This is a genomic window from Pseudomonas sp. B26(2017), from assembly GCF_002113045.1.
Classification (GTDB): domain Bacteria; phylum Pseudomonadota; class Gammaproteobacteria; order Pseudomonadales; family Pseudomonadaceae; genus Aquipseudomonas.
This window is the reverse complement of sequence record NZ_NEJJ01000014.1, coordinates 57,672-173,014: the sequence shown is the minus strand read 5'-3', so window position 1 is coordinate 173,014 and position 115,343 is coordinate 57,672. Positions and strand designations below refer to the sequence as shown.

The 115,343-nt window shown below is 61.1% G+C and carries 104 protein-coding genes (2 of these 104 cut by a window edge); 54 read left to right on the top strand and 50 right to left on the bottom strand.

The genetic code is table 11. From position 1 onward, the window contains the following. The 5 genes from CAF79_RS21105 to dsbG all read left to right on the top strand — a co-directional run. Positions 1–278, top strand: partial view of a hypothetical protein gene (locus CAF79_RS21105; RefSeq protein ID WP_085700125.1) — the final stretch only. The gene continues 406 nt to the left of window position 1, outside the view; the window shows 278 of its 684 coding nt (coding positions 407–684); its start codon lies beyond the left edge, outside the window; it ends in the stop codon at positions 276–278. Between the two features lie 153 nt (positions 279–431). Further along, on the top strand, positions 432–1,112 hold the full coding sequence (locus CAF79_RS21100; RefSeq protein ID WP_085700124.1) for a hypothetical protein: 681 nt from the start codon (positions 432–434) through the stop codon (positions 1,110–1,112). A gap of 109 nt (positions 1,113–1,221) precedes the next feature. Beyond that, the gene (gene dsbD / locus CAF79_RS21095; RefSeq protein ID WP_085700123.1) at positions 1,222–2,952 is read left to right on the top strand and encodes a protein-disulfide reductase DsbD; all 1,731 of its coding nucleotides are present in this window, start codon (positions 1,222–1,224) and stop codon (positions 2,950–2,952) included. Then, positions 2,952–3,824: a TlpA disulfide reductase family protein gene (locus tag CAF79_RS21090; protein WP_085700122.1), complete on the top strand. Its 873-nt coding sequence runs from the start codon at positions 2,952–2,954 to the stop codon at positions 3,822–3,824. The genes dsbD and CAF79_RS21090 overlap by 1 nt, the downstream gene beginning before the upstream one ends. Continuing rightward, positions 3,800–4,570: a thiol:disulfide interchange protein DsbG gene (gene dsbG, locus CAF79_RS21085; RefSeq protein ID WP_064378573.1), complete on the top strand. Its 771-nt coding sequence runs from the start codon at positions 3,800–3,802 to the stop codon at positions 4,568–4,570. The genes CAF79_RS21090 and dsbG overlap by 25 nt, the downstream gene beginning before the upstream one ends. A gap of 34 nt (positions 4,571–4,604) precedes the next feature. Here the strand turns inward: dsbG and CAF79_RS21080 are convergent, their stop codons facing one another. The 3 genes from CAF79_RS21080 to CAF79_RS21070 form a co-directional block, all read right to left on the bottom strand. Beyond that, positions 4,605–5,642 (bottom strand): hypothetical protein, encoded by a 1,038-nt coding sequence (locus CAF79_RS21080; protein ID WP_085700121.1) that lies wholly within the window; start codon positions 5,640–5,642, stop codon positions 4,605–4,607. A 32-nt stretch (positions 5,643–5,674) separates the two neighbouring features. Continuing rightward, complete coding sequence (locus tag CAF79_RS21075; protein WP_085700120.1) at positions 5,675–6,499, bottom strand: alpha/beta fold hydrolase; 825 nt, start codon at positions 6,497–6,499, stop codon at positions 5,675–5,677. Positions 6,500–6,648: 149 nt separating this feature from the next. Then, complete coding sequence (locus tag CAF79_RS21070; protein ID WP_085700119.1) at positions 6,649–19,647, bottom strand: non-ribosomal peptide synthetase; 12,999 nt, start codon at positions 19,645–19,647, stop codon at positions 6,649–6,651. A gap of 381 nt (positions 19,648–20,028) precedes the next feature. On the opposite strand from CAF79_RS21070, the gene CAF79_RS21065 reads away from it, so the two are divergent. Then, positions 20,029–20,583 carry an RNA polymerase factor sigma-70 gene (locus tag CAF79_RS21065; RefSeq protein ID WP_085700118.1) on the top strand — a complete coding sequence of 185 codons (555 nt, stop codon included), beginning with the start codon at positions 20,029–20,031 and terminating at the stop codon, positions 20,581–20,583. Between the two features lie 71 nt (positions 20,584–20,654). Here CAF79_RS21065 and CAF79_RS21060 read toward each other — a convergent pair whose 3' ends face one another. The 3 genes from CAF79_RS21060 to CAF79_RS21050 form a co-directional block, all read right to left on the bottom strand. Next, entirely contained in the window at positions 20,655–21,668 is a 1,014-nt protein-coding gene (locus CAF79_RS21060) for a GNAT family N-acetyltransferase (protein ID WP_085700117.1), read from the bottom strand. A gap of 87 nt (positions 21,669–21,755) precedes the next feature. Then, the gene (locus CAF79_RS21055; RefSeq protein ID WP_085700116.1) at positions 21,756–22,553 is read right to left on the bottom strand and encodes an ABC transporter substrate-binding protein; all 798 of its coding nucleotides are present in this window, start codon (positions 22,551–22,553) and stop codon (positions 21,756–21,758) included. 91 nt (positions 22,554–22,644) lie between these two features. After that, positions 22,645–23,268 carry a TetR/AcrR family transcriptional regulator gene (locus CAF79_RS21050; protein ID WP_007955773.1) on the bottom strand — a complete coding sequence of 208 codons (624 nt, stop codon included), beginning with the start codon at positions 23,266–23,268 and terminating at the stop codon, positions 22,645–22,647. Positions 23,269–23,462: 194 nt separating this feature from the next. On the opposite strand from CAF79_RS21050, the gene CAF79_RS21045 reads away from it, so the two are divergent. The 8 genes from CAF79_RS21045 to CAF79_RS21010 all read left to right on the top strand — a co-directional run bounded on the left by CAF79_RS21045 (position 23,463) and on the right by CAF79_RS21010 (position 32,744). After that, entirely contained in the window at positions 23,463–25,253 is a 1,791-nt protein-coding gene (locus CAF79_RS21045; RefSeq protein ID WP_085700115.1) for an acyclic terpene utilization AtuA family protein, read from the top strand. Between the two features lie 12 nt (positions 25,254–25,265). Then, the gene (locus tag CAF79_RS21040) at positions 25,266–26,135 is read left to right on the top strand and encodes an SDR family oxidoreductase (RefSeq protein WP_085700113.1); all 870 of its coding nucleotides are present in this window, start codon (positions 25,266–25,268) and stop codon (positions 26,133–26,135) included. 3 nt (positions 26,136–26,138) lie between these two features. Next, complete coding sequence (gene atuC / locus CAF79_RS21035; protein WP_085700111.1) at positions 26,139–27,755, top strand: geranyl-CoA carboxylase subunit beta; 1,617 nt, start codon at positions 26,139–26,141, stop codon at positions 27,753–27,755. 29 nt (positions 27,756–27,784) lie between these two features. Then, positions 27,785–28,942 carry a citronellyl-CoA dehydrogenase gene (gene atuD / locus CAF79_RS21030; protein WP_085700109.1) on the top strand — a complete coding sequence of 386 codons (1,158 nt, stop codon included), beginning with the start codon at positions 27,785–27,787 and terminating at the stop codon, positions 28,940–28,942. After that, a complete protein-coding gene (locus CAF79_RS21025) occupies positions 28,939–29,736 on the top strand; it encodes an enoyl-CoA hydratase/isomerase family protein (protein WP_085700107.1) in 798 nt (265 codons plus the stop codon). Before atuD ends, CAF79_RS21025 begins: the two co-directional genes overlap by 4 nt. Positions 29,737–29,803: 67 nt before the next feature. Then, complete coding sequence (locus CAF79_RS21020) at positions 29,804–31,765, top strand: acetyl/propionyl/methylcrotonyl-CoA carboxylase subunit alpha (protein WP_085700105.1); 1,962 nt, start codon at positions 29,804–29,806, stop codon at positions 31,763–31,765. 69 nt (positions 31,766–31,834) lie between these two features. Continuing rightward, positions 31,835–32,377, top strand: a complete 543-nt coding sequence (locus CAF79_RS21015) for an exonuclease domain-containing protein (RefSeq protein WP_085700103.1) — start codon at positions 31,835–31,837, stop codon at positions 32,375–32,377. Positions 32,378–32,459: 82 nt separating this feature from the next. Beyond that, positions 32,460–32,744: a pyrimidine/purine nucleoside phosphorylase gene (locus tag CAF79_RS21010; protein ID WP_085700101.1), complete on the top strand. Its 285-nt coding sequence runs from the start codon at positions 32,460–32,462 to the stop codon at positions 32,742–32,744. Positions 32,745–32,814: 70 nt separating this feature from the next. Here the strand turns inward: CAF79_RS21010 and CAF79_RS21005 are convergent, their stop codons facing one another. Then, positions 32,815–33,621, bottom strand: coding sequence for an MOSC domain-containing protein (locus CAF79_RS21005; protein ID WP_085700099.1), 807 nt, complete (start codon positions 33,619–33,621; stop codon positions 32,815–32,817). Between the two features lie 90 nt (positions 33,622–33,711). Next, a complete protein-coding gene (locus CAF79_RS21000) occupies positions 33,712–34,647 on the bottom strand; it encodes a chemotaxis protein CheV (RefSeq protein WP_003226705.1) in 936 nt (311 codons plus the stop codon). A gap of 452 nt (positions 34,648–35,099) precedes the next feature. On the opposite strand from CAF79_RS21000, the gene CAF79_RS20995 reads away from it, so the two are divergent. The 3 genes from CAF79_RS20995 to CAF79_RS20985 all read left to right on the top strand — a co-directional run bounded on the left by CAF79_RS20995 (position 35,100) and on the right by CAF79_RS20985 (position 37,604). After that, positions 35,100–35,570, top strand: coding sequence for a hypothetical protein (locus CAF79_RS20995; RefSeq protein WP_085700097.1), 471 nt, complete (start codon positions 35,100–35,102; stop codon positions 35,568–35,570). A 484-nt stretch (positions 35,571–36,054) separates the two neighbouring features. Next, positions 36,055–36,948: a sensor histidine kinase gene (locus tag CAF79_RS20990; protein WP_085700095.1), complete on the top strand. Its 894-nt coding sequence runs from the start codon at positions 36,055–36,057 to the stop codon at positions 36,946–36,948. Next, positions 36,945–37,604: a response regulator transcription factor gene (locus CAF79_RS20985; protein ID WP_085683400.1), complete on the top strand. Its 660-nt coding sequence runs from the start codon at positions 36,945–36,947 to the stop codon at positions 37,602–37,604. The genes CAF79_RS20990 and CAF79_RS20985 overlap by 4 nt, the downstream gene beginning before the upstream one ends. On the opposite strand, the gene yegS is transcribed toward CAF79_RS20985, so the two are convergent. Continuing rightward, positions 37,588–38,505, bottom strand: coding sequence for a lipid kinase YegS (yegS, locus tag CAF79_RS20980; protein WP_085700093.1), 918 nt, complete (start codon positions 38,503–38,505; stop codon positions 37,588–37,590). The two genes, CAF79_RS20985 and yegS, sit on opposite strands and share 17 nt — an antisense overlap. Before the next feature lie 314 nt (positions 38,506–38,819). Between yegS and CAF79_RS29210 the strand changes: the two genes are divergently transcribed. Then, positions 38,820–39,128 (top strand): hypothetical protein, encoded by a 309-nt coding sequence (locus CAF79_RS29210; RefSeq protein WP_170929763.1) that lies wholly within the window; start codon positions 38,820–38,822, stop codon positions 39,126–39,128. Positions 39,129–39,184: 56 nt separating this feature from the next. Here the strand turns inward: CAF79_RS29210 and glp are convergent, their stop codons facing one another. Together glp and moaB are read right to left on the bottom strand one after the other, a co-directional pair. Continuing rightward, on the bottom strand, positions 39,185–40,411 hold the full coding sequence (glp, locus tag CAF79_RS20970; RefSeq protein WP_085700089.1) for a gephyrin-like molybdotransferase Glp: 1,227 nt from the start codon (positions 40,409–40,411) through the stop codon (positions 39,185–39,187). Further along, positions 40,395–40,934: a molybdenum cofactor biosynthesis protein B gene (gene moaB, locus CAF79_RS20965; protein ID WP_007955742.1), complete on the bottom strand. Its 540-nt coding sequence runs from the start codon at positions 40,932–40,934 to the stop codon at positions 40,395–40,397. Before moaB ends, glp begins: the two co-directional genes overlap by 17 nt. A gap of 81 nt (positions 40,935–41,015) precedes the next feature. Here moaB and mobA point away from each other — a divergent pair, with 81 nt between their 5' ends. Then, positions 41,016–41,618: a molybdenum cofactor guanylyltransferase MobA gene (mobA, locus tag CAF79_RS20960; RefSeq protein WP_085700087.1), complete on the top strand. Its 603-nt coding sequence runs from the start codon at positions 41,016–41,018 to the stop codon at positions 41,616–41,618. A 78-nt stretch (positions 41,619–41,696) separates the two neighbouring features. Next, positions 41,697–41,918: a YgdI/YgdR family lipoprotein gene (locus CAF79_RS20955; protein ID WP_039770418.1), complete on the top strand. Its 222-nt coding sequence runs from the start codon at positions 41,697–41,699 to the stop codon at positions 41,916–41,918. Positions 41,919–42,001: 83 nt separating this feature from the next. Here CAF79_RS20955 and CAF79_RS20950 read toward each other — a convergent pair whose 3' ends face one another. The 3 genes from CAF79_RS20950 to CAF79_RS20940 all read right to left on the bottom strand — a co-directional run bounded on the left by CAF79_RS20950 (position 42,002) and on the right by CAF79_RS20940 (position 43,684). After that, on the bottom strand, positions 42,002–42,895 hold the full coding sequence (locus tag CAF79_RS20950; RefSeq protein WP_085700085.1) for a pseudouridine synthase: 894 nt from the start codon (positions 42,893–42,895) through the stop codon (positions 42,002–42,004). 69 nt (positions 42,896–42,964) lie between these two features. Then, complete coding sequence (locus CAF79_RS20945; protein ID WP_007955735.1) at positions 42,965–43,282, bottom strand: hypothetical protein; 318 nt, start codon at positions 43,280–43,282, stop codon at positions 42,965–42,967. A gap of 165 nt (positions 43,283–43,447) precedes the next feature. Next, positions 43,448–43,684 (bottom strand): glutaredoxin family protein, encoded by a 237-nt coding sequence (locus tag CAF79_RS20940; RefSeq protein WP_085700083.1) that lies wholly within the window; start codon positions 43,682–43,684, stop codon positions 43,448–43,450. A gap of 191 nt (positions 43,685–43,875) precedes the next feature. Here CAF79_RS20940 and CAF79_RS20935 point away from each other — a divergent pair, with 191 nt between their 5' ends. Then, positions 43,876–45,588, top strand: coding sequence for a monovalent cation:proton antiporter-2 (CPA2) family protein (locus CAF79_RS20935; RefSeq protein WP_085700081.1), 1,713 nt, complete (start codon positions 43,876–43,878; stop codon positions 45,586–45,588). Here the strand turns inward: CAF79_RS20935 and CAF79_RS20930 are convergent. After that, complete coding sequence (locus CAF79_RS20930; RefSeq protein WP_085700079.1) at positions 45,585–46,793, bottom strand: ammonium transporter; 1,209 nt, start codon at positions 46,791–46,793, stop codon at positions 45,585–45,587. The two genes, CAF79_RS20935 and CAF79_RS20930, sit on opposite strands and share 4 nt — an antisense overlap. 318 nt (positions 46,794–47,111) lie before the next feature. Between CAF79_RS20930 and CAF79_RS20925 the strand changes: the two genes are divergently transcribed. From CAF79_RS20925 to CAF79_RS20890, 8 genes are all read left to right on the top strand, one after another. Further along, positions 47,112–47,426, top strand: a complete 315-nt coding sequence (locus CAF79_RS20925) for a YqjD family protein (protein ID WP_085700077.1) — start codon at positions 47,112–47,114, stop codon at positions 47,424–47,426. Between the two features lie 2 nt (positions 47,427–47,428). Then, on the top strand, positions 47,429–47,815 hold the full coding sequence (locus CAF79_RS20920; protein ID WP_085700075.1) for a phage holin family protein: 387 nt from the start codon (positions 47,429–47,431) through the stop codon (positions 47,813–47,815). Next, positions 47,812–48,150, top strand: coding sequence for a hypothetical protein (locus tag CAF79_RS20915; protein ID WP_064598290.1), 339 nt, complete (start codon positions 47,812–47,814; stop codon positions 48,148–48,150). The genes CAF79_RS20920 and CAF79_RS20915 overlap by 4 nt, the downstream gene beginning before the upstream one ends. Before the next feature lie 123 nt (positions 48,151–48,273). Next, positions 48,274–49,437 carry an EAL domain-containing protein gene (locus CAF79_RS20910; RefSeq protein WP_085700073.1) on the top strand — a complete coding sequence of 388 codons (1,164 nt, stop codon included), beginning with the start codon at positions 48,274–48,276 and terminating at the stop codon, positions 49,435–49,437. A 68-nt stretch (positions 49,438–49,505) separates the two neighbouring features. After that, positions 49,506–50,834, top strand: a complete 1,329-nt coding sequence (locus CAF79_RS20905; protein WP_085700071.1) for a deoxyguanosinetriphosphate triphosphohydrolase — start codon at positions 49,506–49,508, stop codon at positions 50,832–50,834. A gap of 338 nt (positions 50,835–51,172) precedes the next feature. Further along, positions 51,173–51,799, top strand: coding sequence for a response regulator transcription factor (locus tag CAF79_RS20900; protein ID WP_085700069.1), 627 nt, complete (start codon positions 51,173–51,175; stop codon positions 51,797–51,799). Between the two features lie 8 nt (positions 51,800–51,807). Continuing rightward, on the top strand, positions 51,808–55,452 hold the full coding sequence (locus CAF79_RS20895; RefSeq protein WP_085700067.1) for a transporter substrate-binding domain-containing protein: 3,645 nt from the start codon (positions 51,808–51,810) through the stop codon (positions 55,450–55,452). Positions 55,453–55,500: 48 nt separating this feature from the next. Then, positions 55,501–58,443 (top strand): HD domain-containing phosphohydrolase, encoded by a 2,943-nt coding sequence (locus CAF79_RS20890; RefSeq protein ID WP_085700065.1) that lies wholly within the window; start codon positions 55,501–55,503, stop codon positions 58,441–58,443. On the opposite strand, the gene CAF79_RS20885 is transcribed toward CAF79_RS20890, so the two are convergent. Further along, positions 58,444–58,926, bottom strand: a complete 483-nt coding sequence (locus CAF79_RS20885; protein WP_085700063.1) for a GAF domain-containing protein — start codon at positions 58,924–58,926, stop codon at positions 58,444–58,446. It abuts the gene before it with no gap. Next, positions 58,923–59,813: an ATP-binding protein gene (locus tag CAF79_RS20880; protein ID WP_085700061.1), complete on the bottom strand. Its 891-nt coding sequence runs from the start codon at positions 59,811–59,813 to the stop codon at positions 58,923–58,925. Before CAF79_RS20880 ends, CAF79_RS20885 begins: the two co-directional genes overlap by 4 nt. A 124-nt stretch (positions 59,814–59,937) precedes the next feature. On the opposite strand from CAF79_RS20880, the gene CAF79_RS20875 reads away from it, so the two are divergent. After that, on the top strand, positions 59,938–62,301 hold the full coding sequence (locus CAF79_RS20875; RefSeq protein ID WP_371917935.1) for a response regulator: 2,364 nt from the start codon (positions 59,938–59,940) through the stop codon (positions 62,299–62,301). On the opposite strand, the gene CAF79_RS20870 is transcribed toward CAF79_RS20875, so the two are convergent. The 3 genes from CAF79_RS20870 to msrB form a co-directional block, all read right to left on the bottom strand. Next, on the bottom strand, positions 62,285–62,746 hold the full coding sequence (locus tag CAF79_RS20870) for a MarR family winged helix-turn-helix transcriptional regulator (RefSeq protein ID WP_085700056.1): 462 nt from the start codon (positions 62,744–62,746) through the stop codon (positions 62,285–62,287). The genes CAF79_RS20875 and CAF79_RS20870 overlap by 17 nt on opposite strands. After that, on the bottom strand, positions 62,743–63,228 hold the full coding sequence (locus CAF79_RS20865) for a glutathione peroxidase (protein ID WP_085700054.1): 486 nt from the start codon (positions 63,226–63,228) through the stop codon (positions 62,743–62,745). Before CAF79_RS20865 ends, CAF79_RS20870 begins: the two co-directional genes overlap by 4 nt. 102 nt (positions 63,229–63,330) lie before the next feature. Further along, positions 63,331–63,726, bottom strand: a complete 396-nt coding sequence (gene msrB / locus CAF79_RS20860; protein ID WP_085700159.1) for a peptide-methionine (R)-S-oxide reductase MsrB — start codon at positions 63,724–63,726, stop codon at positions 63,331–63,333. A gap of 225 nt (positions 63,727–63,951) precedes the next feature. Between msrB and CAF79_RS20855 the strand changes: the two genes are divergently transcribed. Beyond that, on the top strand, positions 63,952–65,163 hold the full coding sequence (locus CAF79_RS20855) for a pyridoxal phosphate-dependent aminotransferase (protein WP_007955711.1): 1,212 nt from the start codon (positions 63,952–63,954) through the stop codon (positions 65,161–65,163). Between the two features lie 303 nt (positions 65,164–65,466). Further along, positions 65,467–66,354 (top strand): protease HtpX, encoded by an 888-nt coding sequence (gene htpX / locus CAF79_RS20850; RefSeq protein WP_085700052.1) that lies wholly within the window; start codon positions 65,467–65,469, stop codon positions 66,352–66,354. Between the two features lie 59 nt (positions 66,355–66,413). Here the strand turns inward: htpX and CAF79_RS20845 are convergent, their stop codons facing one another. Further along, the gene (locus CAF79_RS20845; protein WP_085700050.1) at positions 66,414–67,067 is read right to left on the bottom strand and encodes a thiopurine S-methyltransferase; all 654 of its coding nucleotides are present in this window, start codon (positions 67,065–67,067) and stop codon (positions 66,414–66,416) included. 102 nt (positions 67,068–67,169) lie between these two features. Here CAF79_RS20845 and CAF79_RS20840 point away from each other — a divergent pair, with 102 nt between their 5' ends. After that, positions 67,170–67,937, top strand: a complete 768-nt coding sequence (locus CAF79_RS20840) for a class III extradiol ring-cleavage dioxygenase (protein ID WP_085700048.1) — start codon at positions 67,170–67,172, stop codon at positions 67,935–67,937. Positions 67,938–68,014: 77 nt separating this feature from the next. Here CAF79_RS20840 and CAF79_RS20835 read toward each other — a convergent pair whose 3' ends face one another. Then, complete coding sequence (locus tag CAF79_RS20835; RefSeq protein WP_085700046.1) at positions 68,015–69,688, bottom strand: DEAD/DEAH box helicase; 1,674 nt, start codon at positions 69,686–69,688, stop codon at positions 68,015–68,017. Positions 69,689–70,110: 422 nt separating this feature from the next. Between CAF79_RS20835 and CAF79_RS20825 the strand changes: the two genes are divergently transcribed. Then, entirely contained in the window at positions 70,111–70,902 is a 792-nt protein-coding gene (locus tag CAF79_RS20825; protein WP_085700045.1) for a crotonase/enoyl-CoA hydratase family protein, read from the top strand. A 143-nt stretch (positions 70,903–71,045) separates the two neighbouring features. On the opposite strand, the gene CAF79_RS20820 is transcribed toward CAF79_RS20825, so the two are convergent. Next, positions 71,046–71,801 carry a spermidine synthase gene (locus tag CAF79_RS20820; RefSeq protein WP_085647568.1) on the bottom strand — a complete coding sequence of 252 codons (756 nt, stop codon included), beginning with the start codon at positions 71,799–71,801 and terminating at the stop codon, positions 71,046–71,048. 150 nt (positions 71,802–71,951) lie between these two features. Between CAF79_RS20820 and CAF79_RS20815 the strand changes: the two genes are divergently transcribed. After that, positions 71,952–73,298 carry a class II 3-deoxy-7-phosphoheptulonate synthase gene (locus CAF79_RS20815; protein WP_085700043.1) on the top strand — a complete coding sequence of 449 codons (1,347 nt, stop codon included), beginning with the start codon at positions 71,952–71,954 and terminating at the stop codon, positions 73,296–73,298. A gap of 131 nt (positions 73,299–73,429) precedes the next feature. Here CAF79_RS20815 and CAF79_RS20810 read toward each other — a convergent pair whose 3' ends face one another. Continuing rightward, positions 73,430–74,656 carry a winged helix-turn-helix domain-containing protein gene (locus CAF79_RS20810; protein WP_085700041.1) on the bottom strand — a complete coding sequence of 409 codons (1,227 nt, stop codon included), beginning with the start codon at positions 74,654–74,656 and terminating at the stop codon, positions 73,430–73,432. A gap of 64 nt (positions 74,657–74,720) precedes the next feature. Then, positions 74,721–74,936 carry a DUF1127 domain-containing protein gene (locus tag CAF79_RS20805; protein WP_085700039.1) on the bottom strand — a complete coding sequence of 72 codons (216 nt, stop codon included), beginning with the start codon at positions 74,934–74,936 and terminating at the stop codon, positions 74,721–74,723. Positions 74,937–75,033: 97 nt separating this feature from the next. Here CAF79_RS20805 and CAF79_RS20800 point away from each other — a divergent pair, with 97 nt between their 5' ends. Continuing rightward, positions 75,034–75,888, top strand: coding sequence for a LysR substrate-binding domain-containing protein (locus CAF79_RS20800; RefSeq protein WP_170929765.1), 855 nt, complete (start codon positions 75,034–75,036; stop codon positions 75,886–75,888). Here CAF79_RS20800 and CAF79_RS20795 read toward each other — a convergent pair. Next, positions 75,878–76,627: a sulfite exporter TauE/SafE family protein gene (locus CAF79_RS20795; RefSeq protein WP_170929762.1), complete on the bottom strand. Its 750-nt coding sequence runs from the start codon at positions 76,625–76,627 to the stop codon at positions 75,878–75,880. The genes CAF79_RS20800 and CAF79_RS20795 overlap by 11 nt on opposite strands. 112 nt (positions 76,628–76,739) lie before the next feature. Here CAF79_RS20795 and CAF79_RS20790 point away from each other — a divergent pair, with 112 nt between their 5' ends. From CAF79_RS20790 to CAF79_RS20775, 4 genes are all read left to right on the top strand, one after another. After that, a complete protein-coding gene (locus tag CAF79_RS20790; protein ID WP_085700033.1) occupies positions 76,740–77,696 on the top strand; it encodes a LysR family transcriptional regulator in 957 nt (318 codons plus the stop codon). 83 nt (positions 77,697–77,779) lie between these two features. Then, complete coding sequence (locus tag CAF79_RS20785) at positions 77,780–78,244, top strand: MarR family winged helix-turn-helix transcriptional regulator (protein ID WP_085700031.1); 465 nt, start codon at positions 77,780–77,782, stop codon at positions 78,242–78,244. A gap of 271 nt (positions 78,245–78,515) precedes the next feature. Next, the gene (locus tag CAF79_RS20780; protein WP_085700029.1) at positions 78,516–78,935 is read left to right on the top strand and encodes an organic hydroperoxide resistance protein; all 420 of its coding nucleotides are present in this window, start codon (positions 78,516–78,518) and stop codon (positions 78,933–78,935) included. A 33-nt stretch (positions 78,936–78,968) separates the two neighbouring features. Beyond that, positions 78,969–79,982 carry an alpha/beta hydrolase gene (locus CAF79_RS20775; protein ID WP_085607156.1) on the top strand — a complete coding sequence of 338 codons (1,014 nt, stop codon included), beginning with the start codon at positions 78,969–78,971 and terminating at the stop codon, positions 79,980–79,982. Positions 79,983–80,047: 65 nt separating this feature from the next. Here CAF79_RS20775 and CAF79_RS20770 read toward each other — a convergent pair whose 3' ends face one another. Both CAF79_RS20770 and earP read right to left on the bottom strand, forming a co-directional pair. Continuing rightward, positions 80,048–80,617 carry an elongation factor P gene (locus tag CAF79_RS20770; RefSeq protein WP_007955690.1) on the bottom strand — a complete coding sequence of 190 codons (570 nt, stop codon included), beginning with the start codon at positions 80,615–80,617 and terminating at the stop codon, positions 80,048–80,050. A 48-nt stretch (positions 80,618–80,665) separates the two neighbouring features. After that, positions 80,666–81,808, bottom strand: a complete 1,143-nt coding sequence (earP, locus tag CAF79_RS20765) for an elongation factor P maturation arginine rhamnosyltransferase EarP (protein WP_085700027.1) — start codon at positions 81,806–81,808, stop codon at positions 80,666–80,668. Positions 81,809–81,932: 124 nt separating this feature from the next. Here earP and CAF79_RS20760 point away from each other — a divergent pair, with 124 nt between their 5' ends. Further along, complete coding sequence (locus CAF79_RS20760; RefSeq protein ID WP_085700025.1) at positions 81,933–82,340, top strand: hypothetical protein; 408 nt, start codon at positions 81,933–81,935, stop codon at positions 82,338–82,340. Between the two features lie 2 nt (positions 82,341–82,342). After that, positions 82,343–82,825: a GreA/GreB family elongation factor gene (locus CAF79_RS20755; RefSeq protein WP_085700022.1), complete on the top strand. Its 483-nt coding sequence runs from the start codon at positions 82,343–82,345 to the stop codon at positions 82,823–82,825. Between the two features lie 22 nt (positions 82,826–82,847). Here CAF79_RS20755 and cysB read toward each other — a convergent pair whose 3' ends face one another. The 5 genes from cysB to CAF79_RS20730 form a co-directional block, all read right to left on the bottom strand. After that, positions 82,848–83,822, bottom strand: a complete 975-nt coding sequence (gene cysB / locus CAF79_RS20750; protein WP_085700020.1) for an HTH-type transcriptional regulator CysB — start codon at positions 83,820–83,822, stop codon at positions 82,848–82,850. Positions 83,823–83,935: 113 nt separating this feature from the next. Beyond that, positions 83,936–84,439, bottom strand: coding sequence for a universal stress protein (locus CAF79_RS20745; RefSeq protein ID WP_007955683.1), 504 nt, complete (start codon positions 84,437–84,439; stop codon positions 83,936–83,938). Between the two features lie 98 nt (positions 84,440–84,537). Then, positions 84,538–85,443, bottom strand: coding sequence for a 5'-nucleotidase (locus tag CAF79_RS20740; RefSeq protein ID WP_085700018.1), 906 nt, complete (start codon positions 85,441–85,443; stop codon positions 84,538–84,540). Positions 85,444–85,466: 23 nt separating this feature from the next. Beyond that, complete coding sequence (locus tag CAF79_RS20735) at positions 85,467–86,423, bottom strand: putative 2-dehydropantoate 2-reductase (RefSeq protein ID WP_170929761.1); 957 nt, start codon at positions 86,421–86,423, stop codon at positions 85,467–85,469. Further along, a complete protein-coding gene (locus tag CAF79_RS20730; protein WP_085700014.1) occupies positions 86,420–86,806 on the bottom strand; it encodes a co-chaperone YbbN in 387 nt (128 codons plus the stop codon). Before CAF79_RS20730 ends, CAF79_RS20735 begins: the two co-directional genes overlap by 4 nt. On the opposite strand from CAF79_RS20730, the gene CAF79_RS20725 reads away from it, so the two are divergent. Next, entirely contained in the window at positions 86,805–87,248 is a 444-nt protein-coding gene (locus CAF79_RS20725) for a PilZ domain-containing protein (RefSeq protein WP_085700012.1), read from the top strand. The two genes, CAF79_RS20730 and CAF79_RS20725, sit on opposite strands and share 2 nt — an antisense overlap. Before the next feature lie 130 nt (positions 87,249–87,378). Then, a complete protein-coding gene (locus CAF79_RS20720) occupies positions 87,379–88,455 on the top strand; it encodes a 3-deoxy-7-phosphoheptulonate synthase (RefSeq protein WP_011335309.1) in 1,077 nt (358 codons plus the stop codon). A 67-nt stretch (positions 88,456–88,522) separates the two neighbouring features. On the opposite strand, the gene CAF79_RS20715 is transcribed toward CAF79_RS20720, so the two are convergent. After that, the gene (locus CAF79_RS20715; protein ID WP_007955658.1) at positions 88,523–88,804 is read right to left on the bottom strand and encodes a GNAT family N-acetyltransferase; all 282 of its coding nucleotides are present in this window, start codon (positions 88,802–88,804) and stop codon (positions 88,523–88,525) included. A gap of 637 nt (positions 88,805–89,441) precedes the next feature. Here CAF79_RS20715 and oprI point away from each other — a divergent pair. After that, complete coding sequence (oprI, locus tag CAF79_RS20710) at positions 89,442–89,693, top strand: outer membrane lipoprotei OprI (RefSeq protein ID WP_011335311.1); 252 nt, start codon at positions 89,442–89,444, stop codon at positions 89,691–89,693. 124 nt (positions 89,694–89,817) lie between these two features. Here oprI and CAF79_RS20705 read toward each other — a convergent pair whose 3' ends face one another. The 3 genes from CAF79_RS20705 to CAF79_RS20695 all read right to left on the bottom strand — a co-directional run bounded on the left by CAF79_RS20705 (position 89,818) and on the right by CAF79_RS20695 (position 91,896). Continuing rightward, positions 89,818–90,789, bottom strand: coding sequence for a L,D-transpeptidase family protein (locus tag CAF79_RS20705; RefSeq protein WP_064383316.1), 972 nt, complete (start codon positions 90,787–90,789; stop codon positions 89,818–89,820). A gap of 150 nt (positions 90,790–90,939) precedes the next feature. Beyond that, positions 90,940–91,233 carry a hypothetical protein gene (locus CAF79_RS20700; RefSeq protein ID WP_003226812.1) on the bottom strand — a complete coding sequence of 98 codons (294 nt, stop codon included), beginning with the start codon at positions 91,231–91,233 and terminating at the stop codon, positions 90,940–90,942. Positions 91,234–91,290: 57 nt separating this feature from the next. Then, positions 91,291–91,896, bottom strand: a complete 606-nt coding sequence (locus tag CAF79_RS20695; protein ID WP_085700010.1) for an arylesterase — start codon at positions 91,894–91,896, stop codon at positions 91,291–91,293. Between the two features lie 10 nt (positions 91,897–91,906). Between CAF79_RS20695 and CAF79_RS20690 the strand changes: the two genes are divergently transcribed. The 3 genes from CAF79_RS20690 to greB are packed head-to-tail and all read left to right on the top strand — an operon-like array spanning position 91,907 to position 95,626. Continuing rightward, the gene (locus tag CAF79_RS20690; RefSeq protein WP_007955651.1) at positions 91,907–92,590 is read left to right on the top strand and encodes an ABC transporter ATP-binding protein; all 684 of its coding nucleotides are present in this window, start codon (positions 91,907–91,909) and stop codon (positions 92,588–92,590) included. Then, complete coding sequence (locus CAF79_RS20685) at positions 92,590–95,094, top strand: ABC transporter permease (RefSeq protein WP_085700008.1); 2,505 nt, start codon at positions 92,590–92,592, stop codon at positions 95,092–95,094. Before CAF79_RS20690 ends, CAF79_RS20685 begins: the two co-directional genes overlap by 1 nt. Before the next feature lie 34 nt (positions 95,095–95,128). Then, entirely contained in the window at positions 95,129–95,626 is a 498-nt protein-coding gene (greB, locus tag CAF79_RS20680; protein ID WP_039770483.1) for a transcription elongation factor GreB, read from the top strand. A 3-nt stretch (positions 95,627–95,629) separates the two neighbouring features. Here the strand turns inward: greB and CAF79_RS20675 are convergent, their stop codons facing one another. The 3 genes from CAF79_RS20675 to CAF79_RS20665 form a co-directional block, all read right to left on the bottom strand. After that, complete coding sequence (locus CAF79_RS20675; RefSeq protein ID WP_085700006.1) at positions 95,630–95,938, bottom strand: hypothetical protein; 309 nt, start codon at positions 95,936–95,938, stop codon at positions 95,630–95,632. A 250-nt stretch (positions 95,939–96,188) separates the two neighbouring features. Beyond that, the gene (locus tag CAF79_RS20670; protein WP_007950955.1) at positions 96,189–96,623 is read right to left on the bottom strand and encodes a DoxX family protein; all 435 of its coding nucleotides are present in this window, start codon (positions 96,621–96,623) and stop codon (positions 96,189–96,191) included. Between the two features lie 107 nt (positions 96,624–96,730). Then, positions 96,731–98,152, bottom strand: a complete 1,422-nt coding sequence (locus CAF79_RS20665) for a transglycosylase SLT domain-containing protein (RefSeq protein WP_085700004.1) — start codon at positions 98,150–98,152, stop codon at positions 96,731–96,733. 235 nt (positions 98,153–98,387) lie between these two features. Between CAF79_RS20665 and CAF79_RS20660 the strand changes: the two genes are divergently transcribed. From CAF79_RS20660 to CAF79_RS20650, 3 genes are all read left to right on the top strand, one after another. Beyond that, complete coding sequence (locus tag CAF79_RS20660; protein WP_085700002.1) at positions 98,388–99,194, top strand: TatD family hydrolase; 807 nt, start codon at positions 98,388–98,390, stop codon at positions 99,192–99,194. A gap of 108 nt (positions 99,195–99,302) precedes the next feature. Continuing rightward, positions 99,303–100,784, top strand: a complete 1,482-nt coding sequence (locus CAF79_RS20655; protein ID WP_085700000.1) for a methyl-accepting chemotaxis protein — start codon at positions 99,303–99,305, stop codon at positions 100,782–100,784. Positions 100,785–100,904: 120 nt separating this feature from the next. Further along, positions 100,905–101,270, top strand: coding sequence for an Mpo1-like protein (locus tag CAF79_RS20650; protein WP_039770492.1), 366 nt, complete (start codon positions 100,905–100,907; stop codon positions 101,268–101,270). A gap of 1 nt (position 101,271) precedes the next feature. On the opposite strand, the gene CAF79_RS20645 is transcribed toward CAF79_RS20650, so the two are convergent. From CAF79_RS20645 to CAF79_RS20635, 3 genes are all read right to left on the bottom strand, one after another. After that, the gene (locus CAF79_RS20645) at positions 101,272–102,066 is read right to left on the bottom strand and encodes an acyl-CoA thioesterase II (protein ID WP_085699998.1); all 795 of its coding nucleotides are present in this window, start codon (positions 102,064–102,066) and stop codon (positions 101,272–101,274) included. Between the two features lie 121 nt (positions 102,067–102,187). Next, the gene (locus CAF79_RS20640; RefSeq protein WP_085699996.1) at positions 102,188–102,955 is read right to left on the bottom strand and encodes a CHAD domain-containing protein; all 768 of its coding nucleotides are present in this window, start codon (positions 102,953–102,955) and stop codon (positions 102,188–102,190) included. A 77-nt stretch (positions 102,956–103,032) separates the two neighbouring features. Continuing rightward, on the bottom strand, positions 103,033–103,311 hold the full coding sequence (locus CAF79_RS20635) for a hypothetical protein (protein ID WP_007950948.1): 279 nt from the start codon (positions 103,309–103,311) through the stop codon (positions 103,033–103,035). Positions 103,312–103,528: 217 nt separating this feature from the next. Between CAF79_RS20635 and CAF79_RS20630 the strand changes: the two genes are divergently transcribed. Beyond that, positions 103,529–104,566 carry a patatin-like phospholipase family protein gene (locus tag CAF79_RS20630; protein WP_085699994.1) on the top strand — a complete coding sequence of 346 codons (1,038 nt, stop codon included), beginning with the start codon at positions 103,529–103,531 and terminating at the stop codon, positions 104,564–104,566. Here CAF79_RS20630 and CAF79_RS20625 read toward each other — a convergent pair. The 6 genes from CAF79_RS20625 to kdpF form a co-directional block, all read right to left on the bottom strand. Then, on the bottom strand, positions 104,563–105,261 hold the full coding sequence (locus CAF79_RS20625; protein WP_039770498.1) for a response regulator: 699 nt from the start codon (positions 105,259–105,261) through the stop codon (positions 104,563–104,565). The genes CAF79_RS20630 and CAF79_RS20625 overlap by 4 nt on opposite strands. A 48-nt stretch (positions 105,262–105,309) precedes the next feature. After that, positions 105,310–107,961, bottom strand: a complete 2,652-nt coding sequence (locus CAF79_RS20620) for a sensor histidine kinase KdpD (protein WP_085699992.1) — start codon at positions 107,959–107,961, stop codon at positions 105,310–105,312. Between the two features lie 153 nt (positions 107,962–108,114). Continuing rightward, positions 108,115–108,660, bottom strand: coding sequence for a potassium-transporting ATPase subunit KdpC (gene kdpC, locus CAF79_RS20615; protein ID WP_085699990.1), 546 nt, complete (start codon positions 108,658–108,660; stop codon positions 108,115–108,117). A 57-nt stretch (positions 108,661–108,717) separates the two neighbouring features. After that, positions 108,718–110,775, bottom strand: coding sequence for a potassium-transporting ATPase subunit KdpB (kdpB, locus tag CAF79_RS20610; protein ID WP_085699988.1), 2,058 nt, complete (start codon positions 110,773–110,775; stop codon positions 108,718–108,720). Positions 110,776–110,785: 10 nt separating this feature from the next. After that, positions 110,786–112,480: a potassium-transporting ATPase subunit KdpA gene (kdpA, locus tag CAF79_RS20605; protein WP_085699986.1), complete on the bottom strand. Its 1,695-nt coding sequence runs from the start codon at positions 112,478–112,480 to the stop codon at positions 110,786–110,788. 8 nt (positions 112,481–112,488) lie between these two features. Then, positions 112,489–112,578: a K(+)-transporting ATPase subunit F gene (kdpF, locus tag CAF79_RS20600; protein WP_007899818.1), complete on the bottom strand. Its 90-nt coding sequence runs from the start codon at positions 112,576–112,578 to the stop codon at positions 112,489–112,491. 431 nt (positions 112,579–113,009) lie between these two features. On the opposite strand from kdpF, the gene eat reads away from it, so the two are divergent. Together eat and CAF79_RS20590 are read left to right on the top strand one after the other, a co-directional pair. After that, positions 113,010–114,374 carry an ethanolamine permease gene (gene eat, locus CAF79_RS20595; RefSeq protein ID WP_085699984.1) on the top strand — a complete coding sequence of 455 codons (1,365 nt, stop codon included), beginning with the start codon at positions 113,010–113,012 and terminating at the stop codon, positions 114,372–114,374. 119 nt (positions 114,375–114,493) lie between these two features. Then, positions 114,494–114,661, top strand: a complete 168-nt coding sequence (locus CAF79_RS20590; RefSeq protein WP_007950938.1) for a DUF2897 family protein — start codon at positions 114,494–114,496, stop codon at positions 114,659–114,661. 44 nt (positions 114,662–114,705) lie between these two features. On the opposite strand, the gene CAF79_RS20585 is transcribed toward CAF79_RS20590, so the two are convergent. Beyond that, on the bottom strand, positions 114,706–115,343 hold the 3' portion of the coding sequence (locus CAF79_RS20585; RefSeq protein ID WP_085699982.1) for a DUF1989 domain-containing protein. It continues 214 nt past the right edge of the window; the window shows 638 of its 852 coding nt (coding positions 215–852); the start codon falls outside the window, past its right edge — the gene reads right to left on this strand; its stop codon occupies positions 114,706–114,708.

Below are 115,343 nucleotides of genomic sequence, written 5' to 3'. Positions count from 1 at the left end.
AACTCCGAGTACTTTTAAATAACGGGAATTACCTGTCCTACGATTACACCAGCATGACACTGGAAGTCATCCCCCTCGAAGGCAGCGACTGGGCCGACCTGGAACAATACAGTGATCGAATGATGACAGCAGTCTTGAATGACTATCCAACGTTCGATCGGTACTTTTATATTTTCCTGCACGGCAATGAGTACTTGCGATATGAGCACGAGTCTAAAAAAATACACGGCCCGATCCAAATCGACGATGAAAGTTGGCCGGGCCTCCCACACGATTGAAATCATGCAGGACGCCAGAATATTTCTGCGACGCGATTAATAGAACCTTCAACATTAACTCCCTGCACAGAATTCATATCTGGCGTTCACCAACACCCATACGAACCGCTTCAACCACAAACAACTCTTCAACCAACTAAAAGAAAAACAACCATGGATAACTTCGTCTCTATCGATTGGCGCAACGGCCCCGATCGTATCTTTTTCTTCTTTAAAGGCACCGACATGTTCGCTAGTTTCAGTCTCAGCGATAATCGTCTCGAAAAACATCACCCCATCTTGATCAAGGGGCACTGGGGGGATTTCGAACAGCACGTGGACGACCTGAGGTTCGGATTCACCGTGCCAAGCCCGGACTGGCACAGTGCCGGCGGAGGCGACATGGTCTGGTTCTTTTACTACGACGGCGAAACTCCGATGGCCTGCAAGTTCTCCCAGATTACTTCCAGTGTGGTATTCAAAAAGAAACTTTCAGATACCGATTGGTGGCCACTAGGAAACTTCTTCCACAAAATTGTCGGTGTCATGCTGGATGAAAAGGCGGACGTCAAGCACACCTACTGGGTTCTACTGAACGACGGACGCTATTTCAAATACAACCCTGGAATCCCCAGAAAAGTCAAAGTACTGTCAATGGCCAATTCCGAATGGAGCTTTCTCGAAAAGTACAAAGACCGGATCGTTACAACCGCACTGAATAATTACCCGGTCTTCGATACTTATTTTTACATTTTCTTGACCGACGAAGAATATCTGAGATTTGACCTCAAGACCCGAAAAGCCAGCGGCCCCCATCCGATCGATGAAGAAACATGGCCCGGTTTGTTTGATTGACAGGTAAATTGCTCTGTGCGCAGGGGAGCGGATTGGGCGTCGCGGTTAATCATCGGTTAATCGCCGCCGCCCATTGTGCCCCTCAATTGCACAGGGACAAGGCTCCTCCATGCGTCATTTTTTTCTACTGTTTGCACTGTTGATTTCGAGTCTGGCCCAAGCGGGTAATGATCCTTTTGCGTCAAAACCGGAGTTCCTGCCGGTCGACAAGGCATTCGTGCTGACCTCGGAACGTCTGGAATCCGGTGAGACCCAGCTGTTCTGGCAAATCGCCGACGGCTACTACCTGTATCAGAAGCGCCTCAAGTTCGACGGGCTGGCGACGCAAAACGTCCCGGCCCTGCCAGAAGGCGAGTCCCATAGCGACGAGTATTTCGGTGAACAACCGGTTTACCGCCAGGGCCTCGAGCTGAAAACCCCGGCGGCCGCCACGGGCCGGATAAAGGTCAGTTATCAGGGCTGTGCCGACGCCGGCCTTTGCTATCCCCCGCAGACGCGAGTGATCGATCTCGGCGGCAAAGCCGCAGCAACGACAGATGAAGCACCGGATCAGGCACTGGCCAGCGGTCTGCAGCAGCACTCGCTGGGCTGGAGTCTGCTGGTGTTTTTCGGCCTCGGTCTGTTGCTGGCGTTTGCGCCGTGTTCGTTGCCGATGCTGCCGATTCTGGCGGGCATGGTGGTGGGCAGTGGTGCAACGCCGCGTCGCGGTTTCGCGTTGGCCGGCAGTTATGTGGTTTGCATGGCGCTGGTGTATGCGGCGATGGGCGTCATCGCCGCGCTGCTGGGGGCGAACCTGCAGGCGTGGTTGCAGAACCCGTGGCTGCTCGGGACGTTCGCAGCAGTGTTCGTGGTTCTGGCGCTGCCGATGTTCGGTTTCTTCGAACTGCAATTGCCGGTGGCCCTGCGGGATCGGCTGGAGCACGCCTCGCGCAGCCAGCGCGGCGGCAGTCTGGTCGGCGCGGGCGTATTGGGCGCGCTGTCCGGCTTACTGGTCGGCCCGTGCATGACCGCGCCGCTGGCCGGTGCCCTGCTCTACATCGCGCAAAGTGGCAACGCGCTGCACGGCGGTCTGATTCTTTTTGCCCTGGGCATCGGTATCGGCGTGCCGCTGCTGTTGCTGGTAACGGTCGGCAATCGCTTCCTGCCAAAGCCAGGCGCGTGGATGAATCTGCTCAAAGGCGTATTCGGTTTCCTGTTCCTCGCTACCGCGCTGCTGATGCTGCGTCCGGTGCTGCAACCTTCGCTGTGGCTGGGCCTGTGCGGTGCGCTGCTGTTGATCGCCGCTTACAGTGCCTGGAAACAATCCGGCGGCTTTGGTCGCGTGGCGCAGTTGTTTGGCGCCGGCTCGCTGTTGCTGGGCCTGTGGGGCAGTCTGCTGGTGGTCGGTGCGGCGGGCGGCAGTGACGATCCGTATCAACCGTTGCAGGTGTACAGCGCCGGACGCGCCGGATCTGCGGCGCCCAGCGGCCACGAAGCCTTCACGACGATCAAGGATCCCGCCGCCCTGCAACGCGAGCTCGACACCGCCAAAGCGCAGGGCCAGTGGGTATTGCTCGATTACTACGCCGACTGGTGCACGTCGTGCAAAGTCATGGAGAAACAGGTGTTCGGCCAGGCTCGAGTGATGCAGGCCTTGAGTGATGTGCGCTTGCTCCGACTCGACGTCACCGCCGACAATGCCGCCAGCCGCGAACTGCTCGGTCGTTATAAAGTGCCGGGGCCACCGAGTTTCGTGTGGATCGGCACCGACGGTGAAGAGCGCCGCAGCCAGCGCATCACCGGCGAGGTCGATGCCGATACTTTCCTGCAACGCTGGACCACCACCCGAGACGCCCGTTAATGCTGACCTTCACCCTCGGCACCTTTGCCATCGCACTCAACCACCTGCTGCTGATCAGCGCGCTGGCGCTGGCGACCTTCGTCGGCTGGCGGGTGGCCAAGCGCGGCGGCGACAACCCCGAGTCGGCGCTGTTCAGCCTGTTTCTGCTCGGCATGCTGGCGGCGCGCATTGCGTTTGTCGCGGTGTATTGGGGGCACTATCGCAACGATCTGTGGCAGATCATCGACCTGCGCGACGGCGGTTTTCTCGCCTGGCCGGGGGTGATCGTGCTGTTGCTGGCGGCGCTGTATCGCGGCTGGCGCCGGCCGGGTTTGCGTCGACCGCTGGGTTTCGGCGTGGTCAGCGGTGTGGCGTTCTGGGTGCTGGCGACCCTGTCGCTGAACATCTACGAGCAAGGCACGCGCCTGCCGGACATCACCCTGCGCACCGCCGCCGGAAAAACCGTGAAACTCACCGACTATCAGGGCGGGCCGCTGGTGATCAACCTGTGGGCCACCTGGTGTCCGCCGTGCCGCCGGGAAATGCCGGTGCTGGAAAACGCCCAGCAACAACGCCCGGACCTGACGTTCCTGTTCGTCAACCAGGCCGAAAGCATGCAAAGCGTCGCCACATTTCTCGAAACCCAGGGCTTGAGCCTGAGCAACGTGCTGTTTGACCGCAGCGGACGCCTCGGCCAGGCCGTGGGCTCCATGGCACTGCCGACTACGCTGTTCTATAGCCCGGACGGTCGCCTGCTGGGCAGCCATCTGGGCGAGTTGTCGAACGCCAGCCTGGCCCGCGCCCTGGAAAACTTCGACACCCCGGCTTCCAGCCCGAATCCGGCCACCTCTTCTTCAAGGAAACTGCCATGCCCCGCCTCCGCCACCTGCTGACACTGACCATGAGCGCAGCCCTGCTGCACTTGCCGTCGGTCCAGGCTGCTGAAGAACTGCCTGAAGCGATCAAGAAAATCGAAGCCAAGGGCGCAAAAATCGTCGGCCAGTTCGACGCCCCCGACGGCTTGCGTGGTTACGCCGCGCAATACCAGAACCGCGGCATGGCGCTGTACCTGACGCCGGACGGCAAGCACGTGCTGCTGGGCAACCTGTACGACGCCGACGGCAATGACCTCAGCAGCGCGCCACTGCAAAAACTGGTCTATGCGCCAATGGCCAAGGAAGTCTGGGCCAAGTTCGAAGCCAGCAACTGGATTCAGGACGGCAACAAGGATGCACCGCGCACCGTGTATCTGTTCAGCGACCCGAACTGCCCGTACTGCAACATGTTCTGGGAACAGGCACGTCCATGGGTCAAGGCCGGCAAGGTGCAGCTGCGACACATCATGGTCGGCATCATCCGCGAAGACAGCCCGGCCAAAGCCGCCGCCCTGCTCGCCGCCAAGGACCCGAGCAAAGCTCTGGAAGATCACGAGAAGGCCGGCAAGGCCAGCACCCTCAAGGCCTTGAAGGACATTCCGGTTGCCGTGCAGACCAAACTCGCGGCGAACATGCAGTTGATGGAAGACCTGGAATTGCAGGCCACCCCGGCGATCTTCTACATGGACGACAAGGGCGAACTGCAACAACAGCAAGGCGCGCCGACGCCGGACAAGCTGGCGAAGATTCTCGGCCCGAAATAATGATTGGCGGCTCCGGCAAACGCTGCTGGAGCCGTCACCACTTACTCGGCTGACACCGGCCCAGGATGTCATCCAGCTCGCCTGTCGCTTCGCGCTCGAGCAAAAACTGCGTCACCTCTTGCGACCACTCCACGTCCGATAGTATGCCGGCCCAGGCATGGGTTTTTGCTGAGTGGCAGGGCCGATCATCGAAGTTGTGGATCAACGCCTGGTTCAAAGTTCGTACATCAAATCCCGGATTCCTTTCGCTTTGCAGCATCAGGGAATTGAGAACCCGTTGTTGAGTATCGGGATTCAGCGTGAATGGATGGGTTTTAGTTGAACTCAAAACGATAAACGTCGGTTTGACGTCTTCAGCCAGCGCGGCCTGCAATCGATAGTGACCGTCGATAATCACGTAAGAACACAAGGCGCCGACGTACCACAGCAAGACGGGGGGCAGGCTGTCCTCTCTCGCCTTCTTGCGCCACCACTTCATACGCCCGGCATACGGATCGACCGTGTGCAGACCAATCAGATTGCCCAAATCCCAGTCGAGCCACTCCACCGATCGTGGCTGAAGATTGTCGAGAATGCCGTCACCACGAGCTGACCATCTCGGTAAATGACTGGTCATCTCTTGCTCTGTCGAGAAATACCAGTTGCTCACACCTTCGCCACGTTGTCCTGGCACGGCCACAGGCATCATTGGCCGTGCCACCCATTGCCCGGGATAAAGAAAGTCCGCCTGATACTCCATCAGTTGGTTGATGAAGTATCGACTCCAGGCCTTCATCCGCTGCCCAGCAGGCAAATGGCGATGGTGTTCGACCTGTGCAGAGTCAATGGCAGGAACGGGTGGCGACTCCCAGTGCATCGGCATCGGATTGCGTACCAGCCAGGCACCGTAATACGAAGTCGCTATCGTTCCCCAAAGCAAAGGGCTCTCGTTGAACATCAGTTTCAGACGAGCATTGTTACCCGTTCGCAGATGCAGTTGTGGTTTGCCCTGCGGGGGGCCACTGATCTCGACGCTAAGCCCACCCCATTGTCCTTGCAGATCTTCAAGATCGCGCCAGAAGAATTGCTTCACGCCAGACCCTTAAAATGAAATTCCATGCGCAATTACAGCGTATTTCGATTGCGCTCACTCAAAAAGCTGAACAACACCTCCGTCACGAATTCGGGATTCTCCAGATTGGAGATATGCCCCGCCTCCGGCACCAGCACACACGGACAGCCAATCAGCTCAGCCATTTCCTGTGCTTCCGACGGCGGGCGTGGCTTGTCCTGATCGCCGCAGACCACCAGCGTGGTGGCCGCATTCAGCTCGCCCAGACGCGGCAACAGATCATCACGGCCAAAGGTGATACGCCCCATCGGCACGATGCTTTGACGCAGACGTTCAGCGGAGTAACCCGCGAGTTTCGCGCGAAAGTCCTGATACAGCGCCGACGCTCGATCGATGCCCGGCCGGAAGAAGATCGGCACCACGATATCCAGCAGTTGCTCGGAGATCCCGCCGCTTTCCTCGATCAGTTTGAACAGCGAGAAATAGTACTGGCGAGTCGGCTCCGGCTCGACGCCGACGTAGGTGTCCATCAACACCAGTCCGTTGAGCCGCTGCGGCGCCGACAACGCCAGACGCACACCCCACATGCCGCCGACCGACAGCCCGACCAGCGTAACCTGATCGATATCCAGATGATCGAGCAAGGCCAGCGCCTGGCGCGCGATGTCGTCCAGCGAAGCGGTGCCTTCAGGCAAATGACCGGATTCGCCATGGCCCCACAGATCCAGTGCAATCACCCGGTAGTGCGGTGACAACGCGGCGATCTGCGGCGCCCACATGGCCTGGTCCCACAGGTAACTACCGGCCAGCAATACCGCCGGGCCTGTGCCTTGATCAATGTAGTGAAGCGCCTGTCCGTCAACCGTGAAAAAAGGCATCGATAACCCCCGTGGCAAAGAAACTGAAGCCCGAAGACTGAGCGGGCCGGCCTCGACAGTCAATGATATGAAAGGATTACAAAGCCTTACCTGCGACAACGGCTACAGAGAAAACCATGTTTTCTGTCGCCGTTGTCGCGGGCTGTTGTTTACAGGCCCTCCAGCTCCGCCATCAGGTCATTCAGGCGATCAACCTTCTCCTCGGTAATGTCGCTGGCCGCCAGTCCTTCGATGTAACCGGCCAGTTCCTCCACCGTGCTGCACTCGAACATCGCCCGTAGCGGTACGTCCCGTTGCAAGGCTTTCTGCACCCGCGAGGCGATCTGCGTGGCGAGCAAAGAATGGCCGCCGAGCTCGAAGAAGTTGTCGCGTACCCCGACCTTCTCGACTTTGAGCACCTCGGCCCAGATGTCGACCAGGGTCTGTTCCAGTTCGCTGCGCGGCGCCAGGTAATCCCGGCTCTGCAACTGGCCGATTTCCAGCGCCGGCAAGGCCTTTCGGTCGAGTTTGCCGTTGGCGTTGAGCGGCAACCGGTCGAGCCACAGCCAATGCAGCGGCACCATGTATTCCGGCAGTTCGGCGCGCAGGCGCTGCTTGATCCGCTCCAGGCGTTCGCTCTGATTCAGTGCGGAATCTGCGGCGACCAGATAGCCGACCAGATGCTTGCCGTTGACGCCTTCCTGCACACCGACCGCGCCATCGCGAACTTCCGGTTGCTCATGCAGACGCGCCTCGATTTCACCCAGCTCGATCCGGTAACCGCGAATCTTCACCTGATGGTCGACCCGACCGACGTATTCCAGCACACCGTCACTGCGACGGCGCGCCAGGTCACCGGTGCGATACAGACGCTCGCCCGGTGCACCGAACGGATTCGGCACAAACACCGGCGCGGTGCGCAGTGGATCGCTGACATAACCACGACCGACACCGGTGCCCGCCACACACAACTCACCCACCGCACCCAGCGGCACCAGATCCAGCGCGCCATCGAGCAGGTACAGCAAGTTGTTGTCGGTCGGGGTACCGATCGGCAGGTAACTGCCGCGAGTCGAGGCCAGGTCGACGCGGAAGAACGCCACGTCGTCCGAGCATTCCGCCGGGCCATACGCGTTGACCAGACCGATCTCCGGGTAACGCAGCAACCACTGATGAGCCAGCTCCGGTGGCATTGCTTCACCGGTCGGCAGCATCCAGCGCAGGCCGTCGAGGCTCAGACGATCCGAAGCGAGCATGCCCTGAATCAGCGATGGCACGCTTTCGAGCACGGTGATGCCCTGCTGCTGCACATGCACCAGCAAACCTTGCGGATCGTGGGCGATGGTGTTCGGCACGATGTCCACCCGCGCCCCGAACAACGGTGCGGCGAGGAACTGCCAGACCGAAATGTCAAAGCCTTGCGAAGCGGTCTGGGCGATCACATCGGCGTCGCTCAGGTTCAGGTACGGCACCTTGCTCAACTGGTTGTTGAGCATGCCGCGCTGCTCGACCATCACGCCTTTGGGCAACCCGGTGGAGCCCGAGGTGTAGATCACGTAGGCCAGGTTGTCCGGGCCGCTGAAGATGCCCGGATTCGTCGACGACACTGCGCCCGCCTGAACCTCTTCCCACACCAGCAAACGTGGTCGGTTGGCACAGCTGAATTCGTCGAGCAAGGTCGTCGCCTGTTCACGGCAAGCTTCGCTGCACACCAGCACCGGCGTGCGACTGAGTTCGATGATCCGTTGCAGACGCTGGCTCGGCAGGCCCGGATCCAGCGGCAGGTAACCGGCACCGGCCTTGAAGCTGCCGATGATCATGCCCAGCAGATCCGGATTACGTTCGCCCAGCAGCGCCACCGGTTGATCCATCTGCACCCCGGCCGCGACCAGTGCATGACCGAGACGGTTGGCGTTGACGTTCAGTTGCCCGTAGCTCAACTGCTGATCGAGGCAACTGGCGGCAATGCGTTGCGGATGTTGCGCGACCTGCGCTTCAAACAGTTCGACGTAGCTCTGCTGCAGCGGATAGTCGTGCTCACTCTGGTTGCAACCGTGGAGCAGGAAATCCTGTTCCTCATGGCCCAGCAGCGGCAGGTCGGCCATGTCGCCATGGAAGCCGTCGACCAGCGCCAGCAACAGACGCTTGAACTCACCGAGCATGCGCTCGATGGTCGACTCGTCGAAGTAACGCTGGTCGTAGGACAGATGCAGACCGAGGTCGTCGCCCGGATAGCAGACCGCCGTCAGCGGGAAGTTGGTGTGGGTACGGCCCGAGTCCGAGGTCGCATTGAGGCTCTGCGCGCGGTCCAGCACCGAGACTTCCACCGGGGCGTTTTCGAACACGAACAGGCTGTCGAACAGCGGCTGGCCTTTCGGCAGTTCGCTTTGTTCCTGGATGTTCACCAGCGGCAGGTATTCGTACTCGCGCAGTTGCATGTTGCTGTCGAGCAGGTCGCTCAGCCACTGACGCACGCTGGCGCGCTGGTCGTCCGCCGGGATCTGCACCCGCAGCGCGATGCTGTTGATGAACAGGCCGACAGTGCGTTGCATCTCCGGCATCTCCACCGGACGCCCGGCCACGGTCACGCCGAACAGCACGTCGCGATCACCGCTCATGCGGCGCAGCACCAGTGCCCACGCCGCCTGGGCGAAGGTGTTGACGGTCAGTTGATGGGCCTGGGCCAGCTCACGCAGACGGGCGCCGTCCTCGACGTTCAGTCGGGTGTAGCGGTCGCCAACGATCATGCCACCGCTTTCACCGGCGTGTTCACGCAGGAACGGACGATCGCTCGGGATCGGCGTGGTGCGCTCGAAGCCTCGCAGGTTCTGCTGCCACCACTGACGTGCTTCGGCCAGGCTCTGGCGTTGCAGCCAGCCGATGTAATCGCGGTAGCGCGGTGGCTTCGCCAGTTGCGCTTCGCGACCTTCACCGAGGGCGGTATAGATCTCGAAGAAATCGTTCATCAGCAGCGACCGGCACCAGGCATCGATCAGGATGTGGTGGTTGCTCATCATGAACCAGTAACGCGCCGCGCCGACCTTGATCAGGCGCAGGTGAAACGGTGCCTGATTGAGCAGATCGAAACCGGTCTCGCGTTCAGCCTTGAGCAGCGCTTGCAGTTTCGGCTCCTGCTCGGCGTCCGCAATGGTGCTCCAGTCCAGGTATTCGATCGGCGTACGACCCGGCGTATGAATCACTTGCAGCATGTCTTCGCCGACGTTCCAGCAGAACGAAGCACGCAGCGCTTCATGGCGGGCGACCACGGCTTGCCACGCCTGGGCGAAACGCTCGGGGTCGAGTTCGCTGTTGATGCGATAGCGATCCTGCATGTAGTACAGCCCGGTGCCCGGTTCGAGCAAGGTGTGCAGCAGCATGCCTTCCTGCATCGGCGTCAGCGGGTACACGTCTTCGATGTGCGCCGCCGGCACCGGCAGTGCGTCAAGTTGCGCCTGAGTCAGTTTCGCCAGCGGGAAGTCCGACGGCGTCAGGCCATCAGCCTCGTCTTGCAGGCAATGTTCGATCAGGCTCTGCAACTCGCCGACGTAGGCATCGGCCAGCTCATTGATGGTCTGCGCGTCGTAGCGTTCGGCGCTGAAGGTCCAGCGCAGCAGCAGCTCACCGCCGTACACCTGACTGTCGACGCTCAACTCGTTCGGCAGCGGTGCCTGCGGATCGTGGGCCGCGCCGACCGATTCATTCAGCGGACGGAACAGCGCATCGCTGCCGAAACTCTGGTCGAACTGGCCGAGGTAGTTGAAGGTGATCGGCGCGTTCGGCAACGCCGCCATGCTCTGACGACTGGCGTCATCGGCCAGATAGCGCAGCACGCCATAGCCCAGCCCCTTGTGCGGAACGGCGCGCAATTGTTCCTTGATCGCCTTGATCGAAGCGCCCTGCCCGGCGGCTTCTTCGATGTTGTGCGGGGTCAGGCGCAACGGATAGGCGCTGGTGAACCAGCCGACGGTGCGGGTCAGGTCGATCTCGTCGAACAGGGTTTCGCGGCCGTGGCCTTCCAGTTGAATCAGCGCCGACGGCTGACCGCTCCAGCGGCACAGCACGCGGGCCAGCGCGGTCAGCAACAGGTCGTTGACCTGCGTGCGATAGGCGCTCGGTGCCTGTTGCAACAGTTGTTTGGTGCGCTCGGCATCCAGACTCACGCTGACGGTTTGCGCATGACGATTCTCGCGACCGCCCTCTGGGCGTTCGCACGGCAAGTCGGCATTCGGACCGGCCAGTTGCGTTTGCCACCAGCTCAGTTCTTCACGCAGGGATTCACTGCCGGCATAAGCCTGCAAACGCGCCGCCCAGTCCTTGAAGGCGCTGGTTTTCGCCGGCAGTTTCACCGACTGATCGGCGTCGAGCTGGCGATACACGGTTTGCAGATCGTCGAGCAGAACGCGCCACGACACACCATCGACCACCAGGTGATGGATTGCGATGAACAGCCGTTGCTGGCCGTCCGGCCCATCGATCAGCACGGCGCGCAGCAGCGGGCCTTGCGCGAGATCGAGACTGCGCTGGGCATCGGCGAACAGTGCGGTGCATTTGTCCATCGACGGCACGCGAACTTGCCAAAGCACCGCTGCATCGGTCACCGGTTGATGGGTCGCTTGCCATGTGCCGTTGGCCTCGATGAAGCGCAGGCGCAAGGCGTCATGCTGCTCGATCACCGCCAGCAATGCTTGCTCCAGACGGTGCGGTTCCAGCGCCACCGTCGGCTCCAGCAGCAACGCCTGGTTCCAGTGCTGACGCTCGGGAATTTCGGTATCGAAGAACCAGTGCTGGATCGGCGTCAGACGCGATTCGCCAGTCACCAGACCTTGCTCGGCGGTCACGGTTTCACTGCGGCTGGCAACAGCCGCCAGGGTCTGCACGGTCTGGTGCTGGAACAGATCACGCGGGCTGAAATGAATGCCTTGCTGACGCGCCCGGCTGACCACTTGAATCGACAGGATCGAGTCGCCGCCCAGTTCGAAGAAGTTGTCGTTCAGACCGACCTGCTCGACGTTGAGCACTTCACACCAGATCTGCGCCAGGGTCTGCTCCAGCTCGCTGCTCGGCGCCACGTAATCCTGACGATTGAGCTCCGGATCCGGCGCCGGCAACGCGCGGCGGTCGAGCTTGCCGTTGGCGGTCAGCGGCATGCTCGCCAGCAAAATCAGATGCGTCGGCACCATGTAGTCCGGCAATTGCGTCTTCAGGTGCGACTTCAGTGCTTCGCGCAGTTCGGCTTGCTCGGCTTCGCTTCGCGAAGCGGCCTCGGTCACGAGATAGCCGACCAGCTGCTTGCCGCTCGGAGCCTCCAGCGCCAGCACCACCGCTTCGCGGATCGAATCGTGATCGAGCAGGCGGGTTTCGATCTCGCCCAGTTCGATCCGGAAACCACGGATTTTCACCTGATGGTCGATCCGCCCCAGATATTCCACCAAGCCATCGGCGCGCTGGCGCACCAGGTCGCCGGTGCGGTACATACGCCCGCCATCGGCGGCATACGGGTCAGCGACAAAACGCTCGGCGGTGATGCCGGCGCGATCGTGATAGCCCAGCGCCAGACCGGCGCCACCGACGAACAATTCACCGGTCGCACCTTGCGGCACCAGCGCCAGATCGGCGTCGAGAATGTAAGCCACGCGATCACCGATCACGCTGCCGATCGGCACACTGGCGACGCCCTCTTCCAGCCTTTCAGGCGCAAGACTGGCCAGCGGCATGACCACGGTTTCGGTCGGGCCATAGGCGTTGAAGAACAGGCTCGGTTTGAACGCTGCACGAATCCGTTGCAGATGTTCGCCGGTCAGCGCTTCACCGCCGGTGATGATCATGCGCACCGGCAGGATGTCGTTTTGCGTAGCGAGGAACTGCGCCAACTGGCTGCCGTAGCTCGGGGTGAAACCGAGAATATTGATCCGATGTTCGCGGATCAGGCCGCAGACCTCTTCCGCGTCCCACTGACCCTGCGCTCGCAGAACCACTTGGGCACCACTGAGCAGCGGCACCAGCAGACGCTCTGTAGCGGCGTCGAAGTTGATCGAATAAAAGTGCAGCTCGCAATCGTCTGGACGCATGCCGAAGCGCTCGATCACGGCCTGGCAATGCATGGCGATTTCACCGTGAGACACCACCACGCCTTTCGGCTTGCCGGTGGAACCCGAGGTGTAAATCAGGTACGCCTGATGCTGCGGCAGGCTGACAAATGGCAACTCGGTAGCCGGGTAATCGGCAAGCGCCGCGCTGTCGTCCTCCAGGCACCAGCGCGCCACGTTCGACGGCAGTTCGCCGAGGGCCTTGAACATTGCGCGGTCGCTGAGCAGCAGGCCGACGCCGCTGTCTTCGATCATGTAATGCAAACGGTCGAGCGGGTATTCCGGATCCAGCGGCACATAGGCGCCACCGGCCTTGAGGATCGCCAGCAGACCGACGACCATTTCCAGCGAACGCTCCAGCGCCAGGCCTACTCGCACTTGCGGGCCGACACCGCGCTCACGCAGGACCCAGGCCAGGCGATTGGCGCGAGCGTCGAGTTCAGCGTAGCTCAGGGTCTGCCCGGCAAAAGTCAGGGCCGGTGCGTCTTTGCGCACCAACGCCTGTTCGGCGAACAGGTGATGAATGCACTGGTCGAGACGGCGCTCGCCCGGCTCGACGCCGAGGCTGTCGAGCAATTGCTGTTGCTCGGGCGCATCGAGCAGCGGCAGTTCGCTGAGGCGTTGCTGCGGATCGGCGATCAGCGCTTCCAGCAGGTTGCACCAGTGCCTGGCCATGCGCGCAATCGTCGGCTCGTCGAACAAGTCGGTGCTGTAAGTCAGGCAGCAACCGAGGCGATGATCGAGGTCGGTGACTTCCAGGTTGAGGTCGAATTTGGTCGCCCGCGCATCGTTGGCCAGGTACTCGACGGTCATCCCGGCGAGCATGCGGCTTTGCTGGAATTCCCAGCGCTGTACATTGCACATCACCTGGAACAACGGGTTGTACGCGGCGCTGCGCGGTGGTTGCAGGGCTTCAACCAGATGATCGAACGGCAGATCCTGATGGGACTGCCCTTCGATCACGGTGTGACGCACCTGCTCGAACAACTCGCCGACCGACATCTGGCCGTCGAGCTGGCATCGCAGCACTTGAGTGTTGAGGAACGCACCGATCAGCCCTTCGCTTTCCGGACGGATACGGTTGGCCACCGGCGCGCCGATGCGCAGATCGGTCTGGCCGCTGTAGCGGTAAAGCAGGGTTGTGAGCGCAGCGGTCATGGTCATGAACAGGGTCAGACCGTTCTGCGCGTTGAACGCCCGGACCCGCGCGGCAAGATCGTCGCTCAGGTCGAAACGGAACAGCTCGCCCTGGTGGCTTTGCACCGGCGGACGCGGACGGTCGCCCGGCAATTCCAGCAGCGGATGTTCGCGGCCCAGTTGCGCGGTCCAGTAATCGAGCTGACGCTGACGCTCGCCGGATTCCAGCCAATTGCGCTGCCACACGCTGTAGTCGAGGTACTGCACCGGCAGCGGCTCCAGCGGCGAATCGCGGTCGTCAACGAACGCTTCGTACAGCGCGCTGAGTTCACGGGCGAAGATGTCCATCGCCCAGCCTTCGGTGACGATGTGGTGCAGGGTCAGGACGAAGTAATGCTCCTGCTCGGCGGTCTTGACCAGGCAGGCGCGCAGCAGCGGACCGGTTTCCAGATCGAACGGCAGATGCGCTTCATCGTCGGCCAGTTGCTGGACTTTCTGCTCGCGCACATCAGCGGCGAGTTTCGAGAAATCCTTCCAGTCCATGCGCACGCCGGTCTCGGCATGCACCTGCTGACGGGCCACGCCGTCGACGCTCGGGAACGTGGTGCGCAGGGTTTCGTGGCGCAGGATCAGCGCTTGCAGTGCCGCCTCGAAACGCCCCACATCCAGCACGCCACGCAGGCGCGCCATGCCGCCGACGTTGTACGCCGGGCTGTCCGGCTCCATCTGCCAGAGGAACCACATGCGCTGTTGGGAATAGGACAGCGGCACCGGTTTGCTGCGATCAACCTTGTCGATGGGCGGCTGCTTGTTGGTGCGGCCGCTGGCCTGGATCTGGCGAATTTGTTCGGCGAAATCACCCAGCTCGCTGTGCTCGAACAAAGCGCGCAGCGGCAGCTCGACGTCGCAGGCCTGACGGGTGCGAGAGATGATTTGCGTGGCCAGCAGCGAGTGACCGCCGAGGGCGAAGAAGTCGTCGCGCAGGCCGACCTGTTTCAGGCCCAGCACTTCACGCCAGATCGCGGCGATCTGCTGCTCCAGCTCGGTGACCGGTTCGACGTGTTCGCGCACCTGCCATTGCGGCTCGGGCAAGGCGCGGCGGTCGAGTTTGCCGCTCGGGCTCAGGGGCATAGCGTCCAGGCGCATCAGTTGTGCCGGGACCATGTATTCCGGCAGCTCGGCAGCCAGTGCGGTTTTCAGGCGAGCCATTTGTGCGTCCTGATCTTCGCCGGTATCGGTGGCAGTGAAGTAGCCGATCAGTTGCAGGCCGGCGACGGTTTCACGCACCAGCACGGCGGCCTGAGCGACGCCGTCCTGAGCCAGCAGTCGCGCTTCGATCTCTTGCGGCTCGACGCGGAAGCCGCGCAGTTTGACCTGCTGATCGAGACGGCCGAGGTATTCGATCACACCGTCGCCGGTCCAGCGCGCACGGTCACCGGTGCGGTACAGACGCGCGCCCTGCTCGCCCAGCGGATCGACCAAAAAACGTTCGGCGGTCAGCGCCGGGCGACCGAGGTAACCACGGGCCAGGCCGATGCCGCTGATGCACAGTTCACCCGGCACACCGGCCGGTACTGGGTTGAGATCGCTATCGAGCACGCGGCAGACCACGTTGCCCAGCGGACGGCCAATCGGCGAACGTTCGCCATCCGCCACGGAGCAATGCCAGTGGGTGACATTGATCGCGGTTTCGGTCGGGCCATAACGGTTGTGCAGCTGCACCGCCGGCAGTTGCGCCAGCACGCGGTTGCGCAGCTCCGCCGACAGCGCTTCACCGCCGGAGAACACACGGCGCAGGCTGGTGCATCCGGCGCTCAATGGTTCGTCGATGAACAGCGAAAGCAGCGGCGGCACAAAGTGCAGCGTGGTCACGCCGTATTGCTGAACCAGCTGCGCGATGCGATGCGGATCACGGTGTTCACCGGGGCCGGCAATCAGCAGGCGCGCGCCCGTGATCAGCGGCCAGAAGCACTCCCATACCGACACGTCGAAACTGATCGGTGCCTTTTGCATCAGCACGTCGGTGTCGTTCAGGCAATAGGTGTTCTGCATCCATTGCAGACGCTCGGCCAGCGCCGCGTGAGTGTTGCCGACGCCTTTCGGCTGGCCGGTGGAACCGGAGGTGTAAATCACGTAGGCGAGGTTGTCGCCGTGCAGGTGCAGGCCCGGTGCATGGCTCGGCCAGTTCTCCAGGTGCAGGGTGTCCATGGCGATCACGCTGACGCCTTCGCTGGCCGGCAAGCTGTCGAGCAGTGCCGTCTGGGTCAGCAGCAGGTCGACACCGCTGTCGCTGAGCATGTAGGCCAGGCGTTCGGCGGGGTAATCCGGATCCAGCGGCACGTAGGCGCCGCCGGCCTTGATGATCGCCAGCAGGCCGATCAGCAGTTGCGGCGAACGCTCGGCGGCGATGGCCACACAGACATCCGGGCCGACGCCTTTGTCACGCAGGTAATGGGCCAGACGGTTGGCCCGGGCGTGCAGTTCGGCAAAATCGAGACTGCCACCGTCCCATACCAGCGCGGTTCGATCCGGAGTCTGCCGGGCTTGTTCATTCAGCAGTTCCGGCAGCCATTGTTGCGCCGGGGTGCACGGGGCGATGCTCCACGCGTTTTGCTGAGTGTGCTCGGTGGCGGTCAGCAGCGGCAGGTCACCGATGGTCTGCTCCGGACGTTCGCAGACAGCCCGCAACAGGTTGCTGAAATGCTCGGCCAGACGCTCGATGGTCGCCGCGTCGAACAGCTCCTCGGCGTAGTCGAAGGACAGCGTCAGGCGACCGTTTCGGTCTTCTTCGCTGTGCAGTTGCAGATCGAACTTGGCCTCGCGGCTGTGCCACGGCAGTTCTTCGGCGAGCAGGCCCGGCAGTCGTTTGAGCGCATTCAGGTCGCGTTGCTGATGGTTGAACATGACCTGGAACAGACCTTGTTCGCGGGCCTGCGGGAAGGCTTCGAGCAGTTGTTCGAACGGCAGGTCCTGATTCGCCTGGGCACCGAGTGCAGCCTGACGGGTTTGCGCCAGCAACTCGTTGAATGGCAGACGCGAATCGACATCGGCGCGCAGCACCTGGGTGTTGATGAAGAAGCCGATCAGGCCCTGGGTTTCCAGACGCGGACGGTTGGCGTTCGGCACACCGATGCGGATATCGCGCTGGCCGCTGTAGCGATGCAACAGGCTCTGGAACGCTGAGAGCAGCAGCATGAATGGCGTGGATTGACAGGCTTGGGCAGTCTGGCGGATCGCTTCGCTGAGGCTGATCCCCAGGCGAACGCTGTGGCGCGCGGCACTGTGTTTTTGCCTGGCAGAACGCGGATGGTCGGTCGCCAGTTCCAGGGTCGGATGCTCGTCGCCCAACTGCGCTTTCCAGTACGCCAGTTGCCGCTCGCCCTCACCTTGGGCCAGCCATTGGCGCTGCCAGCTGCCGTAGTCGGCGTATTGGGTGGGCAGCGGCGCGAGTTCGGCGCGCTGGCCTTGAGAAGCGGCGGCGTACAGGCGCGAGAACTCGTCGATCAAAACGTTCAGCGACCAGCCATCGGCGATGATGTGGTGCATTGTCACCAGCAACTGGTGATCTTCGTCATCGAGGCGAACCAGCGTCACCCACAGCAGCGGGCCTTTCTCCAGATCGAACCGGGTGCGGGCCTCGTCTTCGCGGATCTGTTGTGCGCGGGCTTCACGTTCGCCAGCCGGCAGATCGCTGATGTCGATCAGTTGCAGGTTGAACTCACCTGCCGCTTCGACCTGTTGCAACGCCACGCCGTCGCGCTCGAAGAAACGCGTACGCAGAGATTCATGACGTTCGATCAGTTGCTGGAAACTGACGCGCAGGGCGTCCTCGTCCAGTTCGCCGCGCAGGCGCAGGGCACCGGGAATGTTGTAAGCGCTGCTGTGCGGATCGAGCTGCCAGGTGATCCACAGACGGTTTTGCGCCAGCGATTGCGGCAAGGCTTCGTGGCGCGAAAGCGCGGTGATTTCGCCCTGGGCGCTGCCGCCGTCCCGTTGCTGTTGTGCGACAGCGGCGGCGAACGCGGACAGGGTCGGGGCTTCGAACAGCAGACGCAGATTCAGCTCCAGGCTCAGCTCTTCGCGAACCTTGGCGATCACTTGGGCGGCTGCGATCGAGTTGCCGCCGAGCAGGAAGAAGTGATCGTCGGCGTTGACCTGTTTGACGTTCAATTGCTCGGCCCAGATTCTGCCGATCAATGCTTCCAGTTCGGAGGTGGACGCGGTCGAATCGCAGGCTTCAGCGGTGGCCGACGGGAACACCGCGTAGCTGTCGAGGCTGCCATCAGCCAGACGATTACGACAGGCCGAACGTTGCAGCTTGCCGCTGGAAGTTTTCGGCAGCGCACCCGGGTTGAGCAACACCACCACGCTCGGTGCTTCCTGAAAAGCCTCGGCCACGGCCTGGCGAATAGCTTTGATCAGCGCTTCGGGCGGGAGGATTTTCTGCACGCTGCGGCTGATTTCCGCCGCGATGCCGATGCCTTCTTCGCCATTCTGATTGACCGCGAACGCAGCGACGCGGCCCTTGCGCACCACCTCCACTTCGTTCTCGACCGTCTTCTCGATGTCCTGCGGATAGAGGTTGTGACCGCGCACGATCAGCATGTCTTTCAGGCGACCGGTGATGAACAGTTCACCGTCGCGGATGAAACCCAGGTCACCAGTGCGCAGCCAGGTCTGGCCGGCGTGCTGCACGAAGGTTTTGGCAGTCGCTTCGGGATTGCGCCAGTAGCCGTGGGCGATGCTCGGGCCGGCTGCCCAGACTTCACCGACGGCGTTGTCGGCGAGCGCTTCGAGGGTGTTTGGCTCGACGATCAGCACCGCATGCTCGGGTTGGCTGATGCCGCAACTCATGATCGGACTGCCCTCGCCCGCTTCGGCACGGTTCTGTGCCAGGGCTTGATCGTCCACACGTAGCGCCGGAATGCCGGTGCCGCGCGGTGTGCCGGCGACGAACAGGGTCGCTTCGGCCAGACCGTAGGACGCCATGAAGCTGCTTTCGCTGAAACCGCATGCAGTGAATTTCTCGGCGAAGCGCTCGAGGGTGTCGAGGCGGATCGGCTCGGAACCGGAATAGGCCACGCGCCAGCGGCTCAGGTCGAGACGTTCCAGCGCCGATTCACTGACGCGCTCGCTGCACAGACGATACGCAAAGTCCGGGCCGCCGCTGATGGTGCCGCCGTATTGGCTGATCGCTTCAAGCCAGCGCAACGGCCGGCCGAGGAAGTAAGCCGGCGACATCAGGATGCACGGCACGCCGCTGAAGATCGGTTGCAGCAGGCCGCCGATCAAACCCATGTCGTGGTACAGCGGCAGCCAGCTAACGATCACGTCGTCGGGGTTCACATCGATGCCGAAGCCGTGGCGGATCAGCCGTTCGTTGGCCACCAGGTTGCCGTGGCTGACCTGCACGCCCTTGGGCAGCGCGGTGGAGCCGGAGGTGTATTGCAGGAAGGCGATGTGGTCTTGCGGCAAGGTCGGTTCGGCCCAGCGCTCGGCGAGCGAAGCGTCCAGGGTATCGACGCACAACAGCGGCGGCGCGCCTTCTATTTGCTGCAGGGCGTCGCCCAGGTCGGCGCTGGTCAGCAGCAGGCGCGGTTCGGCGTCGGCGATGATCGACAGCAGGCGCTCCTGATGGTGACGCCTGGCCGACTCCGGCGGATAGGCCGGCACCGCGATCACGCCCGCGTAGAGGCAACCGAAGAACGCCGCGACGTAATCCGGGCCACTCGGAAACAGCAATACCGCGCGATCACCGAATCCGGCCTCGGCCTGCAACGCTGCCGCGATGGTGCGCGCGCGCTGATCGAGTTCGCGATAACTGAGCACCACAGCCTGTTCCTCGGTTTCGGCGAGAAAGCGCAAGGCCAGCCGATCCGGCGTCAGGGCCGCGCGGCGCTGGAGGGCTTGGACCAGAGTGCTGGGGAGTTCGAACGCGTCGGTCATGAGGTTTCCTGCCTGAATTCGGCTTGCTGATGGAATCGGGTTGGCTGCGGCATGCCCGTGCAAGGCATGCGGGACACGGTCTTCGCCGACCGTGCAAGGCATTGGAATGCGGTAGGTCCGGGGCTGGGTGCCCGGATCCATTCACCAATGAGAACGGATGACGTCTTGAAATAATTAGTCGGCAGGCTGGATCACCAACGGCGCTGGGCGCTTGGGCGGTGTGCGGCGGCGTGTCGCAGTTCACGGATCGCACCGTTATGGATCATTAGTTCTCTTTCTCAATTGACAATCATTATCATTCAACATAATTTGTCGCTCGATGTGTAGGACGGCCCCGTCCCCCAGGCGTCCCACTAACCTATTGGCAGCAAGGTGATTTCCATGACGGAACAAGTATCCACAAGCAGGTGCGATTCACCGCTACTTCAGGCATTCGTCGACAATCGACTGATTCTGGTCAAGATTGCAGCCCGCATTACCGGCTGCCGGTCACGCGCCGAAGATGTGGTGCAGGATGCGTTCTTCCGACTGCAATCGGCGCCGCCGATCACGTCGTCGATCAAGGCCCAACTGAGTTATCTGTTCCAGATCGTGCGCAATCTGGCGATCGATCACTACCGTAAACAGGCGCTGGAGCAGAAGTACGCCGGCCCCGAGGAGGAAGGGTTGAACGTGGTCATTCAGGGCGCTTCGCCGGAAACCTCGCACATCAACTTCTCGACCCTGGAACACATCGCCGACGCACTGACCGAGTTGCCGGTCCGCACCCGCTATGCATTCGAGATGTACCGTCTGCACGGCGTGCCGCAGAAGGACATCGCCAAGGAACTCGGTGTGTCGCCGACGCTGGTCAACTTCATGATTCGTGATGCGCTGGTGCACTGCCGCAAGGTATCCGGCAGCCGCGCCGATGCCATGTCCGCAAACCGTCGCTGATAAAAATCGGCCAAAAAAAAGATCGCAGCCTTTGTCGAAAGGCAGCGATCTTTTTTGTTTTCAGGGAAATGTCACACCAGCGTGCAGCGGTCGAAAAACCGCTCGCGACCAAGGATCATCAGCGCCGCGCGCTTGTGCGGGAAGTCGAACTCCTTGTCGCAATGGAAGCACTGATTGTGCATATGGCCGATCATCTTCGCGTTGTCGGCACGAGGTTCGGCCACCACTCGCTGAGTGCGCGGATCATCCAGGAACAGGTAGTGCACCAGCGCCGACAGCCAGCTCGCCACCTTGTGCGGGCCGCGATGGTCTTCTTCCCCGACCAGCATGTGGATGCCGCGATCGTAATTGTCGGCATCGTAGAACGGCGCGATGCGGTCCTCCTTGGCCCAGTAAGCTTCGAAATAGGCAAACGGCTGATCATCGAAACAACCGATCAGGGTCAGGGTGTGCGGATCGGCGTCAAGCTTGCTCAGGTACTCGCGATGCTGTTCGAGGCTGCCCTCTTCCTGCCAGAAACTGGCGACTCGCGGACTGTTCTGCCAGCGATTGAAACGCGCAAGATCCTGCTCGATTTCCACCGTTCGCAGTGAAATCCAGGCACCGAGACGCGCATCGAAACGCCGGTAAACCTCACCACGCGGCTTCACCGGTCGCAGCGGATGACGCTTGCCGTTACTGATGACCATCTGCTGCGGATAACTGCCCGTCAGCGAATTGCCCAGCCACGGTTGCGGCAGTTGCCAGAACAACGTGCGCTCGCAGCGATATTCACCCGCCACTTCAGTGCCCACCAGCAAACCGCTGCGCAAGGCTTCGGTTGGCGCCTGATCCAGTTGCCAGATCAATTGCTGACACGCCGGATCACGAGCAAACAGCCAATAACAGGCCGCCCACAACGCCTGGCCTGGCGGCAGCGCGTAGCGTTCATCGATCTGGATCGGCCCCTGGCCTTCGCGATCAAGGCGCAGGCGAATCAGCGGTTGCCCGTCCAGGCTCAGGCTCAGACGGCTTTCGGTGGCATCGGCTACCAGTTGGCTGCCCGAAGGCAGGGCCAGGGCAGTCAGGTCATTCAGATTGGACATGGGTCGGGCTCACGGTAATCGTCGACAGTTCAACGATGGGACGTGAGCCGGGGCGGGAAATTTAGGCCTAGCGCGAAAAACCGTCGGTCATTGATGCGGTACCGGCACCACCGCAATCTTGTACGGATCGAAGATCTTCAGCATCTGCCCGTTGTCGCGCAGGCCCTGCAGCAGCTTGCCGAACGCTTCGCCGGTGATCGGCGCCTTCGGACTGAGAATCGCGTAGTGGTGGTAGATCTGGTCGATACGCTGGGACACCAGCAACTCGTCGCGCACTTTTTCGTTGCGCAGCAGGTAATCGAACAAATACGAGCGAGTGACCAGGGCAATGTCTGCGCGCCCGCGCAAGACCATCAGCAGGTTGCTGTCGTGGGAATAGGTCAGCGTGGCGCTGTAGGCCTCCGCGAGATATTTGGGATCGGCGTTGAAGTTGGCGAACTCATAGTGATAGCCGCTGTACAGCGCCAGCCGTTTTCCCTTGAGATCGGCGAAGTAATTCTGCTGGCGTCCGGGCTTGTTCTGCGCGACGAAAATCTCCGCGTCCTCCAGGCCCATGTCGACGGTGGCGTGGGGAATGTCTTTCCAGCCCCACTCCGGGTTTTCGAAGATCGCCATGTCGGTGCGACCATCCTTGAAATCGCCGAACCGGCGAGGAATCGAGGTGGGCACCAGCTCGAAACGATAGTCGCTCTGGGCGCCGTTCAACGCCGCGACCAGTTCCGGCAGCAGGCCGGTGTCGGCGCCGTTTTCCGGGCGAATGGTGTAGGGCGGAAAATGCGCCGCGCCCACCCGAACCACTTGCGCCGCCGGAGCAGGCAATACCCATAATGCAGCCAGCGCTGCGAGCATCAGCCCGGCGGCCGTCCGAATTGGCGAAGACTTCAAAACACCCCACTCCCCGAAAAAGTACCGATCATTGCATTCAAGCTAGGCGGTTTCGCCCAGTTAGCCAGTTTCCCGGCCCGATAGAAAGCGCCTAGCGCTCTTCGAGTACCAGAATCAGCGCTTCTTCAGCCAGTTGATCCAGGCTCAGGCTGCCGCCGGCGCGGAACCAGGTGGTGGTCCAGGACAATGCGCCCGTGAGAAAACGTCGGGTAATGAACACGTCGCCACGGATGAAACCTGCCTCTTTGGCCTCGCCCAGCACTTGCAGCCAGAGGTCTTCGTAAATGTCGCGCAGCGCCAGCACTTTGGCCTGACCGTCTTCGGACAACGAGCGCCATTCATACACCAGCACCGCCATCGCTTCGCCGCTGCCGCCCATGATCGACTGCAATTCGCAGCGGATCAGCGCCAGCACCCGCTCGCGCACATCGGCGGCGTCAGCCAGGGCTGCGCGCATCAGCGCAGTGTTGTAGCGGATGGTTTCTTCCATCACCGCCCGCAGGATTTCATCCTTGCTCTTGAAGTGATGAAAGATGCTGCCGGACTGAATCCCCACGGCACCGGCCAGATCGCGCACCGTGGTCCGCTCATAGCCTTTGTTGCGGAACAGGTGGGCCGCCACTTGCAGCAGTTTGCCGCGAGCGCTGTCCGGATCGGTCAGCTGGCCGGCATCGACCAGTTCACGCATGACCCTCAGGGCTTTTTGCTCGTCCACCCGTTCTCTCCTACAGTCGATCAGTCAAATGCGTCGTACCCCGCAGAAACGGCGGGGTTGCGCGGGCAATTTAAGCCGCCGGCGGTGACCAAGCAAGCGCTTGGGCAGAAGATAATTTCGCCTGTTTACAAACCAAGCGCTTGCTTGGTAGCCTCGATGCACTTCTGTCACAGGTTCCTGAGTCGGAGATCAAAATGCCCACCACGGTTCGCATCGGATGCGCCAGCGCATTCTGGGGAGACACCTCGACCGCCGCCGCACAGCTTGTGGCCGGAGGACAGCTGGATTATCTGGTCTTCGACTATCTGGCCGAAATAACCATGTCGATCATGGCTGGCGCGCGCATGAAGGACCCGCAGGCGGGATTTGCCGGCGATTTCATCGAAGTCCTCGCGCCTCTGTTGCCGCAACTGGCCGAGCAGAAAATCCGCGTCATCAGCAATGCCGGCGGGGTCAATCCAAAGGCCTGCGCCGCCGCGCTGCAAGTGGCCTGCGACAAGGCCGGCGTGGCGCTGAAAATCGCCGTGCTGTCGGGCGATGACCTGCAACCGCACTTCAAACAACTCGCCTCCCAAGGCATTACGGAAATGTTCAGCGGCGCCCCGCTGCCGCCGATGTGCGTGTCGACCAACGCCTACCTCGGCGCGCCGGGCATCGTCGAAGCGCTGCGTCTGGGGGCCGACATCGTGATCACCGGCCGGGTGGTCGACAGCGCAGTGGTCAGCGCTGCGCTGGTGCATGAATTTGGCTGGTCATGGCACGACTACGACAAACTCGCGCAAGCCGCCCTGGCCGGGCACATCATCGAATGTGGCGCGCAATGCACCGGCGGCAATTTCACCGATTGGCGCGATGTGCCGGATTACGAGCACATCGGTTTCCCGATCGTCGAAGTCAGCGCCGACGGCCAGTTCATCGTCAGCAAACCCGAGGGCTCCGGCGGGCTGGTCACCCCCCTGACCGTAGGCGAACAGATGCTCTACGAAATCGGCAATCCGCAGGCCTATCTGTTGCCCGACGTGGTCTGCGATTTCAGCCAGGTCAAACTCCAGCAACAGGGCAAAAACGCCGTGCGGGTACACGGTGCCAAAGGCCTGCCGCCCAGCGACCAATACAAGGTCAGTGCAACGTATCCGGACGGTTTCCGGTGTACCGCCAGTTGCTTGATAGCCGGGATTGACGCGGTGGAAAAAGCCCGACGCGTCAGCCAGGCGATCCTCGACAAAACCTCGGAAATGCTCGACCACAAAGGCCTCGGGCCATACACCGAAACCCACGTCGAACTGCTTGGCAGCGAAGCCACCTACGGCCCTCACGGTCAGCGCCGGGACAGTCGCGAAGTGGTGATCAGACTCGCCGTGCGCCACCCGAACAAACAAGCGCTGATCCTGTTCTCCCGAGAAATCGCCCAGGCCGCGACCGGCATGGCGCCGGGGCTGACCGGCATCGTCGGCGGACGGCCGACGGTGTATCCGCTGATCCGGCTGTTCTCCTTCCTGATCGACAAAAGCGCCTGCACATTGCAGATCGACATCGCCGGCGAATCTCACCCGTTCGCCCTGCCCGCCCCCGCCACCCTCGACAGCCAGGATCTGCCACTGCCCCACGAAACGCCCAAACCCCAGGGCCGCGCCGATGCGAGCGTGCCGTTGGTCAAACTGGCGGTCGCGCGCTCCGGCGACAAGGGCAATCACAGCAACATTGGCGTCATGCCACGTCGTCCCGAATACCTGCCGTGGATCGCCGAAGCACTGACCCCGGCGGTGGTCGTCGACTGGATGAGCCATGTCCTCGACCCGATTCACGGTCGGGTCGAACGCTGGTATCTGCCCGGCACCCACAGCCTCAACTTCCTGCTGGAAAATGCCCTTGGTGGCGGCGGCGTGGCGAGTTTGCGCATCGACCCGCAAGGCAAGGCCTTCGCCCAACAACTACTGGAAATCCAGATCCCGGTGCCGCAGAGCATCGCCGAACAGTTCGACTAGAGGATTGGCACCATGGCGTATGAATCGATTTTCAGGGCCGATCTGTTCAGCGGCCAGACCGTCATCGTCACCGGGGGCGGCAGTGGCATCGGGCGTTGTACCGCCCACGAACTGGCAGCGCTCGGGGCCAACGTGGTGCTGGTCGGACGCAAGCCGGAAAAGCTGCAAACCGTCGCCGCTGAAATTGCCGAGGATGGCGGGCGCGCCCACTGGCAGGTCTGCGATATCCGTGACGAAGAGGCGGTGAAGGCGCTGGTCAGCGAGCTGATCCGCGAGCACGGCCCGATCCACGGACTGGTCAACAATGCCGGCGGCCAGTACCCGTCGCCACTGGCCTCGATCAATCAGAAGGGTTTCGAAACCGTGCTGCGGACCAACTTGGTTGGCGGTTTCCTGATGGCCCGGGAAGTGTTCAACCAGTCGATGAGCAAACACGGCGGCAGCATCGTCAACATGCTCGCCGACATGTGGGGCGGCATGCCCGGCATGGGCCACTCGGGCGCTGCGCGTTCGGGCATGGACAACTTCACCAAGACGGCGGCGTTCGAATGGGGTTATGCCGGTGTTCGGGTGAATGCGGTGGCGCCGGGCTGGATCGCTTCCAGCGGCATGGACACTTACGAAGGCGCGTTCAAAGCCGTGATCCCGACCTTGCGCGAACACGTGCCGCTCAAGCGCATCGGCACCGAATCGGAGGTCAGCGCAGCGATCGTGTTTCTGCTCAGCCCGGCAGCCGCGTTCATCAGCGGCAGCACCTTGCGCATCGATGGCGCGGCCAGCCTGGGCAGTCGCGCCTGGCCGTTGCACAAGGCGTCCCACAGCGAACCCTTCAATGGTTTTCACCGGGCCTGCATGCCCGACGTTTTGAAGGACAAGGAGTAAGCCATGCCGCAGATCCAGTCCCGGCTCGACCCGCACAGCGAAGCCTTTGCCCGCAACCGCGCAGCGATGCTCGCCGCCATCGAGCAAGTCCGGCAACTCGAACAGAACCTGCTGAACAAGGCCGCCGAAGCCAAACCGAAATTCGACAAACGCGGACAATTGCTGCCCCGCGAACGCCTGAATCTGTTGCTCGACCCCGGCGCGCCATTCCTCGAACTGGCGAGCCTGGCCGGCTACAAACTGCACGACGACAAGGACGGCAGCTCGGCCGGTGGCGGCTTGATCGCCGGCATTGGTTACGTGTCCGGCGTGCGCGCCTTGATCGTGGCGAACAACAGCGCGATCAAGGGCGGGACGATTTCCCCGTCGGGCCTGAAGAAATCCCTGCGCCTGCAACAGATCGCCCAGGAAAACAAACTGCCGGTCATCACCCTCGCCGAAAGCGGCGGCGCCAACCTCAATTACGCGGCGGAAATTTTCGTCGAAGGCGCACGCAGCTTTGCCAATCAGGCGCGGATGTCGGCCATGGGTTTGCCGCAGATCACCGTAGTACACGGTTCGGCCACCGCTGGCGGCGCCTATCAGCCGGGGTTGTCGGATTACGTGGTGGTGGTGCGCGGCAAGGCCAAGCTGTTTCTTGCCGGCCCGCCGTTGCTTAAAGCAGCGACCGGTGAAGTCGCCACCGACGAAGAACTGGGTGGCGCCGAGATGCACGCACAAGTCGCCGGCACCGCCGAATACCTGGCCGAAAACGATGCCGATGGCGTGCGTCAGGTGCGGGAAATCGTCAGCCTGCTGAACTGGAACGAGCAAATGCCGTGGCTGCCCGAACCGCAATTCAAGGAGCCGCTGTATCCCATCGACGAACTGCTCGGGCTGATCCCGGACGACCCGAAAAAACCTTACGACGTGCGCGAAATCATTGCGCGGATCGCCGATGAGTCGCGCTTCCTGGAGTTCAAGGGCGAGTTCGATCAGCAGACCGTTTGCGGCCACCTGAAAATTCACGGCCGCGCCTGCGGTTTCATCGGCAACAACGGCCCGATCACGCCCAACGGCGCGAGCAAGGCGGCGCAGTTCATTCAACTGTGCGACCAGAGCCAGACGCCGCTGCTGTTTTTCCACAACACCACCGGGTTCATGGTCGGCACCGAATCGGAACAGCACGGCGTGATCAAGCATGGCTCGAAATTGATCCAGGCCGTGGCCAATGCGCGGGTGCCGAAACTGACGATCGTGGTCGGCGGCTCCTACGGCGCGGGCAACTACGCGATGTGCGGACGCGGGCTCGATCCGCGCTTCATCTTCGCCTGGCCCAACAGCCGCACCGCCGTGATGGGCGGCGCTCAGGCCGGCAAGGTGCTGCGCATCGTCACCGAAGCCAAGCAGTTGAAGGACGGCCTGGTGCCCGACCCGAAAATGCTCGACATGCTGGAGCAGGTCACCGCGCAGAAACTCGACAGCCAGTCCACCGCCCTCTACGGCAGCGCCAACCTGTGGGACGACGGGCTGATCGATCCGCGTGACACCCGCACCCTGCTCGGCTATCTGCTGGACATCTGCCACGAAGCCGACATCCGCACGTTGCAACCCAACAGCTTCGGCGTCAGCCGGTTCTGATCGCCACGGATTAAAGGAGAACAATAAAAATGATCTTCACCCCGGAACACGAAGCCCTGCGCCGCACCGTCCGCCAATTCGTCGAGCACGAGATCAACCCGCACGTCGATGAATGGGAAAAGGCCGGGCGCTTTCCGATCCACGAGATTTTCCGCAAGGCCGGCGACCTCGGTCTGCTGGGGATTTCCAAACCGGAAAAATTCGGCGGCATGGGCCTGGATTACAGCTATTCGATCGTCGCCGCCGAAGAGTTCGGCACCATCCACTGTGGCGGCATTCCAATGTCGATTGGCGTGCAGACCGACATGTGCACTCCCGCCCTCGCCCGCTTCGGTTCCGATGAATTGCGCGAAGAGTTTCTGCGCCCGGCGATCACCGGCGAGCAGGTCGGCTGCATCGGCGTCTCGGAAGTCGGTGCCGGCTCCGATGTCGCCGGGCTCAAGACCACCGCGCGCAAGGACGGCGACGACTATGTGATCAACGGCAGCAAGATGTGGATCACCAACTCGCCCAGCGCCGACTTCATCTGCCTGCTGGCCAACACCTCGGACGACAAGCCGCACGTCAACAAATCGCTGATCATGGTGCCGATGAACACGCCGGGCATCAGCCTCAGTTCACACCTCGACAAGCTCGGCATGCGCAGCTCGGAAACCGCCCAGGTGTTTTTTGACAACGTGCGCGTGCCCCAGCGCAACCGCATCGGCCACGAAGGCGCCGGGTTCATGATGCAGATGCTGCAGTTCCAGGAGGAACGTCTGTTCGGCGCGGCCAACATGATCAAAGGCCTGGAATATTGCGTCGACAGCACCATCGAGTACTGCAAGGAACGCAAGACCTTCGGCAACGCGCTGATCGACAACCAGGTGATCCACTTCCGCCTCGCCGAATTGCAGACCGAAATCGAATGCCTGCGGGCGCTGGTCTATCAGGCCACCGAGCAATACGTGAAAGGTCAGGACGTCACCCGACTGGCGTCGATGGCCAAGCTCAAGGCCGGGCGTCTCGGCCGCGAAGTCAGTGACAGTTGCCTGCAATACTGGGGCGGCATGGGCTTCATGTGGGACAACCCGGTGGCCCGTGCCTATCGCGACGTGCGACTGGTGTCGATTGGCGGCGGCGCCGACGAAATCATGCTGGGCATCATCTGCAAACTGATGGGCATCCTGCCGGGGAAAAAGAAATGAGCGCCCTGCCCGATTGCCAGACGCTGCTGCTGGAACGGCACAACGGCGTATTGCACATCACCCTCAATCGCCCGGAATGCCGCAACGCCATGAGCCTGCAAATGGTCGCCGAGCTACGCGCAATTCTGGCCGCTGTGCGCGATGACCGTAGCGTGCGCGCCTTGGTGCTCAGCGGTGCCGGCGGGCATTTCTGCGCCGGTGGCGACATCAAGGACATGGCCAACGCCCGCGCCCAGGGCAGCGATGCCTATCGCGAGTTGAACCGAGCCTTCGGGTCATTGCTGGAAGAAGCACAGCACGCGCCGCAAGTGCTGATCACCGTGTTGCAGGGCGCTGTGCTCGGGGGCGGCTTCGGGCTGGCCTGTGTCAGCGATATCGCCATCGCCGATCATCAGGCGCAGTTCGGTTTGCCGGAAACCAGTCTTGGTCTGCTGCCGGCGCAGATCGCGCCGTTTGTGGTGCAGCGCATCGGTCTGACCGAAACCCGCCGCCTGGCCCTGACCGCCGCACGCTTCGACGGCCACCAGGCACGACGCCTGGGGCTGGTACATTTTGTCGAGCAGGATCCACAGGCGCTCGCCGAGCGGCTGGATGAAGTGCTCGACCATGTCCTCTGCTGCGCTCCCGAAGCGAATGCCGTGACGAAAAAACTGGTGCTGGCCAGTGCCGGCCAGCCGCCAAGTGAACTGCTGGATGAAGCGGCGCAGTGGTTCAGCGAAGCGGTGACCGGTGCCGAAGGGATCGAAGGCACGATGGCGTTTGTGCAAAAGCGCAAACCGAGGTGGGCTCCTTAAAAAACATCGCGGGCAAACCCCGCGATGAGGCCCTTCCATACACCGCCAACATTCAGGAAAAACCACCATGCCTGCCCTCCACAAGATCCTGATCGCCAACCGCGGTGAAATCGCCTGCCGCATCCAGCGCACCGCCCAGGCCCTTGGCTATCGCACGGTCGCCGTTTTCAGTGATGCCGACGCCGATGGACTGCACGTGCAGATGGCCGATCAAGCGGTGAACATCGGCCCGGCGCCGGTGCTGCAGTCCTACCTGAATATCCCGGCGATCCTCGACGCCGCCCGGCGCAGCGGTGCCGACGCCATACACCCGGGCTACGGCTTCCTCTCGGAAAATGCCGAATTCGCCCGCGCCTGCGAACAGGCCGGCCTGACCTTCATCGGCCCCAGCGTCGAAGCCATCGAACTGATGGGCAGCAAACGCCAGTCGAAAATCGCCATGCTCGCGGCCGGTGTGCCGTGCATCGCCGGCTATCAAGGTGCGGATCAGGACGACGCGACCCTGACCCGTGAAGCCGAGCGCATCGGTTACCCGCTGATGATCAAGGCCAGCGCCGGCGGTGGCGGACGCGGCATGCGGCTGGTGCACAGCGCCGAAGAGCTGCCGGCGCAATTGCGCACAGCACGCTCGGAAGCCTTGAACGGATTCGGCAGCGATGAACTGATCCTCGAACAGGCGCTGATCGAACCGCGCCATGTCGAAGTGCAGCTGTTCGGCGATCACCACGGCAATCTGATCTACCTCGGCGAGCGCGACTGCTCGATTCAGCGCCGCCACCAGAAAGTCATCGAAGAAGCGCCGTGCCCGGTGATGACCGAAGAACTGCGTCAGGCGATGGGCGAAGCGGCGCTCAAGGCCGGGCGTGCGGTGAACTATGTGGGCGCTGGCACCGTGGAATTTCTGCTCGATGCCCGAGGCCAGTTCTACTTTCTGGAAATGAATACCCGGCTGCAGGTCGAGCACCCGGTGACCGAACTGATTACCGGATTGGATCTGGTGGCGTGGCAACTGTCAGTCGCCGAAGGTCAGCCGCTGCCGCTGACCCAGGCGCAGGTGAAACTCGATGGCCACGCGATGGAAGTGCGCCTCTACGCCGAAGATCCGGCCCAGGGTTTTCTGCCGCAGACCGGGCGTGTCGAAGCCTGGGCGCCGGCGCTGGATCGCGGTGCGCGGATCGATCACGGCCTGATCGAAGGGCAGTCGATCTCACCTTTCTACGACCCGATGCTCGGCAAACTGATCGCCCACGGGGCCTCCCGTGAAGAGGCGCGGCGCAAACTGTTGTGCGCAGTTCAGGACAGCGTGTTGCTGGGCGTGCAGAGCAATCAGCGGCTGCTGGCCAGCCTGTTGCAGCATCCGCAGTTCATCAGTGGGGAGTTCGGCACCGGGTTCATTGCGCAGCACTTTGCCGACCACGACTGCCTACGCGCCTGTTTGCCCAGTGCCGAAGTGCTGGCCGTGGCGACGGTGCTGTTTTACCTGTGCGCCGCACAGCAACACCGCGCCCCGTTGTCGGGATGGCGCAACAACGCCAGTGCGCCGTTGCTCTATCGCATCGGCCTCGACGCCCGCGACTGGAACGTGAAACTTCGCACCCATTCAAATAATGCGTTTGAAGTGCAGGTCGCAGAACGTGTCATCGAACTCAGACTCGTCGAACACACTGCCGGAGCCGTGACGCTGGAGATCGATGGCCTGCGCCAGCGTCATGCCTATCGCCTGCACGACGAGCAGCTCTGGCTGTTCACCCACCCCGGCAGCCTGCATCTGGTGGATCGAACTCATGCGGTGATCGACAGTCAGACCAGCGTCAGTTCCGGCACGTTGAAAGCCCCGATGGATGGCGCCATCATCGAAGTGCTCGTCAGCGAAGGCAGCCCGGTCAGCAAGGGCCAACTGCTGGTGGTGCTGGAGGCGATGAAAATGGAGCACCCGCTCAAGGCCGGCATCGACGGCGTGCTCAAGCGGGTGCAGGTCAAGGTCGGCGATCAGGTAAAAAATCGTCAGGTTCTGTTGCAGGTCGAGTAGTCGCCGCGCGCATCCGCAAGGTTTGACTACGCTCTGAATAATCAGGACGCGGAAATCAGGAAACCTGCGATGCCCCATTGGCTGGTTATAGATCTGGAAGCCACCACCGATGAGGGTGGCTGGCCGGTTACGGAAATGGAGATCATCGAGATCGGCGCGACCCTGGTGGATCGCGCCGGTCGCGAGCAGGATCACTTTCAGCGCTTCGTCAAACCGACGCGGCGCCCCTTGTTGACGCCGTTTTGCCGCGAACTCACGCACATCACCCAGGCCAACATCGATGCGGCGCAGCCGTTGAGCGACGTCTGGCCGGCGTTCGAGCGTTGGCTTGGCCAGCATCGGACTCGCCTTGAAGGCTGGGCCAGTTGGGGCGATTACGACCGCAAGCAGTTGCTTCAGGAATGGCAGCGGCTGCAACTCGACAGTGCCCTGAGCCGGGTGCCGCACATGAACCTCAAACAGCGCTTCGCCAAGGCCCGACGCCTCGAGCGGCCGCTGGGGCTCAATGGCGCGTTGCAACTGGCGGGCATGCAGTTCACCGGTCAGCAGCATCGAGCGCTGGAAGATGCGCGCAATACCGCCCGCTTATTGCCGTTGGTGCTGCCGCTCTAGCGCAGGTGACGGCGCCATAAGCCTTGTGCATACTGGCCGACCCTTTTTGACCCTTTTAAGCCCTTTTCGAGAGGAATCGCCCATGTTTAAAGTCAACGAGTACTTCGACGGCACCGTCAAGTCGATCGCTTTCGGCACTGCTGAAGGCCCTGCGACCATCGGCGTCATGGCCCCGGGCGAATACGAATTTGGCACCAGCCAGCGTGAAATCATGCACGTTGTCTCGGGCGCACTGACCGTCAAGCTGCCGGACAGCGCCGATTGGGAGACCTTCGCCGCGGGCAGCCAGTTCAACGTGCCAGCCAACAGCAAGTTCCAGCTGAAGGTGGCCGTCGACACCGCTTACTTGTGCGAATACCGCGGCTGAAACACCGGTTTCCTGCGCTCATGAAAAATGCCCGTGTCGAAGGACACGGGCATTTTTCGTTTCCGGCGGGTTATTCGAGGATTTCCACCGGCATGCCGACTTCAAGCCGGCCGTTGCTGTCGTTGACCAGGTTCTGGCCGAACATCGCGCCGTCGGCCTGGGCACGGGTCTTCTGCAGGGTCGCCAGTGGTTCGCGGTCTGCGCTGCGCTCACCGGTCTGCGGATCGATGGTGGTGAGAATGCATCGCGAGCAGGACTTGACCACGCGGAACTCGACCTCACCGATACGAATCCGCTTCCAGCCGTCCTCGGCGTAGGCGTCACTGCCTTCGATCACCAGATTCGGCCGGAACCGCAGCATTTCCAAAGGTCGCCCGACTTCCTGCGACAAGTGTTGCAGCGAGGCCTCGCCAATCAGCAGCAGCGGAAAGCCGTCGGCGAATGCCACTTGATCGTCGTCCTTGCCATAGCCGGCCTGCGTCGCACGGGCGCGCTCCAGCGGCACTTGCACCAGACGCGTCGGCTTGCCGATGAATTCGCTGACCCAGCGGGCCGCTTCCTCGCCGGCATCCGGTACGCGCAAGGTATCGCGCCAGATGGTTACGCCACGCAGGTCGTCGTCACCGCCGGGCAAGGCGACATCGATTGCCGAATGCCCCGGCGCGCTGAGCGTCAGGCCGCCAGTGGCATTCCATAGCGCCGACAGCTGGCTCATTTTCGCTTCGGCACGCTGGGTCAGGAACCGCCCGCTGGCCTCGTCCACCAGCATCCAGCGTCGGTCGCCCTCAAGCCCCAGTTTGTCCAGGCCGATCCTTTGCAGGACCTCGCCCTTTGCGGATTTCAACGGGTAACGATAAAGCGCGCTCAGACGCAGCATGGCCAGCTCCCTGGTGGGTCAAAAACGCCACCCTATACGAGCTTTGTCAGCGAATCAAAGGCTGACGCGGGGTCAGCCTCGAAAGGTTGATCAGGCCGGTACTTCGTCGAGCATCAGACGCTGGCGCACCACGTCGACCAGTTTGTCCGGCTGGAACTTGGAGAGGAAATTGTCGCAACCGACCTTCTTCACCATCGAATCGTTGAAACTGCCGGACAGCGAAGTGTGCAGCACCACATACAGGCCACGCAGGCGCGGGTCGTTGCGGATTTCGGTGGTCAGGCGATAGCCGTCCATCTCCGGCATTTCGGCGTCGGTGAACACCATCAGCAGTTTGTCGGTCATGTTCACCCCGGTGTCCGCCCAGGCCTTGAGCATGTTCAAGGCTTTAAGGCCGTCGCTGGCGATGTGCATCTTCACGCCCAACTGGCCGAGGGTGTCGCGCAATTGCGAGAGCGCCACGTTGGAGTCGTCCACCAGCAACACTTCGCGGCCACGGGCGCGTTCCAGCACCGGATCGTCCAGTTTGTCGCGAGAAACCTTGGCGTTGTACGGCACGATTTCGGCGAGGACCTTCTCGACGTCGATGATTTCCACCAATTGGTCGTCGACCTTGCTGATGGCGGTCAGGTAATGCTGTCGACCGGCACTGGTCGGCGGCGGCAGGATGGCTTCCCAGTTCATGTTGACGATGCGATCCACGCCACCGACGAGGAACGCCTGCACCGAACGGTTGTATTCGGTGACGATGATCGTGCTGTTCGGGCCCGGCACCAGCGGGCGCATGCCGATCGCCTGGGACAGGTCGATCACTGGCAGCGTCTGGCCACGCAGGTTGACCACACCGCAGACAAACGGGTGACGCTGGGGCATCAGGGTCAGCTTCGGCAGTTGCAGAACCTCCTGAACCTTGAACACGTTGATCGCGAACAATTGGCGTCCGGCCAGTCGAAACATGAGAATTTCCAGGCGATTCTCACCCACCAGTTGCGTGCGTTGGTCTACCGTGTCGAGAATGCCGGCCATCAATGACTCCTGGGCTTGTTCTGATGAATTCACTATTGGGGGTTATCGGCTGAATCTGGCGGATCTTGATCCCGTCACAAATCACCAACAAAATGCCACGAGCGGGCATTGATGTCACATTAACATCATGCTTTACTGGCCCGGTGAAATCATCTGCTACATTCTCTTCGGCGCGACCTCGGTTTGCGCGACAGGTTCCCGTGCCTAAGGGAATCCCCTAGTAACAATCAGGCCCAACCTGATGTTCGCGATATCCAATAGCCATTAATGTGACGCCATTCTCATTGCATGAACGGAGTCAGGCTATTGTGTGCGATCGCAGTTCAGTGGAAACACATCCTCTTGAAACCCCAGGTCCGTGCGGATGCACACCGGGGCGCGGTCTCGCGACGGTTCATGATCGTCGACACACACGGCATTCCCTCATCAGACATGACGTGGTGGAGATAAGCATGCCGAACGACCGTAGTGATTGGGCGCAGCGGTTCCCCGAATTCCTTGTCGAGGCCGAAACGCTCCTGGCCAAGTCTGAAGAATGCCTCAGCCACCTGCAGTTGATCAGCAATGACAAGGACGCCATCGACTGCATGCTCAGCACCCTCCTGAAGCTTGCGAACAAGGCCGATGCCCTGTCACTGGAGGCGGTGTCCGGATTTTCCCTGCACCTGCATGGCTTGCTCACCCAGGTACAGGATCACGTGGATTTGCATGCGCAGGCCCTGGAAGCACTGAAAGAGTGCTTCACCCTGATGGCCTGGCAACTGGAACTGGTTGACCCACGCACCGGCCAGCTTGCACTGGATGAAAGCGAACAGGCATCGCTCATAGAAGCCTTTGCCTGTCAGGTCGGACAGGCTCACTTCCAATTGCCGCTCAATGGCAAGCCGATGTCCCTCGTCACCTGGTCGGAGCACCAGGCGTAACGAGATACACCATGGGTTGTTCAGGCCCGTCAGTTCTCGCAGTCGTATGTCGCAATTGAATAGTTCATACCTGCCCGCGACCTCTTCCAATAAATAATTACGAGCGATGAATGCGGACTATCCTCTACGGATGTCAGGGTTTTCCTGTGTAAAAGAAAACTTGCGGCTGCATCGCTAATTATCGAGTCAGGTACTTCAACTTTTCCATAATGGAACCGTCGTCCAACATGGCCTGTTTCCTGACTCTTTGGACATATAGGGCAAACGCGACCAACGGTATGTTAAGTGGTATTATGCCGCCCGTTAGTTGTTTCAGTTAATGGCAATGTGACTTCAATGATCGGTCTCCAGCAAAGTTGGCGCTCAATTATCGATCACTGAACCGTCTTTGAAATCAACAACCTGAATGACAGTTTTCCAGACAGAGACCGCCAGCCCTTCTGACCGGTCTGCCCGCAGCGAACATCCATTGGCTCCATCCGCTATGTACGCCAGCCTCAAGTCAATCACCACATGGCCCCCCTCCCGAGAAAATGCCCGCAGGTTCACACTCCTGTTGTGCACGGCTTCGGCCTTGGGCAGCCTGTTGTGCTATGGCTTCTCTGCGCCGTTGCCGCTCGGCCTGCTGCTGATCAACGTGGCGGCTGCCGGCTGCGTCTGGACCCAACATCGTCTGTCGCGCAAATCCATCAAGTTCCAGCCTCAGGAACTGGCCGACCGTTTGCTGGAAGTCCAGGAAAACGAGCGCCATCGCCTGAGTCGTGAACTGCATGACGATATCGGCCAGTTGCTGACCGCCGCCAAGCTGCAAAGCGAATGGCTCAAGCGCCGCCTGCCCGCAGATATGCAGGAACACTGCTCGGTCCTTTGCGAGACCCTGGAAGAAACCCTCAACAAGGTTCGCGACGTCTCGGCCATTCTCAATCCGCGGCAGTTGACCAGCCTTGGCCTGGAAGCAAGCCTGCGGGCGCATTTGCTCAAGGTATTGGCCAATACTTCGGTGCACTGGAGTCTTGATTGCCAGCAGCGCCTGAATGGAATCCCCGAAGAAATGGCGGTCGCTGCCTTTCGCATCACTCAGGAAGCGGTCACCAACATCCTTCGCCATGCACAGGCCAAAAACCTGTTGATCCGCATACAACGCCTGCCGCAGGGCCTGACCCTGCTGATCAGCGATGATGGCCTGGGCTTTTCCCCGGCAGCGAATCCGGGGCGCGAAGGACAACGGGGCATGGCCGGAATGGCCGAACGGATCGAACAACTGGGCGGCACACTGAGCGTGACCAGCGAGCCGGGCAAAGGTACTCAAATCGAAGCACTATTCCCCTGGGCGCCCCGTGCACTCGAGCGGGCCAGTACGAATAAGGTTATGCGTTGACTTGTAACTTACTTCTGGTGGATGACCACTCGCTGATCAGGGCCGGCGTACGCGCCCTGGTGCTGGATATTCCCGGTTATGCGGTGATCGGCGAGGCCAATGACGGCTCGCAGCTGCTCGAGATGGTCGAGCAGCTGTCTCCCGATATCGTATTGCTGGACATTTCCATGAAGGAAACCGGCGGACTGGAAGCCCTCCAGCGGCTCAGACGCGTACGCCCGCACGCCAAAGTGCTGATCCTCTCGATGCACACCGACCCCGCGCTGATCATGCAGGCGCTGGAGTCCGGCGCTCACGGCTACCTGCTCAAGGACACCACGGCCACCGAGCTCGAACATGCACTGGAAGCACTGCGCAACAACGAGCGCTACTTGAGCCCAGCCATCGCCCACACCGTGATCAATCAGGCGCTGACACGCAACCTCAAGCAGCAACCGGAAGTCACCGAGTCGCACAACCTGACAGCACGCCAACTGGAAATCCTGCGTCTGATCGTACGCGGCAAGTCCACACGGGAAATCGCCAATGGTCTGGGCTTGAGCATCAAGACGGTCGAAACTCACCGCTCGCAGATCATGAAACGCCTGCAGATCTACGATGTGGCGGGCCTGGTGCTGTTTGCCGTGCGGGAACAGATCATCAGTCTGGACGACTGAGCCGGGTCGTTGTGCTCAACAGCGGCGAGTCCTTGGGCAAATGTACACGCAAGGCTGCGGGGCGCGCCGCAAACCGCAGACTGTCGCCCTCCAGTGGCTCACCGTCGAGATTGATGCAAAGCCCTTCGGCAACCTTGATTTCAACCCACGGCAAACGGGTGCGCACGAACATGTTGTCGATGCCGAACCCGTCGCTGAGCAGATTTTTCAGCGTACCGACCAATTCCTGCGGCGCCGGCAGAATGCTGATATCCAGAAGACCGTCATCCACCAGCGCTTCCGGGCACAACACATGCCCGCCACCGGCCTGGCGACCATTGCCGATCCCCAGCGCCAGCAGCTCGCCACGCCAATGAAAATCCGGCCCCTGCAACTCGCCGTAGGCGGCATGCAGTTCACTGAACCGCGATAAACCGGTAAACAGGTAAGCCGCGCCGCCCAGCACTTTTTTCAGATCTTCCGACGTGTTGGCCGTCACCTGACTGCCGAACCCGCCGGTGGCCATGTTCAGGAATATCTGCCCGCCGACTTCACCCAGATCGATGTCATGGGCGTGCGCCTCAAGCAATTCGAGCGCTTCGGCCGGTTCCAGGGGAATAGCGGCCGCACGGGAAAAATCATTGGCGGTTCCCAGCGGCAACAGCACCAGACTGGCCTTGCCTGGCTGCGCCGCCAGCGCTTCGGCGATATCACGCAGGGTGCCATCTCCACCACCGGCGATGATCTGACGGTATCCCGCCGCCAACGCCTCTTCCACCAGACGCTGGGCATCGCCGGCCTCCCAGGTCAGGCGCACGGCCAGTTCCCAGCCCTGTTTACGCTTGTTCTCGACAGCGGCACGAACCGCCTCGTTGAGTGCCTGCTTGCCATGCAGAATCAACAATGCCTTGCGTTCACTCATTACGGTCACTCCCGGAATTGAATCAGTACCGGACATCTTGACCCTCAACGCGGGTAAAAAAGTCGCACACCTTCCAATTAATTCCTGACGCTCGTCCTGCCCGTCCTACATATCGGTAATTTTTCGTACAGAACGTAAGGAATCGGCTCAATTGACCCGGCCAGGTCATTGGTACAACGTGTGTCGGCGTTAGAGATCTTCAATTCAATTACACAAGGATGTGCATGTAATGAGTGGATACAGTTTCAGGATTTTCGATTTCTTGCATTCCGGCATTTGCCAACAGCCCTCAATGGCCACAGGTGGACATTTCCATGCAAAGCCATGAAGCAAGACTATCCGTGAGTCCGGTTGCCTCTCTCTCCGAAAGTCGCGCCAGTCTCAAAGACGAATTCAAATGCAGCGCCAGAAATGCTGGAGAAAGCGATATGGAGCCGCGTGTCACCGAGCTGGAAACTCACCTGAAGTACATTCGACGCGATATGGACGAAGTCAGGGGAGACGTCAAAGCCATCAAACATCGCCTGGCCTACTCGGCCGGTGCGACAGCGATGGTGCTCGGACTGTTGGGCTGGATTGCCAACAGCCGGTTCGATCAACTGCTTACACTGCTCAGCCGTTGATCAGTTGAAAGGCAGGCACCGTTAAGCGACAGTGCCTGCCTTTCATATGCCTGCAATCAACCAAGAAGTTCGCTGAGTGGAATGAACGGCACCTGGTCTCCCTTGGCCAGGACTCGCCCTTCCTGCACTTCCACCAACCCCTCGGCCCAGGCAGCGCTGCGCAGGACGCCCGAGCTCTGGTTACGGTAGATAATCGCTTGCCCCTGCTCCAGACGTCCGCGCAGAAATTCACGGCGATTACCGGCCTGAGGCCAGGCAAAGCCTGCGGTCACTGAAAACTTCAGTGGTTCGACATCCTGCACGCCCTGGCGACGCAACAGATAAGGTCGGGTCAACAAGGCAAAAGTCACCAGTGTCGAAGCAGGATTTCCCGGCAATCCAATCACAGGGACACCACGAAAATGCCCGACCGTCAGCGGTTTGCCAGGTTTGATTGCCAGCTTCCAGAGCGTCAGCTCGCCCTCTTCCCTCAAGGCGATTCCAAGGAAATCAGCTTCCCCGACAGATACACCCCCGGTTGAAAGAATCAGATCTACATCCTGAAGCGCTCCAAGTCGCGCGCGGGTGGTAGGCAGGTCATCAGGCAGAATACCGGCATCCACCACTTCACATCCCAGGCGCTGCAACCAGCTGCACAACAACACCCGGTTACTGTTGTAGATCTGCCCCGGCCCCAATGCCGTGCCCGGCTCGACCAACTCATCACCCGTGGACAGTACCGCCACACGAACCCGGCGGACTACCTCAAGTCCTGAACAACCCAGCGATGCAGCCAACCCCTGCTCGATCGGACCGAACCGGGTTCCGGCGGGCAATACCAACTCACCGACCGTCGTTTCCTGGCCTTGTGGACGAATGTTCTGCCCGGCCACCATCGCCTCGGTAAAACTCACGCGTTCATCGGCATGAATCTCGGTGTTTTCCTGCATCTCGACACAGTCCGCACCGGCAGGCACCGGCGCGCCGGTAAAGATTCGGGCGCAAGTGCCCGGTTTCAAAGGCTCTGGCGCCTGTCCGGCGAAAATCTTCTGACTGACCGGCAACGGCTCGCCGGTCCAGTCAGCCAGATTCAAGGCATAACCGTCCATGGCGCTGTTCGGCCACGGCGGCAGATCCAGTGTCGAAATCAGATCCTGCGCCAGCACCCGCCCCTGAACCTGAGCCAGTGGCAAAAACTCGTATTCGACAATCCGCGAGCTCTCGGCCATTTCCAGCAACCGCGCGAATGCCTCTTCAACCGGCATCAGGCTGCCGGTCTTGCCCGGCTTACCCACGGGATTCACAAGGCGCCGCCTGTTTCAAATGAGTGACGAAATTGCATGGGCGGTGGCGTGAGTCCAGTTGCTCGGCGAGGATGCCATCCCAACCGGTGCGCACTGCGTTGGTCGAGCCAGGCAGGCAGCACACCAGCGTGCCATTGGCCAGTCCCGCCAAAGCCCGGGATTGCACGGTGGAGGTGCCGATATCGGCCACCGAGATCTGACGAAACAGCTCACCAAAACCATCGACCTGCTTGTCCAGCAGGCAAGCTACCGCTTCGGGGGTGCTGTCACGGCCGGTAAAACCGGTTCCGCCGGTAATCAGCACTACTTGCACGACGTCTTCGGCAATCCAGTGGGCGACTTGCGCACGGATCTTGTAAAGGTCATCTTTGAGCAGCACCCGCTGCGCCAGATGGTGGCCTGCGGCCGTCAGACGGTCGACAAAAACCTGACCGGAAGTATCGGTTTCCAGAGTTCGGGTGTCGCTGACCGTCAGTACCGCGATATTGAGCGGTACGAAAGGTACATCAGCCTTGGCTTTCATAGGCTCGTCCAGTTGTAGGAGAAACAGCCCGGTGTTATATCACAGCGCCCCCTTTTTTCGCCGCCCCTGCAGAGAGCTGCCATGACCTCGAACACGCCATTGTCACCTTGTTCCATCCTGTTGCTGGCAGGTGGGCGCGGTCAGCGAATGGGCGGCCAGGACAAGGGACTTGTGGAATGGCACGGTGAACCGCTGATCGCACATCTGCAGCGCAAGGTTCGCCCGCTGACAGATGATCTGATCATTTCCTGCAACCGCAATCATGAACGCTATGCGCCATTCGCTGACCAATTGGTGAGCGATGACGAGGAAGACTTTCCTGGTCCCCTGGCTGGCATTCGCGCCGGCTTGAAAGCCGCGCGCCATACTCAACTGCTGGTACTGCCCTGCGATGTTCCGCGAATCGATCTTGCGCTGCTGCACAGCATGCGCGAGGCGGCCAGTCTGAATTCTGAAAAACCTTTAATGTTGCGACATGACGATCACTGGGAACCGCTGCTTTGCGTGATCCCGGTGGCGCTCCTGCCCGCTTTCGAAAACGCCTGGAACGCAGGAGAACGCAGCCCCGGCCGGGTGATGCGCACACTTGATGCCCAGGCCCTGGTTTGCCCTGACAACGATCCACGCCTGGCCAATCTCAACACCCCTGAACTGTTGAGTTCGCACAACACTGTGTCAGACTGACAGCATTCAAGGAACTTGCACGCCTTGTATACGTCTCAAGCTCAGTAACCAAAAGAATTTCCCTACGGAGACACACTCATGACTCAACGGACCCTCGCCACTTTCATGCTCGCACTGGGCCTCGCCACCCTCGCCGGTTGCGCTTCGCCAACAGTGATCACCTTGAATGACGGTCGCGAAATCCAGGCTGTCGACGCCCCTAAGTATGATGAAGATTCGGGCTTCTACGAGTTCGAGCAACTGGACGGCAAGCACACTCGCATCAACAAGGACCAGGTCCGCACTGTCAAAGAGCTGTAAGCTTTCAGTTCGACAGCGGATACAGAAAAGCCCGCAACATGCGGGCTTTTTCGTGTCTGACAGATAAGGGTCGATACCCGGGATCACCAGTCCAGTGTGATCCGGCTTTCAAACTCGCGCACCTGCCCTGTGACCGGATCGATGAACCGCAACCCCTGTGCCAGCAGCTTGAGCGGATTGGCATAATCATCCTCGACGTCTTTGAGCACTTCGGGGTAAAACGGATCATTGCAGATGCTCGCCCCCAGCGACGTCATGTGTACCCGCAGCTGATGCTTCTTGCCGGTCACCGGATACAGTCCGTACCGCCATAGTTCGCCGTTCTTTTCACGAACCTCCACCGCCGTTTCGGTGTTACTAACACCTGGTCCTTCCTGCATGCGGAAAAACGGTTCACCGTCAATCATGCGGCTCTTGTGCACCAACGGAAATTCCAGCCCGGGCAGCGCGGCAGCAATGGCTTCATAGCGTTTTTCGATTTGCCGCGTCGGGAACAACGACTGATACGCCGACCGCGTCTGTGGATTGGCAGAGAAAATCACCAGCCCGGCCGTGTGCCGGTCAATCCGGTGCAGCGGTACCAGATGAGGATTGTCCAGGCGCCGGATCAATCGGCGAAGCAGGGTCTGCTCGACGTACTCGCCCGCCGGGGTCACCGGAAGGAAATGCGGCTTGTCGGCCACCACCAGATGCTCGTCCGCGTACAGAATCGTCTCGACCACCGGGATCGGCTTTTCATCCGGCACTTCACGAAAATAGTGAATGCGCAGCCCTTCCTTGTAGGGCAAATCCAGCGGGATCGGCTGACCCTGACCATCGAGCACCCGGCCCCGGGCGATTCGATCCAGCCATTGATCGCGCCCTATGGCACTGAAGTGCTCACACAGACAGTCCAGCACTGTCCGCCAACTACCGGGGGGCAGATACAGCGTGCTGGCCTGATTCTGTGCGGCGGAAAACGTGGGTGTGCTGGACATACGGAAAACTCGAACTCTCAAAGCAGAGCGGCATTATCCAACACCGGACGCAGCAGACCTAGCGCGGAATCAGGCGGGGATCGATTTGAGCGCCGCCGCCTCGGTAAATTCCTTGAGCCAGCGCAACACATCCACGGCATCCCAACGACCCGGATCGTACAAGGCGTACAACAAACCCTGATACCCAACCACATCCAGCTGCTTGTGATAGCCGGCACGCTGGAACAATGCCTCGATCTCGGCAAAGCACGTATTGAAATGAAGCTTGTTGAAGGGAGTCTTGCCTTCCGTGACCAGACCGTCCAGGCGCAATTCGTGGACGGCCTCGCGCACCACGTCAACCGACATCCCGTTCACGCTGCTTTTCAACTGTTCGACATTGACCACGGTTGCTCCCTCTGACATCCGGTTTGGCCTGAGCAATGCCTGAAAACGGCATGGCAGGCCAATCCAATTACTGTATGCGCATACAGTAACCGAATAACCCGAAAGGTGCCAAGCCGTGATTGAGCGAAGGTGACGAATGCCATCAACGCAGAAGAGGAAAAAACCTTAACGCAGGAATGCCACCACCTGATCGGCGCTGAACGGCCACCCCAGTTCCGCGCCGGTATCAACCCTGCGCAGGACAGGGATGCGCAGGCTGTAAGCCTCGAACCACGATTCGTTGTCAGCAATGTCCACCAGTTCCACCAGCAGACCATGCTCGACAAAAGGCATCAGTTCGGCCTCTGCGACTTCACACAAATGGCACCCCAGGGTGCCGAACAACTGGCATTCAGGAAGCATGTGCGTTCAACCCCAAAAATCGAGTGATCATTCTAGGCCCGCTCACAAGGCCCGTCGACCCACCCATCCGGTGCGAAAACCGGCCTTGGCAAAACCCTGACGTAAATCAGCCCACAAAATCGCCGCTTGCGCGATGCTCCGGTGTTTTTTACCTCTACGCTTGAAGAGCCTGATCTGTCCCGGAGTGTCTTGTGTTTGCCAATCTGCTGATCATTCTGGCGTCGTCCCTGGTGATGATTGCCCTGTTCCGTCGCCTGCGCCTGCCACCTGTGCTGGGCTATCTGTGCGTAGGGTTGATGGTCGGGCCGAAGGCGTTCGACTGGATCAATGAAAGCGAACATTTGCCGGATCTTGCCGAACTGGGTGTGGTGTTTCTGTTGTTTTCCCTGGGGCTGGAATTCTCCCTGTCGAAAATGATTGCCCTGCGCAAGGTGGTCTTCCGACTGGGCAGCCAGCAGGTGGTGATCACCACGGTGCTGCTGGGAAGCGTGCTGATGCTGCTGGGCATGCCTGCCACACCGGCCTTGCTGCTGGGCGCCGGCCTGTCGTTGTCATCCACGGCGATTGTGACCAAGGAGTTGGGCAGTCTCGGCGAAATTTTCAGCAGCCATGGCCAGAACGCGATGGGCGTGCTGTTGTTCCAGGACGTGGTGGCAGTGTTGCTGCTGACGCTGGTGCCGGTGTTCGCCGGCAGCAGTGATCAGGCCTGGTACTGGGCGCTGCCCCTGACCTTGTTGAAGACCGTATTGCTGTTCTTCGGTTTGTTGCTGACCAGTCGCTGGCTGCTGCCACGCCTGTTCCAGGAAGTCGCGGCGTCCCGCTCGGCGGAGCTGTTCGTGTTGCTGGCACTGGTCATTGTCCTGCTGACGGCCTGGCTGACCCACTTGCTGGGCCTGTCTCCGGCCCTCGGCGCGTTCCTCGCGGGCATGCTGCTGGGCGAAAGCCACTACCGGCATCAGATCGAGGCCGATATCCGGCCGTTTCGCGACATTCTGCTGGGGCTGTTTTTCGTCAGTATCGGCATGCTGATCGACCTGCAACTGTTCGCCAGTCACAGCCTGCAGATTATCGGCATGACCCTGGGTTTACTGGTGATCAAAGGCCTGGTGGTGACGCTGCTGGTGAAATGGCGCGGCAGCGACAGTGAAACGGCCTGGCGCAGCGGTCTTGCTCTCGCCCAGGGCGGAGAATTCTGCTTCGCCCTGATGGCGCAGATGCAGCAGAACCGGCTGCTCCCCGCCGAGCTCGGCGCCCTGCTACTCGCCGCCACCTTCTGCTCGATGCTGCTGACGCCTTTGCTGTTACGCGCCGCACCGCGCATCGCCGCCACCCTGCACCGCAAACCCAATCAGGAAGCGCAGATCGAGGAAATCAGCGCCCTCAATGCCGGGTTCGACGGGCATGTGGTGATCTGCGGCTACGGCCGTGTCGGTCAGTCGATCGGGCGCTTCATGCGCAATGCCGGGCAAACCTACGTCGCACTGGATAACGATCCGGTGCGAATACAGGAAGCCGCCACCGTCGAACGCGACGTCCACTACGGCGATTCAACCCGCGGCGATCTGTTGACCGCCGTCGGCTTGCTGCGCGCCAGGTTGCTGGTCATTGCCGTGGATCAAGCCGACGTAGCCTTGCGGGTTCTCAAGGAGGCCCGGCGCCTCAACCCGACAGTACCGATTCTGGTACGCACCCGGGATGACAGCCAGTCGGCCGAGCTGAAAGCGGCCGGCGCCAGTGAAGTGGTGCCGGAGCTGCTGGAGTCGAGCCTGATGCTCGGTTCCCATGCGCTGATCCTGCTGGGGTTTCCTGCGCATCGGGTTCAGGAGAAAGTCGATCAGGTGCGCATCGATCGTTATCGCCTGCTTCACGGTTTTTACCCCGGAGCCGACGATGAGGAAACCTAGTCCTGGCTCACCGCGCCGATCTTGTGCAGCGACAGGTCGGCGCCGTAGTACTCCTGTTCCTGGCTCAGGCGCAAACCATGCAGTGCCTTGATCGAACCGTAGACGACAAACCCGCCGATCAGCGCCACCGCCACACCAAGGGCGGTGCCGATCAACTGGCTGATGAGGCTTACGCCGCCGAGTCCGCCCAGCGCGGTCGAGCCGAAGATCCCGCAGGCAATGCCGCCCCACACGCCACACAGACCATGCAACGGCCAGACACCCAGCACGTCATCGATCCGCCATTTGACTTGCGCCGCCGTGAAACACCAGACAAAAAGGGCACCGGCAATCGCGCCGGTCACCAGCGCGCCGACCGGGTGCATCAGGTCGGAACCGGCGCACACCGCCACCAGCCCGGCCAACGGACCGTTGTGCAGAAAGCCCGGGTCGTTGCGCCCGACGATCAACGCCGCCACCGTGCCGCCGACCATCGCCATCAGCGAGTTGACCGCCACCAGTCCGCTGACTCCCTGCAGGGTTTGCGCGCTCATTACGTTGAAGCCAAACCAGCCGACGATCAGAATCCACGAACCCAATGCCAGAAACGGAATGCTCGAAGGCGCGAACGCCACCAGCTTGCCGTCACGATAGCGCCCGTTGCGCGGCCCGAGCAGCAACACCGCCGCCAGCGCCAGCCAACCGCCCATGGCATGCACCACCACAGAACCTGCAAAGTCATGGAAGGCTGCACCGAACTGCGCAGTCAGCCAGGCTTGCAGGCCGTAGTTGCCGTTCCAGATCATGCCTTCGAAAAACGGGTAGATGAACGCTACGATCAGCGCCGTGGCGCACAGTTGTGGCACAAACCGCGCCCGTTCGGCGATGCCGCCGGAGATAATCGCCGGGATCGCCGCTGCAAAGGTCAGCAGGAAGAAAAACTTCACCAGTCCATAACCATGATCGGCACTGAGCACCGCCGCCGGTTGCAGGAAGGTCACCCCGTACGAAAGCCAATAGCCTATAAAGAAATAGGCGAGCGTCGACACCGCGAAGTCGCTGAGAATCTTCGACAGGGCGTTGACCTGGTTTTTCTGGCGAACCGTTCCGACCTCCAGAAACGCGAATCCGGCGTGCATGGCCAGCACCATGACCGCACCGATCAGAATGAACAACGTGTTGGAACTGTGAACCAGTGTGTCCACAGCGCTTTGCAGATTTTCCATGAGGAGGCAGACCCGAAGCTGAAAAAGGCACCAAAGCGGTTCATGCGCACATTTCATGCACCAAGTTGCGCCTGCGCAGTCAGTGATCCGGTCGTTCGGTGAACCGCTTTGGCGCACTAGGTCGATGGGCTGACATGAACCCTCATCGTCCGGGCCATGCTTTGCCCGGGTTCGCGCCCGGCAACAGCGCACTGCTACCGATCGACGCACCACGACACAGCAAAAGTTGTACCAGCCATTTGCACTGAACCTTCACACTTGGCTCATACTCGAACGCTTCAGAACGCTGCTTCAAAACGCCACTTACGGAGATCCCCCATGGCCAGCATCAAGGCAAAGACTGCTCAAGAAATCCTGATGAACGACTTCCAGACGCTGGTCAGCGACACTGAACGGTTGCTGGAACACACCGCCACGCTGGCCGGTGATCAGGCTGACGAGTTGCGCGAGCAAATCCACGAGAGCCTGCTGCGCGCACGGGAAACCCTGAAGTTGACCGAGGAGACTCTGCGCGAGCGCGGTCAGGCTGCGGTCAACGCCACCGAGGAATATGTGTCCGCCAACCCTTGGCAATCGGTGGGCATCGCCGCCGGCGTAGGGTTTCTGATCGGCCTGCTGGCCACGCGGCGCTGATCATGTCGATCGGTGAATCCGGCCCGAACACGGGCACCGCCTCCTCCACACGACGTCTGGGCGCCGCCGTTCTCGGTCTGCTGCACAGCCACGTCGAATTGTTCGGTATCGAATTGCAGGAGCAGAAGTCACGTACCGTCAGCCTGTTGCTGTTCGCCGGCCTCGCGCTGGTGTTTGCGCTGCTGTTGCTGGTTGGCCTGTCGACGCTTGTCCTGATTGTGTTCTGGGACACCTATCGCCTGGCTGCAATCATTGGTCTGTGTGTGTTCTATACCCTGGCAGCAATCTTTTGCGCGCTGCGTCTCAAGGCCGCGATCTTCGATGAATCCTCGCCCTTCCACGGCACGCTGGAAGAATTGGCCAACGACCGGGAGCGCCTGTTGCCATGAGCCTGCCTGAACTTCCGCACAACAGCTCACGCCGGGAAATGCGCAAGGCACTGATCCGTTTGCGCATGGAAATGCATCGTCAGGAAATCCGCCACGAAACCGGCCAGGTCCTGCAACCACTGCAACGCATGCGTGGCATGACGCAAAACCTGCAGGGCGGTTTCGGCATCAAGCACGCGCCGTTATGGGGCGTGGCGGCCGTGACGCTGCTGGGCTTCATCACGGGAAAAGGAGCCAAAAGCGGTGGTGTCGGCGGCTTGACCCGACTGATCCGCCTGGGCACCAGCCTCGCTCCACTGATCAAGCTGGTCATGCAGAGTTCGAGCAAACGCTGACCCTTCGCATCTGGCTGCATTCTTGCAACACCAGCGGGATTGAATCTCTTATCCGGAGATTCAATCCCGCTCGCCTATCCGGCCGGCAGAATTCGACCAGAACAAGAACGACAAGGAGGCCCCGTGATCGACGGGCAACCGCTCGCCTGCTTTCAACCTTTCATCGATACCGCCACCGGACGCATTGCAGGTGTCGAGGCACTGGGTCGTCTGCGCCAGGCCGACGGCCAACTGGTATCGGTCGGACCGCTGTTCGCCGACCCGCGCACCCCGGCCGTCGCGCTGCGCCGACTGGACCGGCAGATCCGGGATAACGCGTTGAGCCGACTGCACGAAGCGCCGCCGGACTGGTTTCTCAGCCTGAACATGTCACCGCGCTGGATCAGTCGCTTGCGTGCCGACCAGGCCTTGCCGAGCCTGAAACAGCTTGCACGGCACGGTATCGATCCACAGCGGATTGTTTTCGAGATTACTGAACTTGGCGGCAACAGCCAGCGCCTGAGCGAAGTCGTGGCCCGCTATCGCGATGCCGGTGCCCGGATTGCCATCGACGATTTCGGCGCCGGCTATTCGCAGCTTGATCGCGTGCTGGCGCTGCAACCGGACATTCTCAAACTCGACATGCGCCTGTTCCAGGCCGCCGCACTTGGCGGCCCGAGCAGTGACGTGGTCAAAGCCCTCGCGCAAATGGCCGAAAAAACCGGCTGCTGGATCATTGCCGAAGGCGTGGAAACCACGGCGCAGCTGAATTTCGCGCTGGAGTGCGGATCGCGCTACGTGCAAGGTTTTCTGTTCGCCCGGGCGCATGAGGCACTTTTCGGCACGGATGACTTCGTTGAGCGCTTTGCCGAGCTGCGCCAGTCCTACGTGCGCCAGAAGCTGGCCGAACGCAGCAGATGGATGTTCATGCGCCAGCAGCTCGGCGAACTCATGACCATCCTGCAAACCTGGGCCCAGGCCCGCGCCCCGCTCAGCGCCCTGCCACAGCTCGACGCCTTCCCGTGGCTGCTGCGCTTTTACCAATGCGATCGTCACGGCACCCAGCTGACGCCAAACCTGGAATGGCGACAAAGCGGCTGGGTCGCCGACAATCGCTACCTGGGCCACAACTGGTCGTGGCGCCCGTACTTCTATCACCTGCTGGCCGAAGGCTGGGAAGAACGGCGCCTGACGCTTTCCAACACCTATCGCGACGCCACCAGCAATCAGTATTGCCTGACCGCCGGACAGTTTTTCGATAACGGCGAGCGCCTGCTGTTGATCGACATCGATGCGGCAGGATTGTAGTTGCGCTTGCAGAGGCCAGCCTGAACCGGGAAGCTAGGGAATCAGTCACCAGACGGAGAGAATCAGCCTTGGATTGGCATACCCTGCTCAACCGCGAACGTCTCGGCAAACCCTTGCACAGCCCGCAGGAACTGGGCCGCAGCCCGTTCCATAAAGACCATGACCGCATCATCTTCTCCGGCGCCTTCCGCCGCCTGGGGCGCAAGACCCAGGTGCATCCGGTGTCGAGCAACGACCACATTCACACGCGCCTGACCCACTCGCTGGAAGTCAGTTGTGTCGGCCGCTCGCTGGGCATGCGCGTCGGCGAAACCCTGCGCCGCGCCCTGCCCGAATGGTGCGAACCGAGCGATCTGGGCATGGTGGTTCAATCAGCCTGCCTGGCGCACGACATCGGCAATCCGCCGTTTGGCCATTCCGGTGAAGACGCGATCCGTCACTGGTTCCAGCAGGCTGCCGGGCGCGGATGGCTGGACGCGATGAGCGACGCCGAGCGCGGCGACTTCCTGAATTTCGAAGGCAATGCCCAGGGTTTCCGGGTGCTCACGCAGCTGGAATATCACCAGTTCGACGGCGGGACACGACTCACCTACGCCACCCTCGGCACCTATCTGAAGTACCCGTGGACCGCGCGACACGCTGACTCCCTCGGTTACAAGAAGCACAAATTCGGTTGCTATCAGAGCGAACTGCCGTTGCTGGAGCAGATCGCCCACAAGCTGGGTCTGCCGCAACTGGAAGAGCAACGTTGGGCACGCCATCCGTTGGTGTATCTGATGGAGGCGGCGGACGACATCTGCTACGCCCTGATCGATCTGGAAGATGGCCTGGAAATGGAGCTGCTGGATTATGCCGAAGTCGAGTCGCTGCTGCTCGGTCTGGTCGGCGATGATCTGCCCGAAACCTATCGCCAGCTCGGCCCGCAGGATTCACGCCGGCGCAAACTGGCAATCCTGCGCGGCAAGGCCATCGAACACCTGACCAACGCGGCCGCCCGAGCCTTCGTCGAACAACAGGACGCACTGCTGGCCGGTACGCTGCCGGGGGATCTGGTGGAGCACATGCACGGTCCGGCCAAGCGCTGCGTGTTGAACGCCAAAGACATCGCCCGCAAGAAAATCTTTCAGGACAAGCGCAAGACCCTGCATGAAATTGGCGCTTACACGACCCTGGAGATTTTGCTCAACGCCTTCTGCGGCGCGGCCCTGGAACAGCACAACGGCCGCACGCCGTCGTTCAAGAGCCGCCGGATTCTCGATCTGCTGGGCAACAACGCACCGGATCCGTACGGTCCTCTACACACATCGTTCCTGCGCATGATCGACTTCATCGCCGGCATGACCGACAGCTACGCCAGCGACATGGCGCTGGAAATGACCGGCCGTTCCAGCCACTGACGCCTGCCCCCCGCCCAATCTGCAATGGATCGGGCGGGTCTTGTGCAATAACGGCGAAAAGACAGACCTTTCCATTTTTATATGTTCAAGAAGGCGAAACCGGAAAACCGATAATAGTTTCAGCATCGACCGCACTGCGCCCCCTCCAAACTTAAACAAGAACAACTCTTGAACATCTCACGCCTCTACCTACGTCAAACCTAGTTAACACGTAGTCTGATTCTTCTTTATTTGTAGGACTTCTCCCTGATTGCTGCTGACGGCCTGCCAGTTCATGCGAGCGTTCATTCATCTGAGCTAAGGTTCGCCCTTTATTTGCGCTCGTATGGGATTTGATTATGAACTCCGTTTTTATTGTCGACGATCACCCGGTCATCCGCCTTGCCGTTCGAATGCTGCTGGAGCATGAAGGTTATAAAGTCGTCGGAGAAACCGATAACGGTGTCGATGCCATGCAGATGGTTCGCGAATGCATGCCCGACCTGATCATCCTCGACATCAGCATTCCCAAACTCGACGGCCTGGAAGTCCTGTCCCGCTTCAACGCAATGAGTTCGCCATTCAAGACGCTGGTATTGACTGCGCAATGCCCGACCCTGTTCGGCATACGTTGCATGCAGTCAGGTGCCTCGGGTTACGTGTGCAAACAGGAAGACCTGAGCGAACTGGTCAGTGCAATCAAAGCCGTACTGTCCGGTTACAACTACTTTCCCAGCCAGGCCTTGAATCCGGTTCGTCAAGATGATGTGCGCTATGTAGAACTTGAACTTTTCAAATCCGTCAATGACCGGGAACTGATGGTGCTGCAATTATTTGCTCAAGGACGCACCAACAAGGAAATTGCCAAAGGCATGTTTCTCAGCAATAAAACCGTCAGTACTTATAAAAAACGCCTCATGCAAAAACTCAAAGCCAAGTCCCTTGTAGAACTTATCGAAATGGCCAAACGTAACGCACTCGTGTGAGAGCCAACATGCCCAGTCGCTTAAAGAGTTTTCTGATTGCATTGAGTGCATGCCTGTGTATCAGCGCACCTGTCACGGTTGCATCGCTTACCTTCCAGGACTTTGTCCTGCTTGCGCGCTCGACCGACAGATCCCTATCGGTGTCGCTCGAGCCCGCGCAGATGGCGTGGCTGCACGCTCGCAATGAGTTGATTCTTGGGGCCTCTGCTCCCGACTATCCGCCCTTCGACATGACCACCAGCGGGCACGACTTCGAGGGATTCACGGCGGACTACGCGGGGCTGGTCGGCCAGGCGACCGGTCTGCCGGTCAAGGTCAGGCGCTTCGCGTCTCGAGAAGCCGCGATTCGGGCATTGATCGACGGCAGCATCGACATGCTCGGCACATCCAACGGCTTCGAAGCGGAAAACCCGGACATCGTGCTGTCCCGCCCCTACGCCGTCGATCAACCGGTGCTGGTGACCCGCGAAGGCGAAACCCGCTCTCTGACCGAAGGCCTGGCCGGTCTGCGGCTGAGCATGCTCTATCACTATCTGCCGCTGGATGAGGTCAAGGCGATGTATCCCAAAGCCCTCATCACGTCCTATCCGTCCTACCAGAACGCAATCAACGCCGTCGCATTCGATCAGGCGGACGTGTTTCTCGGCGACACCATTTCCACGCACTACATGATCAGCAAGGGTTACCTGAACAACATCCGCATGGCCAATTTCGGCAAGCACGAGGCTCACGGGTTCAGCTTCGCCGTGCATCGCAACAACGCACAGCTGGTCAAAATCATCGACACCGTGCTCAAGACTGTCCCTGGCAGCGAGCGCGAAAACATCGCCAAGCGCTGGAGCGTCGGCAGCGACACACTGCTCACAGACCAGAAGCTGCAACTGACCCGACGCGAAGAACAGTGGCTGAAAAGGAATCCGGTGGTAAGTGTGGTCGTCAACGAGGCCTTCGCCCCGCTGACGTTCTTCGACAGTGATGGCAACTTTCGCGGCATCAGTGCCGACCTGCTCGAACTCATCCGCTTGCGCACCGGCCTGCGTTTCGACGTCCGCCGCAGCCGCAACGATGCAGAGATGATCAAGCAGGTTGAAAATCACCAGGCCGACCTTATCGCCGCCCTGCTGCCCACCACTCAGCGCGAGCAAACCCTGACCTTCAGTCGCCCCTACCTGGAAAACTCCTATGTCCTGTTGACCCGAAAAGCGGCCGACAGTCCGACCCACCTGGGTCAGCTCAAGCGCAAACGACTGGCGATCGCCCAGGGCAATCCGATGATCGAATACCTGCGGTCCGAATTTCCACGTATCCAACTGATCGAAACACCCGACACCTTCAGTGCCGTGGCGTTACTCGACGCAGGTCAGGTCGAGGGCGCAGTGAACTCGCTGGTCATCGCCAACTACTTCATCACATCCCGCATTTTCGAACAGCCACTGCAGATCACCACCACCATCGGCACACGTCAGGCGGCCTTCTCCCTGGCCACAGCTCGAGACAACACGGAACTGAGCTCGATCATCGACAAGTCGCTGATGAGCATCACCCCCGAAGAACTGGGCATCATCAATGGTCGCTGGCGTGGCTACTCAAGTGTTTCGCAAGGCGCATGGCATCAGTACCAGCGCTTTTTCTATCAGGCGATCGGCGGCGCCTGCCTGCTGTTGCTGCTGTCGCTGTTCTGGAATGCCTACATGCGCCGCCAGATCAAACAACGCAAGGCAGCCGAACGAGCCTTGAACGATCAACTGGAATTCATGGGCGCACTGGTCAACGGCACCCCCCACCCCATCTACGTGCGTGACCGCCAGGGCGTGCTGAAAAGCTGCAATGACAGCTATCTCCAGGCGTTCAATGCCCGACGCGAAGACGTCATTGGCAAAAGTGTGATGCAGGGGCCATCGAACAATGCTTTCGAAGCCCTGACGTATCAGGCCGACTATCAGCGGGTAATGGCCGAGGGCAAACCGCTGGTGCTCGACCGGCCGCTGCAGATCGGCAACCGGCATCTGACGATCTATCACTGGATCCTGCCGTATCGGGACTCCAGCGGTGAAGTTCAGGGAATCATCGGCGGCTGGATCGACATCAGCGAGCGCCGCGAACTGCTTGATGAGCTGCGCGCTGCCAAGGAGCAGGCGGACGATGCCAATCGGGCCAAAAGTACGTTTCTGGCGACCATGAGCCACGAGATCCGCACACCGATGAACGCCGTGATCGGCATGCTCGAGTTGACGCTCAAGCGCATGGATCACGCTCATCCGGATCGCTCCGGCATCGAAACGGCCTACCATTCTGCCAAGGATCTGCTGGGCCTGATCGGCGACATCCTGGACATTGCCCGCATCGAGTCCGGGCGGCTGAGTCTGAACCCCGAGCGAATCAACCTGATCGATACCGTCGGTTCTGTGGTCAGAATCTTCGAAGGGCTCGCCCGGCAGAAACACCTTTCACTGGCGATGTCCGTCTCTCCGCCGGAACTGGATGTCGATGTACACCTCGACCCGCTGCGCTTCAAGCAGGTGCTGTCGAACCTGATCAGCAATGCCATCAAGTTCACCGAAGCAGGACACATCAAAATCACGCTGGATGTTCAACCCACCGACGATCCGGAACGCTCGATGGTGCAACTGACCGTACAGGACAGCGGCATCGGGATCACGACGCAGGATCAGTTGCGACTGTTCGAACCCTTCGCCCAGGCCGGCAACGGCGGACAACGAACCGTCAGCGGCGCGGGCCTGGGACTGGTCATCAGCCGCAACCTTTGCGAAATGATGGGTGGAAAACTGCGGTTGAGCAGCTTGCCCGGAGTCGGCACACAGGTCAGTGTCTCGCTACCGATGGCCATCCTGCCTGCGCAAGTGGCGAGAGCAGAAGACGAACCGCAGATTCAGGCATCCCTCATCCCCTTGACGGTTCTGGTGGTCGATGACCATCCGGCCAATCGGCTTCTGATGTGCCAGCAGCTGGAGTACCTCGGGCACCGCTTCAGTATTGCCGAAGATGGCCAGCGCGGACTGGAGCAATGGAAGAACGGCGAATTCGATCTGGTCATTGCCGACTGCAACATGCCCGTCATGAACGGCTATGAGCTGACCCGGGCGATTCGTCAGCACGAAATGCTCACCCGCCGCCCGGCGTGCACGGTGCTGGGGTTCACCGCCAATGCCCAGCCGGAGGAAATCCAGCGCTGCAAACAGGCCGGCATGAACGAGTGCCTGTTCAAACCCCTGAGCCTGAACAGCCTGAGCCAATGGGTCGACAGCGTTAAGCCGTTGTTCCGTGCGCCGGTGTTCAATCTGCAAGGGCTCACGCTGCTGACCGGCGGCAACCCCTCCCAGACTCACCGCCTGCTGGCAGAACTGCTCAACAGCAGTCGTCTTGACCGGCAGGAGTTGCAGGCTGTGTCCCTCACACGGGACCGCCCTGCGCTGGCCGTCATCGCACACAAGATCAAAGGCGCCGCACGCATTGCCCAGGCCACACGTCTGATCGACAGTTGCGATGCACTTGAGCAGGCTTGTCAGCAAGCGCTGCCGGGGGACGAGATCGAGCGTCGCTGTCAGGCCAGCCGCCTTGCCATCCTGGAACTGGAGCAGGCACTGGAACAGCAACTGAACCGGATCAGCCAGAGCAAAGTGACCGGGGCTTAACTATGCTTGGACGCTGAGCGGTGTGCTTACCTACACGGAGAGTCCGCAATGCCCAGCCCACTGCGCCCGGAACAACGCCGGTTCCCGCTGCATGTGCACATCAGCGTCATGTTCACCTTTCTGCTGTTGCTCACCGGGGTGGTGCTGGGTCTGTTCAACTATCGACAGACCACACAGATCATCCTGTCGAGCAGCGAAAAACTGTTCAATCGCATCGAACAGGATGTACGCCTCGATCTGCAAGCCACTTATGCACCGATCCGGCATTTGCTGAGTCTGTTGGCCGACACCCCTGCCGCCCGGTCTTCCGGTCTCGAACCGCGCCTGGCGCTGCTCAAGCCGTTCAGCCAGTCCCTGACGGACAATCCGGATCTGGCCTCGCTGTATCTGGGATATGGCAACGGCGACTTCTTCATGGTTCGTCCTTTGCGCACGCCGGCGCTGAAAAACCTGCTCAAGGCACCCGAGGCAGCGGCTTTTCAGGTCTGGAGCATCGAACACGACGCCAGCGGTCAGGCGCATTCGCAGTCGCTGTTCTTCGATCAGGCCCTGTCCCCGGTCGGCCGGCAGGACAACCCCGACGATCCTTATGATCCCCGCAGGCGGGCGTGGTACATCAACGCGCGGCAGCAGACCGAACAGATCACCACCGAACCCTACGTCTTTTTCTCCACCCGCAACGTCGGCACGACACTGGCTCGACGCAGCGGTGATGACGCGGTGATCGGCGCCGACCTGACCCTCGACGCACTCTCCGCAACCCTGATCAAACACGTGGTGACACCCGCCACGGAAATCGTCCTGTTCGACGCCGACGGCAATGCCGTGGCCTATCCCGACAGCAGCCGGTTGATCGTCGATGACCGAACCGCGCGTCTGGCCAAGGCTGCCGACTTGAGCCCTGCCCTGCATGCCTTGTTTTCCGGTCACCAGGGCAATCGGATCAAGGCCGACGGCCGGCAATGGATCGTCGCCCGCAGCCAGTTGCAGGAAGGTGGACCGAAGGGTTTGCAGATGGCGTTGCTGGTGCCGGAGGACGAGTTACTGGTCGACGCCTACCGCATGCGCTGGCAAGGCGCGCTGATCACGCTGGCCACCCTTCTGCTGTGCCTGCCGCTGGGCTGGCTGATCTCGCGAATTCTGGTCAAGCCGCTGCATGCGCTGGTCAAGGAGGCCGACGCGATTCGCAGTTTCGATTTCAATTTTCCCGTGACCCGACGTTCGCCGGTGCTGGAGGTCGACCAGTTGAGTCTGTCGATGGCCCGCATGAAAGACACTCTGGCCAGTTTCTTTCGGATCACCGACAGTCTGACCGCCGAAACCCGCTTCGCCCCGCTGCTGCAACGGGTGCTGTTCGAGACCGTGCAGATCGCCCAGGCCCAGGCGGGCCTGATTTATCTGCGCGAAAACGATGGCGATCGCATGGAGCCCTGCGGTCTGGTGGTCGACGGCGTGTCCCAAAGCCTGGCCGCGTTCGATATTCAGGGGCACAACCTTGACACCGCTCCGAGTCCCGAATGGTTCCGGCAACTGGCGAACGCCAACACGGTCGTGAGCAATCTGGGTTTCGAACAGGCCACCGACCTGCAGAAAGTGCTGCTGGCCATGGAATCGCCGAGGGCTCATCTGATCGGTATCCGCCTGCATAACCGGCACAACGAGACCGTCGGCCTGCTGGTACTGCTGATCAATGACAGCGGTACGGCGAGCGATCTGGAAAAGCTGCGGCCCGATCGCATCGCCTTCCTGCAAGCGGTGTCCGGGGCGGCGGCGGTGAGTATCGAGAGCCAGCGCCTGCAAGCCCGGCAGAAACAATTGCTGGACGCGTTCATTCAGTTGCTGGCCGGCGCCATCGACGCCAAGAGCCCTTATACCGGCGGGCATTGCCAGCGCGTGCCGGAGCTGACGCTGATGCTCGCCCATGCCGCAGCGGCCAGTCAGGCACCGGCGTTCAGTGACTACCATCCGAATGAAGACGAATGGGAGGCCTTGCACATTGCCGCGTGGCTGCACGATTGCGGCAAGGTCACGACCCCGGAATACGTGGTCGACAAAGCCACCAAACTGGAAACCCTGAACGATCGTCTTCATGAAATCCGCACCCGCTTCGAAGTGCTCAAGCGCGATGCATGGGTCAGCTACTGGCAAGCCGTGGCCATGGGCGGCGATGAACGGCAACTGGCCGAGCTGCGCGACGCAACCCTGACAGCACTGGATGACGATTTTGCATTCGTCGCCCACTGCAATCTGGGCAGTGAAGCGATGGCCGAGGCCGATCTGCAACGTCTGCAACGTATTGCGCAACGTACCTGGACCCGCACGCTGGATGATCGACTGGGCTTGTCGTGGGAAGAGAACCGGCGTCAGGCACGCACCCCGGCACCGACCTTGCCGGTCAGCGAACCGCTGCTGGCGGACAAGCAGGAACATCTGCTGGAACGCGCCGAGGGCGAGCTGATTCCGGAGGACAATCCGTGGGGCTTCAAGCTCGACGTGCCGCCTTACAAATACAATCGCGGCGAGCTCTACAACCTCAGCATTCCCCGGGGCACGCTGACCCGCGAAGAACGCTACATCATCAACCACCACATGGTGCAGACGATCCTGATGCTCAGTCACCTGCCCTTCCCCGGGCATTTGAACAGCGTGGCGGAAATCGCCGGGGGGCATCACGAAAAGATGGATGGCACCGGTTATCCCAAGCGCCTGAAACGCGAAGACATGAGCCTGCCGGCGCGGATGATGGCGATTGCCGACATCTTTGAAGCCCTGACCGCCGCCGACCGCCCGTACAAAAAGGCCAAGTCCCTCAGTGAAGCGCTGGGGATCATGGCCACCATGTGCCGCGAGGCTCACATCGATGCCGAGCTGTTCGGGCTGTTCGTTCGCGATGGCGTGTATCTGCAGTACGCCACGCGTTTTCTCGATCCACGGCAGATCGATGCCGTGGACCCGGCGGCCGTGCTGCTCAAGGCAGGCCTGGCGGCGTGATCAGCAGTCGGTCAGGCGCAGGAAAATCGCCGCCAGCTGTTCGATCCCGGCCTGATCCTCGGCACCGAAACGCGCGAGCTTCGGGCTGTCGAGGTCGAGCACACCGATCAGACGACCGTCCTTGACCAACGGCACAACCAGCTCGCTGTTCGACGCACTGTCGCAGGCGATATGGCCGGGGAACGCGTGAACGTCTTCGACCCGTTGCGTTTGCAGGCTGGCAGCTGCCGCGCCGCACACACCGCGACCGAACGGAATGCGCACGCAGGCGATCTGGCCCTGGAACGGGCCAAGCACCAGCTCTTCGTTGCGATTGAGGTAGAAACCGGCCCAGTTCAGGTCATCGAGCTGGTTGTACAGGAACGCCGAAAACTGCGCGGCGTTGGCGATGAAATCGCGTTCGTCCGCCAACAGCGACTCCAGTTGCGCGGCCAACATGCCATAGCCTTCGAGGCCCTGGCCGCTCTGTTGCAAATCAATCATGCCTTGTGCTCCAACAATTTCAGTCCCACCCAGTAACGGGCGAATTGGTATGCGCAACGTCCGTTGCGATTGCCACGACCGGTTGCCCAGCGCACGGCGAGGATGTCCAGTTGTTCGTCGCGCTCCCAGCTCAGGCCGGCCTTGGTGGCCAACTGGCCTATCCAGTGCTCGACGACGTTGAGGAAATGTTCCTGGGTAAACGGATAGAACGACAGCCACAGGCCGAAGCGATCCGACAGCGCGATCTTGTCTTCCACCGCCTCGCTCGGATGCAGCTCGCCATCGACGCGCTTCCAGTTTTCGTTGTCGCTTTCCTTTTCCGGCACCAGATGGCGACGGTTGGAGGTGGCGTACAGCAACACGTTGTCCGGCGCCTGTTCGAGCGAGCCGTCGAGCACGCTTTTCAGCACGCGGTAGTCGCCTTCGCCGGACTCGAACGACAAGTCGTCGCAGAACAGCACAAAGCGCTGCGGCAGCTTGGCGATCTGCTCCACCACCCGTGGCAGGTCCGCCAGGTGATCGCGCTCGATTTCGATCAGACGCAAACCGGCCGAGGCATGTTCAGCCAGCAGCGCGCGCACCAGCGACGATTTACCGGTGCCGCGCGAACCCCACAGCAGCGCATGGTTGGCCGGCATGCCGTCGAGAAACTGCTGGGTATTTCGGCCCAGTTGCTCCAGCTGCCGGTCGACACCGATCAGGTCCGACAGACGCATGTCGAGGCTGACTTCCAGCGGCAGCAGATAACCGCTGCGACCGTCACGCTGCCAGCGTGCAGCCAGACAGGTCCCCCAGTCGATGACCGGGCGTGGAGCCGGCAGCAGCGGTTCGATCCGCGCCAGAACCGACTCGGCGCGCTCAAGAAAAGCATTCAATCGGGAATCCACGTCTTCTCCTCGGGCTCGTTCACAGTGATGATGGCGGTGCAGCGACGACAGACAGCGTTCGAAACCTGTCCCGGCCCTTGCTACAAGGCGCTTCGGGAACTCAGGAGTCCGTACATGATCGACTATGCTTGAGCAGCGAAGGGAAACGGAAGTGGTTCAACACCCCATGGATATCAAATTCACCCACCGGCTGTCGTACAAACAGGCCCGGCTTACCGTGCTGGTCGGGTTCATTCTGGGCACGCTGCTCAGCCTGCTGCAAATCGGCATCGATTATGCCAGTGAAGACGCGTCCATCAACCGTGAAATCCTGTCTTTGCTGGAAATCAGTCACAACCCGGCCTCGCGCATCGCCTACAACATCGATGCCGAACTGGCGCAGGAGCTGACCCTGGGACTGCTGCGCTCGCCGGCCATCATTTCCGCACGCCTGACCGACAACAACCAGACGGTGCTGGCCAACGTCAAACGCCCGGAGCTGCAAAGCGGCTACCGGATGATCAGCGACTTCCTGTTCGGCGCCAAACGCCAGTTCGAAGACCGCCTCTATCTCGATCACTTGCCCAACGAATCCCTCGGCACCCTCAGTCTGGAAGTCGACACGTACGCGTTCGGCAGCCGCTTCCTGCGCCGGGCCGAGGTCACGCTGATCAACGGTTTCGCCCGCAGCCTGATTCTCACCGGGATCCTGCTCGCGCTGTTCTACGTGATGCTGACCAAACCGCTGGTGCGGGTGATCCGCGAACTCAGCAGTCGCGACCCGCGCAGTGCCGAACCGACCACCCTTGAATGTCCAGGCGGACACGCCAATGACGAGATCGGCGTACTGGTCAAGGTGGCCAATCAGCAGTTCGAGAACATCGCCACGGAAATCCAGCAGCGGCGCAATGCGGAAAACCGGCTCACCGACTACCTCGCGCAACTCGAAGACATCGTGTCCGCGCGTACCGCCGAGCTCAAGGCGATCAACGCGCGCCTCAGCCAGTCCAACCGGGAACTGGAAGTGGCCCGCAGCACCGCACTGGACATGGCCGAGGCACGCTCGGCATTTCTCGCCAACATGAGCCACGAGATCCGCACCCCGCTCAACGGCCTGCTGGGGATGATCGCCCTTTCGCTCGACGGCCCGCTCAACCCCGAACAACAGCAACAACTGTCCATCGCTCACGACTCTGGCAAGGTATTGGTGGAACTGCTCAACGATATTCTCGACCTGTCGAAATTCGATGCCGGGCAACTGGAGCTCGAGCATATTCCGTTCGATCTCGGTTCGCTGATCGAAGACACCGCCAACCTGCTGTCGCAGAACGCGGCGCCGAGTGTCGAGCTGACTTGCCTGATCGATCCGTACTTCCCGGCACTGGTGCTCGGCGATCCGACCCGGGTCAGGCAGATCGTCAGCAATCTGTTGTCCAATGCCCTGAAATTCACTCGCTTCGGCCGGGTCGACGTGCGCTTGTCTACCTGGAAGGACGGTGTCCGGATCGAAGTCTGCGACACCGGCATCGGCATCGCCCAGGAAGCGCAGGTGAAGATTTTCCAGCCGTTCACCCAGGCGGGGGCCGGCATCACCCGCCAGTACGGCGGCACCGGGCTCGGCCTGGCACTGACCCATAACCTGTGCGAAGCCATGCAGGGGCGCCTGACCATCAGTTCCGAAGTGGGTTTCGGCAGTCAGTTCTGCGCCGAACTGCCATTGCCCTGCCACACCCGCGCGGTGATTCCGCCACCGTTGCACGGCAAGGTGCTGGCAATCACCAGCGCGGTCAGCGGGCTGGCAGAGCTGCTGGAAAGTCTGCTGCCGGTCTGGGGGCTGACCTACGAGCAGCGAACCCTCGACGATCCACTGCTTGGCCTGTCCCCCGATGTCATCATCACCGACTGCCCCGAATGCCTGTTCGGCCTGCGCCCGGCGATGACGGCGCCGATTCTGCTGGTAACCGCTTACGGAAGTTTCATGCCGGGTGAGGAAGCCACGGCCCTCGCGCCGTTGCAGCAGCAGGCGCGACCACTGGCCCGCAACGCGCTGTATCAGAATCTGCGCCGGACGCTGTTGCCGGACCTCTCCACCATCGACCGCGCGCGCCTCGAAAGCGTGCCGTCGCAGCGACGCGGTCGGGTGCTGCTGGTGGAGGACAACCCGGTCAACCAGTTGGTGGCCAAGGGCATGCTGGGGAAACTCGGCTGCGAAGTGGTCGTCGCCGCCCATGGTGTGGAAGCGCTGGATCAGCTGGAGCACGACGATTTCGATCTGGTGCTGATGGACTGCAACATGCCTGTGATGGACGGCTACGAAGCCAGTCGCCAGATTCGCCAGAGCGGCCGCTGGCCGCATCTGCCGATTGTCGCCCTGACCGCCAACGCCATGTCCGAGGAACGCGAACGCTGCAGGGCGGCGGGCATGAGCGACTATCTGGCCAAGCCGTTTCGCCGTGAAGAGCTGGCGGCGCTGCTGGATCAGTGGATTCCGACTACGACAGTGCCTTGATCTGCCCCAGCAGGTGATCGAGACCGTCGCGCAAGTCATTGAGCCGGTCCAGATCCACCCCGCTGTCGCACAGCAGCCGTGCTTTCAACGGCCCGACCTGTTCACGCAGCGCTTGCCCCTGAGGTGTGAGGCTCAGATGTACTTCACGCTCGTCCCGGGCCGAGCGCTGACGCTGGACCAGCTGCAGTTGCTCCAGACGCTTTAGCAGCGGCGTCAGCGTGCCGGAATCCAGTGCCAGACGCTCACCCAGCGCCTTGACCGTGGGTTGCTCCGGCACGGTTTGCTGCCATTCCCACAACACCAGCATCGCCAGGTATTGCGGGTAGGTCAGGCCGAGCTGTTCGAGCATCGGCTTGTAAGCACGAATCACCGCCCGCGAAGCGGCATACAACTTGAAACACAGCTGGCTGTCGAGCTTCAGCGAATCGGCGGACAAGCTGTTCATTTGAGCAGGGCTTCGATCTCGCGGCTCAGATCCTGCGGCTTGGTAGCCGGGGCGAAGCGCTTGACCAACTGGCCGTCCTTGCCGATCAGGAATTTGGTGAAGTTCCACTTGATGCCCTGGGAGCCCAGCACGCCTGGCGCGCGTTTCTTCAATTGCACGAACAGTGGGTGCGCGTCGGCACCGTTGACTTCGATCTTCTTGAACAGCGGGAAGCTGACCCCGTAGTTCAGCTCGCAAAACTCGCTGATGGCGCCCTCGTTACCCGGCTCCTGCTTGCCGAACTGATTGCACGGAAAACCCAATACCACCAGGCCCTGATCCTTGTAGGTCTGCCACAGCTCCTCAAGGCCTTTGTACTGCGGGGTAAAACCGCATTTGCTGGCGGTATTGACCACCAGCACTGCCTTGCCGGCGAAGTCGGCGAGGGTCTTTTGCTCGCCTTTGATGGTGGTGCACGGAATGTTCAGCAGGTTATCGCTCATGGTGCGCACTCTTGAAAAATGGATAGGCGGCAAAAATAGCGAGCAATTGAATTGTGTGCAATTTAATTATTCGAAAGGCGACCCGTGGATCGCCTATTTCGGTTACTCGCGCGGCACCAGGTCCAGGCACACCGAGTTGATGCAGTAACGCAGACCAGTCGGCGGCGGGCCGTCAGGGAACACATGGCCCAGGTGCGCATCGCACCTGGCGCATTTCACTTCGGTGCGGATCATGCCGTGGCTGGTGTCACGGATTTCGGTCATGGCGTTGTCGCCGATCGGCGCGTAGAAGCTTGGCCAGCCGCAGCCGGAGTCGAATTTGGTCCTGGAGTCGAACAGCGGCTCGTTGCAGCAGATGCAGTGGTAGACGCCATCGGTCTTGGTGGCGTTGTACTTGCCGGAGAACGGCCGCTCGGTGGCGCTCAGGCGGCACACGTTGAACTGCTCGGGGTCGAGCATCGCCCGCCATTCTTCCAGGGTCTTTTCAATCTTTTCCATCATCACACCTCAGCGGCTGAAAAAGCCCGATCTGTACCTTTTCCACGGATCGGGCGGCACGTATGATTGCGCCTCGTCACACGCCAGTCTGGCAGCGGGTTCCTGCGCATTCAAACGGATTGTTGGAAACCGCCGCCCAAGACACCTGCCTGTGTGAAGACGCAGGATTCCCAGCACGGTTGTCCACCCGCCGCCTGGATCGTTCATTTTCGGGATCACATCGCCATGCAGTTCAGCAAATCGAACAAGCTCGCCAACGTCTGCTACGACATTCGCGGCCCGGTGCTCAAGCACGCCAAACGCCTGGAAGAGGAAGGCCATCGCATCCTCAAGCTGAACATCGGCAACCCGGCGCCCTTTGGTTTCGAAGCGCCGGACGAAATTCTCCAGGATGTGATCCGCAACCTGCCGACCGCCCAGGGCTACAGCGATTCCAAAGGCCTGTTCAGCGCGCGCAAGGCGGTGATGCAGTACTACCAGCAGAAACAGGTCGAAGGTGTCGGCATCGAAGATATCTACCTGGGCAACGGCGTGTCCGAGCTGATCGTGATGTCGCTGCAGGCGCTGCTCAACAACGGCGACGAGGTGCTGGTGCCGGCGCCGGACTACCCGCTGTGGACGGCAGCCGTGAGCCTGGCCGGCGGTAACGCGGTGCATTACCTGTGCGACGAAGGTGCCGACTGGTTCCCGGACCTGGCCGACATCAAGGCCAAGATCACCCCGAACACCAAGGCGATGGTGATAATCAACCCGAACAACCCGACCGGCGCGGTGTATTCGAAGGAAGTGCTGCTGGGCATGCTCGAACTGGCCCGCCAGCACAATCTGGTGGTGTTCTCCGACGAGATCTACGACAAGATCCTCTACGACGACGCCGTACACATTTGCACCGCCTCGCTGGCCCCGGACTTGCTGTGCCTGACCTTCAACGGTCTGTCCAAGTCGTATCGCGTGGCGGGTTTCCGTTCCGGCTGGATCGCCATTTCCGGGCCGAAACACAACGCCCACAGCTATATCGAAGGCATCGACATGCTGGCCAACATGCGCCTGTGCGCCAACGTGCCGAGTCAGCATGCGATCCAGACCGCTCTGGGCGGCTATCAGAGCATCAACGACTTGGTGCTGCCGCAAGGTCGCCTGCTGGAACAGCGCAACCGGACCTGGGAATTGCTCAACGACATTCCCGGCGTAAGCTGTGTGAAGCCGATGGGCGCGCTGTACGCGTTCCCGAAGATCGACCCGAAAGTCTGCCCGATCCACAACGACGAGAAATTCGTGCTCGACCTGTTGCTCTCCGAGAAGCTGCTGGTGGTGCAAGGCACGGCGTTCAACTGGCCGTGGCCTGACCACTTCCGCGTGGTCACCCTGCCGCGGGTCGATGACCTGGACATGGCCATCGGTCGTATCGGCAACTTCCTCAAGTCCTACCGCCAGTAACCGGCGCTCAGTGCGCAACGGCCCGAACGTTGCGCACTGTCTGATTCAGCAACACTTCTGCTCCACCCCTCCTCCAGCACCTTCTACACTTGCGACTCATATGAATCATGCGTGCCTGAGGCAATGAGACCGGTTGCCGCGTGCCTGTCATCCATAACGGTTTCGGCAGTGGGAAATGTCCCATGCCCGGCGAATCCGGTGTAGGACACAGTTTGAAATAGTCACTCGGTTGAATCGCCAGGTGCCGCACCTTATATACCCCGCAGTACGCTACATCTTTAGCTTGAGGAGATTTCTACAACCATGATGCGCATCCTGCTGTTCTTGGCCACTAACCTGGCGGTCGTGCTGATAGCCAGCATCACCCTGAGCCTTTTCGGCTTCAACGGGTTCATGGCGGCCAACGGGGTTGACCTCAACCTCAATCAGCTGCTGGTTTTCTGTGCAGTCTTTGGTTTCGCCGGTTCCCTGTTCTCGCTGTTCATCTCCAAGTGGATGGCGAAGATGAGCACCAGCACCCAGGTCATCACCCAGCCACGCACTCGCCACGAACAATGGCTGCTGCAAACCGTCGAGCAACTGTCCCGGGAAGCCGGGATCAAGATGCCCGAAGTCGGGATTTTCCCGGCCTACGAAGCCAACGCCTTCGCCACCGGCTGGAACAAGAACGACGCTCTCGTCGCGGTCAGCCAGGGCTTGCTCGAGCGCTTCAAGGAAGACGAAGTGCGGGCCGTGCTGGCCCACGAGATCGGCCACGTGGCCAACGGCGACATGGTCACCCTGGCGCTGATCCAGGGCGTGGTGAACACGTTCGTGATGTTCTTCGCGCGGATCATCGGCAACTTCGTCGACAAGGTGATCTTCAAAAACGAAGAAGGCCAGGGCATGGCCTACTACATCGCGACCATCTTCGCCGAACTGGTACTGGGCATTCTGGCCAGCGCAATCGTGATGTGGTTCTCGCGCAAACGCGAGTTCCGTGCCGACGATGCCGGTGCACGTCTGGCCGGTACGGGCGCAATGATCAACGCCTTGCAACGTCTGCGCGCCGAACAGGGCCTGCCGGTGCACATGCCTGACACCCTGAACGCCTTCGGCATCAACGGTGGCATCAAACAAGGGTTCGCCCGCATGTTCATGAGCCACCCGCCGCTGGAAGAGCGTATCGACGCCCTGCGTCGTCGCGGCTGATCAAACCGGCGCAACCATGAGAAGGCCCGCAGTGATGCGGGCCTTTTTTTGCCTGTCGATTACTGCCCGGAAATCCGGTACACCCGCTCTTCCAGCCGAGTTACGCCGGCCTGCACGAACTTCCAGCTATCACCGAGCACGTCCTGTTCTTCCAGCATCTCGACGCGCCAGACACGGCCCAGCAAACGCTGCACTTCGGCATCGTCCACGGAAAAGGGCGGCCCAGGCATCTGCGACTGGTCGTAATCCAGCGTCACCAGCAGCCCTCGGCAAGTCGGCAATAGGCCCTGCAAGTGCGCTGCATAACGTTCGCGCATCGACGGCGGCAAGGCAATCACCGCCGCCCGGTCGTACAAGGCGGTGCAACCGGCCACGTCAGCCGCCGTCAGCAAGAAGAAATCCCCGCACCACAACTCGATCGCGCCGGCGCGATAAATCTTGAAGTCGCCCTGCTCGCTCACCTGCGGCTGCAATTGCTGCTCAAGGAAAAAGTCTTCCACGGCCTTCTCCGACAGCTCGACGCCGAGCACCTGATAGCCCCGGCCGGCGAGCCACAGCAGATCCAGGCTTTTCCCACACAACGGCACCAGCACACGTGCCTGCGCCGGGATGGCCAGATCGGGCCAGTGCCGCTGCAAATACGGATTCACCTGACGCTGGTGAAAGCCGATCTGGTTCGATTCCCACTTCTTGTGCCAAAACTCCGGCTGCATGCATCCTCCCAAGAATTCGATCAAAAGGCGTTAAAACTTATATTGGAATTAGATCAATGAACTGACTGAAGATGAGCCATCTTAACGCTCAGGAACCCTTCCATGTTTCCCAGCCTGTTTATCTCTCACGGCTCACCCATGCTGGCGCTGGAACCCGGCGCCAGCGGCCCGGCCCTGGCACGACTGGCAGCCGAACTGCCACGTCCGAAAGCCATCGTCATCGTTTCCGCCCATTGGGAAAGTCATGAACTGCTGGTCAGCAGCCATCCGCAACCGGAAACCTGGCACGACTTCGGCGGTTTTCCCCGCGCGCTGTTTGAGGTGCAGTATCCAGCTCCGGGCGATCCTCAACTGGCTCGCGAGGTCGCCGACTTGCTAACCGCCAACAACCTGCCGGCGCGTCTCGATCCGCAACGACCGTTCGATCACGGCGTGTGGGTGCCACTGTCGCTGATGTATCCGCAGGCGGATATACCGGTGGTTCAGGTTTCCCTGCCCAGCCGAGGTGGCCCGGCGCTGCAGAACCGCGTCGGCCAAGCGCTGGCCAGCCTGCGCGATCAAGGCATTTTGTTGATCGGCTCCGGCAGCATCACCCACAACCTGCGGGAACTGGACTGGCACGCCGGCCCGGAAAGCGTCGAGCCCTGGGCCCGGGACTTTCGTGACTGGATTGTCGACAAGCTTGCGGCCAACGATGAAGCCGCCCTGCACGATTACCGCCATCAGGCACCGAACGCCGTGCGCAGCCATCCAAGTGATGAACACCTGCTGCCGCTGTACTTCGCCCGAGGTGCCGGCGGTGATTTCAGCATTGCCCATCAAGGCTTCACCATGGGCGCGCTGGGCATGGACATCTACCGCTTCGGCTGATGCCCGAATTGCAGGCAAAAAAAATCCCCGAACCAGTCGGGGATTTTTTATGTTCGATCAATCAGCCCAAGGGCGGATCAATCTTCGCGGTAGCGACGCAGCTTCAACTGCTTGCCGGCAACGCGAGTGTCCTTCAGCTTGGTCAGGAGTTTGTCCAGACCCTCTTCCGGCAGCTCGACGAGGCTGAAGCTGTCACGCACCTGGATGCGACCGATGGCTTCACGTGCCAGACCACCTTCGTTGAGGATGGCGCCCAGCAGGTTTTTCGCCGCGATACCGTCACGCGCGCCCAGCGCGGTACGGCAACGGGCACGGCCTTCGCCCAAAGGCATTGGCGCACGACGCTCACGATCACCACGGTCCGGACGATCACCGGAACGCTCAGGACGGTCGCCACGTGGCGCGCTGTTCGGCACCAGTGGACGTTCCTTCTCGATCGCTGCCAGGTTCAGCGCCTGACCATTGGTGGCCTTGCGCAGCAGAGCGGCAGCCAGGGCACGCGGGGTGCAACCGATGTCGGCGGTCAGGCGATCCAGCAGATCACCGTGAGTCGATTCGGCGTCAGCCACCAGCGGCGACAGGCTGTTGGTCAGTTTCTTGATGCGGGCATCGAGAACGGCCTGGGCGTCCGGCAGACGCACTTCGGCAACTTTCTGACCGGTTACACGCTCGATCACTTGCAGCATGCGGCGCTCACGTGGCGTCACCAGCAGCAGCGCGCGGCCTTCGCGACCGGCACGGCCGGTACGGCCGATACGGTGCACGTAGGATTCCGGATCGTACGGCATGTCCACGTTGAACACGTGGGTGATGCGCGGAACGTCCAGACCACGGGCGGCAACGTCGGTCGCCACAACGATGTCCAGACGGCCATCCTTCAGCGAGTCGATGACGCGCTCACGCTGGTTCTGGGCGATGTCGCCGTTCAACGCGGCGGCTTTGTAGCCTTTGGCGTCGAGGGCGCTGGCCAGATCCAGGGTCGCTTGCTTGGTGCGCACGAACATGATCAGAGCGTCGAAATCTTCCACTTCCAGCAAGCTGAGAACGGCAGAAGTCTTCTGGTCAGCGTGAACCAACAGGTGAGCCTGTTCGATCGCGGTAACAGTCTGGGTCTTGCTCTGGATCTTCACGTGCTTCGGATCGCGCAGGTGACGCTCGGCGATGGCACGGATCGATTGCGGCAGGGTCGCCGAGAACAATACGGTCTGACGGGTTTCCGGCATGGCCTTGAAGATGACTTCGAGGTCGTCCATGAAGCCCAGTTTGAGCATTTCGTCTGCTTCGTCGAGAACCAGGTGGTTCACGGTCTGCAGCACTTTTTCGTCGCGACGCAGGTGGTCGCACAGACGGCCCGGAGTGGCGACAACAATCTGTGCGCCATTACGGATTGCTTTCAATTGTGGGCCCATCGGCGCACCGCCGTAGACAGCCACAACAGTCACGCCCGGCATTTGCTTGGCGTAGGTTTCGAAAGCGGTTGCAACTTGCAGCGCCAACTCACGAGTTGGGGCCAGGATCAGAGCTTGCGGCTCGCGCTTGGACGGATCAATGCGGTGCAGGATAGGCAGGGCAAAGGCAGCGGTTTTACCGGTACCGGTTTGCGCCTGACCAATCATATCGTGACCGGCGAGGATGATCGGGATCGACTGCTGCTGAATGGCCGAAGGCTCTTCATAGCCGGTAGCGACTACTGCAGCGACAATATTGGGATGAAGTTCAAGAGCGGCGAAGCCGCCGATTTCCTGGGTCATGGGTCTGCCTCTAAGTGCATCCGCAAAGACCCATGCTCCAAAGCTGCACATGCCGTGTTGAGACTCAAGAGTCGCCCTGGCAGCTTTGTCGGCGGGGATTTGCGAAAACGAATGGATGGAAAAGAATCGTCAAGGAAGAGCCCGCAGTGCGGACGTGCAGCCGAAGCTGACTTCGGGGAATTGCGCTACCTAAACGCGGCCCGGTTAAAGGCCGGCGCGCACTATACCGGAATTTGCCCAAAAAGGGAGCTTTTTTTATCGGTGAAATACAGTTGTCACCGCTGTGTAACGGGGTTTTGCGGATAATCGGGCAAAGGTCTATTTTTCAAAGACCCCGGCCCTGCGGGCGATGGCGCTTAAACGATTCACCGACATGCGACATCCGGTCGCTGCACCCTTTCTTCCCCTGCGAGGAAACACCCATGAATCAGTCCTGCCCCGGCCGCGTGAGCCGTGCGCGTGACGGTCACGTGTACTTGATCGGCCTGGACCGCGCCGCCAAGCGCAATGCCTTCGACCTCGACCTGCTCAACGATCTGGCCCTGGCCTACGGTGAATTCGAGGCTGATAAAGAAGCGCGGGTGGCGGTGGTGTTCGGACACGGTGAGCATTTCACCGCCGGGCTCGATCTGGTCAACGCCAGTTCCACCCTCGCCCAGGGCTGGCAGGTACCGCCCGGTGGCTGCGATCCATGGGGCGTGTTCGTCGGCCCCCGGGTCAGCAAACCGGTGATTGTTGCGGCGCAGGGTTATTGCCTGACCATTGGCATCGAATTGATGCTCGCCGCCGACATCAACCTGTGTGCCAGCAACACCCGGTTTGCCCAAATGGAAGTGCAGCGCGGAATCTTCCCGTTCGGGGGTGCGACGCTGCGCTTTCATCAGATCGCCGGTTGGGGCAACGCGATGCGCTGGCTGCTGACCGGCGACGAGTTCGACGCTCATGAGGCCTTGCGCCTGGGGCTGGTGCAGGAAGTCATGGCCAGCGAGGATCTGCTGCCGCGCGCCATCGAACTGGCCGAAAGGATTGCCCGGCAGGCACCGCTTGGCGTACAGGCAACCCTGATGTCGGCGCGTCAGGCGCGCTACGAAGGCGAGACTGCGGCGGCAAAAAGCTTGCCGCCGCTGGTTAAAAAGTTGCTGGCCAGTGAAGACGCCAAGGAAGGTGTGCGCTCGCTGGTGGAGCGGCGACCCGGTGTCTTCAAAGGGATCTGAAATGGGTAGCGGTCATAGCGCCTTCGCGGGCAAGCCCGCTCCCACAGTAACCGCGTCGTTCATAGACCTGTGTACGACGCTAAAACTGTGGGAGCGGGCTGGGGGCCGGGCGGCGATCCGACGAAGGGGCCATCACTGACAACTCAGGTCGCCGGGCGGATGCAATTGATCAACGACTGCAACGAGTATCCCAGCTTCGGTGCCAGCGCTTCAGCTCGCGCGGTTAGCGCCTGCATGTCCAGCACCTGATCGAGATCCGCCGGCACGATCAGAATCACGTTGCCCTCCTTCACCGGCAGTTCCCAGTAATGCCGGTGATAGAGCCCGCGCAGCAGCGCCGCGCCCAAGGGTTTGCCGTCATCGGTGGCCCATTGATTGATCACCAGCCAGCCACCGGGATTCAGACGTTTCTGACAGTCACCGAGGAAATTCCACGCAAGGTGCCCGGCACCAGGGCCGACATCGGTGTACAGGTCGACGAAGATCAGATCTGCAGGTTCAGCGGTCGGCAGCAGCTCAAGGGCATCACCGACGCGGATGTACAGCCGTGGATCATCATCAAGGCCAAGGTATTCGATGGCCAGGCGCGGTACATCCGGACGCAATTCGATGGCTTCGACATCTTCCAGCGGCAGGAACTTGAGGCAGGCCTGGGTCAGCGTCCCCGCGCCCAAGCCGAGAAACAGCGCACTCTCCGGTTGTTCATGGCACAGCGCACCAATCAGCATTGCCCGGGTGTAGTCGTACTCCAGCCAGCTCGGGTCGGCGGTAAACACGCAGCTTTGCTCGATCGCATCGCCGAACTCCAGAAAGCGGTAGTCGGCCACTTCCAGCACGCGAATCACGCCGAACTCATCCTGTACCTCGGCGAGCAACAGCTCGACGCGCTCCTCAGTCATTTCGTCTCCTGGTGGTCACCGGGCGCGGTGACGCGATGGCACCGCTTTGGTGCCGTGGCAAAGCGGCGATTGTCGGCGAAGCGGCGGGAGCAGGTCACGCACTAATTGCTGCTAACATGGCCGTCCGTGCGTAGAACCTTAGAGACCGTGATGAGCCAACCCTGGAGCCCTGACAGCTGGCGCGCCCTGCCGATCCAGCAACAACCCCAATACCCCGACGCCGCGCATCTGCGCCAGGTCGAGCAGACGCTGGCCAGCTACCCGCCGCTGGTGTTTGCCGGCGAAGCGCGCGAGCTGCGTCGTCAGTTTGCCGAAGTCACCCAGGGCCGGGCGTTCCTGCTGCAGGGCGGCGACTGCGCGGAAAGCTTCGCCGAGTTTTCCGCCGCGAAGATCCGCGACACCTTTAAAGTGTTGCTGCAAATGGCGATCGTCATGACCTTCGCCGCCGGCTGCCCTGTGGTGAAAGTCGGGCGCATGGCCGGTCAGTTCGCCAAGCCGCGCTCGGCCAACGACGAGACCATCGACGGCGTGACTCTGCCGGCCTACCGGGGCGACATCGTCAACGGCATCGGTTTCGACTCCGCCAGCCGCGTACCGGATCCGGAGCGTCTGCTGCAGTCGTATCACCAGTCCACCGCCACTCTCAACCTGCTGCGTGCCTTCGCCCAGGGCGGTTTTGCCGACCTGCATCAGGTGCACAAGTGGAATCTGGACTTCATCGCCAACTCGGCGCTGGCCGAAAAGTACAGCCATCTGGCCGACCGCATCGATGAAACCCTGGCGTTCATGCGCGCCTGCGGCATGGACAGCTCGCCGCAACTGCGCGAAACCAGTTTCTTCACCGCCCACGAAGCCCTGCTGCTGAACTACGAAGAAGCCTTCGTGCGCCGCGACAGCCTGACCAACGATTACTACGATTGCTCGGCGCATATGCTGTGGATCGGCGACCGCACCCGTCAGCTCGACGGTGCCCAAGTCGAATTCCTGCGCGGGGTGAACAACCCGATCGGTGTCAAAGTCGGCCCGAGCATGAACCCTGACGATCTGATCCGCCTGATCGACGTGCTCAACCCGGACAACGATCCGGGTCGCCTCAACCTGATCGCGCGGATGGGCGCGAACAAGGTCGGCGATCACCTGCCGGCGCTGATTCGCGCGGTACAGCGTGAAGGCAAGCAGGTGCTGTGGAGCTCCGACCCGATGCACGGCAACACCATCAAGGCCAGCAGCGGCTACAAGACCCGCGACTTCGCGCAGATTCTTGGTGAGGTCAAACAGTTCTTCCAGGTTCACGAAGCGGAGGGCAGCTACGCCGGCGGTATCCACATCGAGATGACCGGGCAAAACGTCACCGAATGCATCGGTGGCGCGCGACCGATCACTGAAGATGGCTTGTCGGATCGCTATCACACCCATTGCGACCCGCGAATGAATGCCGACCAGTCGCTGGAGCTGGCGTTTCTGATTGCCGAGACGCTGAAACAGGTTCGTCGCTGAGTTCGGAAACCTTCATTGTTTGATCGGGCCTCATCGCGGGCAAGCACGGCTCCCACAGGATCGAATTCGTACATTCAGTTTTTGAACGACTCGGTCACTGTGGGAGCTGGCTTGCCAGCGATGAGGCCGGTTCAGTCGCAGCCGATGTGGACCATAGCCAGCCGAAGCCGCCCCGCACTTTCCCGCTGACAATTGAGCTGCACCTGCTCAAGCCCCAACCAGTCCGCCATGCGCCGCAAGTTCAGCGCCAGTGCCAGCATCCCTGCATCATCCAGTCCCGTTTCTTCCTCGTGCACCGCATGCACTGCAAGCCGCCCCGCCGCCCGTTCGGCGCGCAGGTCAACCCGCGCCGCAATCCGTTCGTTGTGCAGGAACGGCAGCACGTAATAGCCGTAGACCCGCTTGTCCTGCGGGGTGTAAATCTCCAGCCGATAGCGAAAATCGAACAGTCGCTCGGTCCGGCTGCGTTCCCAGATCAGTGAGTCAAATGGCGACAGCAATGCACTGGCCTCAACCTTGCGCGGAATTTTCGGCTCGGGCAGGCAATAGGCGATTTGCCGCCACCCGGCGACTTCGCAGGTCAGCAATTGCCCGTCCTCGACCAGTTCGGCCAGACGCGGGCGGGCATCAGAGGGATTCAGTCTGAAGTAATCACGCAGGTCTTTTTCCGTGCCGACACCCAGCGCTTGCGCCGCATGCAACAGCAAACCGCGCTGCGCCTCGGCCTCATCGGGCAATGGCTGTTGCAGCACGGAGGCCGGAATCACTCGTTCCGGCAAGTCATACAATCGCTCGAAGCCACGGCGTCCGGCCACGGTGACTTCGCCAGCGGCAAACAGCCATTCCAGCGCATGTTTTTCCGCACTCCAGTCCCACCATGGCCCGGCCTTTTCCTTGCGGGTCGACAGGCTGCCGGCGCCCAGTGCGCCCTGCTCCCGGACCGACGCCAGCACCCGGCGGATGGTGTCCTGTTGCTCACGGCCGAATCGCGCCAGTTGCTGATAAATGTCCTCACCGCGCCTGGCCCGCTGCATGCGCCAGCCCATCAACGGGTACATCGACAGCGGCAGCAACGACGCTTCATGGCCCCAGTATTCAAACAGCGAACGACGCCGCCCCGAACTCCAGGCAGCCTGGTCGAGCAAATCAGCAGAATAGGAACCGAGACGGGAGAACAGCGGAAGGTAGTGCGAGCGCACCACGGCGTTGACGGAGTCGATCTGCAACAGGCCGAGGCGTTCGATCAGCCGGTTGAGGTGCATGGCCTTGACAGCCGGCGGCTGGCGCCCGTGAAACCCTTGGGCAGCCAGCGCCAGACGTCGAGCCTGTTTAAGGGAAAAGGACAATGTCGCGGGCATGTGTACCTCCATGTCTGCTCGCAACCTACCTCACTGCAAAGGGGTTTGTGTAGCAATGGCCTCATCATTTATGCATCGGATCGTCCCAGAACGGCCTTACCGACTCATGTTCGACATCGGCTCGACTGACCCCGATGTCCTTAAGCGCTTCGTCGCTCAGACTGGCAAGCAACTCTCGTTCGCGGTGAAGTTCGTACCAGCGGCTAAACTTGTGCAGCAGATCGGAAATCAGATGGACCGGCACTCTGTCATCGCTCACATACACTTTTTGACCTTTCATCGTGTTGCCCTCCTTTAGGGATGGCTCAAGTCTCGCGCCGGAGCTAAGATCAATCCAACGAATGTTTCTGATGGCATGCATCACGGAGATTCATCAATTGTCGGCGTACCCGAGTATCGATACCGATGTCCTGCGCACCTTTGTCGCGATTGCCGATCAGGGCGGTTTTACCCGTGCCGGCGAAATGGTCAACCGCACCCAATCGGCGGTGAGCATGCAGATGAAGCGTCTGGAAGAGGATGTGTTGCAGCGCCAGTTGTTCGAGCGTGACGGGCGCCAGGTGCGCCTGACCGCCGAGGGCCAAGTGTTGCTCGGTTACGCGCGGCGCATCCTGAAATTGCACAGCGAAGTTTTCAACACCCTGCGCGAGCCGCACATGGTCGGCACGGTGCGGATCGGCACGCCGGACGATTACGTGATGCGGTTTCTGCCGGGGATCCTGTCGCGCTTCGCCCAGTTCTACCCGCTGATCCAGATCGAAGTGCATTGCGAGTCGACCAAACAGTTGCTGCAACGCACGGACCTGGATCTGTCGATCGTCACGCGCGAGCCGGGCAACGAGATTGGCCAGTTGCTGCGCAAGGAACGTTTTGTCTGGGCCGAGGCGCAGAATTTCAGCGCCCACGAACAGACGCCGTTGCCGCTGGCGATGTTCAACAGTGATTGTTTCTGTCGCCTGTGGGCCTGCAATGCGCTGGACGCGATGGGCCGCGAATACCGGATTGCCTACAACAGCACCAGCCTGTCGGCGTTGATGGCTGTGGTGAGCGCGGGTCTGGCGATCACCGCGCAGCTGGAAAGCCTGATCACCCCGGACCTGCGCATTCTTGGGGCCGCCGAAAATCTGCCACTGTTGCCCGAGGCCAGCATCATGCTGATCCGCAACCTCAACAATCCCTCGCCGATCACCGAATGCCTGGCCGAGCACATCGTCGAAGGCTTCAAACTTTAAAGGCGAGCATCACCGCGGACAGCACCAGGAACCCGCAGAACAGCCCGCGCAGGAGTTTTTCCGGCATTGCGTGGGCCACTTTCACGCCCCAACTGATGCTGGCCAGCCCGCCAATGGCCAGCGGCAGGCCGATCATCCAGTCCACTTCGTGATGCACCGCGTACGTCACCAGCGTCACGCCGGTGCTCGGCAACGCCAATGCCAGCGACAGCCCCTGAGCGACCACTTGAGTGGTACCGAACAGGCTGGTCAACACCGGCGTCGCCACCACCGCCCCGCCGACGCCGAACAAGCCGCCCATGGCGCCCGACGCCGCGCCAAGCACGCCCAGCCATGGCCACGAATAACGCATCTCGGAAGTTGCTGCCTGACGCGCGCCAAACATGCGCACCAGGTTGTAGGCCGACAACGCTACAAGGAACGCGACAAAGCCGATGCGCATGGTTTGTGCGTCGATGCCCACGGCCCAGATTGAGCCGATCCACGCAAAGCAGAATCCCATCACTGCCAGCGGCAACGCATGGCGGAGTTCGATGCGGTTACGCTGGTGATAACGCCACAGCGCCAGCATCACATTCGGCACCACCATCACCAGCGCCGTGCCTTGGGCGATTTGCTGATCAAGCCCGAACCACACGCCCAGCAGCGGAATGGCAATCAAGCCACCGCCGATGCCGAATATTCCGCCCAAAGTGCCGAGGGCGGCGCCAAATACCAGGTACAGCATAAAATCGATCACAGCGGCATTCCTCATACGTCAGTCAGCGCATCGTACGCAGTCGGTGCTGACACGGAAACGCATAGCAACGCACAATGGCTTTGCCAAATTCGCATAGGCGCTGAGCTGATCGATGAACCCCAATCAATTGACCGAACAACTCGGACTGTTCCTCGATGTGCTGGAGAGCGGCAGCTTTTCTGCTGCTTCACGGCGACATCCGCTGACGCCCTCGGCCGTCGCCCGGCGCATCGACAGTCTGGAAAGCGCTGTCGGCAGCCAGTTGTTTATCCGCAGTACTCATGCGGTGCGCGCCACGCCGGCCGGTCTTGCGTTTGCCGAACGGGCACGGCGCATCGTGGCGGAGTTGCAACTGGCCCGGGCTGAAGCGGTGTCTCTAAGCAGCGCGCCGGAAGGCTTGATTCGGGTGGATGCGCCGGCGGCATTCGGGCGTCGGCATTTGGCCCCGGTGATTGCCGATTTTCTGGTGCTGTATCCAGGACTCGACGTGCAACTGCACCTGATAGACAGCTTCGTCGACATGGACGGATCGAACCTGGGCAAGGTCGATCTGGTGCTGCGTGCCGGACAGATGGCCGACACCCGCCTGGTGGCCACGCCATTGGCGAGCATCGTGCGCATTGCCTGCGCCAGCCCCGACTACTTGAAGCGTCGGGGCGTGCCGGGCGAGCCCGCGCAATTGAGCGAGCATGACGGCCTCGATTGGGACGGCCTCGCCCCACCTTTCGCCTGGCGTTTCGAGCAGGACGGACAGATGCAATTGCACCGCCCGGCACGGGTGCGCATGAGCGCCAACAACGCCGAGGCTTTAGTCTGCGGCGCACTGGCGGGGCTTGGGATTGCGCATCTGCCGACCTGGCTGGCCAGCGAATACCTGTTGCGTGGCGAGTTGCTGCCGCTGTTCTGTGAAAATGGCCTGCCTAAACCGGAAAGCGCCGGCATTTACGCGCTGCGGCTACAACAGCAGGCCAGCTCCCGCAGCCGCCTGTTGCTGGAATACCTCAAGACCCGGTTCAGCCCAGTGCCGCCGTGGGATCTGGCCCTGCAACGAGAGTTGGGCCGGCACTGACCGATTCGCCACCGGGCACAATTGTCTGGCGCATTAAAGATTCGAGCGCTAGATTCATCGGTATCACTGTTCAAGGCACCGACATGACCAACGACCGCAACACCTCCGATCACTGCGAAGACCTGCTGCTCGATAATCAGGCCTGCTTCGCCCTGCATTCCACTTCGCTGATGATGACCAAGGTCTACAAGCCACTGCTGCAAGCGCTTGGCCTGACCTATCCGCAATACCTGGCGATGATGGTGCTGTGGGAGAAGGATGGTTTGACCGTCGGAGAAATCAGCACGCGCCTGCTGACCGATCCGGGCTCGCTGACCCCGCTGCTCAAGCGTCTGGAGGGTGAAGGTTTGCTGAGCCGTACGCGAAGCCGTGAGGATGAGCGGGTAGTGATCGTTGAACTGACAGCCCAGGGACGCGCCTTGAAAGACAAGGCCCGAACCGTTCCACAATGCATCCTCGGTGCCAGTGGCTTCACGCTGGAGCGTCTGCAAAACCTGCAAGCCGAGTTGCAGGCCTTGCGGGGTCATTTGCAGGACAGCCTCGCTTAAGACCTTCCCTTCCCTACGGGCGCAGCCTTGCGCCTGTAGGCGAATCGCCCCTTCCGGCTTACCCACGAAAAAAATTTTCCTCTCGCTTACGTTAAAAAAAATCTTATATATCAAAAACTTGAGATCACCACTCCACCTGATCCAAGTGCCAATTGCCGATCTTTTCGAAAATTTATCTTGCGCGCTAAATATTCGCGCAGTACATTTACTTCGCACCTAGTTAGTGCGCAAACAATTAGCGCAACAAATCACACTTAATGAGGCTCACACCATGCAAACTCTCTACACCGCAATCGCAACTTCCACCGGCGGCCGTGACGGTCGTGCGATCTCCAGCGACAACATCCTCGACGTCAAACTGGCCACCCCGAAAGAACTCGGCGGTGCCGGCGGCGCGGCCACCAACCCTGAGCAACTGTTCGCCGCCGGTTACTCAGCCTGCTTCATCGGCGCGCTGAAATTCGTCGCCAGCCAGACCAAACGCAAAATCCCGGACGACTCGTCGATCACCGCTCACGTCGGCATCGGCCAGATTCCTGGCGGTTTCGGTCTGGACATCGACCTGCACATCAGCCTGCCGGGCCTGGAACAGGCTGACGCGCAAAGCCTGGTCGACGCTGCGCACCAGGTCTGCCCGTACTCCAACGCCACTCGCGGTAACGTCGATGTGCGTCTGCACGTCACCGTGTAATCACTGACACTCAGGCCCGTACAGGAAATGAACATGAACACTTTCAGCAAAGTCTTGACCGGTACCCTTCTCGCTCTGTCCATCCACAGCGCATTTGCCGGGGAGGTTGAACACAACACTCAGGCGTTCCTTGATGTGCTGAATGCCGGCACCGGCAAACCGATGGAACAGCTGACACCCAAGGATGCCCGAGCCGTTCTGACCGGCGCACAGTCCGGGGTCAAACTGACGTTGCCCAAGGCGGACGTCAGCGAGAAGACCATCCAGGTCGATGGCCAACCGTTGAGCCTGACCATCGTCCGGCCGGCCGGAGTCAAGGGCGAGCTGCCGGTGTTCATGTTCTTCCACGGCGGTGGCTGGGTGCTGGGGGATTTCCCGACCCACGAACGTCTGGTGCGGGATCTGGTGGTCGGTTCGGGGGCGGCGGCGGTGTTCGTCAACTACACCCCTTCGCCGGAAGCGCATTACCCGGTGGCGATCAACCAGGCTTACGCGGCGACCAAGTGGGTGGCCGAACACGGCAAAGAAATCAACGTCGACGGCAAACGTCTGGCGGTGGCGGGCAACAGTGTTGGCGGCAACATGGCGGCAGTCGTCGCCCTGATGGCCAAAGACAAAGGCACCCCGGCGATCAAATTCCAGGTGCTGCTGTGGCCGGTAACCGATGCCAATTTCGATACGGGTTCGTATAACCAGTATGCCGAGGGGCACTTCCTCACCCGCAACATGATGAAGTGGTTCTGGGACAACTACACCACCGACGCCAACCAGCGTAACGAGATCTACGCCTCGCCGCTGCGGGCCACCACCGCACAGTTGAAAGGTCTGCCGCCTGCACTGGTACAGACTGCGGGGGCCGACGTACTGCGTGACGAAGGCGAAGCCTACGCCCGTAAACTCGACGAAGCCGGCGTGCCGGTAACCTCGGTACGCTACAACGGCATGATCCACGACTACGGTTTGCTCAACGTGGTCAGCCAGGTGCCGGCGGTGCGTTCGGCGATGCTGCAGGCTTCGGAAGAACTGAAGCAACACCTGAAGAAGTAATTTTCATCAGGTACAAAAAAGCCCGACTCAATGGTCGGGCTTTTTCTTTCCGCAAAAAACAGTGCTTATTTGGCACGGCCTTTGTAGGAACCGCCTTCGCGGGTATCGATCTCGATCATGTCGCCGATTTCGATGAAGTCAGCAACCGACAGCTCGGTACCGTTCTTCAGTTTGGCAGGCTTCATCACCTTGCCGGAAGTGTCACCGCGAGCGGAACCTTCGGTGTAGTCGACCTGACGCACGATGGTGGTCGGCAGCTCTACGGAAACCAGACGGCCTTCGAAGAATACGGCTTCGCAAACGTCGGTCATGCCTTCTTCCACGAATGGCAGAACGCTTTCGATGTCTTCGGCGTTCAGCTCGTACATGGTGTAGTCGGTGGTGTCCATGAACGTGTAGGAGTCACCGCTGATGAAGGACAGGGTCGCTTCTTTACGATCCAGGATCACGTCGTCCAGCTTGTCGTCCGCACCGTAAACGGTTTCGGTCTTGTAACCGGTCAGCAGGTTCTTCAGCTTGGTCTTCATGATCGCGCTGTTACGGCCCGACTTGGTGAATTCAGCTTTCTGAACCAGCCAAGGATCGTTGTCGATACGGATCACGGTACCGGGTTTGAGTTCTTTACCAGTTTTCATTGCGAATATCCGAATTTGGATGGGATTTACAAAAATCTAGGCCGCGTATCATATCCAATTTCGGTAAAACTGTACCAGCGCCGTCGCAAGATCCGCCTGGGAGGCCTGTTCCAGACACCACGCGCGGGCATTTTCCTGCAGTGCAGGCCAGTGTTTTCGGGCCTCGAGCCAGTGATCGCCGATAGGCTGCCCGGCACTCCAGGCGCGCCAGAGACCGTTCATCGCCTCGGCAGCTACGGGCGAAAGGCGCTTTGTGTAGAGCGCAAGGAAGGCGTCGAGCTTGTCGAGATGGATGTCTTCGTCCTGCTGATAGATGTGCCATAGCATCGGACGCCCCGCCCATTGCGCCCGAACAAACGAGTCCTCGCCGCGCACCGCATTGAAATCGCAGCACCAGAGCAATTGGTCATATTGATCCTGACGGACGAACGGCAGCACCTGCACGGTCAGCGCCTGACGCACATTGAAGTCGCCGACCGACAGTGACTCGACACCGAGCCAGCGCGCGACATCACCAAGAATCCGCCCTTCCGGCACCAGCAGATGAGTGGGCGTCGAGTCAGCGGCGAGTACATCCAGCCAACTGGCGAGTCCGGCATTCTCGTAGGCAAACAGCGAAATCAACTGCGCACCGGGCACAGGAACGATCCCCAGACCGTGCAGGAATTGTCGCTGCGCCTCGGGATCCTGCTGAAACTGCTGGCGCCGCTCCAGCAAACCGCTCTCACGCAATAGGCCACCGGTCCCCGGCTGGAATCCCGGAAAGAAAAAGTACTTCTGCACCGACTTGTACTTCACTGACGGCAGACCGTGGCAACCGACCACCCAGTCTTCGGCACTGAGGTAGTCGAGGTTCATCCACAACGGCGGCTTCTGCCGCGCGGCCATGGCGTCCATGTAGAGACTCGGCAACTGGCAGGCAAACGCGGCGATCACTACGTCGGCGGCGTCCGTTTCCGGCCATTCAGCCGACCAGTGTCGGACTTCGACACCCTGCTGCCTTTGCTGGTCAAGATGGATGTCGATTTCCGGGCAGATGCGCTCGAAGGCGCGCAGGTCATCGACCCACAGTCGCACCGTCATTGCATGTTCACTGACCAGTTGCCGGGCCAGACGCCAGGTCACGCCGATGTCGCCGTAGTTGTCGACGACCGTACAAAAAATGTCCCAGCGGGTTATCGGTTGCGGCATTCAAGGCTCCCGTTGGCAAAAGCGCCGATTGTCCGCATAAATGTCTCCATGCAGAAGAGCCGACGGCAATTAATCTTCGTGCGACAATCGCCACTCGCCCGCATTCATCCGCCAGGAGGCAGCCATGCCCTATCGTCCCAATCCCCGTCGCCCCTTGCCTGTTCAGCTTAGCGTGCTGCAATTGACCGGCAGCATTGCGCTGGGTTTGTGGCTTGGTTTCCTGGCCATTGCGCTGACGTGCTGGCTCGCCTCGTCTCTCTTCAGCCATCAGTTGCAGCCGGTGGCGCAGGCGGTACAACAACTGAGCAAGCCTGCGGTGGCCGCCCAGCCACAGCCAGAACCTGAGCCACAAAACCGCCTGTTCGAGCAGTACGAAGAAAACCTGCGCAAGAACGAACAACAGGCACGCCTGGATCAGGCCCGAGGCAACACACGCAATCTGTCGAATCCCAAATGCCAGTTCTGGCTGCAACAGGATCAGACGGCCCCGAGCGAAAAAAGCCGCGCCAATGTCCTGCAATTCTGCGATTGATCATGAATAAACAGACGGTTCACCAACTGATTCTCGACAGGCTGCGCGCCGACCTCGACATCGCCGAACGCGCGGCGCAAACCGCTTACGAAACTGCGACCCACGAAGAGAACATCGCCGAAAACAAGTACGACACCCTGGGACTTGAGGCTTCGTACCTGGCGGCGGGCCAGGCAAAACGGGTCGAGGAGATTCGTCACTCGCTGGCGCTGTGCCAGAACCTGACGCTGCGTGCATACGACGATCAGCGAGGGATTGAAGTCGGCGCCCTGCTTGGTCTGGAAGACGAAAAAGGTCGCGAGCAATGGCTGTTTCTCGCGCCGGATGCCGCGGGCTTGAAAGTCGACGTGGTGGGTCAGCCGATTACCGTCATCACCCCGCGCTCGCCGCTGGGCAAAAGCCTGCTGGGCAAGTTCGAGGGTGACGAGGTGGAGATTCTGGTGGCAGGCACCCGGCAACAGTTTGCTGTCACCGAGGTGCTGTAGACAGGCGCTTGGTGACAGGGGCTTAGTGGACCGGCAGTTCGACGCCTTCGAACAGCTCTTCCAGTTCTTGCTTGTTGTGGCACTGAATGGCCTTGGCCATGACATCGCGGGTCAGGTGCGGCGCGAATTTTTCAATGAAGTCGCACATGAAGCCGCGCAGGAAAGTGCCACGACGGAAACCGATCTTGGTCACGCTGGACTCGAACAGCTCGCTGGCATCGAGCACCACCAGATCGTTATCGAGTTTGGTGTCGACTGCCATTTTCGCCACGATGCCCACGCCCAGCCCCAGGCGCACATAGGTTTTGATGACGTCGGCGTCGGCAGCGGTGAACACCACTTTCGGCGTCAGGCCACGATGGCTGAAGGCTTCGTCGAGTTTCGAACGGCCGGTGAAACCGAACACGTAAGTCACGATCGGGTATTCGGCCAGCGCTTCGAGGGTCAGCTTCGGCAGCTTGGTCAGCGGGTGGCCCTGAGGCACGACCACGCAACGGTTCCAGCGGTAGCACGGCATCATCACCAGATCGCCGAACAGCTCCAGCGCTTCAGTGGCGATGGCGAAATCGACGGTGCCGTCAGCGGCCATTTCGGCGATCTGCATCGGCGAACCCTGGTGCATGTGCAGCGCCACGTCCGGGTATTGCTTGATGAAGTTGCTGATCACCGGCGGCAGTGCATAACGCGCCTGGGTGTGAGTGGTGGCGATCGACAGGGTGCCCTTCTTCTCGTTGGAGAATTCCTGAGCGATCTGCTTGATGCTTTCGACCTTGCGCAGAATCTCACCGGCAGTGGTGATGATGCGCTCGCCGGCCGGGGTGACGCGGGTCAGGTGCTTGCCGCTGCGGGCGAATACTTCGACGCCCAGTTCGTCTTCCAGCAGACGGATTTGTTTACTGATGCCCGGTTGCGATGTGTAGAGGCTTTGGGCTGTAGCGGAAACGTTGAGGTCGTGGTGCGCCACTTCCCAGATGTAGCGCAATTGTTGAAGCTTCATATGAATCCCTCAAAGCAGGTAGACGCCACGGGCATCAGCGACGATATATAACTATATTAATGGTTTGAATAATAAATCTAGAACTTTTTTATCAAAGGGCCATTATTCCTGCTTCAGCGATCCTCCCGACGCCGACGCTCCACCAACGGCACCAGATAAACCGGCACCTTGGACAATTGCAGCAGCCGTGCTGCCGTTCGCCCCAGGGGTGTCTCCGCCCCGACCCCATGGCTGTGACTTCCTACGATCAGCAAATCGACAGAGAGTTTCTGCACCTGATCGAGAATCACCTGTGACGGATCGCCCTGCAGCACCCGTACCGCGCGTATCCGCTGCAGGTCCTGCTCGCCCTCGTCCCCCAGCTCTTCACGAAAGCTGTCGAGCACCCGTTGCTCGATATTGGCGATAACGGTTTTCAGACCCTGACTGTGGAATTCGTTCAATGCCTGTTCGTCGAGATAGCTCTGCAACACCGATTCGGCAAACAGCCCCATGGGCTCCACCGCGTGCACCACGTACAGATCGGCATTGAACGTTCGTGCCATTGCCAAGGCATGCTGCATCACTAACGGTGCGTACAGACCGAGGTCAGTGGCATACAGCATCGAACGAATCATATGACCTCCTCGCGTGCCAACATGGCGGAGATTTGATTCAGCTTAGCAGTGCCTTCGCGAGTACGACGTGCGACGCAACGTCTTGAACCACGCGCGCTCTAGACCGCCGGTTCGTTGCTGATGCCGTGGGGTACGTGACCGGTTGCCACGACTTCCCGGGCCAGCTCGCAGTGGCCGGCCTGATCGTCGAAAAACACGTCGGCGGCGAAGGCTTCGAGGAACGCCGATTTGTTCAAGCCACCGAGAAACAGCGATTCGTCCAGACGAATGTCCCACTCACGCAAGGTGCGAATCACCCGCTCGTGGGCCGGAGCCGAACGCGCAGTGACCAGTGCCGTACGGATCGGGCATTCCTCATCGGAGAATTCGCGCTGCAACAGATTGAGTGCCGCGAGGAAGCCCTTGAACGGACCGCCGCGCAACGGTTCGCGCGCGGATTCACGCTCCTTGGCCTGGAAGGCTTCGAGGCCACCGGATTGATAAACCCGCTCCGACTCGTCGGAAAACAGCACCGCGTCCCCGTCGAAGGCGATGCGCAATTCATCGCTGGCCGCACGGCTGGCGCCGCCGGACAGAATGGTCGCCGCCGCAAAACCGGCATCCAGTGCGGCGCGCACGTCTTCGGCATGGGTGGAGAGAAACAGGTCGCAACCGAAAGCCTTCAGGTACGGATAAGGACTGCGCCCGCCGACAAACGCAGCACGGGAAATCGCCAGGCCGTAATGACCAATGGAATTGAAAACGCGCAGGCCGGTGTCTGCACTGTTGCGCGACACCAGAATCACCTCGACCCGGGCGCGGCCGAGGCGACTATTGAGGTTGAGCAGTTTTTCCACCAGCGGAAAGGCATCGCCCGGTGCGAGAATTTCGTCTTCGTGATCGATCTGATATTGCCGGTAGGCCTCCACGCCACTCGACTCATACACCTTGTGACTTTCGCTCAGGTCGAACAGGGCACGGGACGAAATCGCCAGCACCAGTTTGTCATCGATATTCTTGGCCATGCCTTTCCCCCCGTGCGACCGGTTTACACGTTGCGCCGATCGATAAAGCTCAATGTGCGATACAACGACTCGATACGCGGCAACTCGCAGCCTGCCGCTTTTGCCGCCGCCAAAGGACGAGCGTAGATCGCCTCCAGTTCCAGCGGTCGCTTGTGCAAAAAGTCGTGGTACATGCTCGGCCAATAGTCGGGCATTTTCTCGGTCATCATGAACAGGTATTCGGCGTAACCGGGCGGCATGTCGTGGCCGCAGGCCTTGGCGCCCTGCACCACTTCAGCCATCAGCGCCTGAATCAATGCGCGGCTGTCAGTGTCGGCCATCAATGGCGTGGTGCCGGCACCGAGCAACACCGAAAGCCCGTTGTAGGGAATGTTCCACACCAGCTTCTGCCAGCGCGCCTGATGCAGGTTCGGCATCGCCTGGGAGTCGAGACCGGCGGCCCGAAACAGGCCGGCGCCCTCCTCGACGATCGCCATGCGCGCCGCTTCATCCGGTGCAGGGCCGCTGTGATAACCGACGTTCACCGCCCCCAGCGCCTGGTGAGTGACCTGCCCCGGCCCTTCACGGTGGACGCAGATCAGGCACAAGCCGCCCAGCAAATGCAGGGAATCGGGCAGCAATGCACGCAAGCTGTCTTCGACATCGAGGCCGTTTTGCAACAACAGCACTTTCGCGTCGGGTTTCGCCGCCTGAATGATCGACGGTGCCAGCCCGGCATTGCTGGTGGTCTTGGCGCCGACCAGCAGCCAGTCGCAGGGCGGCATGTCTTCTGCCGACGAATAGGCCTGCACCGGGTTCAGCGTCAATGCGCCATGCACGGCACTGTCCACTTGCAAGCCGCGCTCGGCGACTGTTGAAAATTCACTGCGCAATAGAAAGTGCACATCGAACCCGGCCCGGGCCAACATCACCCCGTAGAACCCTCCGATGGCACCGGTGCCAATGACCCCCACCACCGGTTTGTTGACTGCTCCCATCACGGCAACTCCTCTGCAATTCGACCCAGCGCCTGCGCCACGGCTGCGTTCAGCTCATCGACATTCAGGCGCGTGTGCACTGCCCCAAAAAACTCGCCGTCGCGCACCACAAACAGCGCCGGCAAATGAAAGACCTGATAACGCTCGACCAGTCCGCCGTTGTCACCGGCATCGATCCAGCACACGCGATCGACGGTCAAGTCGAACCCCGGCAACACTTCGCGGGCATAGCGACAACTGGCGCAGCCAACGCTGGTGAAGATCACCAGCGAAACGCCGTCCATCGCCAGCAGCCGTTGGTCGGCGTCGAAATCGGTCAGCTGCGATTCGACCACTATACTGGGGGAAACAATGTCAAATGGCCGACACAGGGAGTCTGTGCTCATGGGACGGTTTATTCCTCATCCGGATGATGTGCCCGTTGAATTGACCTTGCTCACACCGGAGTGTATTTCGCGTCAACGGCTGCACACTATCAGCCTCGGCGGCATCGCTTGCAATTACCACCGTGCCTGGCGCCATGGCACCGCCTTGCAGGTACGCATGCCGACTCTCAACGCCGACATCTGTTATCCGGGCTACGTGGCCTGGTGCCTGCGACGTAAAAAAGGCTATCTGGTGGGCATCGCCTTCACCGACGAACAGACGCTGTTCAGTGCGCGAATGGGTGAACAGGTGTGTCAGATCGAACGCTATTGCCGACTCAACGATGCCCACGACGATCTCCAGGATATTCAGGCCCTGGCCCTGCAATGGGTCGAACAACACGCCGACGAGTTCTCTCACGACACCGTTCGCAAAGCTTTTGCGCAGCCAGTGCCGGACTGAACAGTTACTTGCCCATTGTCTAGCAGGCGCCTAACGCGATAAGGTTCGGCTCCCCGACGCGCTTAAATCCGCTGTGCTCCGCCGCGCGGGGATCGCTGGCGGCCGGCACCCGTGACCTGACGAGTAAACGATGGCTGATTTACCGATCAACGACCTGAACGTCGCTTCCAACGAGACCCTGATCACTCCTGATCAGCTCAAGCGTGATATCCCTCTGAGCGACGCTGCCCTGCGCACCGTCACCAAGGGTCGCGAAGTCATCCGCAACATTCTCGATGGCACTGACCATCGTCTGTTCGTGGTGATCGGCCCCTGCTCGATCCACGACATCAAGGCTGCCCACGAATATGCCGATCGCCTGAAAGTGCTGGCGGCAGAAGTGTCGGACACCCTGTATCTGGTCATGCGCGTTTACTTCGAGAAGCCACGGACCACCGTCGGCTGGAAAGGCCTGATCAACGACCCATACCTGGATGACTCGTTCAAGATCCAGGACGGTCTGCACATCGGTCGCCAGTTGTTGCTGGACCTGGCCGAGAAAGGCCTGCCGACTGCCACTGAAGCCCTCGACCCGATCTCCCCGCAGTATCTGCAGGACCTGATCAGTTGGTCGGCCATCGGCGCACGGACCACCGAATCCCAGACCCACCGCGAAATGGCTTCCGGCCTGTCCTCGGCGGTCGGTTTCAAGAACGGCACCGACGGCGGCCTGACTGTGGCAATCAACGCCTTGCAGTCGGTTTCCAGCCCGCACCGTTTCCTGGGCATCAACCAGGAAGGTGGCGTGTCGATCGTCACCACCAAGGGCAACGCCTACGGTCACGTGGTGCTGCGCGGTGGTAACGGCAAGCCGAACTACGATTCGGTGAGCGTCGCCCTGTGCGAGCAGGCGCTGAACAAGGCGAAGATCAAGCCGAACATCATGGTCGATTGCAGCCACGCCAACTCCAACAAGGATCCGGCCCTGCAACCGCTGGTGATGGAGAACGTTGCCAACCAGATCCTCGAAGGCAACCAGTCGATCATCGGCCTGATGGTCGAGAGTCATCTGAACTGGGGCTGCCAGGCGATCCCGAAAGACCTCGCCGACCTGCAATACGGCGTATCGATCACCGATGCGTGCATCGACTGGTCCGCTACCGAAAACACCTTGCGCAGCATGCACGCCAAGCTCAAGGATGTCCTGCCGAAACGTCAGCGCGGCTGACAGCCGTTTCTCAGGCATAAAAAACGCCGGGCATTGCCCGGCGTTTTTGTGTGTGCGGTGAGGTCAGTCAGATCTTGGCGGTGCGCCGCTGATGGCGCTCCATATAACGCTCCACGTAGGAGCACGAAGGAATGACCGTGTAACCCATTTCATCGGCGTACTGCAACGCCCGTTCGGTGAGGGCAGCCGCGATGCCTCGGCCACGCAAGGCGTTGGGCACGAAGGTGCGGTAGATATCCAGGGTCTGTTTCCCCAGATCCATATAGGTCAGGTAGGCACGATGACCGTCCACATTGGTCTCGAACTGATGACCAGCCTGGTCATGGTGGATGGACAACGCCTCGCTCATCACTACTCCTCGCGGGTCTCGAATTCTGACCCCTACCTTACCGATGTTTTCCCGGCGAAGGAACATCTACGCCACCCTGTGCCTGATGGACACCGAGAAGAACTGCACCGATCTCGCGCAACCCGAGCACGTATCAAATAGTAGGCACCATTGGCGAAAATGCTCAAGGTACGCTCGTCTTTACTCAGATCGACGGGGCAATTTCAGTGGACTCAGGTCCGGTTCGGGAGACGATCTTCCCGAGCCGAAAGGCTGAACATCGCCGGATGTTGAGACTTAAGACGAGCCCCCTGTTTTAAAGTCACCTCAACATGGACAAAGATATGCGAGGCGCTACGCAAATTCGCAACAGAAGTGTGGACGAATCCATATAGACAGACTTTAGCCACTACCTGCAAAACAGCGAAGGGCAACGGGAACTTTTTCTCATTAACTCACTCATCTCGCGGCTTACAGGTGGATATTTTTTATACAGCCCAGTTAAAAGTTGCTCGAAAAAGAATCAACGCCTACAATTTTTTTTGCTTCTTGCCTCACGTCAGTTTACTTACTACAAGTAATGGGTAGTATGTACGCCGGCTATTTCCTCAATCGGAGGAGACAGCCACTTAATTGAAAGTCCTTGAAGGGGAACACGATGAACAACGTTCTGAAATTCTCTGCTCTGGCTCTGGCCGCAGTTCTGGCTACCGGTTGCAGCAGCGCATCGAAAGAAACCGAAGCACGTCTGACCGCTACTGAAGACGCAGCTGCTCGCGCCCAGGCTCGTGCAGACGAAGCTTACCGTAAAGCTGATGAAGCTCTGGCTGCTGCTCAAAAAGCACAACAGACTGCTGACGAAGCTAACGAGCGTGCTCTGCGCATGCTGGAAAAAGCTAGCCGCAAGTAATAGTCCTTCGGGATTGTTATCAAGCCGACCCGTTTTTCGGGTCGGCTTTTTTTGTGCCTGCGGTTTTCGGCAGGCAACAAAAAACCCGCCGCTGCGCAAGCCTCGGCGGGTTTCATCTTTCAGCTTATTGCTGCAGGTCGATCGGTGCGCTGGAGACCATTGGCGCCGAGGTGTTCGGTGTGCCGATTTCGGTTGGCAGGCCATCTTCGGCCGCCACCACATCACGCACCACATCCCAGTTCATGCGCAGGTTGTTGGTGATGTCTTCGCGCTTGAGCATCGCGTTGATCACGGCGGTGTGCTTGTCGACCACCGACGGGTTGCCCTTGTCGTCGATCGGCGTGTGCGCTTCCAGATAGATCTTGCCGCCACTGCGACCGAACTTGTAAGCGTCGTTGAGGATTCGTACCGAAGTACCCACCGGCACCATGCTGGCCATTTCCAGCACGTTGTTGTTGAACATGCGGAAACAGCCGTGGCTGGTACGCATGCCGATACCGAACTTCTTGTTCGAGCCGTGGATCAGGTAGCCCGGCGTGCCCAGAGTGAACTTGAACGGACCCAGCGGATTGTCCGGACCCGCCGGCACCACGTTCGGCAGCGGATCACCGTCAGCGGCGTGTTCCGCCTTGATCGAGGCCGGTGGCGTCCAGGTCGGATTCGGTGTCTTGGCAGTGATCGTGGTGTGGGCGATCGGCGAGCCCCAGCCTTCACGACCGATACCCAGCGGGAAGGTGTACACCACGTTCCGGCCTTTCGGGTAGTAGTAGAGGCGGTATTCGGCGAGGTTGATCACAATGCCTTCACGCGGGCCCGGTGGCAGGATGAAGCGGGTCGGAAGAACGATTTCGGTGCCGGCGCCCGGCAGCCAGGCATCGACGCCCGGGTTGGCCGCGACCATTTCCGAATAGCCAAGATCGTAGGTGGTGCCCAGATCGGCAAAGGTGTCTTCGTACTTGGCCTTGATCACCTGCACCTGGCCGATGATGTCTTCACCAGGCGGTGGCAGGGGAAACTCCAGTGCGGCAACGGGACCGGCCACGCACAGGGCGGCAAGAGACAGGCAGCGGGTGACGGCAGGAAAACGCGGCAACATCCGGAGAATCCTTCGCAAGATCGACAAGGGTAATAAGAACGCGATTGTACACCGCGCCCAGAGAATTCGGGGAGATGCGCCGATGGGCTGGCATCACTCTTCACGATTGAAGCTGCCGCTAGCTCCGACTGCATTCGGAGATGGCTGAGCTTAAAGCTCGAAACGCAACTCGGGCCAGATCGGCGAGGTGCCGCGCTTCTGCGATTCGAGGATCGCCCGGCACAGCGAGCACAGGCGCTGATCCTGAAACACCCGGCGATCCACGCTCGACCAGCGCGGTTGCGCCGGCAGCAGACTGCCGCACAGGGTCCGGTCTGCCGAGCCGCCGAGCTCCAGCTGACGGGTCACCAGATGCACCCGCACTTCCTGGCAGGCGAACAGATCCAGCTGTTCGTCAGGCTCGATCAGTTGGTAGGCAAACAGGGACCAGGCAGGACGCGGCATCGGGGGCTCCAAATAAGGGGGCGCCACATTAGCCGAAAGCCTGCCGCTAGAAAAGCCTCATAGCAGCGGTTTTAGCGTCGGCCAGACATTTTCCAGCAACTTGCCCTGAGCCCCGGCTGCCGGGTGCAGACCGTCGGCCTGCATCAGGTCCGGATGCCCGCCCACGCCGTCGAGGAAAAATGGCACCAGCGGGATTTTTTTCTCCTCGGCGAGTTTGCCGTAAACCTCGGCAAAGGCATCGGTGTAGCGCTTGCCGTAGTTGGGCGGCAATTGCATGCCAAGCAACAGCACCTTGGCACCGCTCTGCCGGGAGCTGTCGATCATCGAAGCAAGATTTTGTTGCAATTGCGTGGGCGGCATTCCGCGCAGGCCATCGTTGCCGCCCAATTCGAGGATCACCAGTTCCGGTTTGTGCTCTGCAAGCAGCGCAGGCAGCCGCGCCTGGCCTCCGGCACTGGTGTCGCCACTGATGGACGCATTGACCACTTTGTCGTCAAACCCTTCGGTCTTGAGCCGCTGTTCGAGCAACGACACCCACCCCAGCCGGGTATCCAGTCCGAAACCGGCGCTGATACTATCGCCAACGATCAGGACTGTACCCGCCGCTGCGTTCTGGGCCATGCACAACAAGGCCAGGCCAGCACTCAAAAACCACACACGCATCGGATTCTCCATGGGCGCAAGCATTCTCACCGCGAAGAACCTTAGCAAAGTGGTTCCCAGCGCGGAAGGTGAACTGACCATCCTGCACGAACTTAGCCTGGAACTGAACAAGGGCGATAGCCTGGCCATCGTCGGCGCGTCCGGTTCCGGCAAATCCACCCTGCTGGGTCTGCTTGCCGGCCTCGACCTGCCGAGCAGCGGCGAAGTGACTCTCGCCGGGCAAGGCCTGAGCAATCTCGACGAAGACCAGCGCGCGCGCATTCGTGCCGAGCATGTGGGTTTCGTCTTTCAGTCGTTCCAGTTGCTCGACAGCCTCAACGCGCTGGAAAACGTCATGCTGCCGCTGGAGCTCGACGGCCGCAAAGACGCCAGAAGCCGCGCCACCGAACTGCTGCAACGGGTCGGCCTCGGCCAGCGCCTGACTCACTCGCCGCGCCAACTCTCCGGGGGTGAGCAGCAACGCGTTGCAATTGCCCGGGCCTTCGCCGCCGAGCCGGACGTGCTGTTCGCCGACGAACCCACCGGCAACCTCGACAGTCACACCGGCGAGCGCATCAGTGACTTGCTGTTCGAATTGAACAAGGAACGCGGCACCACCCTGGTGCTGGTGACCCACGACGAACGCCTGGCCCATCGGTGCCGGCGCCTGATCCGTCTTGAAGCCGGCCTGTTGGTCGCCCCTCTGGAGCCTTGATGGCACGTCTGCCGCTGTTGCGTCTGTTCAGTCTCGCCCTGCGCCAACTGATGCGCGATGCCCGCGCCGGTGAACTGCGGGTGCTGTTTTTCGCCTTGGTCGTGGCGGTGGCGGCGAGTACCGCGATCGGTTATTTCGGCGCCCGCCTCAACGGCGCAATGATGCTGCGCGCCACCGAGTTTCTCGGCGCCGACCTGTCGCTCGAAGGCAGCTCGCCAGCCCGACCGGAGCAGATCCGGAGCGGCACCGAGCTGCGGCTGGACCATGCGCAGGTGGTGGAGTTTTCCAGCGTCATCGCTACGGACAACGGCATTCAGCTCTCCAGCATCAAAGCTGTCGACCGCGCCTATCCGCTGCGCGGCGAGCTGAAAAGCGCCCCCGCCCCTTACGCGACGGAAGAAGCCGGAGGCGAGCCGCAGCCCGGTGAAGCCTGGGTCGAAGCACGCCTGCTGACGGCGCTGGACCTGAAAATCGGCGACAGTATCGACGTCGGCATGAAGACATTGAAACTGACGCGAGTGCTGACCTACGAGCCCGATCGCGCGGGCAACTTCTACAGCCTCACACCACGCGTAATGATCAACCTAGACGATCTCGCCGCGACCGGCGTGGTGCAACCCGGCAGCCGGGTGAGCTATCGCGAACTCTGGCGCGGTGAGCCGCAAGCGCTGGAAACCTATCGTCAACTGATCAAACCGGGCCTCGCCGCCAACCAGCGGATTCAGGATGCCCGCGACGGCAACCGACAGATCGGCGGCGCACTGGGCAAGGCCGAACGTTATCTGAACATGGCCAGTCTGGTCGCCGTGCTTCTGGCGGGGGTGGCGGTGGCGTTGTCGGCCAACCGCTTTGCCAGTCGACGTTTCGATGCCAGCGCCCTGCTGCGTTGCCTGGGCTTGTCGCGCCGGGAAACCCTGGTGCTGTTCAGTCTGCAACTGACAGTGCTCGGCCTGCTCGCCAGCCTCAGCGGCGCCCTGCTCGGCTGGCTCGCACAATTGGGATTGTTCGCGCTGTTGCATGATCTGCTGCCGACCGACGTACCGCCGGGTGGCTTGCTGCCGGCGCTCGCCGGAATCGGCACCGGACTGGTCGCCCTGGCAGGTTTCGCCCTGCCACCGCTCGCCGCACTGGGCCGCGTGCCGCCATTGCGGGTATTACGCCGGGACATCCTGCCGATTCCGTCGAGTACCTGGATGGTCTATGGCGCGGCACTCGGCGCGCTTGGGCTGATCATGTGGCGCCTGAGTCTGGACCTGCTGCTGACATTCGCCCTGCTTGGCGGTGGCGTGGTGGCCGCGCTGGCGCTCGGCGGCTTGCTGCTGTTGCTGCTGCAGAGCCTGCGTCGCCTGCTCGCACGCGCGTCCCTGCCGTGGCGGCTTGGTCTGGGTCAGTTGTTGCGCCATCCGTTGGCGGCGGCTGGCCAGTCATTGGCCTTCGGGCTGATTCTGTTGTCCATGGCTTTGATTGCACTGCTGCGCGGCGAACTGCTCGACACTTGGCAAAACCAGTTGCCGAAAAACGCACCCAACTACTTCGCTCTGAACATCCTGCCGGCGGACAAACAGGCCTTCACCGATCACCTGATCAATGTCTCGGCCCAGGCCGCGCCGTTGTATCCGGTGGTGCCGGGACGGCTGATCAGCATCAATGGCGAGGCGGTGCAGCAGATCGTCAGCAAGGATTCGGCCGGAGACCGTGCCATCCAGCGCGACCTGAGCCTGACCTGGGCGGCCGACCTGCCGGCGGGCAATAAAATCACCGCCGGCTCGTGGTGGACCGGTCAACCTTCGGATGACGTTCCGGGCGTTTCGGTCGAAGGCAAAGTGGCCGAAAGCCTGAAACTCAAACTGGGCGATCACATGGTGTTCAGCGTCGGCGGGGTCAATCGCGAGGCGAAGGTCACCAGTCTGCGGGAGATCAACTGGGACAACTTCCAGCCGAACTTCTTCATGATCTTCCAGCCCGGCACCTTGAAGGATCTGCCGGCGACTTACCTGACCAGCTTCTATCTGGCGCCCGGCCACGATCAGCAGATTGTCGAGTTGTCGCGAGCGTTTCCGGCGGTGACCATCCTGCAGGTCGAAGCCTTGCTCGAACAGCTGCGCAGCATCCTCGCCCAAGTCACCCTGGCGGTGGAGTATGTGCTGTTGTTTGTGTTGGCGGCGGGGATGGCGGTGTTGTTTTCAGGTTTACAGGCAACGCTGGATGAACGCATTCGCCAGGGGGCGCTTTTGCGTGCGCTGGGTGCCGAGCGGCAATTGTTGATCAAGGCGCGACGGATCGAGTTCGGCTTGCTCGGCGCGGTCAGCGGATTGCTCGCGGCCATCGGTTCGGAAGTGGTGAGCCTGGTGCTGTATCGCTTCGCCTTCGATCTGCCTTGGCATCCCCATCCGTGGTTGCTGCTGTTGCCGTTGATCGGCGCGGCGCTGATTGGTGGCGCCGGGGTGTTCGGCACACGGCGTGCGCTCAACGCCAGCCCGCTGACAGTGTTGCGTGAGGGTTGATAGACTCCAGCCGTCTCCCTCAAAAGAACTTGCCATGAGCCGTTATCGCCCTCCCCGCACCGCTGGCACCGCGCTGATCACCCCTGAGGGTGAAGCGCGGATGCGCGCCGAATTCCATGAGCTGTGGCATGTGCGCCGTCCGCAAGTGACGCAATCGGTCAGCGAGGCAGCGGCTCAGGGTGATCGTTCGGAAAATGCCGAGTACACCTACGGCAAGAAAATGCTGCGCGAGATCGACAGTCGCGTGCGTTTTCTCACCAAACGCCTCGAAGCGCTCAAAGTGGTCAGCGAAAAACCGAGTGATCCGAACAAGGTCTATTTCGGCGCTTGGGTGACCATCGAAGACGAGGACGGCAAACAGTCGCGCTATCGGATCGTCGGCCCGGACGAACTGGACCTGAAACTCGGCCTGATCAGCATCGACTCACCACTGGCCCGCGCCCTGATCGGCAAGGCGCTGGATGCTGAAGTGCGGGTACAGACGCCGACCGGCGAACAGTTCGTCTACATCGTGGCGATCGAATATCCCTGACGCTCAGCGCCGGGTAATCAGGCCCTGGCGTGCGACGCGGGTCAGTTGGCGAATCATTTCCGGCGCTTCTTCAAGACTCGGAGCCTGAATGACGGCCAGATCGAAACTGTCATCGGCAAAACGCGCCAGCGACTCACCGTCTTCGACAAACTGGATCAAAAATGCGGCAGGACCGCCGCTGCGACGTGGCCAGCCATCGAGATAACGCAACAGCGTCGGCTGATGTTTGCCGCCAAGCAGGATTTTCGGATTGCGCTGGGTGACATGTGCCGTGATCGGCGCGGGACGTGCTGGAGGGCGAAGTGCATTCATCGTGTCGTGTCTCTGCCTCAAAAGTCTGCATGGCAGGTGAGAGGCAACACCGAACCAGCGCTTTAGCGGTATTTCGAAGCCCTGTTCCGGCTTCTGACGGCAACTTGAGAATAGTCACCTGGCGCCCCGCAAGTAGCTGTTTAAATCGGCGCATGAGCGGCATCCTAGAGAACGTGACCGGCCAGTGTCAAGAATCAGCCGCAACAAAAAAGGCCCGCACAATGCGGGCCTTTTGCTTGAGCCAGAGCCTTCAACCGGCGATGGCGCGATCCACCGAGAGCTTGCCGGCACCTTCGATCAGCACCGCGAGGCTGCCACCGAGCAGAGCCAGGGCGAACTCGTAACCATTGTTGGCCATGAACAGACCGTTGCTGATATGCACAGTGAAGATGGCCACCAGCGACAGGAAGGTCAGACCCAGTGCCGCCGGGCGCACCAGCAGGCCGATGATCAGCGCCAGACCGGCGAAGAACTCGGTGCCGCCGGCCAGGGTGGCCATCAGATAACCCGGGGTCAGACCGATGCTTTCCATGTATTGCGCGGTGCCTGCCAGACCGTAGCCACCGAACAGGCCAAAGAGTTTCTGCGAGCCGTGGGCGGCGAAGATCACGCCGACGGCAATGCGCAGAATGGTCAGACCGTAGCCGGCGCGGGTGAACAGGACCTTGTTGATCAGAGAGCTCATGTTGCGTTTCCTTGTGGTCAGAAGTGCTTGTTGGTTGGCCGCTATATTAATCAGTTAATTTCATGTTAAAAGCGCAAAAAATCCGCCATAACAATCAATTTATTAGATCATTTGCGTGAGACCACTTTTTGCCCTGCGGGCTCCAACGACTCCCGCTCCCGGTCGAACGCCAAGTAATACTTGTTCACGCTATTAACATAGCTGACGGCTCCCATTCCCACCTGCTCCATGGCGATGCGCTCGACCTGGAAGAACCATTGGTTGGGATTCAGGCCGCGACGCCGCGCTTCTGCACGCATGCCTTGCACCCGCTCCGGCCCGATGTTGTAGGCGGCCAGAGTGAACGCCATCCGCTCGCGCTCGTTGAGTTTCGGGCTATTGAAGAACTTGCGGCGGATCATCGCCAGGTACTTGGCCCCGGCCTGCACATTCGCATCGAGATTCTGGATATTGTTGACGCCGACCCGCTGCGCAGCGGACGGCGTGATCTGCATCAACCCGGTTGGCCCGCCGCCGCTGCGCGCGCTGGGTTGCAGCGCAGACTCCTTGAAGGCCAGCGCCGCCAGGTTGAGCCAGTCCATATTTTGCGCTTCGGCGTGTTTCTGCAGCGTCGGGCGCAGTTTTTCCAGTCGCTGACGGTCAGCCTTGGCCAACGGATAGTGCACTTGATAGAGGCGGCGGTAGATCCGCAGGAATGCCGCATCTTCGTTCGACGGTTTTTTGTAGCCGGTCAGGAAGCGGTCGATGCTGGCCCGCAACATCGAGGCATCGCGGCGCACGAACCAGTATTCCTCGCCCGGTTCGCTGATCATCACCTGCCGGTCGAAACGCAGCCTGGGCAGGATCTTGCCCCAACGCTCGGCAATCGGTTGCTCGACGATGGTCAGGTGGAAGATACCGCCCTGGACCATTTCCAGCACATCTTCGACCGCCAGCGTCGGATCGACCCATTCGATCTTGATCGGCGCCAGTTTGTGTAGCGCCAGCTTCTGGTTGAGCTGACTCACCGCCTCCCCTGCCGCACTGCCGGTGGGCAATGCCAGGGTTTTGCCGGCCAGTTGTTCGACCTTGGTGTAGCGCTTCTCGCCCTTGATGCCGACCAACACCAGCGGCACGTTGCTGGCAATCGGCTCGCTGCTGGCGACCGCGTGGCCCGGTTGCAACTCGAGCAGTTCGCCCGGCGCAACAAGATCACCTTCGCCGCGCTGCAACGCGCCGAGCAATTGGTCCTTGGCTTTGGGGATGATCTTGAGGGTGACTTCCTGGCCGTCGCGGGCGTGGCCGTTGAGGTACTGCTCGAAGGCACGCAGACGGTGGTATTCGACGCCGATGGCCTGACCCTGGACTTCGCCAGAGCTATTGCGGCTCTGGTTGACCAGCACCCGCAGGACGCGGCTGCTGCGGATCTCGGTCAGGTCGCGGACCTTGGCGGCCGGCACGGCTTGCAGCGGCCCGGGCAGCCGCGCGACCGCCGTCATCGGCAGCAGCAACGAACCACACAGCAGGAGCAAAACCGACGGACGAACCATCCACTCTCCGGAAAGAATACGGGTGTTTTCACCGCTGAACGGTCGCAAAACACCGACGAAAACAGAGCGCCTGGAGCGCTGATAAAGTGCGAGAGACTGGCACAGTGATAGCAATGCTGTCACACCAGCCTGCCTCGCGGCCTCAACAGACAGCCATAAGCCGTTGTAGTTCTTGGCTTTTCTTATAAATCTACAGCTCTGATATGCTTTCCGGCCTTCGGCCCGAGGTAGCACCATGCAACTCATCGATATCGGCGTCAACCTGACCAACCCCAGTTTCGCCGACAAACACCAGGCCGTGCTCGACCGCGCCTACGCTGCCGGAGTCTGCCAACTGGTGCTGACCGGCACCAGCGTCGAGGGCAGCGAACAGGCGCTGGAACTGTGCCAGCAACTGGATCCGGACGGCCAGCGATTGTTCGCCACCGCCGGCATTCACCCGCATTCGGCCAGCGACTGGAATGCCGACAGCGCACGGCGTCTGCGCAGCCTGCTGCAAGAATCGAACGTGGTGGCGGTGGGCGAATGCGGGCTGGATTTCAACCGTGATTTCTCGCCGCGCCCGCAGCAGGAAAAAGTCCTCGAAGAACATCTGGCGCTGGCGGCCGAACTGCAATTGCCGGTGTTCCTGCACGAACGTGATGCGAGCCAGCGCCTGCTGGAAATCCTCCGAGACTTTCGCGACAGATTGCCCGCCGCCGTGGTGCATTGCTTCACCGGTGAGCAGAAAGCGTTGTTCAGTTACCTCGATCTGGATCTGCACATCGGCATCACCGGCTGGATCTGCGATGAGCGTCGCGGCACTCATTTGCATCCGCTGGTGAAGGAGATCAAACGCGGTCGACTGATGCTGGAAAGCGATGCGCCGTACCTGCTGCCACGCACATTGCGGCCAAAACCGAAGAACGGTCGCAACGAGCCGGCGTATCTGACCGAAGTGCTGCGTGAAGTGGCCTTGCATCGAGGCGAGACCGAGGAAGATCTCGCGGCCCACACCACCGCCTGCGCGCGGGCGTTTTACGGTCTACCTACCCTGCCCTAGCCGGGGCGACTGCATCACTTGTTGATGCACATCAAAATCCGGGCACCTGGGTAGCGGCACAATAATGGCACCTTGCCAAAACTGTTTCCGCTATCAGAGAAGACCTCCATGGGTGCCTGGCTTAGCAATATCTCGCTGAAATACAAATTCTGGGCGGTCAACGCGGTCGCCTTTGTCACCACCCTGTTGCTGGTGCTGTACGCCGTACAGCTCGAACAACAGGCCCGCAGTCACGCCGCGCAAACCTCGGCCCAGGCCCAGGCACAGTTGCTCAAGGCCTGGCCGGCCGGGCAGGCGCTGCCCAAATCCGATCAAGTGCTGACGTTCAAACGCGGCGAAGCACCGCGCCTCAACGATCAGCCGTTGCTGGAGATCACCGACACCAACGGCTGGATCGAGATCAGTCACTTGCCGTTGTTCGGCGAAAACCCGCTGCTCGGCGCCGAGGTATTCAGCCGTGCCGATGGCCAGCAGGTCGCCGTGATCGCCTGCGCGCCCAGCCTCAGTCAGGTGTTCAGCGAGCGCTTCGCCAACTATGCGGTGGCGGTGTTCATCCTGATGCTGGCGATGCTTGGCGCTTCACAGTTGCTGATCCGCTTTCTGCTCAGCCAGCTCAACACCCTCAAGGACGTAATGCTGCACGTGGAGAAAACCGGCGACCTCGCCGCTCGGGTGCCGCTGGCCTGCAAGGATGAAGTCGGGCAGATGGCCAATGCGTTCAACGCGATGCAGGCCGGTTATCAGCGGGTGGTCACCACCGTGGCCAACACCGCGCGGCAACTGGATATCGGCGCCGCGCGACTGGCGTCGAGCATGAACGAAGTGCGCCACGGCATGCTCGGCCAGCAGAGTGAAACCGATCAGGCCGCCACGGCGATCAACGAAATGACCGCCACCGTCTACCACATCGCTCAGCACGCCGGCGCCACGCGCGACCTGTCGCAAACCGCCGACGGCCTGGCCGGCAGCGGTCAGCAAGTGGTGAGCCGAGTGCAGACGTCGATTGCCGGGCTGTCCAGCGGCGTGCAGCAGACCGCCGAGATGATTCAGCGCCTGGCCGAGGACAGCCAGAAGATCAATGGCGTGGTCAGCGTGATTCACAGCATCGCCGAACAGACCAACCTGCTGGCACTCAACGCCGCCATCGAAGCGGCCCGAGCCGGGGAAATGGGCCGCGGGTTCGCGGTGGTCGCCGACGAGGTGCGCAACCTCGCCAAACGCGTGCAGACCTCCACCGATGAAATCACCACCATGGTGTCAGCGTTGCAGGCCGGCACCCGTGACGCGGTGGACTTCATGCAGGAGAGTTCGTACAAGGCCGACGACTGCGTGCAGCAGGCGCAAGAGGCCGGCGAAGCGCTGGCGGAAATCACGGGGGCGGTGGCGCAGATGCGTGAGAGCAACACGCAGATTGCGGTGGCGGCAGAACAGCAAAGTCAGGTTGCCGAAGAGATGAATCGCGCCGTGGTGAGCATTCGCGATGTCACCGAGAACACTGTGCAGCAGACCGTGGATTCGGCGACCACCAGTAACGAGTTGGCGACGCTGGCCGGGGAACTGAACAAGGCGATCGGTCAGCTGAAGCTCTAGGGCGCAACATCAAAAATGGCCATTGTCCCTATTACTTCAATAGCCAACCTTGATTCGCCGCTCTGGCTGCCCGGGCCTATTCTTCAACCATGTACTGAACATGGATCGAGGAGCAGCAACATGGGCAAACGTCACCCCAACCTTCCCGCGTGGCAATGGCGCGCATACCCGAACAACCATCAGCATCCGACCAATCTGGTGCTGCACCTGATTGCCGTGCCGCTGTTCATCGTCGCGTTTCTGTTGATCGTCTCCGGCGTGTTCAGCCTGAGTCTGGCCAGTGTGGCGATCGGCGTGATTGGTATCATCGCGGCGCTGGGTCTGCAGCGCCACGGTCACAGCCTGGAGGCGCAAGCCTCCGAGCCGTTCAGTGATCGCAAGGACGCCGTCTCGCGTCTGCTGGTCGAGCAGTTTCTGACGTTTCCGCGGTTCTTCCTCAGTGGCGGCTGGTACCGCGCCTGGCGTGAGCGTCACCGCCGCCATTGAGTCAGGCGAAGATCGTCACCGTCTGCCGGCTCATGGCAATCAGTTCACCCTGCGCGCTCCACAGCTTGGCGGCGACATGGCCGTAACCGTCGGCCGCATACTCGATGTCCGCCAGGTACTGGCAAAAATCCAGCGTGCTCAAATCCCGTAACGGCTGAACGAATTCGATGGTCCAGGTCAACGTGCTGCCCGGTGCCGGTTTCTTCAGGTACGGCAACAGCGCCGGTGGCCAGGCATCGACCAGCGCCAGCAGGTGCGCCTCGTTGACCGGTTCTTCCTTCACATCCCCGCGCAAGCGCACCCAACCGCCCATCAGCCGCGATTGAATGCCGGTGAACGGCATGCCGCCGACACTCCAGCGCATCGCCAAATGACGCATGAACTCCGGGGTTACGCCTTTGATGTATGGCAGTTCCTGGCAGTCGTCCCAATGTTTCATCTCGGGTGCCGGATAGGCTTCCACCGCCACCTCCGACGGTCGCGAAGCCCCGAAGCTGCCTTGCACCATCGTCACCACCTGACCGTTCTGCACGGCGCGCCCCAGCACCTGACTGACCGCCTTGCCTTCGCGCAGCACTTCGACCTCAAAGCTCACCGGCACTTCGGGCTCGACCGGGCCGACAAAGGTGATCGCCAGCGAACGCACCGGCCGATCAGTCGGTACTCGGGTGCGCATCACTTCAAATTGCAGTGCGGCCACCAACCCGCCAAAACTGGCCCGGCCCTGGCCCCACTCCGCCGGAATCGTGACCTCCGGTTGACGACGGACAGCATCGATCAGATCGCAAAAGCGCATGGAAACCTCGGACACGAAAAAGGGAATGACCGGATCTTAACCAGCGCGGCAGAGCCGCGCAGCGTCCATTCCGGTCAAAGAGACTGACAGATAAGACAGCGGCGCTGCGCGCCAGCGGGTTTCAGGATTTGAAGCAGGCCGCGCTGAGTTTATCCAGTACCCGGTCGGCCTTGATTTCGGCTTTGGCCATGGTCGCCTGCCATGTGGCGACGCAGGGTCGCAGATCCGGCTCCAGTTCGGCGCGCGCCAGCCATTGCCAGCAATCGTGCCAGTCACCGAGGGCGCCTTGTGCGGATTTCAGACGGGTTAATGCGGCTTCCGGCAGACGATCGAGTTCCGGGTAAGCCTCGATGCCGTAACGCACGCGCTTGATCAGCAAACGCAGGCGATGGCGGTCGTGGGCCGGGTCGTGCAGCGCCACGTCGAGGTTTTTCCATTGTTTGCCCAGACGTTTCTCGATGCGCTTGTCCAGGCGCTTGAGCAAACCCTGGCGCTGGGATGCACGCAGAAAGCGCGGGAAGGCGTCGAGGATCATCAGCAGCGACGCCACTTCGGCGCTGGCCGCCAGCGTCGGATACGCCTCGGCCATTTGCGCCATGCGGCGCTGCGCGGCTTCGGGCTGATCATGTTTGATCAGCCAGGCCGCCAGCACTTCGCGGTCGCGCCATGGCGTGGTCAGTTGCCCCACCGCAGCCGCCGCATCTTCCAGTTGCTCGACACCGGGCAAACCGCGCAACGGCCGCAACAGGCTGCGCAAACGGCGCACGGTGGTGCGCAAATCATGCAGCGCCTCAGGGTCGGTCCGCGCAGTCAGACGGGCCTGACAGCCCAGCAGCCGTACTTCCAGGCTCAGGACATGGGCCACCAGCCGATCAACCAACGCAGACATCGCTTGCTCCTGAATTCAATGGCTTTGCACGAGTGTGAACTGGCGCAAGACACCTGCCCTTGCGCCACGTCAGCAGCTTAGCGTCCGGCGCGGGATTCGCGAATGTAGAAACGCGCCTTTTCGGCCTTCTTGGTACAGCCTTCGAAACCCTCGAATTGCTGCTGAGTCTTGGCCGCCGTCAACAGCGACAGCGCCTTGGAATAGCTGACGGTGCCGGCAAACCCTTCGGCCTTCGCCAGGTCCAGTTCATGCCACGCCGCGTCGAGCTGGCTGCCGCAGCTGTCGCGATAAGCGGTCTTGCCGGCGCAACCGGCCAATGCCAGAGCCATCAACGGCACACAGATCCAGGCTTTCATCACTCACACCTCAAAGATAGGTCAACAGTCGTGCAGGTAAGACGGTACGGCAGCGAAAAAGTGCCTTGTACCCCGCAATTGCACCGCACTGCAAAAGATAGCGCCGACGGGTCATGAAGTATCGAAAAAACGACGCCATGGCCGCCTCGAGCGACCCCGGCGATTGAAGCCCGGCCCTCGATGGGTGCATTGTGGAACCTTGCCGGGAGGAAGACGGATGAAAAAACGTGTCGCACTGGTGCTGGGCTCCGGTGGCGCCCGGGGCTATGCCCATATCGGGGTCATTGAAGAGATCGAACGACGGGGCTATGACATCAGTTGTATTGCCGGCTGTTCAATGGGGGCCGTGGTCGGCGGAATCTACGCCGCCGGCAAGCTCGACGAGTACCGCAACTGGATCGAAAGCCTGGATTACCTCGACGTGCTGCGCCTGGTGGATGTCAGCTTCCGTCTCGGCGCGATCCGTGGCGAGAAAGTCTTCGGCCAGATCCGCAAGATCGTTGGCGAGATCAACATCGAAAACCTGCGCATTCCCTACACGGCGGTGGCCGCCGACCTCACCAATCAGCAGGAAATCTGGTTCCAGGAAGGCTGCCTGCATCAGGCCATGCGCGCCTCGGCAGCGATTCCCAGTCTGTTTACCCCGGTGATGCAAGGCAACCGGATGCTGGTGGACGGCGGCATTCTCAACCCGTTGCCGATCGTGCCGGTGGTGTCGAGCCACTGTGACCTGATCATCGCGGTCAATCTCAACTCGACCAACCAGCGCCATTACAAACTGCCGGTGATTCAACGCCCCGCCGCGTTCCGTACGCGCTTCGACAGCCTGATCAGTTCGCTGGGTTCGAAGATGCCGTTCCGCCGCAAACAGGCCGAGCAACTGCTGATCCTGGAACAGGAAGCACTGCGTGCCGAAGCGGCGGACATCAATCCGTGGGTCGAAAGCGCCGAGCCGGAAGCCCAGCAACCGGCCGCCGCCCCGGAGCGCGACGGCGCACCCAAGTCCGCCACCGGTTCGTTTATCGTCGATAACGTCGGGCCGGCGTCATTGCTGGACCTGATCAACCAGAGTTTCGAGGTGATGCAGACCTCGCTGGCGCAGTACAAGATCGCCGGGTATCCGCCGGACATCCTGATCAACGTGCCGAAGCGGGTGTGCCGGTTCTTCGAGTTCTACAAGGCGCCCGAATTGATCGCGCTGGGTCGCGAGATTGCCCGGGATACGCTCGATCGCTACGAGAGCGAACAGAACTAAAGGCTGCTCTCGCTCAACAAGCGATAACCGACACCGGCCTCGGTCACGATGAAACGGGGCCGGGTCGGATCGTCCGCCAGTTTCTGTCGCAGATGACCGACCACGATCCGCAGGTAGTGACTGTCTTCGGTGTGAGTCGGGCCCCAGATGTCCTTGAGCAATTGCTGCTGGGTGATCACCCGCCCCGGATGCCGCGCCAGTTGCGCCAACACTGCATATTCCTTGCGGGTCAGGGCGACTTCGACGCCGTCGAGCAACACGCGGCGATATGCCAGGTCCACGGTCAGCGGGCCGAAATTCAACGCGGCCTGCTGCGCTTCGCCGGCCGGCGCCTGACGCAGCAACGCGCGCACCCGGGCGAGAAATTCCTGAATGCCGAACGGCTTGGTCACGTAGTCATTGGCGCCGCCATCCAGCGCCTGGACTTTCTGCCCTTCGCTGGCACGCACCGAGAGCACCAGCACCGGCGCCGTGGCCCACTCGCGAAACTCGCGCAGCACTTGCTGGCCGTCCATGTCCGGCAGGCCGAGGTCGAGCACCAGCAGATCGGGTTTGTTCAGCGCCGCCTGGGCCAGGCCCTCGGCGCCGGTGCCGGCCTCCAGCACTTTGTAGCCCTGGGAAGCGAGGCTGATACGCAGGAACTTGCGGATCTGCGGTTCGTCATCGATGACCAAAATGGTCGCGGTCTGGCTCATGAATTCACATCAACACAAAAGAGTGGCAAGAGAGTAGCGCAGCGCGGATCAGGCTTCACCGTCCATCCCCGGTTGCGTCTGCAACGGCAAGTGCAGGGTGATGCAGGTGCCGCGTCCGTCGATGCCGTCGCCGACACTGATGCGCCCGCCATGGGCGCCGACCATACCCTGACAGATCGCCAACCCGAGCCCCGTGCCCTGCCCGCCACGATCACCTCGGGCGGCGGTGTAGAACATGTCGAAAATCTTCGCCCGCTCATCGACGGGAATCCCCGGTCCTTCATCGCTGACCGAGAAAAACACTTCGCTGTCATCCGCCCCGGCGCGCAGTTGCAGACGGCCGTGAGACGGCGAGAAGCGTGCGGCGTTTTCCAGCACGTTCACCAGCGCCTGTTCAATCAACGCGGCATGCACGTACAGCAGCGGCAGTTCGGCTGGCACATCGGTGCTCACCTGCAATGATGAGAGCACCGCCCGCAGTCGATTGAGCGCACTGCCGACGATGTCCGCCGGCGACACCCAGTCCCGCGCCAGCTTCAACGCACCATGCCCGAGACGGGTCATGTCCAGCAGGTTCTGAATGTAGCGATCGAGACGTTCGGCTTCGTCGCGTGTGCCTTCGAGCAGCTCGCGGCGATCCTCCAGCGGGATCGCTTCGCCGAGGGCCAGCAGGCTGTCGATGCTGCCGCGCATCGAGGTCAGCGGCGTGCGCAGATCGTGGGACACCGAGGCCAGCAAAGCGCTGCGCAGTTGCTCGGTTTCACCGTGCAGGCGCGCGGCTTCCAGATCATCGGCCAATTGCGCCCGGGCCAATGCCTGGGCCAGCGGCTGACTCAACGCGGTCAGCAAACGACGACGCTGCCCGCTCAAGGTCCGGCCCTCTTTGGCGCACACCCCGAGCAGCGCCAGAGGTCCGTCCTCCACCGACAGCGGCCACCACCACCAGCGACCGAACGGCAACGTGCCGGTGCCCATGCCCGCCGGTTGATCGTGTTGCCAGGCCCAGTCGGCGGCGGCGCGTTCGGATTCGGTGAACTGCAACGGTCCGCCGGTTTCAACTTTCCAGCCACCCTGCCCGTCACGATTGAGCAGGCACAGTTGCAGATCGCTCCAGCCATTGAGGTGCTGGGCGGCGGCACTGACCACGGCCTGACGGTCGGTGGCGGCGGTGAGTTTGCGTGACAGGTCGAGCAGTTCGGTGGTCTCTTCCTGGGTATCGCGCAGCGCCTGCAATTGCCGCCGCTGTCGCGCCGCGAGGTTGCCGGTGAGCGCCGCCATCAGCAGGAAGAACAGCAAGGTCAGCACGTCTTCTTCGCGCTGGATGCTGAAGGAGAAATTCGGTGGGATGAACAGAAAGTCATAGGTCAGAAACGACAGCGCCGCACAGGCCAGCGCCGGGCCGAGGCTACTGCGCACCGCCACCAGCAACACCGCCGCAAGGAACACCAGCGAGATATTCGGCAACGGCAGCACGCTGGACACCGCCCACGCCAGCGCACTGGCCAGCACTGTGGCGACCAGCGCCAGCGCATAGTCGAACCACACCAGCGTCGGCGCTACACGCGGGCGCGGCTGATGCTGTTCCTGGTCACTGTCCAGCACGTTGATTTCCAGGCCATGAGCCTGACGCAGCAAACGCGCCGCCAGCCCACCGCCAAACAGGCGCCTGCGCAGACGCGGCCGGGACTGGCCGACCAGCACCAGACTCGCCCGTCGTTCAGCCGCATGCTGGATCAGGGTTTTCGCCACTTCGCCGGCCCGCAACAGCACCACCTCGCCGCCGAGGCGTTCGGCCAGTTGCTGGGCGCTTTGCAGGCGCAGGCGCGATTGCTCGTCGCGCACGCTGCCGTTATCGACGTGCACCAGACTCCATGGCAGATGTCGCCGCTGGGCGACGCGGCTGGCGTGACGCACCAGCCGTTCAGCCTGCGCATCGCCATCGACCCCGACCAGCAAGCGCCCGCGCACCGCCGGCGCGGCCTGGCCGAGCTGGCGATAGCCCTGAGCCAGATCGTTATCGACTTGCGCGGCAGCGGTCTGCATCGCCAGTTCGCGCAGTGCGGTGAGGTTGGTCTGAGTGAAGAATGCATCGATCGCGGCGCGTGCCTGCTCAGGCACGTAGACCTTGCCTTCGCGCAGGCGCTCGAGCAGTTCGCGGGGCGGCAGGTCGATCAGCAGCAGTTCGTAGGCTTCTTGCAGCACCCAGTCCGGGAGGGTTTCGCGTACCTGGACACCGGTGATGCCGCGCACCTGATCGTTGAGGCTTTCGAGGTGCTGGACGTTGACCGTGGTGTACACGTCGATACCGGCGGCGAGCAGTTCCTGAATGTCCTGCCAGCGTTTGGCGTGGCGGCTGCCGGGGGCGTTGCTGTGGGCAAGCTCATCGACCAGCACCAGTTTCGGCCGGGCCGCGAGCAGGCCATCGAGGTCCATTTCTTCAAGCGTCACGCCACGGTATTCCGAGCGCACCAACGGCAGTTGCGGCAAACCGCCAAGCAGCGCTTCGGTTTCGGCGCGACCATGGGTTTCAACCACTCCGGCGATGACTTTCACGCCCTGGCGCAATTGGCTGTGGGCGGCCTGCAACATCGCGTAGGTCTTGCCCACACCCGGCGCAGCGCCGAGGAAAACCTTGAGCCGGCCGCGTCCATCGCGGGGCAAGTCTGCTAACAGCGCGTCGGCGCGGCCGGAGTCACTCATGCTTGAAGCTCTCTTCCTGAAGTTGATCGTTCCCACGCTCTGCGTGGGAATGCAGCCCAGGACGCTCTGCGTCCCGCACAGGCTGACGCACAGCGTCTTTTAAGGCGTTCCCATGCAGACGGTTCGACGCCTGGACGTGGGAACGAACATCCACTACAGCTTTTCCAGCGCCATGTTCAGCGTCAGCACATTCACCACCGGCGGGCCCACCAGCGGCTGTTCGATGTGCGCGTCGAGCAGTTGCTGCAAGGTCGCCACCGGCAGATTGCGCGCGGCCGCAACACGCGCCAGTTGATAGGCAATCGCCGCCGGTGGCAAGTGCGGATCGAGACCGCTGCCGGAGGTGGTCAATAGCGCCAGCGGCACCGGGCCCTGACCGGGCACCTGCAGCTTGTTGGCGTCATCGATCACCCGAGTGGCCAGCGCCGGATTGCTTGGCGACAGGTTGCTCGCGCTGCTCGACACGGTGGCGAAGGCACCGGCTGATGGACGCGGATGGAACCAGGCATCGCCGACAAAGTCCTGCGCGATCAGCGACGAGCCGCGCACCTTGCCTTCGGCGTCGCGCACCAGGCTGCCGTTGGCCTGCTCGGGGAAGGCGACCTGGGCAACGCCGGTCACCACCAGCGGATAGGCAACGCCGGTGACCAGGGTCATCAGCACCAACAGGCTCAGGGCCGGACGTAACATTGTGGACATTTCAAAATCCTCGAATTCGTGCTTGAAGCGGTGTGCCCGGCACACCGCTGTTCAGGTTCAAACCAGATGCAACGCCGTCAACAGCATGTCGATCGCCTTGATCCCCACAAACGGCACCAGAATCCCGCCCAGGCCGTAGATCAGCAGATTGCGTCGCAGCAACGCCGCCGCACTCGCTGCCTGCACCCGCACGCCGCGCAGGGCCAGCGGAATCAGCACCACGATGATCAACGCGTTGAACACGATGGCCGACAGGATCGCGCTCTGCGGACTGCTCAACTGCATGATGTTCAGCACGCCCAGTTGCGGGTAGATCGCGGCAAACAGCGCCGGCAGGATCGCAAAGTACTTGGCCACGTCGTTGGCGATGGAAAAGGTCGTCAGCGCGCCACGGGTCACCAGCAGTTCCTTGCCGATCTGCACCACGTCCAGCAGCTTGGTCGGGTCGCTGTCGAGGTCGACCATGTTGGCCGCTTCGCGCGCGGCTTGCGTGCCGTCGTTCATCGCCATGCCGACGTCAGCCTGGGCCAGCGCCGGGGCGTCGTTGGCGCCGTCGCCGCACATCGCGACCAGACGACCGTCGTTCTGCTCATGACGGATGCGCGCCAGTTTTTTCTCCGGTGTGGCTTCGGCCAGTACATCATCGACACCTGCTTCAGCGGCAATCGCGGCGGCGGTCAGCGGGTTGTCGCCGGTGACCATCACCGTGCGAATCCCCAGCTTGCGCAGCTCGGCAAAACGCTCGCGGATGCCCGGCTTGACCACGTCTTTGAGGTGGATCGCGCCGAGCAGTTTGCCGTCGGCGCAGACCAGCAACGGCGTGCCGCCGCTCTGGGCGATCTTGTCGATTTCCCGGGACAGCGCCGGGGCCAGGTCCTTGCGTTGTTGGCCGAGGAAGGCCAGCAGCGAATCCACCGCGCCCTTGCGGAACACACGGCCCTGATAGTCGACACCGGACAAGCGGGTTTCTGCGCTGAACGGTACGGCGGTCAGGGTTTCCGGCGAAGGTTCCGGCTGCGGATTTGAGCCGCGAAGGTACTCGACAATGGACTTGCCTTCGGCAGTTTCGTCGGCCAGCGAAGCGAACAGCGCGCCTTCGGCCAGCTCACGGGCATTCACGCCCGGCGCCGCATATACCGCGCTGCAACGACGGTTACCGAAAGTGATGGTGCCGGTCTTGTCCAGCAGCAGCACATGCACATCACCCGCCGCTTCCACCGCGCGACCGGACTTGGCGATCACGTTAAGGCGCACCAGCCGATCCATCCCGGCGATACCGATCGCCGACAGCAGACCGCCGATGGTGGTCGGAATCAGCGTGACCAATAACGCCACCAGGAACACCAGCGGCAAGCTGCCGTTGGCGAAGTGGGCGAACGGTTGCAGGGTCACGACCACCAGCAGAAAGATCAGGGTCAGGCCGATCAGCAGGATATCCAGCGCCACTTCGTTCGGGGTCTTCTGGCGTTTGGCGCCTTCGACCAGCGCGATCATGCGGTCGAGGGTCGATTCACCGGGATTGGCGGTGATCTTCACCAGCAGCCAGTCGGACACCAGCCGGGTGTTGCCGGTGACGGCGGAACGGTCGCCGCCGGACTCGCGAATCACCGGCGCCGATTCACCAGTGATCGCCGCTTCGTTGACCGCCGCAATACCTTCGATGACTTCGCCGTCACCGGGGATCATCTCCCCCGCTTCAACGCGCACCACGTCGCCCTTGCGCAGGCTGGTGGCCGGTACGACCTGGAAGCTGCCGTTGGCCAGTTTGCGGCGGGCGCTGAGGCCTTCGCTTCCGGCCTTGAGGCTGTCGGCGCGGGCCTTGCCACGACCTTCGGCCAGCGCTTCGGCGAAGTTGGCGAACAGCACGGTGAACCACAGCCACAGGGCGATTTGCGCGGCCACGAAAGTCGGCACGCCGTTGTCGGGAATGAAGCACAGCACGGTGGTCAGGATCGCCGTCAGTTCGACCACCAGCATCACCGGCGAGCGCTGCAACTGGCGCGGGTCGAGCTTGACGAACGCTTGCACCAGCGCCGGACGCCACAGGGCGCTGATCGCGGTTTTCGCTTGTTCCGGCGCCTTGGCGACGACGGGTTTGATTGCGGGCATATTCATCATCAGCTCCTTAGAAGCCCATGCTCAGGTGTTCAGCGATTGGGCCCAGTGCGAGGGTCGGCAAGAATGTCAGGCCGCCCACCAGCAAAATGGTCACGGTCAACAGGGTCACAAACAGCGGGCCGTGGGTCGGGAAGCTGTTCTGGCCGATCGGTGCGGTTTTCTTCATCGCCAGGCTGCCGGCCAGAGCCAGTACCGGCAGGATGTAGCCGAAGCGACCGATCAACATGCCCAGTCCCAGCATCAGGTTGTGGAACGCGGTGTTGGCGCCGAAGCCGCCGAACGCCGAACCGTTGTTTGCGCTGGCCGAGGTGTAGGCGTAGAGCAACTGACTGAAACCGTGCGGGCCGGGATTGCTCACCGCCGCCACCGGGCCCGGCAGACTCGCGGCAATCGCGCCCAGCACCAGTACGCCGACCGGCATCACCAGCAGGGTGACGACCAGCAGCTGCACTTCACGAGCCTGGAGTTTCTTGCCGAGGTATTCCGGGGTGCGGCCGATCATCAGGCCGGCGAGGAACACCGCGATCAGCACGTTCAGCAACATGCCGTAGAGCCCCGCGCCGACGCCGCCGAAGATCACTTCACCGACCATCATGTTGACCAGCGCGACCATGCCGCTGAGCGGGTTGAGGCTGTCATGCATGCCATTGACCGAACCGTTCGACGCTGCGGTGGTGGTCACCGACCAGAGCACGGTGGCGGTGGTGCCGAAGCGCGCTTCCTTGCCTTCCAGCGGCGCGGTTTGTTCGACGGCGACGTTGTTCAAGGCAGGGTTCGGCTGATACTCGGCCCACAGCGAAGTGGCGCCGCCGATGATGAACAGCGCGAGCATGCAACCGATGATGGCGCGACTCTGACGCAGATCCTTCACGTAGTGGCCGAAGGTGAATACCAATGCCACCGGGATCAGGATGATCGACGCGACTTCGAACAGGTTGCTCCAGGCAGTCGGGTTCTCGAACGGATGCGCCGAGTTGACGCCGAAGAAACCACCGCCGTTGGTGCCCAGTTGCTTGATCGCAATCTGGCTGGCGGCCGGGCCGAGCGGGATGACTTGGTCAACGCCCTGCATCGTCACTGCATTCACATATTGGGCGAAGGTCTGCGGCACGCCCTGCCACACCAGGTACAGCGCCAGCAGCAGACACAGCGGCAGCAGACCGTAGAGCGTGGCACGGGTCATGTCGACCCAGAAGTTGCCGAGGGTTTTGGTGGACTTGCGCCCGATGCCACGGCACAGCGCAACCAGCACGGCGAGGCCGGTGGCGGCACTGACGAAGTTCTGCACGGTGAGGCCGACCATCTGGCTCAGGTAGCTGAGGGTCGCTTCACCGCTGTAGGACTGCCAGTTGGTGTTGGTCATGAAGCTGACGGCGGTGTTGAACGCCTGGGTCCACTCCTGGCCCGGCAGGTTTTGCGGGTTCAGCGGCAGGTGATCCTGAAACAGCAGAATCGCGAACAGCAGCAGGAAACCGGCGAGGTTGAACGCCAGCAGTGCCAGCGTGTACTTCTGCCAGCTCTGTTCGTCCTGCGGATTGACCCCGGCGATGCGGTAACAGCCGCGCTCGACCGGGCCGAGAATCGGCGTCAGCCAGGTGCGCTGACCTTCCATCACTTTGTAGTAGAACCGCCCGAGGAACGGCGCCGGCAGCAACACCAACGCGAAAAACGCGAGGATCTGCCAATAGTCATAACTGTGCATAACCGCTCCTAGTTCCGATCCGCGCGCAACAGCGCAACCAACAGATAAATGAACAGCCCCACTGCCAGCAGCAGTGACACCCCGTCCAGAACGCTCATGGAAGATCTCCGTGTTACGGCGTATTGCCGCGTGTGGAGGCATTGTCGGAAAGGAGGCTGTAAAGGAACGAGACCGAGGGTGCGCGCGGGGCATAAAGAAAGCGTAAAGACTGGGTTTACGCGGGCGTTACAGCAGAGTTTTGCGTCGTGTGGACGGGCCTCCTCGTCGGATCGCCGCCCGGACCAGGCCCACTCCCACATTTTGAAACGCGCTCGTCCAGACACCACTTACACCTGTGGGAGCGGGCTTGCCCGCGAAGACGGCAACACAGACAACATCGCACCCAACTGGCGCACAACTCTGTGGGCATTGCGCCGCGAACATCCCCGATACGACAGCTTTAAGCGCATTACGACCCGCCAATACAAAATGGCACGTCCACTGCACACGCCTTTCCCCGAGCTTTCCAAACCGTTCAGGGAGCAAACGCATGAACACTCAACTCAAACCCACGCTGGGCACGTTGCATCTGTGGGGCATCGCGGTGGGGCTGGTGATTTCCGGGGAATATTTCGGCTGGAGTTATGGCTGGGGCGTCGCGGGAACTCTCGGCTTTCTGGTGACCTCATTCATGGTCGCCACCATGTACACCTGCTTCATTTTCAGCTTCACCGAACTGACCACGGCGATTCCCCACGCGGGCGGGCCGTTTGCCTACAGTCGCCGGGCTTTCGGTGAAAAAGGCGGCTTGATCGCAGGCCTGGCGACACTGATCGAATTCGTCTTCGCCCCGCCGGCGATCGCCTTGGCGATTGGCGCGTATCTGAACGTGCAGTTTCCGGCCCTCGATCCGAAACACGCGGCGGTCGGCGCATACATCGTGTTCATGACCTTGAACATCCTCGGGGTGAAACTGGCAGCGACCTTCGAACTGGTGGTCTGCGTGCTGGCAGTGGCCGAGTTGCTGGTGTTCATGGGCGTCGTCGCCCCGGCGTTCAGTTTCAGCAACTTCGCGCTGAATGGCTGGGCCGGCTCGGACATCTTCGGCGCTCCGGCGATTGCCGGGATGTTCGCGGCGATTCCGTTTGCGATCTGGTTTTTCCTCGCCATCGAAGGCGCGGCCATGGCCGCCGAAGAAGCCAAGGATCCGAAACGCACGATTCCCAAGGCCTACATCAGCGGCATTCTGACCTTGGTGTTGCTGGCCATGGGCGTGATGTTCTTTGCCGGTGGTGTCGGCGACTGGCGCACCCTGTCGAACATCAATGATCCGCTGCCGCAGGCGATGAAAACCGTGGTCGGCGACAACTCCGGCTGGTTGCACATGCTGGTCTGGATCGGCCTGTTCGGGCTGGTGGCGAGTTTCCACGGGATCATTCTTGGCTACTCGCGGCAATTCTTCGCCCTCGCCCGCGCCGGTTACCTGCCCGCTTCGCTGGCGAAGCTGTCGCGCTTCCAGACCCCGCACCGCGCCATCATTACCGGCGGCGTGATCGGCATCGCGGCGATCTACAGCGACGGGCTGATCAACCTCGGCGGCATGACCCTCACTGCCGCGATGATCACCATGGCGGTGTTCGGTGCGATCGTGATGTACATCATGAGCATGCTCAGCCTGTTCAAACTGCGTAAATCCGAACCAAATCTGGAGCGCACCTTCCGCGCGCCGTGCTATCCGCTGATTCCGTTGATCGCGCTGGCGCTGGCCGTGGTGTGCCTGGTAGCGATGGCCTGGTTCAATGCGCTGATCGGGCTGATCTTTCTCGGCTTCATGGCGGTCGGTTTCGGCTACTTCCTGTTGACCGGCCAATTGCGCGCCAACGCCCCGGCAGACGCCATGCTCACCGGACTGTAAACCGCGACGGGCATAACCGGCCTAGAATGGAACCACTGCGAATGCACTTCGCTCAAAGTGGTATGCAGCGTTGAACGGCGAAACCCTCGCCCGTCGACCTGTCTTTAAGGAGAGCCGTTATGCCCTGGTATGCCTGGTTGATTCTGGTCGTTGCAATCGGCTCGATCGTCGGCGGTCTGATGATGTTGCGTGACACCGCCAACAAGGTCGAACTGACCGATGAACAGCGCAAACGCGTCGCTGAACGCAATGCCGAAGCGGACATCAAGGACGCGCAGGACCGCTGAACGAAAAACCCCGCCTGAATCGGCGGGGTTTGTTTTTATCGCGGCTACTTTTCCCATTCAGCCTTGGCGATGTGCAAGCCATGCAGGCCTTTGTACGCCGCCCGTTCCGGCTGGCTCCAGCCTTCGAGCAGCGCATCGTCCAGACGATAGATTTCCACGCCGAGCGGGCGGCACACGGTCAGCGGATCCTGCGCATCCGGCCCCCACATCGCCAGCGACAGATCACCGCCGGGGCACGTCGACAATGCACACAGCAAGTCGATTTCCGCAAAGAACTCCAGATAGTCACCCTTCTGCGCCGGGCAGGCCTTCATGAAGTACAGGTCATCGTGATTCAGGCCCGTGCACTGGAAGATGTTCAGCACGTCATGCACGTCGAACTCGGTCAGGCCATGGGGCAACACGGCGCGGGTCAGATTTGAATGGCAGTGATGATGGAAATCCTCGCCGGTGAGCATCTTGTTCACGTAGGGATCGCAGCGCGTGCCGAGCAAATCGTGCAGGCGCCCACCGTGCTCGTCGATGCCATAGCCGGCCAGGCTGTCATCGGTGATGGTCACCAGCGGACGAAGAAAAGGCAGGTTCGACCAGAGTCGGTCGTGGGTGCTGACATGGGCGCCCTGCAGTTGCCGGGTGCGCGCCGCCCACATCCGTTCACGCGGATCGTGTGCGTTCCACACAT

Coding starts and splice junctions, on each gene's coding strand:
- CAF79_RS20840 (WP_085700048.1), top strand. CDS start 67,170: ATGTTTCCCAGCCTGTTTATCTCTCACGGCTCACCCATGCTGGCGCTG.
- CAF79_RS20685 (WP_085700008.1), top strand. CDS start 92,590: ATGGCACGTCTGCCGCTGTTGCGTCTGTTCAGTCTCGCCCTGCGCCAA.
- CAF79_RS20785 (WP_085700031.1), top strand. CDS start 77,780: ATGACCAACGACCGCAACACCTCCGATCACTGCGAAGACCTGCTGCTC.
- CAF79_RS20915 (WP_064598290.1), top strand. CDS start 47,812: ATGAGCCTGCCTGAACTTCCGCACAACAGCTCACGCCGGGAAATGCGC.
- CAF79_RS20640 (WP_085699996.1), bottom strand. CDS start 102,955: ATGTCTGCGTTGGTTGATCGGCTGGTGGCCCATGTCCTGAGCCTGGAA.
- CAF79_RS20745 (WP_007955683.1), bottom strand. CDS start 84,439: ATGATTCGTTCGATGCTGTATGCCACTGACCTCGGTCTGTACGCACCG.
- CAF79_RS20645 (WP_085699998.1), bottom strand. CDS start 102,066: ATGCGCTTTTGCGATCTGATCGATGCTGTCCGTCGTCAACCGGAGGTC.
- CAF79_RS20805 (WP_085700039.1), bottom strand. CDS start 74,936: ATGAAAGGTCAAAAAGTGTATGTGAGCGATGACAGAGTGCCGGTCCAT.
- CAF79_RS20920 (WP_085700075.1), top strand. CDS start 47,429: ATGTCGATCGGTGAATCCGGCCCGAACACGGGCACCGCCTCCTCCACA.
- CAF79_RS20925 (WP_085700077.1), top strand. CDS start 47,112: ATGGCCAGCATCAAGGCAAAGACTGCTCAAGAAATCCTGATGAACGAC.
- kdpB (WP_085699988.1), bottom strand. CDS start 110,775: ATGAATATGCCCGCAATCAAACCCGTCGTCGCCAAGGCGCCGGAACAA.
- CAF79_RS21015 (WP_085700103.1), top strand. CDS start 31,835: ATGCCCCATTGGCTGGTTATAGATCTGGAAGCCACCACCGATGAGGGT.
- CAF79_RS20790 (WP_085700033.1), top strand. CDS start 76,740: ATGAACCCCAATCAATTGACCGAACAACTCGGACTGTTCCTCGATGTG.
- CAF79_RS20700 (WP_003226812.1), bottom strand. CDS start 91,233: ATGCCGCGTCCTGCCTGGTCCCTGTTTGCCTACCAACTGATCGAGCCT.
- CAF79_RS20780 (WP_085700029.1), top strand. CDS start 78,516: ATGCAAACTCTCTACACCGCAATCGCAACTTCCACCGGCGGCCGTGAC.
- CAF79_RS21100 (WP_085700124.1), top strand. CDS start 432: ATGGATAACTTCGTCTCTATCGATTGGCGCAACGGCCCCGATCGTATC.
- CAF79_RS20855 (WP_007955711.1), top strand. CDS start 63,952: ATGCAGTTCAGCAAATCGAACAAGCTCGCCAACGTCTGCTACGACATT.
- dsbD (WP_085700123.1), top strand. CDS start 1,222: ATGCGTCATTTTTTTCTACTGTTTGCACTGTTGATTTCGAGTCTGGCC.
- CAF79_RS20955 (WP_039770418.1), top strand. CDS start 41,697: ATGACTCAACGGACCCTCGCCACTTTCATGCTCGCACTGGGCCTCGCC.
- CAF79_RS20715 (WP_007955658.1), bottom strand. CDS start 88,804: ATGAGCGAGGCGTTGTCCATCCACCATGACCAGGCTGGTCATCAGTTC.
- moaB (WP_007955742.1), bottom strand. CDS start 40,934: ATGAAAGCCAAGGCTGATGTACCTTTCGTACCGCTCAATATCGCGGTA.
- CAF79_RS20755 (WP_085700022.1), top strand. CDS start 82,343: ATGAATAAACAGACGGTTCACCAACTGATTCTCGACAGGCTGCGCGCC.
- atuD (WP_085700109.1), top strand. CDS start 27,785: ATGATCTTCACCCCGGAACACGAAGCCCTGCGCCGCACCGTCCGCCAA.
- cysB (WP_085700020.1), bottom strand. CDS start 83,822: ATGAAGCTTCAACAATTGCGCTACATCTGGGAAGTGGCGCACCACGAC.
- CAF79_RS20820 (WP_085647568.1), bottom strand. CDS start 71,801: ATGACTGAGGAGCGCGTCGAGCTGTTGCTCGCCGAGGTACAGGATGAG.
- CAF79_RS20930 (WP_085700079.1), bottom strand. CDS start 46,793: ATGGAAAATCTGCAAAGCGCTGTGGACACACTGGTTCACAGTTCCAAC.
- CAF79_RS20635 (WP_007950948.1), bottom strand. CDS start 103,311: ATGAAAGCCTGGATCTGTGTGCCGTTGATGGCTCTGGCATTGGCCGGT.
- CAF79_RS21025 (WP_085700107.1), top strand. CDS start 28,939: ATGAGCGCCCTGCCCGATTGCCAGACGCTGCTGCTGGAACGGCACAAC.
- CAF79_RS20870 (WP_085700056.1), bottom strand. CDS start 62,746: ATGAACAGCTTGTCCGCCGATTCGCTGAAGCTCGACAGCCAGCTGTGT.
- CAF79_RS20690 (WP_007955651.1), top strand. CDS start 91,907: ATGGGCGCAAGCATTCTCACCGCGAAGAACCTTAGCAAAGTGGTTCCC.
- CAF79_RS20630 (WP_085699994.1), top strand. CDS start 103,529: ATGAAAAAACGTGTCGCACTGGTGCTGGGCTCCGGTGGCGCCCGGGGC.
- CAF79_RS29210 (WP_170929763.1), top strand. CDS start 38,820: ATGCAAAGCCATGAAGCAAGACTATCCGTGAGTCCGGTTGCCTCTCTC.
- CAF79_RS20670 (WP_007950955.1), bottom strand. CDS start 96,623: ATGAGCTCTCTGATCAACAAGGTCCTGTTCACCCGCGCCGGCTACGGT.
- msrB (WP_085700159.1), bottom strand. CDS start 63,726: ATGGAAAAGATTGAAAAGACCCTGGAAGAATGGCGGGCGATGCTCGAC.
- CAF79_RS20865 (WP_085700054.1), bottom strand. CDS start 63,228: ATGAGCGATAACCTGCTGAACATTCCGTGCACCACCATCAAAGGCGAG.
- earP (WP_085700027.1), bottom strand. CDS start 81,808: ATGCCGCAACCGATAACCCGCTGGGACATTTTTTGTACGGTCGTCGAC.
- CAF79_RS21010 (WP_085700101.1), top strand. CDS start 32,460: ATGTTTAAAGTCAACGAGTACTTCGACGGCACCGTCAAGTCGATCGCT.
- CAF79_RS20835 (WP_085700046.1), bottom strand. CDS start 69,688: ATGACCCAGGAAATCGGCGGCTTCGCCGCTCTTGAACTTCATCCCAAT.
- CAF79_RS20900 (WP_085700069.1), top strand. CDS start 51,173: ATGAACTCCGTTTTTATTGTCGACGATCACCCGGTCATCCGCCTTGCC.
- CAF79_RS20620 (WP_085699992.1), bottom strand. CDS start 107,961: ATGAGTGACTCCGGCCGCGCCGACGCGCTGTTAGCAGACTTGCCCCGC.
- oprI (WP_011335311.1), top strand. CDS start 89,442: ATGAACAACGTTCTGAAATTCTCTGCTCTGGCTCTGGCCGCAGTTCTG.
- CAF79_RS21020 (WP_085700105.1), top strand. CDS start 29,804: ATGCCTGCCCTCCACAAGATCCTGATCGCCAACCGCGGTGAAATCGCC.
- CAF79_RS20950 (WP_085700085.1), bottom strand. CDS start 42,895: ATGTCCAGCACACCCACGTTTTCCGCCGCACAGAATCAGGCCAGCACG.
- CAF79_RS20650 (WP_039770492.1), top strand. CDS start 100,905: ATGGGCAAACGTCACCCCAACCTTCCCGCGTGGCAATGGCGCGCATAC.
- CAF79_RS20825 (WP_085700045.1), top strand. CDS start 70,111: ATGAATCAGTCCTGCCCCGGCCGCGTGAGCCGTGCGCGTGACGGTCAC.
- CAF79_RS20705 (WP_064383316.1), bottom strand. CDS start 90,789: ATGTTGCCGCGTTTTCCTGCCGTCACCCGCTGCCTGTCTCTTGCCGCC.
- CAF79_RS20740 (WP_085700018.1), bottom strand. CDS start 85,443: ATGGCCAAGAATATCGATGACAAACTGGTGCTGGCGATTTCGTCCCGT.
- CAF79_RS20990 (WP_085700095.1), top strand. CDS start 36,055: ATGTACGCCAGCCTCAAGTCAATCACCACATGGCCCCCCTCCCGAGAA.
- kdpA (WP_085699986.1), bottom strand. CDS start 112,480: ATGCACAGTTATGACTATTGGCAGATCCTCGCGTTTTTCGCGTTGGTG.
- CAF79_RS20810 (WP_085700041.1), bottom strand. CDS start 74,656: ATGCCCGCGACATTGTCCTTTTCCCTTAAACAGGCTCGACGTCTGGCG.
- CAF79_RS20890 (WP_085700065.1), top strand. CDS start 55,501: ATGCCCAGCCCACTGCGCCCGGAACAACGCCGGTTCCCGCTGCATGTG.
- CAF79_RS20590 (WP_007950938.1), top strand. CDS start 114,494: ATGCCCTGGTATGCCTGGTTGATTCTGGTCGTTGCAATCGGCTCGATC.
- CAF79_RS20895 (WP_085700067.1), top strand. CDS start 51,808: ATGCCCAGTCGCTTAAAGAGTTTTCTGATTGCATTGAGTGCATGCCTG.
- CAF79_RS21040 (WP_085700113.1), top strand. CDS start 25,266: ATGGCGTATGAATCGATTTTCAGGGCCGATCTGTTCAGCGGCCAGACC.
- htpX (WP_085700052.1), top strand. CDS start 65,467: ATGATGCGCATCCTGCTGTTCTTGGCCACTAACCTGGCGGTCGTGCTG.
- CAF79_RS20675 (WP_085700006.1), bottom strand. CDS start 95,938: ATGAATGCACTTCGCCCTCCAGCACGTCCCGCGCCGATCACGGCACAT.
- CAF79_RS21005 (WP_085700099.1), bottom strand. CDS start 33,621: ATGCTGCGTCTGAGCGCGCTTTATCGTTACCCGTTGAAATCCGCAAAG.
- CAF79_RS21070 (WP_085700119.1), bottom strand. CDS start 19,647: ATGACCGACGCGTTCGAACTCCCCAGCACTCTGGTCCAAGCCCTCCAG.
- CAF79_RS20995 (WP_085700097.1), top strand. CDS start 35,100: ATGCCGAACGACCGTAGTGATTGGGCGCAGCGGTTCCCCGAATTCCTT.
- CAF79_RS21000 (WP_003226705.1), bottom strand. CDS start 34,647: ATGGCCGGCATTCTCGACACGGTAGACCAACGCACGCAACTGGTGGGT.
- CAF79_RS20660 (WP_085700002.1), top strand. CDS start 98,388: ATGCAACTCATCGATATCGGCGTCAACCTGACCAACCCCAGTTTCGCC.
- kdpF (WP_007899818.1), bottom strand. CDS start 112,578: ATGAGCGTTCTGGACGGGGTGTCACTGCTGCTGGCAGTGGGGCTGTTC.
- CAF79_RS20875 (WP_371917935.1), top strand. CDS start 59,938: ATGCTTGAGCAGCGAAGGGAAACGGAAGTGGTTCAACACCCCATGGAT.
- CAF79_RS20815 (WP_085700043.1), top strand. CDS start 71,952: ATGAGCCAACCCTGGAGCCCTGACAGCTGGCGCGCCCTGCCGATCCAG.
- mobA (WP_085700087.1), top strand. CDS start 41,016: ATGACCTCGAACACGCCATTGTCACCTTGTTCCATCCTGTTGCTGGCA.
- CAF79_RS20730 (WP_085700014.1), bottom strand. CDS start 86,806: ATGAGCACAGACTCCCTGTGTCGGCCATTTGACATTGTTTCCCCCAGT.
- CAF79_RS21045 (WP_085700115.1), top strand. CDS start 23,463: ATGCCCACCACGGTTCGCATCGGATGCGCCAGCGCATTCTGGGGAGAC.
- atuC (WP_085700111.1), top strand. CDS start 26,139: ATGCCGCAGATCCAGTCCCGGCTCGACCCGCACAGCGAAGCCTTTGCC.
- CAF79_RS20725 (WP_085700012.1), top strand. CDS start 86,805: ATGGGACGGTTTATTCCTCATCCGGATGATGTGCCCGTTGAATTGACC.
- greB (WP_039770483.1), top strand. CDS start 95,129: ATGAGCCGTTATCGCCCTCCCCGCACCGCTGGCACCGCGCTGATCACC.
- CAF79_RS20770 (WP_007955690.1), bottom strand. CDS start 80,617: ATGAAAACTGGTAAAGAACTCAAACCCGGTACCGTGATCCGTATCGAC.
- CAF79_RS20695 (WP_085700010.1), bottom strand. CDS start 91,896: ATGCGTGTGTGGTTTTTGAGTGCTGGCCTGGCCTTGTTGTGCATGGCC.
- CAF79_RS20625 (WP_039770498.1), bottom strand. CDS start 105,261: ATGAGCCAGACCGCGACCATTTTGGTCATCGATGACGAACCGCAGATC.
- eat (WP_085699984.1), top strand. CDS start 113,010: ATGAACACTCAACTCAAACCCACGCTGGGCACGTTGCATCTGTGGGGC.
- CAF79_RS20655 (WP_085700000.1), top strand. CDS start 99,303: ATGGGTGCCTGGCTTAGCAATATCTCGCTGAAATACAAATTCTGGGCG.
- CAF79_RS21075 (WP_085700120.1), bottom strand. CDS start 6,499: ATGCCTTTTTTCACGGTTGACGGACAGGCGCTTCACTACATTGATCAA.
- dsbG (WP_064378573.1), top strand. CDS start 3,800: ATGCCCCGCCTCCGCCACCTGCTGACACTGACCATGAGCGCAGCCCTG.
- yegS (WP_085700093.1), bottom strand. CDS start 38,505: ATGAGTGAACGCAAGGCATTGTTGATTCTGCATGGCAAGCAGGCACTC.
- CAF79_RS20760 (WP_085700025.1), top strand. CDS start 81,933: ATGCCCTATCGTCCCAATCCCCGTCGCCCCTTGCCTGTTCAGCTTAGC.
- CAF79_RS20775 (WP_085607156.1), top strand. CDS start 78,969: ATGAACACTTTCAGCAAAGTCTTGACCGGTACCCTTCTCGCTCTGTCC.
- kdpC (WP_085699990.1), bottom strand. CDS start 108,660: ATGTCCACAATGTTACGTCCGGCCCTGAGCCTGTTGGTGCTGATGACC.
- CAF79_RS21060 (WP_085700117.1), bottom strand. CDS start 21,668: ATGTCCAATCTGAATGACCTGACTGCCCTGGCCCTGCCTTCGGGCAGC.
- CAF79_RS21065 (WP_085700118.1), top strand. CDS start 20,029: ATGACGGAACAAGTATCCACAAGCAGGTGCGATTCACCGCTACTTCAG.
- CAF79_RS21090 (WP_085700122.1), top strand. CDS start 2,952: ATGCTGACCTTCACCCTCGGCACCTTTGCCATCGCACTCAACCACCTG.
- CAF79_RS20845 (WP_085700050.1), bottom strand. CDS start 67,067: ATGCAGCCGGAGTTTTGGCACAAGAAGTGGGAATCGAACCAGATCGGC.
- CAF79_RS20885 (WP_085700063.1), bottom strand. CDS start 58,926: ATGATTGATTTGCAACAGAGCGGCCAGGGCCTCGAAGGCTATGGCATG.
- CAF79_RS20665 (WP_085700004.1), bottom strand. CDS start 98,152: ATGGTTCGTCCGTCGGTTTTGCTCCTGCTGTGTGGTTCGTTGCTGCTG.
- CAF79_RS20940 (WP_085700083.1), bottom strand. CDS start 43,684: ATGCTTCCTGAATGCCAGTTGTTCGGCACCCTGGGGTGCCATTTGTGT.
- CAF79_RS20720 (WP_011335309.1), top strand. CDS start 87,379: ATGGCTGATTTACCGATCAACGACCTGAACGTCGCTTCCAACGAGACC.